The 112,268-nt window shown below is 65.6% G+C and carries 104 protein-coding genes, 1 tRNA gene and 9 pseudogenes (2 of these 114 running past the window's edge); 53 read left to right on the forward strand and 61 right to left on the reverse strand.

The window, feature by feature from the left end; genetic code table 11:
• The 4 genes from QFZ69_RS19390 to QFZ69_RS19405 form a co-directional block, all read right to left on the reverse strand.
• A protein-coding gene (locus QFZ69_RS19390) for a hypothetical protein (protein WP_307000345.1) crosses the window boundary here: on the reverse strand, nt 1-382 show its 5' portion. Its footprint begins 1,370 nt before the window's first position; 382 of the gene's 1,752 nt are visible here — the first part of the coding sequence; its start codon is at nt 380-382; its stop codon lies beyond the left edge, outside the window.
• 257 nt (nt 383-639) lie between these two features.
• Entirely contained in the window at nt 640-1,248 is a 609-nt protein-coding gene (locus tag QFZ69_RS19395; protein WP_306913685.1) for a lytic transglycosylase domain-containing protein, read from the reverse strand.
• 999 nt (nt 1,249-2,247) lie between these two features.
• Nucleotides 2,248-2,802 (reverse strand): MarR family winged helix-turn-helix transcriptional regulator, encoded by a 555-nt coding sequence (locus QFZ69_RS19400; RefSeq protein WP_306913686.1) that lies wholly within the window; start codon nt 2,800-2,802, stop codon nt 2,248-2,250.
• 96 nt (nt 2,803-2,898) lie between these two features.
• Nucleotides 2,899-3,474, reverse strand: coding sequence for a DUF2382 domain-containing protein (locus tag QFZ69_RS19405; RefSeq protein ID WP_306913688.1), 576 nt, complete (start codon nt 3,472-3,474; stop codon nt 2,899-2,901).
• Between the two features lie 356 nt (nt 3,475-3,830).
• On the opposite strand from QFZ69_RS19405, the gene QFZ69_RS19410 reads away from it, so the two are divergent.
• The 3 genes from QFZ69_RS19410 to QFZ69_RS19420 are packed head-to-tail and all read left to right on the forward strand — an operon-like array spanning nt 3,831 to nt 5,694.
• The gene (locus QFZ69_RS19410) at nt 3,831-4,661 is read left to right on the forward strand and encodes a hypothetical protein (protein ID WP_306913689.1); all 831 of its coding nucleotides are present in this window, start codon (nt 3,831-3,833) and stop codon (nt 4,659-4,661) included.
• The gene (locus QFZ69_RS19415; RefSeq protein WP_306913691.1) at nt 4,658-5,089 is read left to right on the forward strand and encodes a phage holin family protein; all 432 of its coding nucleotides are present in this window, start codon (nt 4,658-4,660) and stop codon (nt 5,087-5,089) included. The genes QFZ69_RS19410 and QFZ69_RS19415 overlap by 4 nt, the downstream gene beginning before the upstream one ends.
• The gene (locus QFZ69_RS19420) at nt 5,086-5,694 is read left to right on the forward strand and encodes a DUF3618 domain-containing protein (protein WP_306913693.1); all 609 of its coding nucleotides are present in this window, start codon (nt 5,086-5,088) and stop codon (nt 5,692-5,694) included. Before QFZ69_RS19415 ends, QFZ69_RS19420 begins: the two co-directional genes overlap by 4 nt.
• A 54-nt stretch (nt 5,695-5,748) precedes the next feature.
• On the opposite strand, the gene QFZ69_RS19425 is transcribed toward QFZ69_RS19420, so the two are convergent.
• Nucleotides 5,749-6,696, reverse strand: coding sequence for a glycerophosphodiester phosphodiesterase family protein (locus QFZ69_RS19425; RefSeq protein ID WP_306913694.1), 948 nt, complete (start codon nt 6,694-6,696; stop codon nt 5,749-5,751).
• A gap of 153 nt (nt 6,697-6,849) precedes the next feature.
• Here QFZ69_RS19425 and QFZ69_RS19430 point away from each other — a divergent pair, with 153 nt between their 5' ends.
• The gene (locus QFZ69_RS19430; protein WP_306919513.1) at nt 6,850-8,055 is read left to right on the forward strand and encodes a DUF445 domain-containing protein; all 1,206 of its coding nucleotides are present in this window, start codon (nt 6,850-6,852) and stop codon (nt 8,053-8,055) included.
• A gap of 4 nt (nt 8,056-8,059) precedes the next feature.
• Here QFZ69_RS19430 and QFZ69_RS19435 read toward each other — a convergent pair whose 3' ends face one another.
• Both QFZ69_RS19435 and QFZ69_RS19440 read right to left on the reverse strand, forming a co-directional pair.
• On the reverse strand, nt 8,060-8,809 hold the full coding sequence (locus QFZ69_RS19435; protein ID WP_306913696.1) for a LamB/YcsF family protein: 750 nt from the start codon (nt 8,807-8,809) through the stop codon (nt 8,060-8,062).
• Complete coding sequence (locus tag QFZ69_RS19440; protein ID WP_306913697.1) at nt 8,800-9,723, reverse strand: hypothetical protein; 924 nt, start codon at nt 9,721-9,723, stop codon at nt 8,800-8,802. Before QFZ69_RS19440 ends, QFZ69_RS19435 begins: the two co-directional genes overlap by 10 nt.
• A gap of 172 nt (nt 9,724-9,895) precedes the next feature.
• On the opposite strand from QFZ69_RS19440, the gene QFZ69_RS19445 reads away from it, so the two are divergent.
• The gene (locus tag QFZ69_RS19445; protein ID WP_306913698.1) at nt 9,896-11,236 is read left to right on the forward strand and encodes an MFS transporter; all 1,341 of its coding nucleotides are present in this window, start codon (nt 9,896-9,898) and stop codon (nt 11,234-11,236) included.
• Nucleotides 11,237-11,321: 85 nt separating this feature from the next.
• On the opposite strand, the gene QFZ69_RS19450 is transcribed toward QFZ69_RS19445, so the two are convergent.
• The 5 genes from QFZ69_RS19450 to QFZ69_RS19470 form a co-directional block, all read right to left on the reverse strand.
• Nucleotides 11,322-13,652 carry a glycoside hydrolase family 65 protein gene (locus tag QFZ69_RS19450; RefSeq protein WP_306913700.1) on the reverse strand — a complete coding sequence of 777 codons (2,331 nt, stop codon included), beginning with the start codon at nt 13,650-13,652 and terminating at the stop codon, nt 11,322-11,324.
• A 119-nt stretch (nt 13,653-13,771) separates the two neighbouring features.
• On the reverse strand, nt 13,772-14,512 hold the full coding sequence (locus QFZ69_RS19455; protein ID WP_306913702.1) for an HAD family phosphatase: 741 nt from the start codon (nt 14,510-14,512) through the stop codon (nt 13,772-13,774).
• Nucleotides 14,513-14,526: 14 nt separating this feature from the next.
• Nucleotides 14,527-14,829, reverse strand: a complete 303-nt coding sequence (locus QFZ69_RS19460) for a hypothetical protein (protein WP_306913703.1) — start codon at nt 14,827-14,829, stop codon at nt 14,527-14,529.
• 181 nt (nt 14,830-15,010) lie between these two features.
• Complete coding sequence (locus tag QFZ69_RS19465; protein WP_307000347.1) at nt 15,011-15,649, reverse strand: alpha/beta hydrolase; 639 nt, start codon at nt 15,647-15,649, stop codon at nt 15,011-15,013.
• A 9-nt stretch (nt 15,650-15,658) separates the two neighbouring features.
• Nucleotides 15,659-16,879 (reverse strand): beta-ketoacyl synthase, encoded by a 1,221-nt coding sequence (locus QFZ69_RS19470; protein WP_306913704.1) that lies wholly within the window; start codon nt 16,877-16,879, stop codon nt 15,659-15,661.
• Between the two features lie 240 nt (nt 16,880-17,119).
• Here QFZ69_RS19470 and QFZ69_RS19475 point away from each other — a divergent pair, with 240 nt between their 5' ends.
• Entirely contained in the window at nt 17,120-17,383 is a 264-nt protein-coding gene (locus QFZ69_RS19475; RefSeq protein WP_306913706.1) for a DUF6458 family protein, read from the forward strand.
• A gap of 139 nt (nt 17,384-17,522) precedes the next feature.
• Here QFZ69_RS19475 and QFZ69_RS19480 read toward each other — a convergent pair.
• A pseudogene (locus QFZ69_RS19480) lies at nt 17,523-18,916 on the reverse strand (IS1380 family transposase).
• A gap of 590 nt (nt 18,917-19,506) precedes the next feature.
• On the opposite strand from QFZ69_RS19480, the gene QFZ69_RS19485 reads away from it, so the two are divergent.
• The 6 genes from QFZ69_RS19485 to QFZ69_RS19510 all read left to right on the forward strand — a co-directional run bounded on the left by QFZ69_RS19485 (nt 19,507) and on the right by QFZ69_RS19510 (nt 24,704).
• Entirely contained in the window at nt 19,507-20,307 is an 801-nt protein-coding gene (locus QFZ69_RS19485) for a DeoR/GlpR family DNA-binding transcription regulator (protein WP_306913708.1), read from the forward strand.
• Nucleotides 20,304-21,290 (forward strand): 1-phosphofructokinase family hexose kinase, encoded by a 987-nt coding sequence (locus tag QFZ69_RS19490; protein WP_306913711.1) that lies wholly within the window; start codon nt 20,304-20,306, stop codon nt 21,288-21,290. Before QFZ69_RS19485 ends, QFZ69_RS19490 begins: the two co-directional genes overlap by 4 nt.
• Before the next feature lie 2 nt (nt 21,291-21,292).
• Nucleotides 21,293-23,335: a fructose-specific PTS transporter subunit EIIC gene (locus QFZ69_RS19495; RefSeq protein WP_306913713.1), complete on the forward strand. Its 2,043-nt coding sequence runs from the start codon at nt 21,293-21,295 to the stop codon at nt 23,333-23,335.
• 73 nt (nt 23,336-23,408) lie between these two features.
• The gene (locus QFZ69_RS19500; RefSeq protein WP_306913715.1) at nt 23,409-23,687 is read left to right on the forward strand and encodes an HPr family phosphocarrier protein; all 279 of its coding nucleotides are present in this window, start codon (nt 23,409-23,411) and stop codon (nt 23,685-23,687) included.
• Nucleotides 23,688-23,907: 220 nt separating this feature from the next.
• The gene (locus QFZ69_RS19505) at nt 23,908-24,411 is read left to right on the forward strand and encodes an SRPBCC family protein (RefSeq protein WP_306913717.1); all 504 of its coding nucleotides are present in this window, start codon (nt 23,908-23,910) and stop codon (nt 24,409-24,411) included.
• Nucleotides 24,412-24,416: 5 nt separating this feature from the next.
• On the forward strand, nt 24,417-24,704 hold the full coding sequence (locus tag QFZ69_RS19510; RefSeq protein ID WP_306913719.1) for a Rho termination factor N-terminal domain-containing protein: 288 nt from the start codon (nt 24,417-24,419) through the stop codon (nt 24,702-24,704).
• Nucleotides 24,705-24,733: 29 nt separating this feature from the next.
• Here the strand turns inward: QFZ69_RS19510 and QFZ69_RS19515 are convergent, their stop codons facing one another.
• On the reverse strand, nt 24,734-25,777 hold the full coding sequence (locus QFZ69_RS19515; protein WP_306913720.1) for a Ku protein: 1,044 nt from the start codon (nt 25,775-25,777) through the stop codon (nt 24,734-24,736).
• A gap of 40 nt (nt 25,778-25,817) precedes the next feature.
• Here QFZ69_RS19515 and QFZ69_RS19520 point away from each other — a divergent pair, with 40 nt between their 5' ends.
• The gene (locus QFZ69_RS19520) at nt 25,818-28,370 is read left to right on the forward strand and encodes an ATP-dependent DNA ligase (protein WP_306913722.1); all 2,553 of its coding nucleotides are present in this window, start codon (nt 25,818-25,820) and stop codon (nt 28,368-28,370) included.
• Between the two features lie 102 nt (nt 28,371-28,472).
• On the opposite strand, the gene QFZ69_RS19525 is transcribed toward QFZ69_RS19520, so the two are convergent.
• Together QFZ69_RS19525 and QFZ69_RS19530 are read right to left on the reverse strand one after the other, a co-directional pair.
• The gene (locus QFZ69_RS19525) at nt 28,473-28,730 is read right to left on the reverse strand and encodes a hypothetical protein (RefSeq protein WP_306913725.1); all 258 of its coding nucleotides are present in this window, start codon (nt 28,728-28,730) and stop codon (nt 28,473-28,475) included.
• Between the two features lie 95 nt (nt 28,731-28,825).
• Nucleotides 28,826-29,065: a hypothetical protein gene (locus QFZ69_RS19530; protein WP_306913727.1), complete on the reverse strand. Its 240-nt coding sequence runs from the start codon at nt 29,063-29,065 to the stop codon at nt 28,826-28,828.
• Nucleotides 29,066-29,488: 423 nt separating this feature from the next.
• Between QFZ69_RS19530 and QFZ69_RS19535 the strand changes: the two genes are divergently transcribed.
• Complete coding sequence (locus QFZ69_RS19535; RefSeq protein WP_306913729.1) at nt 29,489-31,087, forward strand: MFS transporter; 1,599 nt, start codon at nt 29,489-29,491, stop codon at nt 31,085-31,087.
• 164 nt (nt 31,088-31,251) lie between these two features.
• Here QFZ69_RS19535 and QFZ69_RS19540 read toward each other — a convergent pair whose 3' ends face one another.
• The 6 genes from QFZ69_RS19540 to QFZ69_RS19565 all read right to left on the reverse strand — a co-directional run bounded on the left by QFZ69_RS19540 (nt 31,252) and on the right by QFZ69_RS19565 (nt 36,680).
• Complete coding sequence (locus tag QFZ69_RS19540; protein WP_306913731.1) at nt 31,252-32,034, reverse strand: SDR family oxidoreductase; 783 nt, start codon at nt 32,032-32,034, stop codon at nt 31,252-31,254.
• A 9-nt stretch (nt 32,035-32,043) separates the two neighbouring features.
• The gene (locus QFZ69_RS19545) at nt 32,044-32,772 is read right to left on the reverse strand and encodes a hypothetical protein (RefSeq protein ID WP_306913733.1); all 729 of its coding nucleotides are present in this window, start codon (nt 32,770-32,772) and stop codon (nt 32,044-32,046) included.
• A 123-nt stretch (nt 32,773-32,895) separates the two neighbouring features.
• Nucleotides 32,896-33,240, reverse strand: a complete 345-nt coding sequence (locus QFZ69_RS19550; protein ID WP_306913735.1) for a GNAT family N-acetyltransferase — start codon at nt 33,238-33,240, stop codon at nt 32,896-32,898.
• Nucleotides 33,241-33,375: 135 nt separating this feature from the next.
• Nucleotides 33,376-34,242 carry a class II fructose-bisphosphate aldolase gene (locus QFZ69_RS19555; RefSeq protein WP_306913737.1) on the reverse strand — a complete coding sequence of 289 codons (867 nt, stop codon included), beginning with the start codon at nt 34,240-34,242 and terminating at the stop codon, nt 33,376-33,378.
• Nucleotides 34,242-35,141 carry an NAD(P)-dependent oxidoreductase gene (locus tag QFZ69_RS19560; RefSeq protein ID WP_306913739.1) on the reverse strand — a complete coding sequence of 300 codons (900 nt, stop codon included), beginning with the start codon at nt 35,139-35,141 and terminating at the stop codon, nt 34,242-34,244. The genes QFZ69_RS19555 and QFZ69_RS19560 overlap by 1 nt, the downstream gene beginning before the upstream one ends.
• A gap of 24 nt (nt 35,142-35,165) precedes the next feature.
• Complete coding sequence (locus QFZ69_RS19565) at nt 35,166-36,680, reverse strand: four-carbon acid sugar kinase family protein (RefSeq protein ID WP_306913741.1); 1,515 nt, start codon at nt 36,678-36,680, stop codon at nt 35,166-35,168.
• 172 nt (nt 36,681-36,852) lie between these two features.
• On the opposite strand from QFZ69_RS19565, the gene QFZ69_RS19570 reads away from it, so the two are divergent.
• The 3 genes from QFZ69_RS19570 to QFZ69_RS19580 all read left to right on the forward strand — a co-directional run bounded on the left by QFZ69_RS19570 (nt 36,853) and on the right by QFZ69_RS19580 (nt 38,807).
• Nucleotides 36,853-37,563 carry a FadR/GntR family transcriptional regulator gene (locus QFZ69_RS19570; RefSeq protein WP_306913743.1) on the forward strand — a complete coding sequence of 237 codons (711 nt, stop codon included), beginning with the start codon at nt 36,853-36,855 and terminating at the stop codon, nt 37,561-37,563.
• A gap of 193 nt (nt 37,564-37,756) precedes the next feature.
• The gene (locus QFZ69_RS19575; RefSeq protein ID WP_306919514.1) at nt 37,757-38,545 is read left to right on the forward strand and encodes an SGNH/GDSL hydrolase family protein; all 789 of its coding nucleotides are present in this window, start codon (nt 37,757-37,759) and stop codon (nt 38,543-38,545) included.
• 52 nt (nt 38,546-38,597) lie between these two features.
• On the forward strand, nt 38,598-38,807 hold the full coding sequence (locus tag QFZ69_RS19580) for a dodecin (RefSeq protein WP_306913745.1): 210 nt from the start codon (nt 38,598-38,600) through the stop codon (nt 38,805-38,807).
• On the opposite strand, the pseudogene QFZ69_RS19585 reads toward QFZ69_RS19580, so the two are convergent.
• Nucleotides 38,779-39,665 (reverse strand): annotated as a pseudogene (locus QFZ69_RS19585) (helix-turn-helix transcriptional regulator). The gene QFZ69_RS19580 and the pseudogene QFZ69_RS19585 sit on opposite strands and share 29 nt — an antisense overlap.
• A 202-nt stretch (nt 39,666-39,867) precedes the next feature.
• On the opposite strand from QFZ69_RS19585, the gene QFZ69_RS19590 reads away from it, so the two are divergent.
• The 5 genes from QFZ69_RS19590 (at nt 39,868) to QFZ69_RS19610 (ending at nt 44,122) form a co-directional block, all read left to right on the forward strand.
• Nucleotides 39,868-40,737 carry an aldo/keto reductase gene (locus QFZ69_RS19590; RefSeq protein WP_306913747.1) on the forward strand — a complete coding sequence of 290 codons (870 nt, stop codon included), beginning with the start codon at nt 39,868-39,870 and terminating at the stop codon, nt 40,735-40,737.
• A 27-nt stretch (nt 40,738-40,764) separates the two neighbouring features.
• On the forward strand, nt 40,765-41,736 hold the full coding sequence (locus QFZ69_RS19595; protein WP_306913749.1) for an aldo/keto reductase: 972 nt from the start codon (nt 40,765-40,767) through the stop codon (nt 41,734-41,736).
• A gap of 200 nt (nt 41,737-41,936) precedes the next feature.
• Nucleotides 41,937-42,200 (forward strand): GlsB/YeaQ/YmgE family stress response membrane protein, encoded by a 264-nt coding sequence (locus tag QFZ69_RS19600; protein ID WP_306913751.1) that lies wholly within the window; start codon nt 41,937-41,939, stop codon nt 42,198-42,200.
• A gap of 108 nt (nt 42,201-42,308) precedes the next feature.
• Nucleotides 42,309-42,803: a hypothetical protein gene (locus tag QFZ69_RS19605; RefSeq protein ID WP_306913753.1), complete on the forward strand. Its 495-nt coding sequence runs from the start codon at nt 42,309-42,311 to the stop codon at nt 42,801-42,803.
• Nucleotides 42,804-43,039: 236 nt separating this feature from the next.
• Entirely contained in the window at nt 43,040-44,122 is a 1,083-nt protein-coding gene (locus QFZ69_RS19610; RefSeq protein ID WP_306913755.1) for a beta-propeller fold lactonase family protein, read from the forward strand.
• Between the two features lie 270 nt (nt 44,123-44,392).
• On the opposite strand, the gene QFZ69_RS19615 is transcribed toward QFZ69_RS19610, so the two are convergent.
• A complete protein-coding gene (locus QFZ69_RS19615) occupies nt 44,393-45,415 on the reverse strand; it encodes a PHP domain-containing protein (RefSeq protein WP_306913757.1) in 1,023 nt (340 codons plus the stop codon).
• Nucleotides 45,416-45,575: 160 nt separating this feature from the next.
• On the opposite strand from QFZ69_RS19615, the gene QFZ69_RS19620 reads away from it, so the two are divergent.
• Nucleotides 45,576-46,742: a GGDEF domain-containing protein gene (locus QFZ69_RS19620; RefSeq protein ID WP_306913759.1), complete on the forward strand. Its 1,167-nt coding sequence runs from the start codon at nt 45,576-45,578 to the stop codon at nt 46,740-46,742.
• On the opposite strand, the gene QFZ69_RS19625 is transcribed toward QFZ69_RS19620, so the two are convergent.
• Together QFZ69_RS19625 and QFZ69_RS19630 are read right to left on the reverse strand one after the other, a co-directional pair.
• Nucleotides 46,739-47,263, reverse strand: a complete 525-nt coding sequence (locus QFZ69_RS19625; RefSeq protein ID WP_373461916.1) for a MarR family winged helix-turn-helix transcriptional regulator — start codon at nt 47,261-47,263, stop codon at nt 46,739-46,741. The two genes, QFZ69_RS19620 and QFZ69_RS19625, sit on opposite strands and share 4 nt — an antisense overlap.
• 130 nt (nt 47,264-47,393) lie before the next feature.
• A tRNA-Lys gene (locus tag QFZ69_RS19630) sits at nt 47,394-47,466 on the reverse strand.
• A gap of 225 nt (nt 47,467-47,691) precedes the next feature.
• On the opposite strand from QFZ69_RS19630, the gene QFZ69_RS19635 reads away from it, so the two are divergent.
• The 4 genes and pseudogenes from QFZ69_RS19635 (at nt 47,692) to iolB (ending at nt 52,448) form a co-directional block, all read left to right on the forward strand.
• On the forward strand, nt 47,692-48,348 hold the full coding sequence (locus QFZ69_RS19635) for a hypothetical protein (protein WP_306913762.1): 657 nt from the start codon (nt 47,692-47,694) through the stop codon (nt 48,346-48,348).
• 602 nt (nt 48,349-48,950) lie between these two features.
• Nucleotides 48,951-50,417 carry an MFS transporter gene (locus QFZ69_RS19640; protein ID WP_306919515.1) on the forward strand — a complete coding sequence of 489 codons (1,467 nt, stop codon included), beginning with the start codon at nt 48,951-48,953 and terminating at the stop codon, nt 50,415-50,417.
• 381 nt (nt 50,418-50,798) lie between these two features.
• Nucleotides 50,799-51,540: pseudogene (locus QFZ69_RS19645) on the forward strand (GntR family transcriptional regulator).
• A gap of 14 nt (nt 51,541-51,554) precedes the next feature.
• Nucleotides 51,555-52,448, forward strand: a complete 894-nt coding sequence (gene iolB / locus QFZ69_RS19650) for a 5-deoxy-glucuronate isomerase (protein ID WP_306913766.1) — start codon at nt 51,555-51,557, stop codon at nt 52,446-52,448.
• Between the two features lie 61 nt (nt 52,449-52,509).
• Here iolB and QFZ69_RS19655 read toward each other — a convergent pair whose 3' ends face one another.
• From QFZ69_RS19655 to QFZ69_RS19685, 7 genes are all read right to left on the reverse strand, one after another.
• On the reverse strand, nt 52,510-53,544 hold the full coding sequence (locus tag QFZ69_RS19655; RefSeq protein ID WP_306913768.1) for a Gfo/Idh/MocA family oxidoreductase: 1,035 nt from the start codon (nt 53,542-53,544) through the stop codon (nt 52,510-52,512).
• Nucleotides 53,541-54,326 (reverse strand): TIM barrel protein, encoded by a 786-nt coding sequence (locus tag QFZ69_RS19660; protein WP_306913770.1) that lies wholly within the window; start codon nt 54,324-54,326, stop codon nt 53,541-53,543. The genes QFZ69_RS19655 and QFZ69_RS19660 overlap by 4 nt, the downstream gene beginning before the upstream one ends.
• A complete protein-coding gene (locus tag QFZ69_RS19665) occupies nt 54,326-55,414 on the reverse strand; it encodes a Gfo/Idh/MocA family oxidoreductase (RefSeq protein WP_306913772.1) in 1,089 nt (362 codons plus the stop codon). Before QFZ69_RS19665 ends, QFZ69_RS19660 begins: the two co-directional genes overlap by 1 nt.
• 31 nt (nt 55,415-55,445) lie before the next feature.
• Nucleotides 55,446-56,363 carry an ATP-binding cassette domain-containing protein gene (locus tag QFZ69_RS19670; RefSeq protein WP_306913774.1) on the reverse strand — a complete coding sequence of 306 codons (918 nt, stop codon included), beginning with the start codon at nt 56,361-56,363 and terminating at the stop codon, nt 55,446-55,448.
• 14 nt (nt 56,364-56,377) lie between these two features.
• Nucleotides 56,378-57,418: an ABC transporter permease gene (locus QFZ69_RS19675; protein WP_306913776.1), complete on the reverse strand. Its 1,041-nt coding sequence runs from the start codon at nt 57,416-57,418 to the stop codon at nt 56,378-56,380.
• Nucleotides 57,419-57,491: 73 nt separating this feature from the next.
• Nucleotides 57,492-58,484 carry a substrate-binding domain-containing protein gene (locus QFZ69_RS19680; RefSeq protein ID WP_306913780.1) on the reverse strand — a complete coding sequence of 331 codons (993 nt, stop codon included), beginning with the start codon at nt 58,482-58,484 and terminating at the stop codon, nt 57,492-57,494.
• A 120-nt stretch (nt 58,485-58,604) separates the two neighbouring features.
• The gene (locus tag QFZ69_RS19685; protein WP_306919516.1) at nt 58,605-59,645 is read right to left on the reverse strand and encodes a LacI family DNA-binding transcriptional regulator; all 1,041 of its coding nucleotides are present in this window, start codon (nt 59,643-59,645) and stop codon (nt 58,605-58,607) included.
• A gap of 288 nt (nt 59,646-59,933) precedes the next feature.
• Between QFZ69_RS19685 and QFZ69_RS19690 the strand changes: the two genes are divergently transcribed.
• The 5 genes from QFZ69_RS19690 to QFZ69_RS19710 all read left to right on the forward strand — a co-directional run bounded on the left by QFZ69_RS19690 (nt 59,934) and on the right by QFZ69_RS19710 (nt 62,130).
• Nucleotides 59,934-60,839: a sugar phosphate isomerase/epimerase gene (locus tag QFZ69_RS19690; RefSeq protein ID WP_307000350.1), complete on the forward strand. Its 906-nt coding sequence runs from the start codon at nt 59,934-59,936 to the stop codon at nt 60,837-60,839.
• A 139-nt stretch (nt 60,840-60,978) separates the two neighbouring features.
• Nucleotides 60,979-61,230 (forward strand): MFS transporter, encoded by a 252-nt coding sequence (locus QFZ69_RS19695; protein WP_306913784.1) that lies wholly within the window; start codon nt 60,979-60,981, stop codon nt 61,228-61,230.
• A complete protein-coding gene (locus QFZ69_RS19700) occupies nt 61,203-61,394 on the forward strand; it encodes a hypothetical protein (RefSeq protein ID WP_306913786.1) in 192 nt (63 codons plus the stop codon). The genes QFZ69_RS19695 and QFZ69_RS19700 overlap by 28 nt, the downstream gene beginning before the upstream one ends.
• Nucleotides 61,337-61,684 (forward strand): MFS transporter, encoded by a 348-nt coding sequence (locus QFZ69_RS19705; protein WP_307000488.1) that lies wholly within the window; start codon nt 61,337-61,339, stop codon nt 61,682-61,684. Before QFZ69_RS19700 ends, QFZ69_RS19705 begins: the two co-directional genes overlap by 58 nt.
• A gap of 161 nt (nt 61,685-61,845) precedes the next feature.
• Nucleotides 61,846-62,130, forward strand: coding sequence for a Gfo/Idh/MocA family protein (locus tag QFZ69_RS19710; RefSeq protein WP_306913789.1), 285 nt, complete (start codon nt 61,846-61,848; stop codon nt 62,128-62,130).
• Here the strand turns inward: QFZ69_RS19710 and QFZ69_RS19715 are convergent.
• The 9 genes and pseudogenes from QFZ69_RS19715 to QFZ69_RS19755 all read right to left on the reverse strand — a co-directional run.
• Nucleotides 62,129-62,342: pseudogene (locus tag QFZ69_RS19715) on the reverse strand (MFS transporter); the annotation flags it as partial. The gene QFZ69_RS19710 and the pseudogene QFZ69_RS19715 overlap by 2 nt on opposite strands.
• An 87-nt stretch (nt 62,343-62,429) precedes the next feature.
• Nucleotides 62,430-63,303 (reverse strand): annotated as a pseudogene (locus QFZ69_RS19720) (sugar phosphate isomerase/epimerase family protein).
• Between the two features lie 97 nt (nt 63,304-63,400).
• Nucleotides 63,401-64,414: a Gfo/Idh/MocA family protein gene (locus QFZ69_RS19725; protein ID WP_306913791.1), complete on the reverse strand. Its 1,014-nt coding sequence runs from the start codon at nt 64,412-64,414 to the stop codon at nt 63,401-63,403.
• Nucleotides 64,415-64,434: 20 nt separating this feature from the next.
• On the reverse strand, nt 64,435-65,346 hold the full coding sequence (locus QFZ69_RS19730; protein WP_306913792.1) for a sugar phosphate isomerase/epimerase: 912 nt from the start codon (nt 65,344-65,346) through the stop codon (nt 64,435-64,437).
• A 26-nt stretch (nt 65,347-65,372) separates the two neighbouring features.
• Nucleotides 65,373-66,884 carry a CoA-acylating methylmalonate-semialdehyde dehydrogenase gene (locus tag QFZ69_RS19735; protein ID WP_306913793.1) on the reverse strand — a complete coding sequence of 504 codons (1,512 nt, stop codon included), beginning with the start codon at nt 66,882-66,884 and terminating at the stop codon, nt 65,373-65,375.
• A gap of 49 nt (nt 66,885-66,933) precedes the next feature.
• Nucleotides 66,934-68,889, reverse strand: a complete 1,956-nt coding sequence (iolD, locus tag QFZ69_RS19740; protein WP_306913794.1) for a 3D-(3,5/4)-trihydroxycyclohexane-1,2-dione acylhydrolase (decyclizing) — start codon at nt 68,887-68,889, stop codon at nt 66,934-66,936.
• A 6-nt stretch (nt 68,890-68,895) separates the two neighbouring features.
• Nucleotides 68,896-69,831: a deoxyribose-phosphate aldolase gene (locus QFZ69_RS19745; RefSeq protein ID WP_306913796.1), complete on the reverse strand. Its 936-nt coding sequence runs from the start codon at nt 69,829-69,831 to the stop codon at nt 68,896-68,898.
• Nucleotides 69,828-70,829: a 5-dehydro-2-deoxygluconokinase gene (gene iolC / locus QFZ69_RS19750; protein ID WP_306913797.1), complete on the reverse strand. Its 1,002-nt coding sequence runs from the start codon at nt 70,827-70,829 to the stop codon at nt 69,828-69,830. The genes QFZ69_RS19745 and iolC overlap by 4 nt, the downstream gene beginning before the upstream one ends.
• A gap of 208 nt (nt 70,830-71,037) precedes the next feature.
• On the reverse strand, nt 71,038-71,442 hold the full coding sequence (locus QFZ69_RS19755; RefSeq protein ID WP_306913799.1) for a tautomerase family protein: 405 nt from the start codon (nt 71,440-71,442) through the stop codon (nt 71,038-71,040).
• Nucleotides 71,443-71,709: 267 nt separating this feature from the next.
• Here QFZ69_RS19755 and QFZ69_RS19760 point away from each other — a divergent pair, with 267 nt between their 5' ends.
• Complete coding sequence (locus tag QFZ69_RS19760; protein ID WP_306913801.1) at nt 71,710-72,327, forward strand: DUF47 domain-containing protein; 618 nt, start codon at nt 71,710-71,712, stop codon at nt 72,325-72,327.
• A gap of 1 nt (nt 72,328) precedes the next feature.
• A complete protein-coding gene (locus tag QFZ69_RS19765) occupies nt 72,329-73,345 on the forward strand; it encodes an inorganic phosphate transporter (RefSeq protein WP_306913803.1) in 1,017 nt (338 codons plus the stop codon).
• Nucleotides 73,346-73,396: 51 nt separating this feature from the next.
• Here the strand turns inward: QFZ69_RS19765 and pstB are convergent, their stop codons facing one another.
• The 4 genes from pstB to pstS all read right to left on the reverse strand — a co-directional run bounded on the left by pstB (nt 73,397) and on the right by pstS (nt 77,522).
• Nucleotides 73,397-74,176: a phosphate ABC transporter ATP-binding protein PstB gene (pstB, locus tag QFZ69_RS19770; protein ID WP_306913805.1), complete on the reverse strand. Its 780-nt coding sequence runs from the start codon at nt 74,174-74,176 to the stop codon at nt 73,397-73,399.
• A gap of 42 nt (nt 74,177-74,218) precedes the next feature.
• Nucleotides 74,219-75,328 carry a phosphate ABC transporter permease PstA gene (gene pstA, locus QFZ69_RS19775; protein ID WP_306913807.1) on the reverse strand — a complete coding sequence of 370 codons (1,110 nt, stop codon included), beginning with the start codon at nt 75,326-75,328 and terminating at the stop codon, nt 74,219-74,221.
• Nucleotides 75,329-76,261 (reverse strand): phosphate ABC transporter permease subunit PstC, encoded by a 933-nt coding sequence (gene pstC / locus QFZ69_RS19780; protein WP_306913810.1) that lies wholly within the window; start codon nt 76,259-76,261, stop codon nt 75,329-75,331. It abuts the gene before it with no gap.
• Between the two features lie 142 nt (nt 76,262-76,403).
• The gene (gene pstS / locus QFZ69_RS19785) at nt 76,404-77,522 is read right to left on the reverse strand and encodes a phosphate ABC transporter substrate-binding protein PstS (RefSeq protein ID WP_306913812.1); all 1,119 of its coding nucleotides are present in this window, start codon (nt 77,520-77,522) and stop codon (nt 76,404-76,406) included.
• 253 nt (nt 77,523-77,775) lie between these two features.
• Between pstS and QFZ69_RS19790 the strand changes: the two genes are divergently transcribed.
• The 3 genes from QFZ69_RS19790 to QFZ69_RS19800 all read left to right on the forward strand — a co-directional run bounded on the left by QFZ69_RS19790 (nt 77,776) and on the right by QFZ69_RS19800 (nt 80,727).
• Nucleotides 77,776-78,903 (forward strand): aromatic acid exporter family protein, encoded by a 1,128-nt coding sequence (locus QFZ69_RS19790; RefSeq protein ID WP_306913814.1) that lies wholly within the window; start codon nt 77,776-77,778, stop codon nt 78,901-78,903.
• 61 nt (nt 78,904-78,964) lie between these two features.
• Nucleotides 78,965-80,338: a DNA repair protein RadA gene (gene radA, locus QFZ69_RS19795; RefSeq protein WP_306913816.1), complete on the forward strand. Its 1,374-nt coding sequence runs from the start codon at nt 78,965-78,967 to the stop codon at nt 80,336-80,338.
• A 92-nt stretch (nt 80,339-80,430) separates the two neighbouring features.
• Nucleotides 80,431-80,727, forward strand: a complete 297-nt coding sequence (locus tag QFZ69_RS19800; RefSeq protein ID WP_306913818.1) for a hypothetical protein — start codon at nt 80,431-80,433, stop codon at nt 80,725-80,727.
• 62 nt (nt 80,728-80,789) lie between these two features.
• Here QFZ69_RS19800 and QFZ69_RS19805 read toward each other — a convergent pair whose 3' ends face one another.
• From QFZ69_RS19805 to QFZ69_RS19815, 3 genes are all read right to left on the reverse strand, one after another.
• Nucleotides 80,790-81,926 carry a Vms1/Ankzf1 family peptidyl-tRNA hydrolase gene (locus QFZ69_RS19805; protein WP_306913819.1) on the reverse strand — a complete coding sequence of 379 codons (1,137 nt, stop codon included), beginning with the start codon at nt 81,924-81,926 and terminating at the stop codon, nt 80,790-80,792.
• A complete protein-coding gene (locus QFZ69_RS19810; protein WP_306913821.1) occupies nt 81,919-82,155 on the reverse strand; it encodes a hypothetical protein in 237 nt (78 codons plus the stop codon). The genes QFZ69_RS19805 and QFZ69_RS19810 overlap by 8 nt, the downstream gene beginning before the upstream one ends.
• A gap of 172 nt (nt 82,156-82,327) precedes the next feature.
• On the reverse strand, nt 82,328-82,666 hold the full coding sequence (locus tag QFZ69_RS19815; RefSeq protein ID WP_306913823.1) for a hypothetical protein: 339 nt from the start codon (nt 82,664-82,666) through the stop codon (nt 82,328-82,330).
• Between the two features lie 581 nt (nt 82,667-83,247).
• On the opposite strand from QFZ69_RS19815, the gene QFZ69_RS19820 reads away from it, so the two are divergent.
• The 9 genes from QFZ69_RS19820 to QFZ69_RS19860 all read left to right on the forward strand — a co-directional run bounded on the left by QFZ69_RS19820 (nt 83,248) and on the right by QFZ69_RS19860 (nt 91,246).
• On the forward strand, nt 83,248-84,153 hold the full coding sequence (locus QFZ69_RS19820) for a TRAP transporter substrate-binding protein (protein WP_306913825.1): 906 nt from the start codon (nt 83,248-83,250) through the stop codon (nt 84,151-84,153).
• Nucleotides 84,154-84,183: 30 nt separating this feature from the next.
• The gene (locus QFZ69_RS19825; RefSeq protein ID WP_306913827.1) at nt 84,184-84,690 is read left to right on the forward strand and encodes a TRAP transporter small permease; all 507 of its coding nucleotides are present in this window, start codon (nt 84,184-84,186) and stop codon (nt 84,688-84,690) included.
• Nucleotides 84,687-85,994 carry a TRAP transporter large permease gene (locus QFZ69_RS19830; protein ID WP_307000353.1) on the forward strand — a complete coding sequence of 436 codons (1,308 nt, stop codon included), beginning with the start codon at nt 84,687-84,689 and terminating at the stop codon, nt 85,992-85,994. The genes QFZ69_RS19825 and QFZ69_RS19830 overlap by 4 nt, the downstream gene beginning before the upstream one ends.
• A 56-nt stretch (nt 85,995-86,050) precedes the next feature.
• Nucleotides 86,051-86,878, forward strand: a complete 828-nt coding sequence (kduI, locus tag QFZ69_RS19835; protein WP_306913831.1) for a 5-dehydro-4-deoxy-D-glucuronate isomerase — start codon at nt 86,051-86,053, stop codon at nt 86,876-86,878.
• Nucleotides 86,879-86,916: 38 nt separating this feature from the next.
• Nucleotides 86,917-87,696 (forward strand): IclR family transcriptional regulator, encoded by a 780-nt coding sequence (locus QFZ69_RS19840; protein WP_306913833.1) that lies wholly within the window; start codon nt 86,917-86,919, stop codon nt 87,694-87,696.
• 44 nt (nt 87,697-87,740) lie between these two features.
• The gene (locus tag QFZ69_RS19845; RefSeq protein WP_306913835.1) at nt 87,741-88,775 is read left to right on the forward strand and encodes a zinc-binding dehydrogenase; all 1,035 of its coding nucleotides are present in this window, start codon (nt 87,741-87,743) and stop codon (nt 88,773-88,775) included.
• A complete protein-coding gene (locus tag QFZ69_RS19850) occupies nt 88,772-89,539 on the forward strand; it encodes an SDR family oxidoreductase (RefSeq protein ID WP_306913837.1) in 768 nt (255 codons plus the stop codon). The genes QFZ69_RS19845 and QFZ69_RS19850 overlap by 4 nt, the downstream gene beginning before the upstream one ends.
• A gap of 70 nt (nt 89,540-89,609) precedes the next feature.
• Nucleotides 89,610-90,284 carry a bifunctional 4-hydroxy-2-oxoglutarate aldolase/2-dehydro-3-deoxy-phosphogluconate aldolase gene (locus QFZ69_RS19855; protein ID WP_307000355.1) on the forward strand — a complete coding sequence of 225 codons (675 nt, stop codon included), beginning with the start codon at nt 89,610-89,612 and terminating at the stop codon, nt 90,282-90,284.
• Complete coding sequence (locus tag QFZ69_RS19860; protein ID WP_307000358.1) at nt 90,281-91,246, forward strand: sugar kinase; 966 nt, start codon at nt 90,281-90,283, stop codon at nt 91,244-91,246. The genes QFZ69_RS19855 and QFZ69_RS19860 overlap by 4 nt, the downstream gene beginning before the upstream one ends.
• A gap of 129 nt (nt 91,247-91,375) precedes the next feature.
• Here QFZ69_RS19860 and QFZ69_RS19865 read toward each other — a convergent pair whose 3' ends face one another.
• Nucleotides 91,376-92,572 carry an acyl-CoA desaturase gene (locus QFZ69_RS19865; RefSeq protein ID WP_307000361.1) on the reverse strand — a complete coding sequence of 399 codons (1,197 nt, stop codon included), beginning with the start codon at nt 92,570-92,572 and terminating at the stop codon, nt 91,376-91,378.
• Between the two features lie 13 nt (nt 92,573-92,585).
• Nucleotides 92,586-93,672 (reverse strand): annotated as a pseudogene (locus QFZ69_RS19870) (ferredoxin reductase).
• 99 nt (nt 93,673-93,771) lie between these two features.
• Here QFZ69_RS19870 and QFZ69_RS19875 point away from each other — a divergent pair.
• Nucleotides 93,772-94,974, forward strand: a complete 1,203-nt coding sequence (locus QFZ69_RS19875) for a CdaR family transcriptional regulator (RefSeq protein WP_306913842.1) — start codon at nt 93,772-93,774, stop codon at nt 94,972-94,974.
• Nucleotides 94,975-95,060: 86 nt separating this feature from the next.
• Here the strand turns inward: QFZ69_RS19875 and QFZ69_RS19880 are convergent, their stop codons facing one another.
• Nucleotides 95,061-96,674: a peptide chain release factor 3 gene (locus QFZ69_RS19880; RefSeq protein WP_306913844.1), complete on the reverse strand. Its 1,614-nt coding sequence runs from the start codon at nt 96,672-96,674 to the stop codon at nt 95,061-95,063.
• A 332-nt stretch (nt 96,675-97,006) separates the two neighbouring features.
• Here QFZ69_RS19880 and disA point away from each other — a divergent pair.
• The 4 genes and pseudogenes from disA to QFZ69_RS19900 all read left to right on the forward strand — a co-directional run bounded on the left by disA (nt 97,007) and on the right by QFZ69_RS19900 (nt 101,855).
• Nucleotides 97,007-98,084, forward strand: a pseudogene (gene disA / locus QFZ69_RS19885) (DNA integrity scanning diadenylate cyclase DisA).
• Nucleotides 98,085-99,874: 1,790 nt separating this feature from the next.
• The gene (locus tag QFZ69_RS19890) at nt 99,875-100,138 is read left to right on the forward strand and encodes a hypothetical protein (protein ID WP_306913848.1); all 264 of its coding nucleotides are present in this window, start codon (nt 99,875-99,877) and stop codon (nt 100,136-100,138) included.
• Between the two features lie 85 nt (nt 100,139-100,223).
• Nucleotides 100,224-100,472 (forward strand): annotated as a pseudogene (locus QFZ69_RS19895) (pyridoxal 5'-phosphate synthase lyase subunit PdxS); the annotation flags it as partial.
• Between the two features lie 276 nt (nt 100,473-100,748).
• A complete protein-coding gene (locus QFZ69_RS19900) occupies nt 100,749-101,855 on the forward strand; it encodes an ATP-binding protein (RefSeq protein WP_306913850.1) in 1,107 nt (368 codons plus the stop codon).
• Nucleotides 101,856-102,540: 685 nt separating this feature from the next.
• Here QFZ69_RS19900 and QFZ69_RS19905 read toward each other — a convergent pair.
• The 7 genes and pseudogenes from QFZ69_RS19905 to QFZ69_RS19935 form a co-directional block, all read right to left on the reverse strand.
• Entirely contained in the window at nt 102,541-103,683 is a 1,143-nt protein-coding gene (locus tag QFZ69_RS19905; protein ID WP_306913852.1) for an amidohydrolase, read from the reverse strand.
• On the reverse strand, nt 103,665-104,369 hold the full coding sequence (locus QFZ69_RS19910; protein ID WP_307000490.1) for a mandelate racemase/muconate lactonizing enzyme family protein: 705 nt from the start codon (nt 104,367-104,369) through the stop codon (nt 103,665-103,667). The genes QFZ69_RS19905 and QFZ69_RS19910 overlap by 19 nt, the downstream gene beginning before the upstream one ends.
• Before the next feature lie 48 nt (nt 104,370-104,417).
• A pseudogene (locus tag QFZ69_RS19915) lies at nt 104,418-104,591 on the reverse strand (bifunctional D-altronate/D-mannonate dehydratase); the annotation flags it as partial.
• 258 nt (nt 104,592-104,849) lie between these two features.
• Entirely contained in the window at nt 104,850-105,659 is an 810-nt protein-coding gene (locus tag QFZ69_RS19920) for an amino acid ABC transporter ATP-binding protein (RefSeq protein ID WP_306913856.1), read from the reverse strand.
• Nucleotides 105,656-106,648, reverse strand: coding sequence for an amino acid ABC transporter permease (locus QFZ69_RS19925; protein WP_306913857.1), 993 nt, complete (start codon nt 106,646-106,648; stop codon nt 105,656-105,658). Before QFZ69_RS19925 ends, QFZ69_RS19920 begins: the two co-directional genes overlap by 4 nt.
• Complete coding sequence (locus tag QFZ69_RS19930) at nt 106,645-107,586, reverse strand: ABC transporter substrate-binding protein (protein ID WP_306913859.1); 942 nt, start codon at nt 107,584-107,586, stop codon at nt 106,645-106,647. The genes QFZ69_RS19925 and QFZ69_RS19930 overlap by 4 nt, the downstream gene beginning before the upstream one ends.
• 20 nt (nt 107,587-107,606) lie before the next feature.
• Nucleotides 107,607-108,473: a hypothetical protein gene (locus tag QFZ69_RS19935; protein ID WP_306913861.1), complete on the reverse strand. Its 867-nt coding sequence runs from the start codon at nt 108,471-108,473 to the stop codon at nt 107,607-107,609.
• Between the two features lie 104 nt (nt 108,474-108,577).
• On the opposite strand from QFZ69_RS19935, the gene QFZ69_RS19940 reads away from it, so the two are divergent.
• Nucleotides 108,578-110,176, forward strand: coding sequence for a CdaR family transcriptional regulator (locus tag QFZ69_RS19940; protein WP_306913863.1), 1,599 nt, complete (start codon nt 108,578-108,580; stop codon nt 110,174-110,176).
• A gap of 231 nt (nt 110,177-110,407) precedes the next feature.
• Here QFZ69_RS19940 and QFZ69_RS19945 read toward each other — a convergent pair whose 3' ends face one another.
• Together QFZ69_RS19945 and QFZ69_RS19950 are read right to left on the reverse strand one after the other, a co-directional pair.
• Nucleotides 110,408-111,439 (reverse strand): ornithine cyclodeaminase, encoded by a 1,032-nt coding sequence (locus QFZ69_RS19945; protein ID WP_306913865.1) that lies wholly within the window; start codon nt 111,437-111,439, stop codon nt 110,408-110,410.
• A 165-nt stretch (nt 111,440-111,604) separates the two neighbouring features.
• The gene (locus QFZ69_RS19950) at nt 111,605-112,036 is read right to left on the reverse strand and encodes an Lrp/AsnC family transcriptional regulator (protein WP_306913867.1); all 432 of its coding nucleotides are present in this window, start codon (nt 112,034-112,036) and stop codon (nt 111,605-111,607) included.
• 199 nt (nt 112,037-112,235) lie between these two features.
• Here QFZ69_RS19950 and QFZ69_RS19955 point away from each other — a divergent pair, with 199 nt between their 5' ends.
• Nucleotides 112,236-112,268 carry the 5' portion of a hypothetical protein gene (locus tag QFZ69_RS19955; protein WP_307000363.1) on the forward strand. It continues 222 nt past the right edge of the window, so 33 of the gene's 255 nt are visible here — the first part of the coding sequence; it begins with the start codon at nt 112,236-112,238; its stop codon lies off the right edge, out of view.

Consider the following 112,268-nt stretch of genomic DNA (forward strand, 5'->3'; position numbering starts at 1 on the left):
TGGATGGGCCGCCCATTCCATTTAGGACGCCGCTGTCGCCGTCGCCCTGCCGTCCGGCGCTGGAAACGCTGACGCGTTCGGTAGTTCCGGTCAGCCGATCCCGGACGAAGGTGTCGTATCCGGCGGTCAGGGATGACAGGCCGCCGTTGGTGTCATCCGGAACGAGGTTCCCGGCTCTGGAGGTGAAAGCCACATAACGACCGTCCGCGCTGACCGAGGGCCGTTCGCTATCGCTGTCGCCCTGGGTTCCGGTGCCGCTGACACTCACCAATTCAGTGAATCCAGGCGCTGGTGCCGCGATGGCCGCTGATGCCGGGATGATCAGTACACCGGCCGCCGCCCAAACCGTGATGGCAGCGGCCCTGCTACCCATCCCGGACATGCTCTTTTTCCGTGTCACAACCAGTGTTCCCCGTTCATTTGCATCGCCTGATGAACCAGCCTCCATCAGATCGTCAGGGCTGCCTCTCAGCCCACGGCAAACATCTCGCAAGTCTCTTGCGGAAACCCTGTAAATATCTGATGAGCCGCCCCAACGGAAAACCAAGCGTCGCGGTAAAGGATTTCCCCACACGTCTTCCTGCCGCGAATGCCGCCAAGGGCCTGACCCAATCCCCAAAAAGTGAGCCGGTCGAGGAGTTAGCCTGCAGCGCCAGACTGTCCAGCGTAGGCCTTTGCCTGCTCGCGGACCTGGTTGAGGTAGGACTCAGACTGGTTGTAGGAGTAGATGGCGTCGTTCCAGCCCCTTGCGGTCGTGAGGTGACGGCCGTGGGCGCACAGGTACGAGGCGGCACTCAGCGCGGCGTCGTCGATGTTAGAGGGGTCGGCTGCTCCGTCGCCGTTCCCGTCCCGCCCCGCGTACTGCCAAGTGGACGGAATGAACTGCATCGGTCCGACGGCGCGGTCCCAGAGGGCGTCACCGTCCAAGGCACCCGCGTCCGTGTCAGCGATGGCGGCGAAACCATCGCCGTTGAGGCTGGGGCCGATGATCGGCCCGCTCGCCTGCCCGGTGGTTGTCAGGTGTCCGCCGCCGTGAGTTCCGTGGCCGGATTCGATGAAGCCGATGGCCGCCACCGTATTCCAGCCGATCCCGCAGGTCGGAGCGGAAACGTTGGCCGCGACGGCCGCAGTCACGTAGGCCTTCAGCGCGCGGGCAGGGATGCCGGTTTGCGCCGCAGCCCGGATGAGCCACTGCGCGTCCGCGCTCCGGGTAATGCTCACCGCGGAGGTGCTGTCGGTCGACAGCATTTCGAGTGTCGCCTCCGCCTGCGGCGGTGGAGGCAGGGCCCCGCGGGTCTCCGCACCGGACAGAGGGAGCGCCCAGAATAAGAACCCGGTGATCACGCAGAATACGAACAGGCCGAAAACTGCAAGGCGTTTCAGACGGAGCACGGACTACTCGAACCCTCCATGGACGACACTGGTGCGCTGGTCCCGCGATTCCTTGACGCCGGATCGGGCTCCGTCGTAATCGGTTGCCACTGAGGTGACTCTCATTCCTAGGTTTGTGCTGACCGGAAGCAAACGTACACCATGGTCCGCGGTTGAGGGCCGCAATTCTCAGCACCGGTTTCCGGCGCGGCGGACTGGCCCAGACTGAGTACGCGCCGGGCACCCTGCGCGAGAAAGTCTTCGGCTCGTTTAGCTTCTGAGGCCCACGCCGTAGGTCAGCACCCTATTACCGGCTGGGCACCACACCCATGCCGTCTCATGACTCCCCGCCCGCTTCCAGTCACTTTCGACGAACGCCGCGTTGTAGGGCCAGAAATTCTGCATGCACGTGGCCCAGACTTGGTAGGCACCCGTTCCCCCGGAACAGTGAGCGGTGGCGTAAGGGAACCAGACGCCATCATTGGTCCAGCAGCCGGTCGGTGCCGCCGCCGCCGGCCCAGCACCGATGGGCAGCAGCAAGAGGCCAGCCACGGTGGCCGCGAGTGCGATCCGTCTTGATCGTTGCTTCATGGCGGCCCCCTCTACCCGCAGGACTGACCCTTCGAATACTGCCCCGAGTAGACCTATCGTAGGAGCCTGCCCGATCGTGTGCAAGAGGCTGGCTACCTGCCGAAGTTGGCTCTGCAGGGGCGGTAGTCCGGCGCTTCCAGCTCGTCAGGTGGAGCCGGCGGGCGGCGATGACCAGCACTCCCGGCCGCCGCGTTGACGATGAGGATCGCCAGTGTCCTGGCCGCCAACGACAGGGCCTAGCGTAATTTCCCTGCACCCACCCCGGTTGCGGGAGGATCCTGGTGTTCAGTAACCATCAGTGCTTTCCGACCCCGCTGGATCCTGCCCCGGCGTGAACCGCCGGTGGTGGGTCGTTTCAAGCGTACGCTCCACCGGCGGGCCCGGTTGTCCTGGGCTGGTCTGCGGGTCCGGTGGTGGGCCTTGGAAGGAGTCAACAAATCTGGCCAATTGCTGCTGGAGGATCTCCCAGCCCTCGACATCCATGGCCGCCGGAAAGGCGTTATTCTCCGCGTTACGGGCCGCTTCCAGGGCCGCCTGTCCCGCCTCCGTCAGTTCGACCTGGAGTTGGCGACGGTCCGTCTCGTTCCGGGTTCTGGTCACGAGCCCTTGGGATTCCAGCCGGGCCAGGACTCTGCCGAGGGTCTGGCTTTGGACGTGCACTTTCGCGGCGAGCTGTTCCTGGTTTAGCGGGCGGGGGGCGACAGCCTCCAGGGCGATAACTGCGGCGCGCGTCAGGCCCAGCGGCGCCAGCGCTTCATCCTGGCGGCGCTGAACCAGCCGGGCCGCCGCGACCAGAAGCCGATAGCTGCCCCGGAGGTTCGGTTCAGGATCGCGGCTCATCCGTGATGCCTTCCTGGGTCGGGACGTGCAGAGCAAAAATATGAGAGTGGAAGTCAGGACCAGGGCGGGGTCCTGTCCCTGACTTCCGCTTGTTTGCTACCGCCGACTGCCGTCGTCACCGTCGGTTTCGATGCGTTCCTTGCGTACTTCCTCATCCACGGTCACGTCGTCCGTGATGGGTTCCCGTTCGATCCGGAGCTCTTCACGCTGCACCGGAACGGTCTGGGTCACGTTCTCGGTGGTTACATATTTGCGCAGCCGCGCACGTCCGGCGGCGGCAACCCCCGCGTCGCGGCCAGTCCCGTCATAGTCCGTGTCCCGGCCGGTCGTCGCCTCCGTATAGGTCAGAGCCCCGCCGCCTAGTCCGTAGTGGGCGTAGAGCCGGTCCTCTTCGGAAGGCTCGAGGTGCCCGTCCGTGTCCACCCGGGGGGCGTCTTTGACCTGGTCCTTGGTGTACGGGATGACGATGTCGCCGCCTTCGATGCGGGCGCCCTCCAGCGGGACGAAGGATTCGGAAGTGCCGAACAGTCCGGTCTTCACCGTGACCCACGTGGGCTGGCCATTGTCGTCGTCCGCGTAGACCTGGCCGATGGATCCGATCTTGTCTCCATCGGTGGCAACGACGTTTCCGTTGCGCTGGAGCAGGTCGTCGATATCTTCCTTGGCGAGCATAATGCCTCCTTGGATCCGGATGAGGTTTGGGTTTGCAACACCTCCATGCGGAAGCCTGCATACCTCCACCATAAGCATGCTTAGTAAGCGCTTGGCAAGCATGCTTACTATTTTTTTGAGATTAACGGAAGTTTTGCATCGGCCTCTCGGAACGATCCGACCCTTGGACCGCGGCCGCCGCCAAGCCCTCGGAGCCGAAAATTCCGCACAATTCCAGCAATATGGCAAATGCGGACCATCTACATCTTGCAGCAGATACCAAGTGTGCTTACGATCTACATAGTAACCATGCTTACTGTTCGATCCAGCACCGCTGGTTCCTAATCGCCAGCTAACCTTCCGAAAAGAGAGCAACGATGACAGAGAACCAATGGCCGCAGGCTGCAGAGCCTGCCTCCACAAATCCGTACCCGGCCGCAGGAACAGCATCCCCCGCCGCTCCTGAAGGTTCCCAGTCCAAAAAGGACGTCGCAAAGGACGAGGCGGCGAATGTGGCCGGACAGGCTGCCGGCGCCGCCCAGAACGTGGCGGAAACGGCGAAGGCAGAGGCCGCCAATGTGGCCTCCGAGGTGAAGACCAGCACCAAGGACCTGCTGCACCAGGCGAAGTCGGACCTGACGAGCCAGGCGGGCACGCAGCAGCAGAAGGCGGCCGAAGGAATCCGCACGATCTCCTCGCAGCTGCGCACCATGGCGGATGCGCCGGACCAGCAGGGTGTCGCTTCGGACCTGATCCGCCAGGCGGCGGACCGCTCCGCCTCCGTGGCCTCGTGGCTGGAGAACCGGGATCCGGGATCCCTGCTGGATGAGGCGAAGTCCTTTGCCCGCCAGCGCCCCGGGGCATTCCTGCTCCTGGCCGCCGGCGCGGGGTTGCTAGCGGGGAGGCTGGGCCGAAGCCTCCAGGCCGGTGCGTCCGCCACAAGTTCCACAACGGGCACGGCAGTCCCGCCGCAGCCACGGCAGTCCCCGGCTACCGAAGCCAACATCACTGCGGGCGTCGGCGAGCCGTTCTACGACGAGACCACGACCGGCCTACCGCCATACGCGGAGACCGTGTACGGCGAGCCGCCGCTGCCAGGCGCAACACGGCCGGGTCCGGCGCAGACCCTTCCGGGAAGTTCCAGCGCCGGTGTCCCGCTGCGCGACGTCAATGATCCGTACACCGAAGGCGAAGGGCGACCCCTGTGAGCAGCCAGACACCGGAACCCCCTCCCTCCGCCGCGCACGCCAAGGCGGATTCGACCTCCCTGGGAGATCTCCTCAGTGACGTCACCCGGGAACTTTCCACCCTGATGCGGCAGGAAATCGAACTCGCCAAGGCTGAACTGAAGCAGTCGGGCACGAAGGCAGGCAAGGGCGGCGGCATGCTCGCGGGCGCCGGCGTGGCCGGCCACTTCGTGCTGCTGTTCCTTTCCATTGCCCTCTGGTACGCATTGGGGATGCTCATGGGCCTGGGCTGGTCCGCCGTCGTAGTAGCCATCATCTGGGGCATCATCGCCGCAGTGCTGGCATCGATGGGCCGCAAGGAACTCAAGAAAATCCAAGGCATGCCCCGGACCGTCGAGACAATCCAGGAAATTCCACCCACCCTGAAACCTAATGAGGACAAACGATGAGTGAAAACCCGGACGCAATCCGCGCCGACATTGAAGCTACCCGCGCCCGCCTCGGCACCAACGTGGATGCCGTGGCTGACAAAGTAACCCCGTCCAATGTCGTCCACCGGCAGACCGACAAGGTCAAGGACGCCGTATACGGGGTGAAGGACAAGATCATGGGCGTCTCGGATACCGCCACCAGCAAAGTCCACTCAGCAACAGGCAGCGCTGGAGCAAGCATTGGCTCCTCCATCGGGGATGCCGGATCGGCCATCGCGGACGCCCCCCACCAGGCCGCCGTGAAGACCCAGGGCAACCCCCTTGCCGCCGGCCTGATCGCCTTCGGCGTGGGACTGCTCGTCTCTTCCCTGATCCCGCCAAGCCAGAAGGAACGCGAAGCCGCCGAGGCGCTGAAGAGCGCCGCGGAACCGGTCACCACCCAGCTGACGGAGGCTGCCCAGGACATGGCACAGGGCCTCAAGGAGCCGGCCCAGGAAGCGGTGGAGAACGTCAAGGCCACCGCCACCGACGCCGTCCAAACCGTCAAGGACGAAGGCCAGGGCAGCGTCTCGGACGTCAAGGCCAGCGCCACTGACGCCAAGGACCACGTCCAGAACACCTAACGCAGTGTTTGCTTGCGGGCCGCCTCCCCACCCAGGAGAGGCGGCCCGTTCGCTTTACCCCGGCCTGATCCGATTATCACCGCTTGCTCCGGACTGCGGTGCCCGGCGCGGCGGCCGGCCGCCGTTGGTGAGTTGGGCGAGGACCTGCGCGGGACGGTTCGTGGTGATCTCGTGGACGCCCAGCTCCTGGCAGAGTGCGACGTCGTCCTCCTCGTCCACTGTCCAGACCCGGAACCGGCGTCCGGAATCGAGCCAGCGCCGGACGATCCGGGAGTGCCCGCGCAAGTAGTCGACGCCGGGTCCGGCAATGCCGACCTCACCGTTGTTCAGGATCCGCACTCCCTCCGTGTGGGCGGCCTTCATCACGTTTGCCAGCGCACCGCCGGTGAACGCCCCGAGGCCAAGCCCTACGCGGATGCCGTCGACGTCCACGTCGTCGACCAGCTGGCAGACCGCCTCCGCCGGAACGGATTTGAGCAGGTGCTTCACCGCGTCCGGGCTGAAGCTCATGAAGGACACCTTGATGTTTCCGAGCATCGACGTGGCCGGCTCCCACCCTTGGGCCGTCAGGACATCGAGGACGCGGTCTTCGAGCCTGAGCTGGTACGGGCTGGGGTGTTTGAGCTCAATTGCCAGCCCGATCTCGCGGCCTGCCGCCCGCAGGATGTCCAGGAGCTCGACAAGGGTCAGGAACTGCGTTGATGTGCCGCCGTATTCGGCGGGAATCCGGGCGCCCCGCCAGGAGGAGAAATCCAACCGGCGGAGCTCCCTCAGGGTCCGGTCGGCGACCGGACCGGTGCCGTCCGAGGTCCGGTCCAGGTTCGCGTCGTGCACCAGCACGGGGTGCAGGTCACGGGTCAGGCGGACGTCGCACTCGACACCGTCGGCGCCGTCGACGATGGCCTGCAGGTAGGCGGCCCGGGTGTGCTCCGCGAAAGCCCCGCTGGAGCCGCGGTGGGCGTAGACAAGCGGACGGGCGTCCCGGGACTCGTCGGTTGTCATAGAGCCACGTTAGCGGACCTGACCGGCCAGGAGTCCGACTAGGCTGGGCACATGCACGTGAATACTGATCGAGCTTCCCGGCCCGCGTCCGGGTCCGCCGTCGAACATCGGTACAGCGCGGCGGACGCCGAGAAAGCCGTTGCGCTGCGGAAAATGAAGCTGCTCGCCGTGTCGCTGCTGATCGCGATGGCCGTCATCTTCCTGATCGCCTTCGGACTGCAGAAGCAGTATCCGTGGCTCGAATACGTCCGGGCGGCTGCCGAGGGCGGCATGGTGGGTGCGCTTGCCGACTGGTTCGCCGTCACCGCCCTGTTCAAGTACCCGATGGGCCTCAAGATCCCGCACACCGCCATCATCCCGAATCGGAAGGACCAGATCGGCGCCTCGCTGGGCGACTTCGTGGAGACCAACTTCCTCTCCGAGCAGGTAGTCCACGAGAAGCTTGCCTCCATGGACATCGCGCGCAAGGCTGGCACCTGGCTGTCCGGACCCGGCGGTGCCGAACGCGTCGCCAAGGAAGGCGCCGCCATCATCCGCGGCGCGTTCACCGTGTTGAACGACGACGACGTCCAGGCCGTGATCGAGAGCATGGTCCGCAAGCATCTGCTCACCCCGCCCTGGGGACCGCCGGTGGGCCGGCTCGCCCAGCGGATCTTCGACGACGGCCACCACCACGCACTCGTGGACCTGCTGGTCGACCGCACGGTGGACTGGGTCCGGGACAACCACGAAACCGTCAGCAGGCTGGTCACGGACCGCTCCCCCACCTGGGTGCCGACCTTCGTGGACGGGCTCGTGGGCGACAAGGTCTACGTGGAGATCCTGAAATTCACCAAGGCGGTGCAGGCCAATCCCCAGCACCAGGTCCGGTTGTCCATCGACAAGTACCTCCAGGAACTCGCGCAGGACCTGCAGCATGACCCGGTCATGATCGCCCGCGCCGAGGGCATCAAAGCCCAGGTCCTCGGCGACCCCGAGGTCAGGGAACTCGCGTCCCGCACATGGGGCACCATCAAGACCGCCCTGCTCACCGCCGTCGACGATCCGCACAGCGAGCTGACCGTGAAGTTCAAGGCCGCCGTGCACGACTTCGGCACCCGGCTGGTGGTGGATCCGGAACTGGCCGGCAAGGTGAACAAGTGGATCGGCGACGCCGCGGGCTATCTCGTGAAGACCTACCGCTCGGATATCGCCGCCGTGATCTCAGATACCGTGGCGCGCTGGGATGGCGAAGAAACCTCACAAAAGATCGAGCTCCAGGTGGGCAAGGACCTGCAGTTCATCCGGATCAACGGCACCGTCGTGGGCGCCCTTGCCGGGCTCGCCATCTTCACCGTGGCGCACCTGTTGTTCGGCTAGCTCTCTAGGCGAAACTTTCCAGCTCGACGCCGGCCTGCTCCAGGGCCGCGCGGACCGCGCCCGCCGTGAGGATGGACCCGGGGGCAGCCCCGTGCAGGCACAGCGAGTGCGGTTCGATCCGGAGCACCGTGCCGTCGACCGCTTCGACTTCGCCCTTCGTAGCGAGGCGTACGGCCCGTTCTGCGATTTGCCCGGCGTCGTGCAGCAGGGCACCGTCCTGCGAGCGCGGCACAAGGGTGCCGTCCGGCAGGTAGCTGCGGTCGGCGAAGGCTTCGGCGAAGACGGGGTGGCCCGATTCCGCTGCAATCGCGAGCAGGGCGGAGCCGGGGAAGCCGAGCACCGGCAGTCCCGGGTCGTAGGCCTGGACGGCAGCGATCACGGCCGACGCCTGCTCGGCGTCGCGCACTGTCCGATCGTAGAGGGCGCCGTGCACCTTGACGTAATCCACCGAGGCGCCGACCGCATGGGCCACCCCGTCCAGGGCGCCGAGCTGGTACAGCACGGACCCGAAGAGATCGTCGAAGGACATGTCCAGTGCCCGGAGGCCGAACCCGGCGAGGTCCGGGTAGCCGATGTGGGCGCCCACCCGGACGTCGAGCTCGTAGGCGGCACGGCAGGTGTCCAGCATCGTCACGGGGTCTCCGGCGTGCACCCCGCAGGCCACGCTGGCGCTCGTGACGAGGGGGAACATGGCGGCGTCGTCACCCATGGTCCAGCTCCCGAAGGACTCCCCGAGGTCGGCGTTCAGATCCAAGACTTGCCGCCTTCCGGCGCAGAGTCGTTGCGGGGGCCGGCGTCGGAAGGCGTGCCCGGGCCCGCCCCCAGGCCGGGGTCGGAAGGCGTGCCGGGGCCCGCATCCAGGCCGATGTCCGGACGGGTGTTGCGGAGGGCCTCCGGGCCGGCCGCGCCCGCGTTGGCCCGCAGTTCGCCCGGGATCGTGTCCGGCATGGGTCCGAAGGCCTCCTTGGCGTTGGCGATGACGGCGAGTCCCATCATGCGGTTGCCGACGCCGCCGACCACGGCTCCGATGCCGAAGGGCAGCGCCCGGCCCAGCAGGGCAGTGCCCTGGCGTTTCAGCAGGTTCCGGAGGAACATCGTCTGGATCCGTTCCCGCACCGAGCCGAAGCCAGCCATCGGAACCCGGCGGGCGAAGAGGGAGCCCCACGCCTGGGTGGGTCCCTTGCCTTGCCCCGCGGACTGCGCGCCCAGCGAGCCCAGCAAGGCCGTGCCCTCCTCACCGAGCATGATGGCCATGACCAGCGTGCTTGCCTTATCCGGGTCGACCATCTGCACGCCGTGCAGCTCGGCGAGCGAGGTAGCGAACACTGCCGTGGCCTCGAGGAATCCGACGGTCGCGGCGGCTGAAAGACCCAGTGCGGCCACGGTACCGACACCGGGAATTACGGCCGATCCGCCCACGAGTGCCCCGCCGCCGGTGACGGTGAGCAGATAATCGCGTTCCAGTTTTGCGGCCAGTTGCGCCGCCGTGGCATGCGGATGCCTCTTCTGCAGGCGCCGGAGATTTGCCAGGACCAGGGGGCGCTGGATCTCGACGGCCCGCAAGAGCACGTTGTGGACGCCTGGCTTGGGGTTGCCCTCGGCGTCGAACATCACGTTGTGTGCGGTCTTCTGCGCCATCTTCATCGCCGGGTTGCTGCGCTTGGCCATCGTCGCCTCTCGTCAAAAACCGGAACTGTCGGTAGGTGCAGGCCGTCACTTGCCTGCACGCCTTAACACTAGGCCAAACCCCCGGCCGGGTCAGGGCGCCCCGGCACACCGGCCCATCCCGCGGCCCGGCATTTTTCCCTCAGAGTCCCCGGCGGGCCCCTAGACTGGGCACATGCGCGCCCCGCGAGCCCTCCGTCCATTCGCGCACCGGGAATACCGGGTGCTGATCGCGGCGCTGGCCATCTCCATCTTCGGCTCCGGAATGTGGGCCGTCGCGATGGTCTATGAGGTGATCCACCTTGGCGGCGGCCCGCTGGAGCTCTCGCTTGTGGCCGCGGCGGGCAGTGCGGGGCTCGTGGCGTTCGTGCTGGCCGGCGGCATCGCGGCGGACCGGGTGCCGCAGCGGCTGCTGATCATCGGAGTCGAGGGCGCGAACCTGGCCGTCATTGCCGGCATCAGCGGGCTCGCCCTGCTCGGCTGGCTGCAGCTCTGGCATCTGGCGCTCGGGGCGTTCGTGTTGGGCGTCGGGGCGGCGTTCTTCTTCCCCGCGTACTCCGCCATCCTGCCCCGGATCCTCCCGCCCGAGGACCTGCTCGCGGCCAACGGCATGGAAGGGACAGTGCGGCCGATCCTGCAGCAGGCTGCCGGTCCTGCCGTCGCCGGCATCCTGGTGGCCGCGCTTTCCCCCTCGCACGCGGTGACCGGCGTGGCGGCCTGCCATCTGCTGGCTTTCGGAATCCTGAACTTCCTCAGGCCCCAGCACCCGCTCGCGGGCCAGGAGCCCGCGGACGCCGCCGCGGGCGAGCGGGTGCACGCCAGCTCGTTGCTGCACGACCTCCGCGAAGGGGTGGGCTACACGCTCCGGACCCCCTGGCTGTTGTGGACCCTGCTCTGGGCCTGCATTTCGGTACTGTTCCTGATCGGCCCGATCGAGGTGCTGTTGCCGTTCGTGGTCCGCGACCAGCTCGGCGGCGACTCGCGGATGTTCGGTTTCCTGCTCGCCATCATGGGCGTCGGTAGCGCTGTAGCCTCGCTGGCCACGGCGTCCTTCCCCCTGCCGCGCCGCTATCTCAGCGTGATGATGGTTTCCTGGGGAGTGGGCACGCTGCCGATCGCCGCCGTGGGGATCATGGACAGTTTCTGGGCGGTGGCCGCAGCCATGTTTGTCTTCGGCGCCACCGGAAGTGTGGGCATGGTCATCTGGGGCACGTTGCTGCAGCGCCGGGTCCCGCCGCACCTGCTCGGCCGCGTCTCCAGCCTGGATTTTTTCGTCTCGCTCGCCCTCATGCCCGTCTCCATGGCCCTGGCCGGCCCCGCCGCCGAGGTGCTCCCGGTGTGGCTGATATTCCTCGTGGCGGGGGGCGTGTGCCCGCTCATGGCCGTCGTGGCGATGGTCGTCGCGCGGATGCCGCAGGACGAGCTGGCCCATCCCCTGGACCGCGGCCTGGACCGCGGCGCGGACAGCGGCGCGGACCGGGACCCGGACAGCGGGCGGACGGCGGAACGGACCTGATGTGCGACCGGGGCGGATCGACGTCGTCCCTCCGCGCCGTGGCTGAGCCCGGGACGCGCGCGTTCGCGTCCCGGACTGCCGCGCCTCAGACGGCGGCGCGGACGACCGGGATCGACGCCGTCGGAAGACCGCTGGGGAAAACCGTGGGCTCAGGTACGGCCACGGGCGCCAGCGGCACCCGGACCGGGTCACCGTCCACGGTCAGCAGCTCGCCGCGCACCTCGACGTCGAGCGGCGCGCCCTGCCGGACCGTCAGGGTGATGGATCCCTGTTCCAGGCCGATGTGCAGCAGCCTGCCCTGGACCTTCAGGTGGAAAGACAGCCCGTCCCATTCGGCAGGCAGCCGCGGGTCGAAGTACGGCACCGCGCCTTGGTCCCGCAGGCCGGCGAAACCGCTCACCAGCGAGCTCCACACACCGCCGGCCGACGCGATGTGGACGCCGTCGATCGTGTTGCCGTGGGTGTCGTCGAGGTCAATGAACAGCGCGTGCGTGAAGTGGTCCAGCGCCGCCTTGCCGTAGCCGACCTCGGCCGCCATGATGCCCTGGACGCAGGCGGAGAGCGTGGAGTCGCCGGTTGTGATTGGATCATAGAAATCGAACGCGCGGCGCTTCTCTTCGGCGGTGAAATCCTGCCACTGCAGGAACATGGCCAGTACGGTGTCCGCCTGCTTGAGGACCTGGTGCCGGTAGATCACCAGCGGGTGGAAGTTCAGCAGCAGCGGGTACTTGGCACGCGGCGTACTCCAGTCCCACGGCTCCAGGGTCATGAAGTCGTTGTCCTGTGAGTGCACCTGCAGGTCCTCGTCGTACGGCAGCTGCATGCGGTTGGCGGCCTGCTCCCAGAGCTGGCGTTCGGCGTCGTCGATCTCCGGGTGGTCCAGCGCCGCCGCGGCACGCAGGTTAAAGCGCGCCATGACGTTGGTATACAGGTTGTCGTTGACGACCGCCGTGTACTCGTCCGGGCCGGTGACGCCGTGGATGTGGAAGAGGCCGTCCTTGCCGAAGAAGCCCAGCGAGACCCACATCCGGGCCGTCTCGATCAGCAGCTCGGAGCCGAGGGATTCCCTGAACTCGGAGTCGCCGCTGGCCCAGATGTAGCGGTTGGTCGCGAACGCGATCGCCGCGGCGATGTGGAACTGGGCCGTGCCCGCCGCGTAGTAGGCGCTGGCCTCGAGCCCGTTGATGGTCCGCCAGGGGAACAGGGCTCCGTCCACGCTGAGCTCCTCGGCGCGGAACTTGGCCTCGGGCAGCATCTGGTGGCGGAACTCGAGGACCTGGCGGGCGTTCCCCGGGTTGGTGTAGGTCAGGTACGGCAGCAGGTACACCTCCTGGTCCCAGAAGTAGTGGCCCTCGTAGCCGGAACCGCTGACGCCCTTCGCCGGGATGCCGGCGACGTCGGCGCAGGCCGTGGCCTGGGCCAGCTGGAAGAGGTTCCAGCGGACCGCCTGCTGGAGTTCGGCCTGTCCGGCCAGCTCGATGTCGCTCGTGGTCCAGTAGTCGCGGTAGTGCGCCGCGCTTTCGGCGAAGATCTCGCCGAGGGGCTTGAGGCCGGCTTCGGCGGCGTCGGCCAGGTCCCCGACGTTCTGCCCGACGGCGTAGCTGACGCTCTTCTCCAAAACGAACGGCTCGTCCGCGCCGACGGCCAGGACGTAGCGGACGCTGCTGTCGTCCTCGTGCACCTGGGTGTCGAAGGGCTGCACGCCGGCGTTCGTCCAGTGGTCCACGGCCAGGCCGATCCGCTGCTTGGATTCGGCGGTCTCCCAGGACAGCCGCAGCGAACCGTCCCCGCCGTCGAGCCGCACCGGCAGGAGTACCCGCCCGGCGTGCCGGCCGGCCCGGCGCGGGTCGTGTGCCGAGTGGTCCTCCACCGGCTGGTCCTGGCGGTTGATCACGGAGGAGGTGACATCCGCGGAGATGTCCCGGTCCGCTGCGAGTTCCAGCGAGATGCCGAGCGCGCCGCGGGATCCGTAGCCGACCGCGCGGCGTTCCGTGGTGGTTACGGTGGCGCCGGAGCGGCACTGCCAGACGACCCGGCATTCGTAGACGCCGGTCGCGAAGTCCAGGCTGCGCCGGTAGTCCAGAACGGTGGATTCCGCCAGGCTCAGGGTCTCGCCGTCGATGATCACGGTGAAGTTGTTGGCATCCGGAATGTAGAGGATGCGCTGGCCGGTGCGGGCAAAGCCGTAGGCGTTTTCCGCGTGTTTGATGTCCCAGGTCTCGTGGAAGCCGTTGATGAAGCTGCCCGGAAGTTCTGCGTCGGCGGCCGCCCAGTGGGCGCCGCGGATGCCTAGGTGGCCGTTGCCGAGGCTGAACAGGGTCTCCAGCGTGCCGGCGTTGCCGGGGAGGTGGACGGTCTCCACCAGCTGCCACGGGTCGTTGGGGAACCGGGCGCGGTCCGAGGTGATGAGGGCCATGATGGTTTCCTTTAGGCGGTTCAAGCAGTGCTGTGAAAGTGGTGCTGGCGGAAGTTGTGCTGGGCGCTGGCTAGCCGGGCCCGTTGTGTCCGGGGCGGACTAGCCGGGCCGGGGGCGGGCTAGAGAAGTTCGTCGAGGTCGTTGACCACCAGGGTGGCGCCGGCGGCCAGCAGGGTCTCCCGGCCGGCTCCCCGGTCGACCCCGATCACCGAATGGAAACTCCCCGCGCTTCCGGCCTGGACACCGGAGACGGCATCCTCCACGACGACGCATTCCTCGCTGGGCAGGCCCAGCAGCCGGGCGGCGTATTCGTAGGTGGCCGGGCTGGGCTTGCCGGGCAGTCCTTCCGCCACCGCGACGACGCCGTCCACCACCACCGGGAAGTGGTCGGAAAGTCCCGCGGCCTTGAGCACTGCGGGTGCGTTGCGGGACGAGGACACGACGGCGAGCTTCAGGCCGCGGGCCTGCACGGCTGCGATGAACCGCACGGAGCCCGCATAGGGCTCGACGCCGCCTGCGGCCACGATGTCGTTGAAGACCTTGTTCTTGCGGTTGCCCAGTCCATGGACGGTGTCATGCGCGGGATCGTCATTCAGCGGGCCTTCCGGCAGGACGATGTTCCGCGAGGCCAGGAAGTCCCGGACGCCGTCGAAGCGGGGCTTGCCGTCGATATGGTCGAAGTAGTCGCTTTCGCGGTAGGCCGGCGCCGCCGGGATGGCCTTGAGGAAACCGTCGAAGAGATCCTGCCAGGCGTGCTCGTGCACGATCGCCGTCGGCGTCAGCACGCCGTCGAGGTCAAAGAGGATGGCGGCGGCGCCGTCGATCGCGTCGGCCTGGGCGGTACTGGGGAGCTCAGTCATGAATCTTTGTCCTTTCAGACCTTGGCGGAAGTCGGTGCAAACTCTGCGTGGAGGCACACAGGAGGCGGGGAACTCTCCAGGGATAGTGGCCGGCGGAGCTGAGTTGCCGGCATCGGCGCCGGCGGCGGGTGCTCTTGCATTCGACCAGTTCGGTCTCCAGCCGTGGCTGGACGGGGATTCGGAAGCCCCGGGTGGTGAAGCCTGTCAAGCAGCAGGTTGGCGGCGAACGCGCCTTGGCCTGCTACTGGCTGGGCGATCGTGGTCAGTCCCATGAAGAACCAACTCATCCGATGATCGTCTATTCCTATGATGGACACGTTTTTCGGTGGTGACAACCCGAGGTCCCGCAAACATCACCGCGTCGGAGCCGTTTCGTCGCAACCGGGGAAGATCGCGGAGGGCATCCTGCGGTTTTCGATCAAGTCGGTCATGGCCCTCGAGTGTAAGCGCTTACAAATTCAGCCTGCAACTGGATGAACAGAAGCGGGCCTCTTGGCCCTAGCCGAGCCGGGCGCCCACCGGGCGGAGCACGTAGTGGCGCAGGAAGGCGCTGACGTCCACGAGTTCTTCCTTGGAGATGCTGTGCCCCATGCCCGGGTAGGTGCGGGCCGTGAGTTGGGTGTGCTCGTGGAGCCATTCCTCGGTGTGCTCCGTAGCGGCGTCGTTGATCACAACGTCGTCCCGGTCCCGGCCCCAAAAGAAGGGCGGGCGGGACTCGAACGATTCGCTCATCGCCAGAAGTTCGTTTTCCAGGACAAAACCGGACAATCCGACCACCGCGCGGAACTGCGCCGGCCGCAGCCGCAGCAGTGTGGTGGCCATGGCCATGCCCTGTGAGTAACCGAGCAGGCTGACGCTGCTGTGCTGGGCCTTGACGGATTCAATCCAGCTGAAGACTGCGTTTGTGGATGAGATGACGTCCGCGAAGTCGTGGGTCAGGAAGTAGTCCAGCAGGAACCAGCCGTGGCCGTCTCCAATTACCTTGGGGCCGCGCAGCGCGGCGCAGCTGAAATCAGGGGGCAGGCTGTCGAAGAGTTTCGTCATCCAGGATTCATCCCTGCCGTAGCCATGCATCATAACCAGCAGGGGCGTGCCGGCACGTTCGTGTTCCGGCTTGGACCAGACGACTGTCTCCATGGGCCCAGCCTAGCTTTCAGTGATCACCAGCGCGGTACTGTGGCCGCCGAAGCCGAAGGCGTTGGTGATGCCCGCCTTCGCGGACAGACCCGAGACGGTTTCCGGGATGATGTTGAGGTCCACCCCGTCACCGGGCGCCTCAAGGTTGCGGGTGCCCGGAAACGCTCCCGACCGCAACGCCTGGACCATTACGACGGCGCCGAGCGCGCCCGCGCCGCCCAGAAGGTGTCCGGTGAGGGATTTGCTGGAGGTGACCGGAACCTGGTTGCCGAGGACGGCCGTGATGGCCTCCGCTTCCAGGCGGTCCCCCACCGGCGTGGAAGTCGCGTGGGCATGGACAAGGCCGATGTCCTGGGGGCTCAGGTCCGCGGCCGCAAGGGCTTTCTCCATGACACGGCGTTGCATGGCCGGATCCGCGGCGACGATGTCCACGGCGTCGGACGTCACCGCAGTCCCGGCCACCACGCCCAGGATGGCCGCTCCACGGGCGCGGGCATGATCCTCGCGTTCCAGCACCAGGATCCCGGCGCCCTCGGCCAGCACGAAGCCATCCCGGTCACGGTCGAACGGCCGGGATGCGGACTGCGGGTCCTCATTGCGGGTGGACAGGGCCCGGATCTGGGCAAAGCCGCTGATGATCAGGCCGTTGATGCAGGAGTCCACGCCACCGGCAATCACGATGTCCGCACCACCGGCCCGGATCATGTCGGCGCCCTGGGAGATTGCTTCCGCTCCGGAGGCGCAAGCGCTCACCGGCGTCCTGGCGCCGCCCTTGGCGCCGACCTCCATGGACACCCAGGCGGAAGGGGCGTTCGTCATGATGCGCGTGAGAGTATGCGGGGAAACCCGCCGGGGACCGCTGGCATCGAGCGCCCGGGTCTGCTCCAAGATGGTGTCCAGGCCGCCGTAGCCGGAGCCAATCACCACCGCGAGCCGCTCGGGGTCCGCGTCCGGGCGGCCGGCCTGGGCCCATGCCTCCCGGGCCGCAATCAGCGCCAGTTGACCGCAGCGGTCCATCCTCTTGTACTCGGGAGTGGAGAGCTGTGCGGCCACGTCCCCGGTGACCCGGCCGGCCAGCCGGACGGGGAGCGCCCGGGCCCAGTCCTCGTCGAGGGCCGCGATTCCGGAGCGGCCGGCCAAAAGTGCGTCCCACGTTTCGGCAGCCGTGCCGCCAACGGGGGTCACCGCGCCTAGCCCGGTGATGACGACTCGGGGGAAAACTTCAGACATTGCTAACCGTGTTTCTGTTAGGCCCGCCAATAGGCCCGCTGGGAGTGCGAGGGCGGGGCGTGCTTCAACGGCTGACGCCAGGCACCCCTTAAGCGTACGTGCCTCCGGCGGGGGGCCGTTCCGGAAACGGCGCAGCAATTGCTTCATTGGTTCGTTGAAACGGCAGGTAGCGGGATGTAGCGTGTCGATTGACAGCAGACTTAGCAACGCCTATCCGTCCACGGACACAAGGAGCAAGTCATGAGAATCGGTTCCTCCATCTTCCTGATCGCCCTCGGCGCGATCCTCGCCTGGGCCATCGCCCCCGGGCTGATCCCGTATGTCGACCAGGCCATGGTCGGCTACATCCTGATGGTGGTCGGCGTGATCGGACTCATCGCTTCCCTGGTCCTCGCCTCCCCCGGCCGTGGCCATAGCCGCCGGGTCAGTGAGACGCGCTCAGCCGTCGACCCCAACACGGGCGAGACGATCACGCGCAATGAAAGCCGCAACGACGGCCTCTAAGCCTCGATCCACCGGTTGTGTTTGATGGGGCAGGGTCGTTCTGATCTGGGTCCGGGTTCGGTCGATGGGCATGACGGGGTTGCCGGCCTTGCTGCCGGTGGTGTTCCTTGGTCCTGGTTGCGCCGAGTCGGCTGGGTGGTCAGATGGTGGCGGTCCGTGGTGGCCCGCAGGCCGCTTCGAAGAGATTTGACCAGCTGGTTTCCCAGGGCCAGTTGGCGGGCAGGTGCAGGATGATTCTCCGTGCCGAGGTCGCGATCCTGGCGGGGACGGTGATGATTTTTCGGCGGATGGTTCCGCTGCGTGCCTTGCCCAGGTCGGTGCTGGCGAGGGTGCCGATGGCGCGTGAGAGGTTGAAGGCGATGGCCGCCAGGACCAGCCAGGCTGCGTTGGCGGTGAATTTTCCCGAGGGCAGGTGCGCCAGGGCACTGTCTTTGAGGTCTGCGTTGACCTGCTCGATTATGGCGTGTTGGCGGTGGGTTTTGTCTGCGGTGACGGTGTCTAGGGCGCTGGTGGTGAAGAAGGCGTGGAAGCGGTGGGTGTCGAACAGGGTCTGTTGCCCCGCGCTGGCTTTGGCGTTCAGTTCCGGGATCCGGCGCACGACCAGGCGCCCGTGGATGCGTTCGGCTTTCTTTCGGCCCACGAAGGCAGTGAAGGCGGTTTCGGCGACTTCCGCCGAGGAAATCCAGGCTCCGGTGGTTTCATCGCGGACTGCGTCGGTGTATTGGATTGTGGTCCAGGCCTGCTCGTTGATGGTGGCGATGGAGCGTTTGACGGCCGGGTCCATCCTGGCGGTAATGGACACTTTTGCGCCTGCGCGGTGGGCAGCGGCGACAACTGAGTGGCCGTAGAACGCGCTGTCGGCACGCAGCAGCACCAGCCCGGTGGCGTCCTTGCCACGCAGCCGTTTCACGGTGGCAAGGATGTCACCGATGAACTTCCCCGCCCCGCGCGGGGACCCGGAGCTTCCCTTGCGCAGCCTCGCGCCGATGATGACCGGCGCCGCGGTCGCGGTCGAGAGGATCCCGATCAGCGCGTTCAATCCCCGGACCCCTGAGTAACCGTATCCGGAACCCTGTTTCCGGTAGCCGTGGACTTCCTTGATGGTGTCGTCGATATCGACCAAAGCGTAATCATCGATACCGGAGGCGATCGGGGCCACGGCGGCGACGTTCACCAGCCACCGGGCCGCGAGGGCGTCGAGCTGGCGGACATGGCCGAAAGTGAACGCCCTCAGGAACGATCCCAGAGTCGACGGGGCATATGCGCCGGCGAGAGTTTCTTCATCCCGCCGTGCCGCAGCAAGGCCATGTCATCGATGGAATCGGCCCCGGCGACCATGCCCGCGACCATCGCAGTGACCTTCAACCCCGCATTTGCGCCGAAGTATCCGGGCAGCGTCAGCCACTGATCAGCGAGTTCGCCCAGGCAGGTTTTCATCGCCAGCGCCATCGCCGGGACCAGCCCTGCGGCCGACACGAGATTGGAATCATCGAACGCGGCTGACACGCGCGTGGATCTATGGAAAAGTTGCACCTACGAGATGCCTCTCGGATTGGCCAAACGGAGTTCTAGACAAACCCCATTTTTGCCGATCCGACAGGCATTCTCCGTTTAAACCGCCGCTCCAACCTCAACCCGACCGGTGGATCGAGGCTAAGCCTTCCGTTGCAACGCCGCCCCGGATAAACAACCTGTGCACCGGCCCGGACCCTGGTGGTTCGGGCCGCACTCTCCTCTCTTGTGCTTCCCCGACCTACGCCGTCCGCCCGCCCGCGGTCCGGACATGTCCCGCGCCCGCCCCGGCGGTTGGACATAGTCCCAAACTGCCCATTCCCTGCAGCGAAAAATGGGCATGTCCCCCGCGCCCGCCGCATCTGAGGGCCGGACATGTCCCACGCCCGCCCCGGCGGTTGGACATAATCCCAAACTGCCCATTCCCCGCAGCGAAAAATGGGCATGTCCCCCTGCGACACCCACGGAGCTTCTGCGTTCATGTTGGTTTTCATTGACAAAGCAACACGATCAAAGATAAAGTCAACTAATTCCACTTCGTGTGACAGCTGTCACGGAAGCGGCCCCGGGATCCGCAGTGGGGTCCCCGATATTGACGCAAGGGAGGGCCAGTGTTCGCCGAAGAACGCCAACAGCTGATTGTTGGGCTCATCTCCGCCCGCGGCCGGGCCAGCGTCACGGACCTTGCCGAGCGCTTCAGCATCACCACCGAGACGATCCGGCGCGACCTGGCGGCCCTCGAAACGGCCGGCAGCGTACGCCGAGTCCATGGCGGCGCCGTGTCCCCGGACCGCTCCAGCACCACGGAGGAAAGCATCCTTGAGCGGACCGTCCTCCGCCAGCCGGAAAAGACCCGCATCGCCGAAGCTGCCCTCGCGCTGATCCCCAAGGACCACTCCGGCAGCGTCCTGATCGACGCCGGCTCCAGCACCGAGGCCCTCGCCGAACTCCTGGCCGCGCGCACGGCAGCCGGCAGCGCGCCCGGCACCGGAACCGAACTCGTCGTCATCACCCACGCGCTGCCCATCGCGGTCAGGCTGTCCGGCGAACCCGGCATCGCCCTCCACCTGCTCGGCGGGAAGGTCCGCGGACTGACGCAGGCCGCCGTCGGCCAGTCGACGGTGGAAGCAGCGCGCCGCATCCGCCCGGACATCGCTTTCCTTGGCACCAACGGCATCCATGCAGCCTTCGGGCTGAGCACCCCCGACCCTGAAGAAGCCGCTGTCAAAGCTGCCTTCGTCCAATCAGCGCGCCGCATTGTCGTGCTGGCTGATTCCTCCAAGCTGGACGCGGAAACCCTCGTCCAGTTCGCCTCGTTGAAAGATCTGGACACATTGATCACTGACACGAAACCAAGCCAGGCCCTCGCCGACGCGCTTGCCGAGGCCGGCGTCGAGGTGGTGGTCGCGTGATTGTCACCCTGACCGCCAACCCCAGCCTGGACCGCACGGTCTCCCTGCCGGGCCCCTTGCTCCGCGGGGAAGTCCAGCGGGCCGTCTCCGTCCGGCAGGAGTCCGGAGGCAAGGGAGTCAACGTCTCCCGCGCCCTGGTCGCCTCCGGCCTGAAGACCATCGCGGTGCTGCCCGGGGCCGAGGCCGATCCGGTCCTCGCCGGGCTGCGGGACGGGGACGTCCCATTCGCCGCCCTTCCCATCGGCGAGCCGCTGCGCAGCAACGTGGCGCTCACCGAGCCCGGCGGCGTCACGACGAAAATCAACGAACCCGGCCCGGTGCTGACTGAGGACCAGCAGGAGGCCCTGATCGGGCTGCTCCTGGACCACTCCCGCGGCGCCAGCTGGGTTGTCCTGGCCGGCTCGCTCCCACCTGGAGTCCCGGCCGACTTCTATGCCACCGTCACCCGGCGGCTACGGTCCATCCATGACGGGACCGATGCCCCGCGCATCGCCATCGACTCCTCAGGGGAACCCCTTGCCGCCGCCATCTCCGGCGACGCCGCCGGGAAACCTGATTTGTTGAAACCCAATGCCGAGGAACTGGCGGAACTGGCAGCCGCAACCGGGTTCGCCACGCACAAGTCCGCCGAGGAACTGGAAGCCGACCCCGAGGCAGCCGCGGAGGCCGCCGCCGCCGTCGTGCGTTCCGGAGTGGGCGCCGTGCTGGCAACCCTCGGTTCCAAGGGAGCGGTGCTTGTGACGGCCGACGGCGCGTGGCTTGCCACGCATCCGCCGGTTTCCGCGGTCAGCACTGTCGGCGCCGGCGATTCGTCGCTCGCCGGCTACCTGCTCGCTTCCAGCCAGGGCGACGCCCCGGTCGATTGTCTGCGTCAGGCTGTGGCCCACGGTGCCGCCGCCGCTTCCCTGCCGGGCTCCACTGTCCCGGCAGTCCACCAAACCACCCCCGATGCCGTAACCATCACGGCCCTCCGGAAGGATTGACAGTGACTCAGCTCATTACCACCGAACTGGTCGAGCTCGACCAGAATCTGGGCAGCTCGCCCGAGGACGTGATCCGGCACCTCGCCAGCAAGGTTGCGGCCAACGGACGCGCCACCGAAGCCGAAGGCCTCTTCTCGGACGCGTTTGCCCGGGAGCAGAAGACTGCTACCGGCGTCCCCGGCGGCATCGCGATCCCGCATTGCCGTTCGACGGCGGTCACCGAACCGACGCTGGCGATGGCACGCCTGTCCCGGCCGGTCGATTTCGGCGCCAAGGACGGCCCCGCGGACCTGGTCTTCTTCATCGCAGCCCCCGAAGGCGCGGACCAGGAGCACCTCAAACTCCTCTCCAAGCTCGCCCGGTCCCTGATCAAGAAGGACTTCACCGCCGCCCTGCGCGCAGCCGACTCGGAAGCCGAGATCGTCGAACTCGTCGAGGGCGCGCTGGCCGACAAGCCCGCTGCCCATTCCGTCGCAGCCCCGGCCGCCGCTGCCGTGGCCGCGGTCCCTGACGCCGGGGACGCAGGCGCCGCCAGCTCCGCTGCCCCCAAGCCCAAGCGCCTCGTGGCCGTCACCGCCTGCCCCACCGGCATTGCACACACCTACATGGCCGCCGATTCGCTCGTGGCTGCGGCCAAGGAAGCCGGCGTGGACCTGCAGGTCGAGACCCAGGGCTCCTCCGGCGCCAAGCCGCTGGACCCTGCAGTCATCGCCGCCGCCGACGCCGTGATCTTCGCCGTCGACGTCGATGTCCGCGGCAAGGAGCGCTTTGCCGGCAAGCCGGTCATCAACGCCCCCGTCAAGCGCGGCATCGACGAACCCGACAAGATGGTCCAGGAAGCCCTGGCCGCCGCGGACAACCCCCACGCCCGCCGCGTCCCGCACTTCGGTGCCGAGGAGCAGGCCGAGCACGCTGCAGCCGAAAAGGGTGAGCACATCGGCCAGAAGCTGAAGAAGGCCCTGCTCACCGGTGTCAGCTACATGATCCCGTTCGTGGCCGGCGGCGGTCTGCTGATCGCTTTGGGCTTCCTCCTGGGCGGCTACGACATCACCGCTGTTGCTGACAAGGTGGTCGTGGAGAACAACTTCGGCAACCTTCCCGAGGGCGGCCTGGCGATCTACCTCGGCGCTGTGCTGTTCAAGATCGGCGCCCTGTCCATGGGCTTCCTGGTTCCCGCGCTGGCTGGCTACATCGCCTATGCGATCGCCGACCGTCCCGGCATTGCACCGGGCTTCGTGGCCGGCGCCGTCGCTGGCTTTATGGGTGCCGGCTTCCTCGGGGGCATCGTCGGCGGCCTGCTCGCGGGCTACATGGCCCATTTGATCGGGACCTGGCAGGTTCCACGCTGGCTTCGCGGCCTGATGCCGGTGGTGATCATCCCGCTGCTCGCTTCCATCTTCGCCTCCGGCCTGATGTTCCTGGTCCTCGGCGGTCCCATCGCAGGCCTTACTGCAGCCCTCAACGGCTGGCTCTCGGGCATGACCGGCGCCTCCGCCATCGTCCTGGGCATCATCCTCGGCCTCATGATGTGCTTCGACCTCGGCGGTCCGGTCAACAAGGTTGCCTACGCCTTCGCCGTCGCCGGCCTGAGCGCCGGCAGTGCCACCAACCAGGCCCCGTGGCAGATCATGGCCACCGTGATGGCCGCAGGCATGGTCCCGCCGCTGGCGATGGCCCTGGCCACCGTCCTGGACAGGAAGCTCTTCAGCCTGGCCGAGCGTGAAAACGGCAAGGCCGCCTGGCTGCTGGGCGCGTCCTTCATCTCCGAAGGCGCCATCCCGTTCGCCGCTTCCGACCCGCTGCGCGTCCTCCCCGCCAGCATGGTGGGTGGCGCCGTCACCGGAGCGCTGAGCATGGCCTTTGGGGTCACCTCGCAGGCTCCCCACGGCGGTATCTTCGTGTTCTTCGCCATTGGCAACCTGCTGATGTTCGTGATCTCGATCATCGCCGGCACCATTGTCACCGCACTGTCCGTGATCGCCCTCAAGCGCTGGGCAGTCAAGAAGACCGTTGATACGGTTGAACCGGTTCCCGTAACCGTCTAAGCCGGTCCAGGAAGATCCTTTCCGAGCCGTCCTTCCCGGCTGACATTCCTTTTTTGATCTTCAAGGAGCAGAAATGACCGAACGTAACGCCACCATTGCCAGCCGCGTAGGGCTGCACGCCCGTCCGGCCGCCATCTTTGCCGAGGCTGCAGGCGAGTTCGATCTCGAAATCACCATCGCCCGGCAGGGCGAACCCGAGGACGAGGCCATGGACGCCGCCAGCATCCTGTCCCTGATGAGCCTGGGCGCATCGCACGGCGAGGTCGTGGTGTTGCGTGCCGAGGGCGAGGGCGCCGACGCCGCCCTCGAGCGCCTCGTCCAGATCCTCGAGACGGATCACGACGCCGCATAACGCACCATCTACGCCGCAGGCCCGGACGCACCCTCAGTGGAGCGGCCGGGCCTTCGGCGTTTCCGGGCAGAACCGGCCTCGGCCAGGGGCTCCCGGGCCATGCAGCGGGCCGTCCGGGTAATTGCTTGTCAGGGCGCAGCGGCGCCGATAGTTTGGAATCCGCGGCTCATCCGGCGTTGGCCGCGGCAGGAATGCGTCCCCGGCCAAAGGAGATCAGCCCGTGGCAAGCGTGCTGGAAAGCATTGAAGTCGACGTTCCCGTGTCCACGGCGTACAACCAGTGGACGCAGTTCGAGACCTTCCCCGAGTTCATGAAGGGGGTTGAATCGGTGGAACAGATCGACGAGACCTCCCTCCGATTCCGGGTCGAGGTCGCGGGGGTCCGGCGCGAATACTTCGCCCAGATCACTGAGCAGACCCCCGACCACATGATTGCCTGGGTCAGCACGGACAAACCCCGCAACGCCGGGACGGTGACCTTCGAAACCCTGGACGCGGGGCGCACCCGCGTCAGCGTGGAGCTGGAGTGGGACCCCGAAGGCTTCGCGGAGAACATGGGTTCCGCGATCGGGGCGGACAACCGCCAGGTAACGGCAGACCTCGGCCGCTTCAAGGAGTTCATTGAATCCCGCGGCATTGAAACCGGCCAGTGGCGCTCCTCCGTCGCGCAGGGGGAAGTGGATGACGACACCTCCGGTGGCGCCGGAACCCGGCAGAGGAGGTAACAGCCATGCCCACCAAGAAAGACGAGCCGCGCGGCTCCGAGAGCCCAAGCATTAAGGATCCGGAACTGTACGAGAAGCTGCTGGAGGACGGCGCTTCCAAGCAGAAGGCGGCCCGCATCTCCAACGCCGCGGCCAAGAAAGGCCGCTCCGCCGTGGGCCGGAAGGGCGGCCGATCCGGCGACTACGAGGACTGGACGGTTGCCCAGCTGAAGGAGCGCGCCAAGGAAATCGGGCTCAAGGGCTACTCGGCGAAGAAGAAAAGCGAGCTCATCTCCGCGCTCAGGAACTCCTGATCCCGATGGCGGCAGGCCACCCGCCAGACTCAAGCCTCCTTGCGCGCGGTCTTCTCGGCGGCCTTGGGAGCGACCTTCGCGGCGCCGGCCTTCGCGGTGCCTGCCTTAGCGGTGGCCCGGGGAGTCCTGGCCGCAGTTTTCGCAGCCGCCTTAGGGGCAGCCTTGGTCGCGGTCTTGGCGTCGGCCTTGGCGGTTGTCTTGGCTTGCGCCGGCTTGGCGGCAGGCTTCGACGGGGACTTTGCGGCGGGTTTGGCATCCGCCTCCCCGGCCGTGCCTGCTGCGTTGCCGCCCCGCTTCTTCTCGAGGCTCCGTTTGAGCGCTTCCATCAGGTCGATCACATCGCCGCTGCCGGCTTCAGCGGCCGGGGCCCCGAACGTTTCCTCGGTGTCCAGGGACTCGCCCTTTTCCAGCTTCGCGTCGATGAGCTGACGCAGCTGGAGCTGGTACTCGTCCGTGAACTGTTCCGGATCGAGGTCCGCGGCCATCGAGTCCACCAGCGCGGCGGACATCTCCCGCTCCTGGGCGGAGATCCGGACGGAAGTCTCAAGCGCCGGGAAGCTCGCCGCGCGCACTTCGTCCGCCCACAGGAGGGCCTGCAGCATCAGCACGTCTCCGCGGATCCGCAGCGCCCCCAGCCGGGTCTTGTCGCGCAGCGCAAACTGGACGATCGCCACCCGGTCCGTGTCCTCCAGGGCGTGGCGCAGCAGCACGTACGCCTTGGGCGACTTGGAGTCCGGTTCAAGGTAGTAGCTCTTCTCGAACATGATGGGGTCCAGCTGTTCGGCCGGGACGAACTGCACGACGTCGATCTCGTGGCTGTTTTCGGCCGGGATCGACTTGAGCTCCTCGCGGCTGAGCACCACCGTCCTGCCGTCGTCCTCGTAGGCCTTGTCGATGTCCTCGTAGTCCACGATCTTGCTGCAGACCTCGCAGCGGCGCTGGTAGCGGATCCGGCCGCCGTCGGCGTTGTGGACCTGATGCAGGCTGATGTCGTGGTCCTCGGTCGCGGTGTAGACCTTGACCGGCACGTTGACCAGCCCGAACGCTATCGCACCTTTCCAGATGGCTCTCATGGATCAAGTGAACATCACAGTTGCACGGAGGAGAAGTCCCATGCCTGAAAGGACACCCGCCAGCAGCAGGGAAAGAGTGCGCGTTGACGGCCGCGAGCTCGTGGTGACGAACCTGGACAAGGTGATGTATCCGGAGACCGGCACCACCAAGGCCGATGTCCTCGCCTACTATGCCGCCGTGGCGCCCGTCCTGATCCCGGCTGCCGCGAACCGGCTCACGACCCGGAAGCGCTGGGTCCACGGCGTCGGAACGGCCGACGCCCCGGGCGAGATGTTCTTCCAGAAGAACCTGGACCATTCGACGCCCGGCTGGATACCGCGGGCTTCCATTACGCACAAGGAACGCTCCATCCAGTATCCGCTGGTCAACGATCCGGCCACCTTGACCTGGCTGGCCCAGATCGGCTCCCTTGAGATCCACGTGCCGCAGTGGCGTGTGGATTCGCATGGCAACGCCATGGCGCCGGACCGGCTGGTGCTGGACCTCGATCCCGGCGAGGGTGCCGGGCTCGCGGAGTGCGTGGAAGTCGCAATGCTGGCCCGCAGCATCCTGCAGGATGTCGGCCTGGACCCCGTTCCGGTAACCAGCGGCAGCAAGGGGATCCACCTCTACGCTTCCCTCGACGGGACGCAGAGTTCCGAGCAGATCTCGGAGTTCGCCCATGAACTGGCACGTTCGCTGGAGGCAGACCATCCCGGGCTGGCCGTGAGCGACATGAAGAAGACCCTCCGCACCGGCAAGGTGCTGGTGGACTGGAGCCAGAACAATGCCGCAAAGACCACCATCGTCCCGTACTCGCTGCGCGGGCGGCTGCATCCGATGGTGGCGGCGCCCCGTACCTGGCGCGAACTGAGCTCCGCATCCCTTCACCAGCTGGACTATCAGGAGGTTCTGAAACGCGTGAAGGCCGGCAAGGATCCCTTCGCCGCCATTTCAGGAGGCAAAGGATCCGGCCACGTGCCGGAACGCCCCGGCCGCCTTCCCGCCCAGGGCCCGGGCGACGGCGGCAGCACGGACCCCCGGCTGGAAAAGTACCGTACGAAGCGGGACGCGGCGGCCACCCCGGAGCCGTTCACGGCCGAGCGGCACCGCGCGGAGCCCGACGCCGGCACCCGCCGGGAGGCGTTCGTCATCCAGGAGCACCACGCCAGCCGGCTGCACTACGACTTCCGGCTGGAGCGCGACGGTGTCCTGGTGTCCTGGGCGCTCCCCAAAGGGGTCCCCACGTCCAAGACGAAGAACCACCTCGCCGTCCAGACCGAGGACCATCCGATGGACTATGCGGACTTCGAGGGCACCATCCCCAAAGGCCAGTACGGCGCCGGGACGGTCAGCATCTGGGACCGCGGCTTCTACGAATGTGAGAAGTGGGTCGCGGGCAAGGAAGTCATCGCGACCCTGACGGGACAGGACGACGGCGGCCTCGGCGGCACGCGCAGGTTCGCCCTGATCCGCACCGGCCAGGCGGATGACCAGTGGCTCATCCACTTGATGGACCCCCTCGGATCGAAGAAGGGGAAGCCGGCACCGGCGTCGAAGGACCGCCCCGTAAGCGGCCCTGCGCAAGAATCGGCGCAAGAATCCGCGGAGGAAAGCGGTGATGCCCCGGCAGCGGCCGCACCGGACTTCACGGACTTCACGGACTTCACGCCGATGCTGGCCAGCCCGGGAACCACCGCGGATCTCCCGGACAAGGACTGGCAGTTCGAACTCAAGTGGGACGGCGTGCGGGCCCTGGTCGTCGCGGATGCGGACAGAATCCGCCTTTTCAGCCGCAACGGCAACGATGTGACAGCAACGTACCCGGAGCTGACCGGCCGCTCCTGCTGGCCGGAACAGGACTTCATCGCGGACGGCGAGATCATTGCCGTCGGGCCTTCCGGGCGGCCCGATTTCGGGCTGCTGCAGGGGCGGATGAAGCTGACCAGACCCTCCGACGTGGCGAAGGCCCAGCCGTCCATCCCGGTGCGGCTGATGTTGTTCGACCTGTTGTCCGAGGGCGGGCAGGACCTGCGGCGCCTGCCGCTGGCCAAACGCCGCGGCCGGCTGGAGGAGTTTTTCCAGCCTTCCGGCTGCCCGGTGGAGCTCTCCGCCGTGATCGACGGCGACGTCACCCACATTCTGGAAAGCGCCCGGGAACTGGGGCTCGAGGGGGTGATGGCCAAGCGCACCGACGGCCGGTACGTCGGTGCGCGCAGCCGGTCCTGGCTCAAGCTCAAGTTTGAACGCACGCAGGAAGTAGTCGTCGGCGGCTGGCGTCCGGGCAAGGGCGGCCGCAGCCAATCCGTGGGCTCGCTGCTGCTGGGCATCCCGGAGGGTTCCAAGCTCCGGTATGTGGGCCGGGTGGGCAGCGGCTTCAGCACGCGTGAGCTTGAGGAGCTGCGGCAGCAGCTCGATGCCCTCCCCCGGAAGACTTCACCCTTTGACGAGGTGCCGGCCGCCGACGCCTCAGACGCCCGCTGGGTGAGCGCCCGGCTCGTCGGCGAAGTCACCTACGGGGAATGGACCGGCAGCGGAAAACTCCGGCACCCCGTCTGGCGCGGCTGGCGGCTGGACAAGAAGCCGGCGGACGTGGTGCTCGAGCAGGGCTGAGCGGCGGGCACCCAGGAAGCGCCGGGCAGGGAATTGCCCGGAACACCTGATGCTCGTGTCCCGGGCTGATCAACTCCGGGTGACAGGTCCCAGGACGGGACTCTAGGAGGAGTGCGGAACGTCCGGCCGCGCGGTCCGGTGGACGGCGGTCACCGCAGCTTCGTGGCCCATCCGGCCGTGCGCGGTGTCATTGTCCTTGGGGTGGCGCCGCTTCCCGCTACCGTCCGGCCACTGTTTCCCTTCGGCGGCCGTAGGCGGTGCGGGGCGCTCGATCTCCGGCGCCGGCGCGTCGCTCATGGACCCCGCCAGATGACTGGCTACCTCAGGTTCGATCTCGTCTCCAAAGCGATGTTCTGTCATTTCTCTCTTCCTTTCCGCTGCGGCGATGCCGCCGTGAAGAAATTGCGGCCGTGAAATGAAATGCTCATCATGCCTTGCCGCCGTCGGCGAGCCCCCTACCAGCGGACCTTCTTCTCGGCTGGACCCTGTTTGCCGCTCGTGTGGGTGGGCTTGTGGTTGTGCCCGACGCTCTGCGTCGCGGTCCCGCCGCGGGACTTGCTGGCCAGCATTTCCTTTTGGGCGTCCGTCAGGCGCGATTTGATCCCTTTCGTCTCCTCCGCGGCGCCTCCCGCCTTCCCGCTGCCGGGGGCCTTTTCCGCGTTGGGGTCGGTCTTTTCGGTGTCTTTGCCGGTCATGGACTGCTCTCCTTGAGTGGTCTCTTTGGGTGGGCTGTCGTCAGCACTAAAGATAACTTCACCTTAAGCGCTTTTCGGAGTCCTTGGGTACCCCCATTTCAGGGTTCCCGGAGGGCCCGTCCGGGCTCGCGCGCGGACCGGTCACGCGGACCGGGGAAAGCGTGATCCGCGGCAAAACCGGCACCCGCAGGCCGCTTCCGGAAAAAAACTTCGGCACCGCACCGCGGACCAGACCGATTCCCAGCCACCGCGCGGTCAGATCACGGAAAACCGCTCCGCCATTCGGACCCGATCCGGTCCCGAAACAGGTGATCATACGCCACCCGACTCGGAAACTCCATGGATTTCGCGTAAAATCGAAAGCCTGCCCAGAGCGGGGCAGCTACAAGTCGCAAGCAAATGACCTCCCCAGGAGTCGCCCAAATGCCCACAGACCGAAGCACGACCGACTCTTCGGCAGGCGTTTTGAACGCCAGCGGAACCAATCAAAGTGCACCCCAGGGTGCGCGAAAACCAAAGCTACTTCGACGTCGACTCAAAGAGTCAGACGTCAACGTCGTTGACCAGCCGATGCTTAAGAAAGCACTCGGCGGCACCATCGTCGGAAACACCATGGAATGGTACGACGTCGGCGTGTTCGGCTACCTGATCACCACCATGGGACCGGTGTTCCTGCCGGAAGCGGACACGTCCGTGCAGACCCTGTTCCTGCTGGGAACCTTCGCCGCCACCTTCATTGCCCGCCCGCTGGGCGGCGTCATCTTCGGTTGGCTCGGTGACAAGGTGGGCCGCCAGAAGGTCCTCGCCGCAACCCTGATGCTGATGGCCGCGAGTACTTTCGCCGTCGGCCTCCTGCCGGGCTACGCGCAGATCGGCATGTGGGCTGCTGCCCTGCTGGTACTGCTCAAGATCGTCCAGGGCTTCTCCACCGGCGGCGAATACGCCGGTGCGACCACCTTCGTGAGCGAATACGCCCCGGACAAACGCCGCGGCTTCTTCGCCAGCTTCCTGGACATGGGCAGCTACCTCGGCTTCGCCCTCGGCGCCGCCCTCGTCTCCGGGCTGCAGCTGACCCTGGGCCAGGCCGCCATGGAAGAGTGGGGCTGGAGGATCCCGTTCCTCATCGCCGGCCCGCTGGGGCTGATCGCGGTCTACTTCCGCAACAAGATCGAGGAATCCCCGCAGTTCCAGGCCACCCTGGACGCCCAGGAAGACCTCGCCAAGAATGCAACGGCCGTGGACACCGCCGCTTCCAAGGGCCCGGTGGGCATCGTCAAGGCCTACTGGCGTTCCCTCCTCGTGGCCATGATCCTGGTGGCAGCCGCGAACACAGCAGGCTACGCCCTGACGTCCTACATGCCGACGTATCTGACGGAGTCCAAGGGTTACGACCCGGTCCACGGCACCCTGCTGACGATCCCCGTGCTCGTCGTCATGAGCCTGTGCATTCCGCTGACCGGCAAGCTCTCCGACCGGATCGGCCGCCGCCCGGTGCTGTGGATCGGTGCCTTGAGCACCGTGGTCCTGGCCGCCCCGGCGTTCCTGCTGATCGGAATCGGTGAGGTCTGGTCCACCCTGTTGGGTCTCAGCCTGATCGCCTTCCCGGTGGCGTTCTACGTGGCCAACCTGGCCTCGGCCCTGCCGGCACAATTCCCGACGGCGAGCCGCTACGGCGCCATGGGCATTGCGTATAACTTCGCGGTAGCCCTCTTCGGCGGGACCACCCCGTTCATCGTCGCGGCCCTCATCACGGCCACCGGCGATGACATGATGCCGGCCTACTACCTGATGGCCACCTCGGCGATCGGTGCGGTTGCGATCTACTTCCTCAAGGAATCGGCCCAGCGCCCCCTGCCGGGTTCCATGCCCAGCGTGGACACCCAGGCCGAGGCCCGCGAGCTCGTTGCCACCCAGGACGAGAACCCGCTGATCGACCTGGAGGACATGGACATGCCCTTCACCACGGCAACGGCTGGCCCGGCGTCGGTTCGGGACCCGGACAAGGTTCCGGCCGGAGTGTAGCGCTGTCTTCGGGCAGCCCGGCGCGGATCATCCTGGCCCCGGCCGGTTACCCGGATTTGTAAGTTCAGTCCCGCCCTTTGAGGCCTGCCTTGCGTTCTTTCCCCCTTTAGGGAAGTGCCAAAGGCAGGCCTTCGGCGCGTCCGGCCGCACCCCCGCGACCGCGGCTACTTGGCCCGCCGGGGCGGCCCGGCCACAAGCCGGGAGGGCAGGATGCGGGCCGCTGCGGTCAGCAGTTTGTAGCGCTTGGCCGGAATCGAGACGGCCTTGCCCCGCTCGTTGTCTGCCAGACCTTCACGGACCACGCGCTCCGGCTGCAGCCACATCCAGCGCGGGGCCACCGCCTTGTCCATCCCCATCCGGTCGTGGAACTCGGTATGGGTGAAGCCGGGGCACACCGCGGTGACCCTGACCCCGCGCTTTGCATAGGCAAGGTTGGACCACCGGGAGAAGCTCACGAGCCACGCCTTGGCCGCGGAGTACGTCTCCCGGGGCAGGAACGCCGCTACGCTCGCCACGTTGATGATACGGCCCGACTGCCGCAGAAGCATTCCCTGCAGGGCGGCGTGAGTGAGCTCCATGGCGGATTCAACGTGCAGCTTGAGATGCCTTTTCTCGTCGGCAATGTCGTTCTCGGCAAAGGAGCCCAACAAGCCGGTCCCCGCGTTATTGACCAGGATCTCCACCGGCCGGGCCGGGTCCGAGAGCCGTGCGACGACGGCGGCCACGCCGACGTCGTCCGCCAGATCGGCGGCCAGCACCTCGGCGCGGACGCTGTAGCGCCGCTCCAGCTCGTCCGCCTTGGCCTGCAGCCGGGCGGTGTCCCGGGCCACCAGAACCACGTCGTGTCCCTGTTCGGCGAGCTGACGGGCGAACTCCGCCCCGATGCCCGCGGTTGCGCCCGTGATCAGGGCGGTGGTTTCAGAGCGCCCCTCGACGGTAGGGGTCATGGCGACGGCCTAGGCAAGGAAGACGCCGCCGTCAGGTGGGCTCTGACCTGCGCCTAGTTCGTCTTCCGCCGGGTCGTCGGCGGCCGCCAGATGCCGGTTTTGCAGCTCCTCGGCGGCGAGCTCATACCAGGTGTGGGCGCCGAAGGAGGGGCTGCTGGTATCCAGCCGGCGGTACACGGCATCGGCCAGTTGGCCGAGGGCAGCGTCGGAGAGCGCGCGGACGGTGGCCGCCGGGTCCAGCGTTCCCTCAAAGCAGTCGGCTAGTTCCAGCCCGTTGGCGGTGCTGAGTTCGGACGGAAACGGGCCGGAGGTTTCATCGAAACCGGAGCCCAGCGGCCCACCCTGGGTGCCATCCAGAACGCCGCCGATCCCGGAATCCAGCGGGGAGGTGGCAAGCTCCCCGTCAAGGTCTGCAAGGATTTCGCGGTCGGAGCCGACGTGCAGCAGGCAGATCGGCAACTCGGCGGGCTCATCGAGCGTGACCCGGAACTGTTCGGCGCCGGCCGGCCCCTCGCTGGCGGCCGCGATGCTGCGCAACTGCAGCAGCATCGCCGGATCCAGGTGCGAGGCCCCGTGGAGGTCCACCCTGACTTCCGATCCGGATTCCAGGCGGCCGGTCCGCCGCAAAATGTGCTGCAGTGCGGGGAAATCCGCCTGGGTAAGGCAGCCGGTGACTTCGAAGGTCACGTGCCCGGGGTCGACATCCACACGGACAAGCACACGCAGTTGGTGGTTCATGGGTACTCCAAAGGACACGGCCAAGAGCCAACTGCATAACTCTGCTAAAACCTTACGAGTTTGTCGTCCGGCTAACAACCCGGCCACGAGCGGCTCCGGTGCTGGGACCCGGGTCCCCCGCCGTCAAGCTCCCGGCGGGGGCTGCTCCGGCCAGTCGACGCCCTGGTTGTAGGAGTCGTGTTTGCGGAGGTACCGGTACATGAACGGGCAATTCGGAATGATCCGCTTCCCCGACGCCACCACATCATCCAAGGCGAAGTGTGCCAGCACTTTGGCAAGCCCATGTCCCCGGAACTGTTCCGCGGTGTCGGTGTGGATGAAGTCCACATGGCCGGGTTTGTCGATGTATCGGATCTCTACTGCCAGCTTGCCGCCGACGTGCAACTCGTAACGATGCAGGGCATCGTTGCGGGTGGTGGAGACGTCTGGGCGGAACGTATCTTCAGTGGTTGCCGAGTTCTCCGTCATGGTTCGACATTGGCACTTAAAGGCGGACGTGGCAATGGTCCACCCGGGTACGTCGCCGGGCGCCGCCACGCCTGTCCGAGCCGGGACCCGGGGAAGCAGGAGGACCGCCAGCGCGAAGCACGATGCGACTGCGATTTAGCGGGACAGTGTGCGCAGGGTGTTCGCTGTGAAGTTCCGGGCGGCGTCGTCCCACTGGCCCAGCAGGGCCTGGAGGTTCTCGCCGTCGGCCCGGTGCGCGGAGATCCGTTCCTCGAGCGCGGCCAGCACGCCGGTGCGGAGTTCGGTGTTGAAGTTCACCTTGCCGACGTTCATGGCGGCAGCTTTGACCAGCTCCCCCGCCGGAATCCCCGAGGCCCCGTGCAGCACCAGCGGGATGTGGGTCCGCACGGCGATGTCCTGCAGCACGTCCCAGCGGAGCCGGGGCTCCCCCTGGTACTTTCCGTGGACATTGCCGACAGCCACCGCCAGCAGCTGCGCCCCGGTCCGCGAGACGAAGTCCTCCACCTGGGCGGAGTCGGTGAGACCGGCTGTCGGCGCGCTGCCGGCAGCGTCGGCTCCGAAGGCGCGGTCTTCGTCGCCGGCGAGGCCTCCGAGTTCGGCTTCGATCACGACATCGGCGTTCCCCTGTTCGGCAAGGAATGCACGGACGCTGCGGACCAGTGCAATGTTCTCCTCATACGGCAGGGACGATCCATCCACGAGCACGGAGTCCGCCCCCGCCGCGACGGCAGCGACGATCAGCTGCGGATCGGCGGCGTGGTCCAGCTGGACAGCGATCGGCACGTCGGCGCCGTCGGCCAGACCGCGGAGGGCGGCGATCAGCCGCGGGCCGTTGGGTGAGGCCGCCGTCTTGGGCGCCACCAGCAGGATGGCGCCGCGGCCGGCCTCCTCGGCCGCGCCCACCACGGCCAGGGCAGTGGTGAAGTCGTAGCAGGTGAAAGCCGGCACCGCCGAGCCCTGCTGCAGGGCGGAGGAGACCAGGTGGTCGAGACGGGCGCGCATCAGGCGGTGCGCTTGGCGGGAGCGATGACCTTGATGACCGCGGAGTCGTCGGCGGCGGCTAGTCCCTGGGCCTGGCCCAGGAGGTAGAGCTGTTCGGCGGCAGCGGCCACGGGTGTGGCGAGGCCTGCGGCGCGGGTGGCCTTGCCGACGATGCCCATGTCCTTGACGAAGATGTCGAGGCGGCTGAGGACCTCGGCGCCGTTTTCCGTGTAGGCCTCCAGGATCCGGGGGCCGCGGTTGGAGAGCATGAAGGAGCCGGCGGCGCCGGCTTCCAGGGCCGCGAGGGTCTTGGCCTGGTCCAGGCCGAGGGCGTCGGCGAGGGCCATGGCCTCGGCCGCGGCGGCGATGTGGATCCCGCAGAGCAGCTGGTTAACGGTCTTGAGGGCCTGGCCGTCGCCGGGCTTGTCGCCGACCACCGTCAGGGTGGACGCCAGGAGTTCCAGCACCGGGCGGGCCGATTCGAGGGCGGCGGGCTCGGCGCCGACGACGATCAGCAGGTCGCCCTCGCCGGCACGCTTGGGCCCGCCGGAGAGCGGCGCGTCCACCAGGGCGACGCCGTGCCCGGCGAGCCGGGCGACGGTGGCCGGAATGGCTTCGGTGCCCACGGTGCTGCCGAGGATCACGACGGCGCCCGGCTTCAGCACCGAGGCGACGCCGTTCTCGCCGAAGAGGACGTCATCGAGCTGTTCGCCGTTGCGGACGGCAAGCAGCAGGGCGTCGGCGCCCTCGGCAGCCTCCCGGGCGGAGGTGAAGGTCCTGATGCCTGCCTCTTCAGCGAGCTTCAGGCGCGGTTCGGCGATGTCGAAGCCGTGGACGGTCAGCTCGGTGGCAAGGCGGGTGGCCATCGGCAGGCCCATGGCACCGAGGCCGAGGACGGTGGCTGTGTACTGTGCGGTCATGGTTTTCTCCGTTGCAGAGCGGGACTAGAAGGTGTTGCTGAGCTTGCGGGTGACCTGGGCCAGGGACTCGTCGTCGCCCACGTTCCCGGCGAAGACGATGTACGGGATGCCCTTCGCGGGCCCGTCCACCGGTTCCCAGAGGCTCACGATCCCCGGCAGCATCGGCCCGCGGACGATCCCGTGCCGGATCTCCAGCCCGTAAGCCGCGACGTCCGAGGACGTGATGCCGCCCTTGGCGATGACAAACCGCGGCGGAAAGGTCTTGAGCGTGCGGTTCACGACGGCGACGACGGCGGCTGAGACGGTGCGCGCGATCCGCAGGCTCTCGGCGGCGTCGTCGGTCTTGATCAGCAGGCGGCTGGTGTGGACGATAACGTCGCCGATGCGCAGGGCACCGACGACCGTGTCAACCGTCTGGTCCAGGTAGCTGTCCGCGTTTTCGCCGAGCAGTTTCTCGACGTCGATTTCCACGATGCGGGCGGCGCTGTGCTGTTCGGTGAGGACCTTGAGCTGGCGGGTTGTGACGCCCACATGGGAGCCGACGACGATCAGGCCGCCGGCCTCCGACGGGGTGTTGCCGGCGTAGGCTTCGGCGCCGCTGAGCTCGCAACGGATCTCCTGGCCGATCCGGGCGCGGACGAAGGGCGGTCCGACGCGGTAGAGGAGCTTCTTGCCGCGGCGTTCGGCTTCCTCGAGGCCGAGGGCGAGAGCCCGGAGGTCGTTTTCAGTGACGATGTCCGCGACGATCGGGGTGGATTCCGTCGCCGAGCCGATGGCGTCGGCGATGGCCTTGGCGGAGACGGCCGGGTCCTCGGGGGTGCCGTTTGCTGCGGCACCGGCGCGGATGATGTTCAGGTCCAGGACAATTACCGAGTCCGCGGGGAAACGGCCCTTGGACTTTTCCTCCACGTACCTGGCCATTTCGGAGTTGGCGAACCCGAAGCTGGCGTCCTTGGCGAATTCCGTCTCGCCGACGGGGGTGAGCTTGCCGGCGTCGACGCCGGTGCCGCGCATGTAGTGCACGCCGCCGATGGTGACGCGGCCGGCGTCGGGGAACGCGGGGACGATCACGACGCCGTCGGTTGTTTCGCCGCTGACTGCGGCTACCGTGGCGGCAATGACGTCGGGTTCCAGCGGGTAGTGGCCGCGCAGGGTCGAATCGCTGCGGCTGACGAAGCTCAGGTGCAGCCCGGAAGCACCGCCCTGCCCGGCCGCCGCGATGAGGGCGTTCCGGACGACTTCCTCATTGCGGGCCGCCGCTTCGGCCGGGTCGAGGCTGCGGGTGTTCGTGAGCACGTAGACGGCGCGGGGGCGTTGGCCCTCGATCTCGTGGGCGAAGGCCCACGCGAAGTCGGCGGGCTCCCAGCGGGTCAGCACGGGCAGATTCGCCACCGACTGCGTACCGGTGGGGTCATCGTCAAGGACCACCAAAATCCGGGGAGACTCCTTGGCCGAGGCGGCCACACTGTCGGACACCAGCCGGGCGGGGATCTGTACCTCGGCCGGGAAGGCGGCGAGCACATCTGCTTCAAGGGGCACTTTGCACTCCATTGTGTATGTCGATCTGCGGCAGATCCGCACTCGAGATATTTGTAAGATGTCTGACATCTTATGTCCTAGTGATAGTGTGGCATAAGGCACAAGGGGGCGCAAGTAGACTGTGGCTTCGAGCAGGATCATCAGGCAGGACCAAGTCGCTGGACGGGGAAAATTGGCTAGGAAATCGTTGGTCGGGGTCGTGGCGGACGAGCTGCTGGACCGGATCATCGCCGGCGAGTTTCCGCCGGGAACGAGTGTCCCCGGCGAGCTCGAGTTGAGCGCGAGGCACGAAGTCAGCCGCATGACCGTGCGCGAGGCGATGAAGACCCTCGAGGCCCAGCGGATCCTCAGTGTGGAGCGGGGCCGGGGAACGTTCGTGAACCCGCTGAACCGCTGGGGATCCCTGGAGGCGGTCCTGCGGGCAGCATCGGAGGGGAAGAACGATGCCTCCGCGGCCGTCCAGCTGATCGAACTCCGCCGGATGCTGGAAAGCGGCGCCTGCGAACTGGCCGCGACACGGATCGGCGACGCCGATCTCGCGAGTCTCCACGGCCACTTGGAGGCCATGCGGACCGCCCACGGCACCAATGATCTCGCGGCTTTCGTGGAGGCAGACCTGGCGTTCCACGATGTCATCCTCAAAGCCTCCGAGAACGTCTTTGCCGCAGTGCTGTTCGAACCCCTGCACCGGATACTGGAGAAGCGCCGCACCGAAACCTCGGAAGTGCCGGACATCCAGGAGCATGCGATCTGGCACCATCAGCAGATAGCGGACGCCTTGGCCTCACGCGATCCGCACCGCGCCCGCGACGCCATGGACGCCCACATGCAGCAGACGCTCGACGACCTCAAGAGCTTCGTCCTCAAGGCGCGTTCCGCCTAGGCGCACTCCGAACTTCCGGCGGTATTTACAGGACCTTAGGACCTACCGATTCCCGGAATACCGGCGTATTGCTGAGAATGTGAATGCCGCCCGTTTCTTCGGTCCTGGCGCCGGCCATCCCGACGCCCTAATCCGCGTCAGGGGCCACACCCCGGGTGCAGGGAACGCCGGGCCTTGGGGCCGGTACGTCGCGATGGGGGACTCGTTCACCGCCGGGATCGGGGACCCCGAGCCGCGCAGTCCCGGCGGATTCCGCGGCTGGGCGGACCGTATCGCCGAGGAGCTCAGTGCCGGACGGAGGGACTTCGCGTACGCCAACCTCGCCGTCAGCGGACTAGTGCTGCGTCAGATCCTGGACCAGCAACTGGGGCCAGCAATCGAGTTGAAGCCTGACCTTGTCACGCTCTCCGCGGGCGGCAACGATCTCGTTTTTCACCGCAGCGACCCGGACCGGCTGGCCGCGACCCTGGACGCCGGGGTGGGCATGCTCAGCGCCACGGGCGCGACCATCGTCCTGTTTACCGGACCGGACTGGGGCGACACTCCGTTGTTTGGCCATATCCGGGGAAAGGTGGCGGTGTTCAACGAAAACATCCGGACAATCGCAGGCCGCCACAACGGTGTGATCGCTGACTTGTGGGCGCTGCGGCAGCTGTCGGATCCGCAGATGTGGGATCCGGACCGCCTGCATTTCTCGCCGCTGGGCCACCACACCATCGCAGCAATGGTTTTGGAGACCCTGGACGTACCCCACAGCCTGCGGCCACTGCAACCCAAGCCGCTGCCGGCTGGTAGCTGGCGGGAAAGCCGGGCAGGCGACGTCGTCTGGTTCACGAACTACCTGCTGCCCTGGCTGGTGAGCCGGGTCCGGCCCCGGGGCGAGGGTGTGCCGCTGGCCGCGAAGCGCCCGCAGCCGGGTCCGGTCCTCCCGTCCCCAGGCCCCGCCCCCACACCCCTAGTCCAGCCGCGATCCGTCCGCTAATCTGCAGGAACGGCCCGCAGCCGGGCATCGAAGGCGATCACGAGGAGCGAAGTTGTCTAATCACACTTACAGCATTTCAGAAATTGTCGGGACCTCGAATGAGGGCGTTGATGCGGCCGTCCGCAACGGCATCTCCGAGGCTGCAAAGACGCTGCGCAACCTCGACTGGTTTGAAGTGAAGGAAATCCGCGGCCACCTCGAAAACGGCGCGGTGGCCGACTGGCAGGTGACTATCAAGCTCGGGTTCCGTCTGGAGCGCTGAGGTCCGTGGCCGGGGCGCCGTAACTGGCCAGGAGCATCAACGAATCGGCCGACGGCGACCCCGGCCGCGCCGAGAACACCCGCAGCATCTGGCCGGAATCGTCCGGAAGTACGAGGTTTTCGAAGTTCAGTTCCAGCTCGCCAACGGTCGGGTGGCGGAGCCGCAGCACGCCCGAGGACCGCGCCGCAACATGGTGGCCGGCCCACCATTGGCGGAAGTTCTCGCTCTGCACTGCGAGTTCCCCGATGAGCTGGTTTGCCACGGAATCGCTCGGATGCCGGCCAACATCTACTCTCAGGGCGCCGACGGCGTCGGAGGCCACCGTCTTCCAGTCCCGGAAGAGCTCCCGCGCCCGCGGTTCCAGCATGAGCCACCGTGTCAGGTTCCGCTCCCGTGGCGGCATCGACAGGAAATCCGCGAAGAGCAGGAACGCCAGGCGGTTGCCTGCCAGGACATCCGTACGGCGGCCGAGGACCAGAGCCGGCACGTCCCCGACGGCCTCGAGCAACTGCCGTAGTGCCGGGCGGACGGTCTGGACGGGGGCGGCGGCGCGCGGGGCAGCACCGCGCGGCGATGCCGCACAGTTCTCCAGCAGGTCAATCATGTGTGCGTGCTCGCAGGAGTCCAGCCGCAAGGCCCGCGCCACGGAGTCCAGCACCGAGCGGGAAGGGTGGATGTTCCGGCCTGCTCCAGCCGCGTGTAGTAGTCCGTGCTGACATCGGCCAGCCGGGCAATCTCCTCACGACGGAGTCCAGGTACCCGCCGGGCACCGGCATGTCCGGCAAGGCCTGCATCCTCCGGCTTCAGCCGTGACCGCATGGCCTTGAGGAACTTCCCGAACTCCGCACTCTGACCCATGCCTCCCATTGTGCACCCGGCCGGAATCCGCAATCCACACATCGGCCGCCGGGAGGGTAGGACTGCCGGTCCTAGGAAAAACAGGCACTGCTACGGCTGCTGACACTGCCGGCGGGACTGCATAGGCTCGAGTCAGCAATACCCTGAAAAATAGATCCGGCCCCGTGCGGGGCCTGCACGCAGAAGCGAAAGAGAGCCCGAGATGTCCGAATTCCAGACCGGTACCAGCGAAACTACCGCCGCGCCCGCTATCCCCGAGGTGGAGCTCAACAACGGCGTGACCATACCCCAGTTGGGCTTCGGCGTCTTCCAGGTGCCGCCGGGGGAAACCCAGCGGATCGTCGAGGACGCGCTGGCCGCTGGCTACCGTCATATCGACACGGCTGCCGCCTACCGCAACGAGGCAGGAGTGGGAGCCGCCATTGCAGCCTCCGGGATCCCGCGGGCGGAACTCTTCATCACCACCAAGCTACGGAACGGCGAACAGGGTAACGCCCACGAGGCCTTCCAGAACAGCCGGAAAGCGCTGGGTCTCGACGTCATCGACCTCTACCTCATCCACTGGCCGGTGCCTTCACAGGGCCTTTACGGTGACGCCTGGCAGGCGATGGAGCAGCTGTACGCCGAGCAGCAGGTCCGCGCGATTGGAGTATCGAACTTCCTCGACGACCATCTGGACACGCTCCTCGCCGGAGCCGGTGTGGTGCCGACCGTGAACCAGATCGAAATCCACCCGACGTTACAGCAGCAGGAACTCGCTGCCAGGTGCCGCTCGCTGGGGATCGCCGTCGAAGCCTACAGCCCCCTCGGGCAGGGCGCGGACCTTGCCGCCGAAGCGGTGACTTCCCTCGCCAGCAGGCACGGCGCGACACCGGCCCAGATCGTTCTGGCCTGGCACCTGTCCCAGGGCACAATCGTGATCCCCAAGACTGTCAGTCCGGCACGCATGCGGGAAAACCTCGATGCTACCGCCATCTCCCTCGCGCCCGAGGACATCGACCTGATCACGGCGCTCGAGTCAGGGACGCGCATCGGCGCCGACCCCGCCGTGGCGGACTTCAGCCAGCTGTAGCACCGCCACGAAGCGAGGGCCCACGCCATGGAATACACGCAGCTGGGGCGCTCCGGCCTGAAAGTCTCCCGGCTCTGCCTCGGCACAATGAACTTCGGGCCGCAGACCGACGAACCGGCCGCGCACTCCATCATGGATGCGGCCCTGGATTCCGGCATCAACTTCTTCGACACCGCCAACGTCTACGGCGGCAGCGGTCGCCGCGGCTGGACGGAGGAAATCCTGGGCCGCTGGTTCGCCACAGGAGGCGAGCGCCGTGAACGGACGGTGCTCGCCACCAAGCTCTACGGCACGATGACGGACCGTCCCAATGAGTCAAAACTGTCCGCCCTGAACATCCGCCGGGCCCTCGACGCCAGCCTGAAAAGGCTGCAGACGGACTACGTCGACCTCTACCAGTTCCACCACGTTGACCGGAACACCCCCTGGGAGGAGATCTGGCAGGCAATCGACGTCGCGGTCCAGCAGGGCAAGATCCTGTATTCGGGCAGCAGCAACTTCGCCGGCTGGCACGTCGTCCAGGCGCAGGAGGCCGCCGCCCCCCGGCACGGCAATGGGCTGGTCAGCGAACAGTCCATCTACAACCTGCTTACCCGCAACATCGAACTGGAAGTCATCCCGGCTGCCCGGCAGTACGGACTGGGGATCCTGCCCTGGTCACCGCTGCACGGCGGACTGCTCGGCGGCGTGCTGAAGAAGGAGCGCGAGGGCGTCCGCCGCTCTCAGGGCCGCGCCCGGGAGACCCTCAGAACGCACCGTGATCAGATCAGGCAGTACGAGGAATTCGCCGGCCAGCTGGGCCAGGAACCGGGGGACGTCGCCCTGGCCTGGCTGTTGCACCAGCCCGCGGTGACGGCACCGATCGTGGGGCCGCGCACGCAGGATCAGCTGGACGCCGCCCTTCGCGCACTGGACGTGTCGCTCGACGCCGATGCGCTTGGGCGGCTGGACGAGATCTTCCCGGGCCACCGGGCCTCACCGGAGGACTATGCGTGGTGAAAAGCCCGCAGCGGGGCCCGGAGACGCAGCACGGGCGCACCGGATTGCGGCCGGAAATTCTTGTTGACGAAGGCGTGGCGCGAGTTCCCGCCATGCTCGGGTGGCTCTTTTTTACTAAGCATGATTAGTATTGAGGCAGAAGGATGAAGCGCACCCGGCAACCCGGGTGTCTCCTCAATGAAAAGAGAAGGAACAACAAAATGGGTTTTCTCGGATTTCTGCTTCTGGGTCTTATCGCCGGTGCGATTGCTAAAGCAATCCTCCCGGGCCGTCAGGGTGGGGGCATCATCATCACGCTGGTCCTCGGCGTTGTTGGCGCCCTCCTTGGTGGTTTCATTGGCAGCGCCCTCTTCGGGGTGAGCATCAACGAGTTCTTCTCGCTGTCCACCTGGCTGCTGGCTATCGGCGGCGCGATCATCGTCCTGCTGGTTTACGGCATGATCACCAGGCGTTCGGCCCGCTGAAGCTGAACACTACCGGAAGCCGGTCCCGGGATTTTTTCCTGGGGCCGGTTTTTTGGCTCACAGCATGACTTCCTATTCACCGACACCACCAAAGAAGAGGAGTACAGCATGAAAGGCAAATTTCTTTTCGGCACCGGAATAGCCGCGGGCTACGTTCTCGGATCACGATCCGGACGGGCAGCCTACGAAAAGCTGAAATCCCGGGCAGCGGCCCTGTGGGAAAGCAAGCCCGTCCAGGACAAAATCACCGCCGCATCCGAGGCAGTCAGGGAAAAGGCGCCCGAGGTGTCGGAGCAGCTCAGCGAGGCCGCCCGGCGGGCCGGAACAGTGATTGGGTCCGCCGTCCACCGGGAAGATTCCCGCAGCGGAGGCGGCAAGGCTCCCGAAGACGGCCCCTCCACGGCGGCTGCATCCGGCGGCACGATCCCGGCGCACAGCACGCATCCGGAAACGGTGAACCTGGGAACCACGTCGTCCGCAGCTGCCCGCGACGTCGAGACGGATCCGGCCCTGAACGACCAGACCGGCAGGGACTGGTCGGACGAGGGCGGTGCGGCGCCAACCGGGGCCGCGACGAACGCCAATCCGGACAAGTCGGCTTAAGTCCGGCCGATGACCACCGTGGCGTCCAGTTCCTCGGAGCTGGCCACCCGTGCGGTCAGCCCGTTGCGGAGCAGGTCCACGGTCTGCGGGCCTGTCGCAGGCTCGTCTCAACCAGCAGGTGGCCGCCCGGCGCCAGCCATTGCGGCGCCGAGGCGGCCATCTGTCGTTGCACGGCAAGACTCTTTCCGCTCCTGGTGCTCGGCATCCCCATGCAACCGACGTGGCAGGATGGCGCCATGGCATTCGAATCTGTGGCTTCCGCACCCGGCCGTCCCGAGCCGGCTGCTCGCGAAGCGTCCCAGGACATCATCTGGACCGGTTGCTACACCGCGGACGGGGGCGGCCAGGGCGAGGGCATCGGAGCCGTCCGCGCCGCGCCCGACGGTACGCTGAGCTGGCTGGGCCTCGCGACCAAGGCGGATTCGCCGTCGTTCCTCGCGGTGCACCCCTCGCTTCCGGTGGTCTACGCGGTGGGCGAGCAGGCCCGGACCGTCCACGCGTACCGCCGGTCCGGCGCATTCGGCCTCGAACCGGCCGGCCCCGGCTGGACGGCGGGGGAAGCCCCCTGCCACGTCGCCGTCGACCCGCTGGGGCGCTACCTCACGGTGGCCTGCTGGGGAGACGGCCAGGTGCTGCTTTTTGAACTGGACGACGACGGCGGCATCTCGGCAAGGTTCGCTGCGGCCGCCTCAACCGATTCCGGCCGGCCGAGCCGCGCCCATGCGAGCCTGAATCTGGAAGACGGGCGCGTGATGACGACGGATCTGGGGCATGATCTGCTGCGGATCTGGAAATACCTTCCCGGCGCGGGCCTTGCCTTGGACCACGAAGTCGTCCTGCCGCGCGGCAGCGGCCCCCGCCACTTGGCCCAGCACACCAGCGGCAGCGTCTTTGTGGTCACCGAGTACTCTGTCGAGGTGGCCGTCGTGCAGCGGTCCGCGGCCACGGGGATCTTCCGGCTGGTCGGCATCGGGCCAGCCACCCAAACCGGCGCCCTGCCCGGGGACTCCGCCGCTGAGATCGCCCTGACCGCCGACGGCAGGCACGCCTACGTGGGCGTGCGCGGCTCCAACCGGATGAGCGTCCTGCAGGTCGAGGCGGACGGCAGCTCCCTGCAGCCACTGGCCGATTTCCCTAGCGGCGGCGACTGGCCCCGCCATCACCTGGTCCGGAACGGCTGGCTGCACGTGGCCCACGAACGCTCCCACGACGTGGTGACGTTTCCGCTCGACCCGGGCAGCGGTCTCCCCGGCGATCCCGCCCACCGGCTGGCGCTGGCCTCGCCGACGGCCCTGGTGCCCGCCGTCCCGAAGCCCTAGCCGAGGAGGACATGCCCATTCCTTGCATCCAGGAACGGGCCCAACGGCATTATGTCCAGCCCTGGCCGCGGGAGGAGGACATGTCCCCCGGTGGCACCCTCCCGACCCCTTGCGCCCGTAGATGCACGGCAAACCTTCGCGGGGGACATGCCCATTCCTCGCACCCAGGAACGGGCCCAACGGCATTATGTCCAGCCCTGGCCGCGGGAGGAGGACATGTCCCGCGGTGGCACCATCCTCCCGACCCCGCGCCCGACGCCGGGCGTCAGCTCAGTCCCCGGACCTGGTCCAGGCCAGCAGGCGGTCCAGCGGCCAGGTGGTGATGATCCGGTCCGCCGGGACACCGTTGGCTGCGGCCCGCTCCGCCCCGTACTGGAGGAAGTCGAGCTGGCCCGGGGCATGGGCATCGCTGTCAATACTGAACAGGCACCCGGTGTCGAGGGCCAGCTGGATGAGCCGGTCCGGCGGGTCCTGGCGTTCCGGCCGCGAATTGATCTCCACGGCGACGCTGTTTTCCGCGCAGGCGGCGAACACGGTCTCCGCGTCGAACTCCGACTCGGGGCGCGTCCCCCTCGACCCCTGCAGCAGCCGGCCGGTGCAGTGTCCCAGCACGTTGGTGTGCCGGTCTGTGATGCCCCCGAGCATGCGCCGGGTCATGGTGCGCTTGTCGGAGCGGAGCTTTGAATGGACGCTGGCCACCACAACGTCCAGCGCTGACAGCATCTCCTTCGTCTGGTCCAGGCTGCCGTCCTCGAGGATGTCGACTTCGATGCCCCGGAGGAGGCGGAACTCCCCCGGGCCGCCGTCGTTGATGCCGGTAACGACGTCGAGCTGCTGGGTGAGGCGTTCGGCGCTGAGCCCGTTCGCGATCTTGAGGTTCGGTGAGTGGTCCGTCAGCGCCAGGTATTCGCGGCCCAGCAGCTGCGCGGCATCCACCATGAGCCCAATCGGCGACCCACCGTCCGACCAGTCGCTGTGGCTGTGCAAATCGCCCCGAAGCAAGCCCAGCAGCTCCCGGCCCCCTTCCGCCAGAGGTTGGGAACTCCGGCTGCGCAGTCCGGCCAGATACTCGGGCACCCCGCCGTCGAGGGCTTCCTGGATGACTTGAAAGGTCCGGTCACCGATCCCCTTCATCCGCTTGAGCCGGCCGTCGCGCGCCCGCGCCGCAAGCTCCTCCGGCTCGACTGCGGCGATGGTTGCGGCGGCCTTCCGGAAAGCCTGCACCTTGAAGGTGGGGGCAAGCTCGCGTTCGAGCCAGAATGCAATCTCGTTGAGGGCCTCAACCGGGTTCATGGCACCATCTTGCACCACGGACGGCAGACCGGGGTTGTGTCGCAGCTCGGGAAGTGGTTTGGCTTCTGGAAGACTTGACCGGGCCGGGGCGTGATCCGGCAGTGAACTACGTCGCGGGTCTGCTGGGGGCCACCTCCGGCAGCTTGGGAATCGGTCAAACATGGTCCTCCTCGACAGGTCAACGCTCATGGTGGTCTTCGCCGTCATGACACTGACCATGCTCGTGCTCTTCTACTTCGATACCTACCGGAAAAACAGGGCACCATTTGCCGGCTGGTGGTGCATCGCGGTCGGCTCGTTCTTCTGCGCCGCCCTGTTCTACTTCCTGGGCGAAGTCTCCGGCGTGGCCTGGGCAACGAGCGTAGGGAACGGGGTCATGGTGCTCGGTTCCGGCTGCGTCTGGGCGGGCGCCCGTTCACTCGCAGGCCGACGCGTCCGTTCCTGGCTGCTGGCCCTTCCCTCGGTGGCGGCCTGGGCGGTGGCCGTCGCGGCCCGCATCTCCGGTGACAACCGGACCGGCAGCATCGTCCTTCTGGCCATGATGGGGGCGGCCATCGGGCTGGCTTCAGCCGAGCTGCGCCGACAACGGGCAATGCCCTGGCATCTGGTCCGTTCCCTTGCCGTCGCTACCGCTGTCTGCGCCGCTTACTACCTCAGCCGGATGGCGGGACTGGCCGTTCTCGGGCCGGAAGACCCGCTGTTCCAGCTGCTGTTCGGCACCGGCGTCACCCTGCTGATGGCAATGGTGCTGCTGGTGGTGGTCTCGTCCAGCATCACGGCCTTGAACAATGCCCGCCGGACCGAGGACCTGAAGGAGCTGGCGTCCCTCGATGACCTCACCGGCCTCCTGAACCGCCGGGAATTTCTGCAGCAGGCGCAGCAGCAGCTCCGGACCAACCTGGACGCCGGCATCGACTCGGCGGTCGTCATGGCGGACCTGGACGGCTTCAAGGCGATCAACGACAGTTTCGGCCACGACGCGGGCGACGGCGTCATCCGCGCCTTCAGCGATGCCTGCCGGGCGGCGATGCGGACCGCCGACCTCGTGGGGCGCTACGGCGGCGAAGAATTCGCCATGCTGCTTACCGGGGTCGATGCCCAGGAGGCGGTCCGGATCGCGGACCGGATCAACCGGCTCCTGGCTGAACACAGCTTCCTGCCCGACGGCGCACCGCAACCCACTGCGAGCTTCGGTATCGTCGACACGCGGATCCGGAGCGCCGGACTCCAGCGGCTGATCCGGGAAGCGGACGGTGCGCTGTACGAGGCGAAGGCCGCTGGACGCAACCGAGCCGTAGTCGGCCTCGCCCTGGCAGGCAGCAACTAGTTGCTGGCGCTGGCCACCGCAGAGCCCGGTCCGGCGAAGGCCTCAGCCATCCGGTGGAGGAAGCCGATGACGATACGCGCCTCGGCCGCGCTGAGTTCCCCGGCTACGGCGGTCATCTTGTGCCGCAGGGCGTCCAGTGCTGTCCGGACCTCCGAGTCCACAGCCACAGTGGGGACGACCATGAGGGAACGCCGGTCCGTCGGGTGGGGCTCGCGGCGGACATGCCCACTGCCCACCAGCCTGTCAATCAGCGAAGTTGTCGAGGCGGTGGTGATCTGCAAAACGCGGCTGAGATCCTTCGGCCCCACCTGCTCGCCGGCCGCCTCGGCACGCAGGAGATACCGCAGGGCGATCAGGTCCGTCTCCCCCATCCCGATGGAATCCCGGGTGGAACGGCGCGTGGCCGCTTCGGCCGCCCGGTAGTCGCCCAGCGCTTTCAGGACAGCCGCGGGCCCGCCGAGCTGCCCGTCGAGCTGCCCGCCCGGCCCGTAAGAGTTCCCGGACCCCGAGCCGCTGTGCATGTTCATCCGGTCATCCTAGCTGAACTGGTAACTAGGCCATCGTGGAATCCGAGCGGGCGCGGAAACAGCAAAACCCCCGGCACCCTGTTCCCAGGATGCCGGGGGTTTTCCACTCTCTGGCGAGAAAGAGTGGGCCCTGTGGGGATCGAACCCACGACCCACGGATTAAAAGTCCGATGCTCTACCAACTGAGCTAAAGGCCCCAGCCAACAGCCCCGAACGGAGGATAAATCCTCGCTCCGGAAGCCGATCAGCCTCGTCCATTTCTGAACGTTTAATACTGTACCTCAGACCGGAGCCGGATATAGCGAAAGGGGCCGGGACGACGCCGTCGTGCCCGCCTCCGCCTTCGCAGCCGGTTCCCCGTCGGCGGATCCGGGCCGCCTCCCATGCTCGATTCCAGCACAGCACTGGAGTAGCGTGGTGGCATGAGCGAGCAAGCAGGAGCCAGCAGCCCGGGACCGCACCGGCACCACAAGCCCAAGGCCTTCGCACCGATCGATTTCGAGCCCTTCGCGGGCGGAGCCGATCCCGCCCGCATCTCGGAGGCCGCCCACCTGGCGGCCCAGGCGCTCGTCCGCCGCGGACGCGACAGCGACGATCCGACGGTCACCAAGCGGCTGGTGAAACTCGCCGATGAACAGGGCCTGGAAGCCATCGCCGAGATGTGGGCGGAAAGCCCGGCGCGCTCGCTCCCCGGCGCCCTGTGGCGCCTGTACGCTCTGCGCGCCGCCACCATCCAGGATCCCGAGCGCATTTCGGTCTACTTCAGGGCGGGCAAGGACACCGCGCAGGTGTCCCATGTGGTCGCCGGCGCCGCCGAGCCGCCCGGGGCGGATGAGATGAAGCTGATGGCGGACGCCATTCTGTCTGGAGCGTTCGACGGCGAATTCGACGTCGCGCTGGAGCGCTCCGCGGCCTTCTGCCGCGTCGTGGCGCTGGGCCAGGCCACGCTCGCCGACGGCGCCGAGCACAGCAACGCGAGCCACGCGAGCAAACTCACTCGCAATTCGCACCTCCTGGTCAAGACCGCCGAGGACCTGGAACACGCCGCCAACGCGTGGCGGCTGGGCGAACTGGACTGAGACCGGGGGCCGCCTGTACACACGCCGGCGGCGGGCTGTCAATGTTGACTTGGTGGAACTGTCGTAGAACACTAAAAGCGGTGCCGAACCGCGAAACCCCCGGGCTTCAACATCTAGCCGCCTAGAGCGGCCTACCGCCGAGAGGCGTATCCGGTTCGGCACCATTTTCTTGCCCCGCGCCAGTGGCGTCGGGTTCTCAGGTCAGGCCCACGCGAGAGCGCTCCGCAGGATGTGCATCAGCTCCGGAATGCAGTCCCTCTACGTCTCCGACGGCACCGGCAACCCGCGCCCTCATCACCAGCGGCCCCTGCACAGCGTTCGCCCCGGCTACGACCCCCACGGCGTCCCGATCCTAACCGCAACTTCCGGCGAGCTCAGCACCCTGGGCTCAAGGTCGCCCGCCAAGCATTTACCCATGCGAGACCAACGCATTGTTAGTATGTCCATACATGACATGGGACGGGGCGCCCCTCCCCGAGAAGGACTTCGTGGAGGACTGGCGTCGGTGCTTGCCGCCGTCGGAGCGGTCTAGCGCCAGCCTCCAATACCCACTTGGCAGGGAGGAAATCTTGAACGACAGAAGGGGCAGCGGAAGCGGCGCCATGACAGATCATTCCGCGGAGGGCAGCCACCGCTCCCCGACCGGGCGACCGTGGAATCCGCGGCTGGCGTTGCTCGTGGCCGCGACGTTCTTCATGGAGTTCCTGGATGGGACGATCCTGACCACAGCCCTCCCCAGAATCGCCGAAGACTTCGGCGTGGCCGCCGCAGGGTTGAACATCACCATGACGGCCTACCTGATGACGGTGGCCATGGGCATCCCGTTCAGCGCCTGGCTCGTCGAAAGGGTCGGAGCGCGCCGCATCTTTTGCCTCGCCATTGCCATGTTTACCGTGGCGTCCCTGCTCTGCGCCGTAAGCCAGGACCTGACCATGCTGACTTTGAGCCGTATTTTGCAGGGTGCCGGCGGCGCCATGATGGTACCCGTGGGCACGCTCGTGGTGCTCCGAGAGACCCCCAAATCGGAGCTGCTGCGGGCCACAGCCTACCTCGTGTGGCCCGGGCTCCTTGCCCCGGTACTCGCTCCGCTGGTCGGCGGAGCGCTGACAACCTACCTGTCCTGGCACTGGATATTCCTCGTCAACCTGCCCCTGGGCGCCGCAGCCTTCCTGGCCGCCATCCGCCTCGTGCCCAGAGTCTCCGGCGACCGGAAACGTAGCCTCGACTGGCTGGGGCTGATCCTCACTACCCTTGGGGTGGGCGGTTTGGTGGCAGGCCTGGAACTGGCCACAGCCCACCCGGAGGGACCCTGGACCATGCTGAGCGTAGCGGCCGGAGCGGTTGCCCTGGCGGCGGCAGCCCTGTGGATGGGCCGGGCAGCCAATCCCCTGTTCGACCTGACCGTATTTTCCACGCGGACGTTTCGGGCAACTAACTCCGGCGGCTTCATTTACCGGCTGACGATCAGCGCCGTGCCCTTCCTCCTCCCGCTGATGTTCCAGGAGGGCTTCGGCTGGAGCCCGCTGCACGCAGGCATTATGGTGGCGGCCGTGTTCATAGGGAACATCGGCATCAAGCCTGCCACCACACCGTTGATCAGGCGCTTCGGGTTCAAGCCCATCCTCGTCGTTGCCTCCCTCGCCTCGGCATCGACCTTCGCTCTGTGCGCCCTGCTCACTCCGGATACGCCGGAGTGGCTGATCTTTGCACTCCTCGTCTGCAGCGGGGTGTTCCGCTCGATCGGGTTCTCCGCCTACGCCTCCGTCCAGTACGCGGACATAGTGCCGGAACAGCTCACCTCGGCCAACGCCGTCTCAGCCACCCTCGTCCAGCTAGCCACGGCGGCCGGGATCGCCGTGGGCGCCCTTCTAGTCCGCGTCTTCGACTCCGCTCCCCTGCTTAGCACCGGATTAGGCGGCGTGCTCGGTGGCGGATCGAACGGGGACGCCTTGCTGGCCTACCGAGGCGCTTTCCTCGCTATCGCCCTGCTGATGCTCCTCAGCACAGTAGACAGCCTGATGCTGCACCGGCATGCCGGTGCAGCGGTCAGTCGGCCTGGACCAGGGTGACGTCGACCATGACCGGCAACCCACCGACGCCGGGCGCGTGGGAGCGAACTGCGGCGCAGGACTGCGGTCTACAGTGGGGCCAACAAAAGCTCGAGAAGCATGGCGGAAATACTCCGGACGGACGCCGCCCGAGAGGCCGGTAAGCCTGGATGGGAGACTCCGGTACCCGCGCGGCCCGACGGGCGTTGCCTGACGTCAGACATGGAGTTAGGAAGATTCCGCCACAATATGCTCCGTTTCGCCCCCTTGACCATCCCGGGGCGGCTGCTACTATCGAGAACAGGAACTATGTCCTATCAAAAGAACAAATGGCGACATGCTCGGTACGTCCTGTCGTAGGTAGGACGGCGCGGGCTGAGTCTGGAACACGGGGAATCTGCAGTGGCGAATCAACTTGGTCTCAACATCGACCGCTCCTCCCCCGTGCCCTTGTACCACCAGATAGTTCAGGGCATCGAGGCCGCCATCCACAGCGGTGTCCTGGAACCGGGCAGCCGCCTCGACAACGAAATCGACCTTGCGGCCCAGCTCAATCTGTCCCGCCCGACCATGCGCAAGGCCATGGACGAACTGGTCCGCTCCGGCCTGCTGGTCCGCAAACGCGGCGTGGGAACGCAGGTGGTTTCCAGCCAGGTCCGCCGTCCACTGGAGCTCTCCAGTCTGTTCGACGACCTCACCAACAACGGCAAAAAAACCCACCACACAGGTACTGAGCTTTTCCCATATGGAGGCCGACGCCTCCACCTTGGCCACACTGCAGCTGCCGGCCGGCTCCAAGGTCTACCACTTCACCCGCCTGCGCAAAGTCGGCGGCAAGCCGCTGGCATTGATGGAGAACTGGGTCCGCGATGACATCGCCACCATGGACGAAGCCATGCTTGCCGCGGAAGGCCTGTACTCGATCCTGCGTCGGGGCGGCGTCAACTTCCGCCTGGCAACGCAGCGGATCGGCGCGATGATCGCCAACGACTACCAGGCGCCCCTGCTCGAGACGGAGGTCAACTCCGCCCTGGTGACCATGGAACGCACCGCAACAGACGACGCCGGCCGCCGGGTGGAAACCGGACACCATGTGTACCGGGCTGATTCGTACAGCTTTGACATGACACTCGTACAGCGATAGCGCAAGGAATATCAATGACTAACTGGGTCTACCCCCTGGGCAGCGCCGCCGACGGCGCTTGGGACATCTCGCTCGGAACCTCCGATTCAACCCTGGCCGTGGACGGCTGGGCCCATACGGGCCTGAAGGTAGCCACCTTAACTGCAGGTGCCGCCGTCGTTCTCCCGGCTGCGGACGAGGAGCGCATTGTGGTTCCGCTCAACGGCTCCTTCACCGTCTCCGTGGACGGTGAAGAGCATGTCCTGAAAGGGCGGGCGTCCGTGTTCCACGGCCCCAGCGACGTGCTGTATTCGGGAACGGCCCGTGCCGTCACCGTCAGCTCGTCCGACGGCGGCAGGTTTGCCGTTGCCACGGCTCCGGCCAAAGCCTCCTATCCCACCCGCCTGGTCACGGCGGCAGAGACACCCGTGGAACTGCGTGGGGCCGGCAACTGCTCCCGCCAGGTCCATAACTTCGGCACGCCCGCGGCCCTCGAGGCTGACCGTTTCATCGTGTGTGAAGTCCTCACCCCCGCCGGTAACTGGTCCTCCTACCCTCCGCACAAGCACGATGAGGAAAAGGACGGCGAAACGAACCTCGAGGAGATCTATTACTTCGAGACGCAGGTAGCTGCCGGTTCCGGGGCACCCGCCGACGCCGACGCCATCGGCTACCAGCGCGTGTACGCCTCGGATGAGCGTCCCATCGACGTGGCAGCCGAGGTCCGTACGGGCGACGTTGTGCTGGTCCCCTACGGTTGGCACGGCCCCGCCATGGCGGCCCCGGGCTACGACCTGTACTACCTGAACGTGATGGCCGGCCCCGGCCCTGTCCGGGAATGGCTGATCAGCGACGACCCGCACCACGGCTGGGTCCGCCAAAGCTGGGACGGCCAGGACATCGATCCCCGGCTGCCGTTCGGCGCTTAGAATCACAAAAATGCCCCTCCGGAACGGATTCCGGAGGGGCATTTTCACGGCAGCAACACGCTCACCTGGCTACGCCGATGGCCACCTTGACCGGGACACCCGTAGCCAGTGATTCCTGGGCGGCGTCAGCCACGCGGGAAGCCGCCACGGCATCCTCCGGGGTGCATGGATTCTCCCGCCGGCCCAGGATAAGCTCCACGAACGCGGCCATCTCGGATCGGTACGCCTGGTCGAAGCGCTCGGCAAAGGTCCGGTGGGGTTTCCCGGCGGGGAAGTCGATCCCGGCTTCGGCCGACGCCATGGCTGTTTGCTCATCGAGGCCAACCATCAGCGAACGGCTGGACCCTTGGATTTCCAAGCGGACGTCGTGGCCGGTGCCGTTGTAGCGGGTGGCTGACACGGTGCCGACTGTGCCGTCGTCGAACGTGACCAGCGCCAGCGCCGTGTCCACGTCGCCCACTGCACCAATGGCCGGGTCACCGTTGTTGGAGCCCTTTGCGTAGACCTCCACGATCTCACGGCCGGTCAGCCAGCGGAGGATGTCGAAGTCGTGGACGGAACAGTCGCGGAACAGTCCGCCCGAGCTGGCGAGGAACTCCACAGGCGGCGGCGCCATATCGCAGGTGACGGCGCGCAGGGAGTGGATCCAACCCAGCTCGCCCGCCTGGTAGGCACGCTTGGCTTCGACGTAGCCGTGGTCAAAGCGGCGCTGGTGGCCGATCTGCACCACGCCGTTGTTGTCGCGAATGTAGTCCAGCACGGGCAGGGCGTCCGCCACGTTCATGGCCACGGGCTTTTCGCAGAAGACCGGGACTCCGGCGTCCACGCCCGCCTTGATCAGCTCGGGGTGCGTTCCGGTTCCGGTGGCGATGACCAGTCCGTCCACCCCGGCCGCTATGAGTTCCTCCACTGAGGGCAGGAACCCGGCGCCGAGGCCGGCAGCAACGTTCCTGGCGTGGTCCTCAGCGACGTCGGTGAGCAGAAGCCTGACGTTGATGCCTTGCCGGTTGAGGACTCCGTTGAGCGCGACGATGTTGTTCGCGTGCATCACGCCGATGCGCCCCACTCCGACCAGACCAAGGATGACGTCCTTCACAGTTGCTCCTCCGCATAGACGGTGAATGCCGCGCGGAAGGCGGCCAGTGCTGCATCACTGTCGCCCTTGGCCCACGCCTCCATGCCCACCGTCCCTTCATACCCGGCCTCCGCGAGCGCCCTGGCGACGGCCGCGTAGTTGATTTCCCCGGTTCCGGGCTCGCACCGCCCCGGGACGTCGGCTACCTGGATCTCGCCGATATAGGGCAGGGCCGTCCGCACCAGCTCAATGAGGTTTCCCTCCCCCAGTTGCGCGTGGTACAGGTCCAGCATCAGTTTGGCGTGGGGGTGGCCGGCGGCCTCCACCAGTGCCAGGGTGTCCTTCGCTCGTGCCAGCGGGATGCCGGGGTGGTCAAGGATGGTGTTGAGGTTCTCCAGGCAGAACGTCACGCCGTACTTCTCCCCCAGCCGGCCGAGGCGCTCCAGCGTCCGTGCGCCGGTGCTCCACATGCGGCCGGTGGAACGGTACACGGGGCGGGCGGCGTGGCCGTCGATGAGTTCTGCCGGGTGCACCACCATGCGGCTGACGCCAAGTTCCAGGGCGGTGGGGATCAGCGATTCCGCGGTCCGCACCACATCATCGGCAGTGTCAGGGTCCACCACGCTGCCTGAGGTGTAGCCCGTCATGGAGGAAAAAACGGCGGCAGTGGCTTTGAGCGCCGGAATGTCCTTGCCCCGCGAATCCCACAGTTCGACGTCGAAACCGGACTCGTGGATCCGGCGCACGCGTTCCACAAACGGTCGGTCCGTAAAGACCATCTCCGCGCAGACTGCCAGGCGCATCAGACGGCTGCCGTCTCATTGACCGCCACCGGTGCGCCGCGTTTGACCGATTCGATGCAGGCCAGTGCCATGGCCAGCGCACGGCGGGCATCCGCGCCACCCGGGGTGACGTTGAAGTCGGACGACGACGGGGGCATGCCGTCGCGCCGCGCACGCACGGCACCGGCGAAGTCGACGAGTTCGTCAGTATAGGCCTGCCGGAACAGTTCAACGTTGAGCCGCGGGGTGTCGGCGGACAGTCCCTCCGCCGTGTACCGGCGGGCCGCCGTTTCCGTGGCGCGGCCAGCCTGGACCATGCCTTTGGAACCGAAGACCTCGCCGCGGATGTCGTACCCGTACAGGGCGCTGAAGTTTGCCTCGGCCACGGCCACGGCACCGTTGCTGTACCGAATGGTCACCACTGCGGTGTCAAGGAACCCCTGGTCGCGCAGGGAGGGCTCCACGAGCGCGTCCGCCACCGCGTAGACCTCCACGGGCTCGGCACCTTCGTTGAACCAGTTGAGGGTGTCGAAATCATGGATGAGAGTCTCCAGGAAGATGGTCCAGGCCGGGACCCTGGCCGCGTTCGGGATGCTTCCGGTCCCGGGATCGCGCGTCAGCGAGCGCAAAAGCTGCGGCGTTCCGGCGATGCCTGCGGCCAGGTCCTTCTTGGCGGCCAGGAAGTCATCGGCGTAGCGTCGGTTGAAGCCGATCTGGAAGTGCACGCCGGCCTCTTCCACCGCTGCGAGCGCAGCGTCGAGTTCCTCGAGCCCCTGACCTGCCGGCTTCTCGCAGAAAACGTGCTTGCCGGCGGCCGCGGCCTGTCGGATCAGTGATGAATGGAAGCGTGCGGGGCTGGCGATCACCACCGCATCGATCTCCGAATCCGCCAGGATGTCTTCTGCGTTGGCCGTCACCTTTGCCGTGCCCAGTGCCTGGGCAAGGGCCTGCGCGGATTCCACATTGGGATCGGCGATGGCCGCCAGGACTGCGCCCGGGACGCGGCGGGCGATGCTGTCGGCATGGAACGCCCCCATCCAGCCGGAGCCGATGAGCCCGATCCGTACGGGCAGGACGACGTCGGACGGATTGCGGTTGAGATAAGCCAAGGGCTTGTCCTTTCAGGAAATGGGACGGCAGTTACTGGCGGGTGTTGCCGGCGGTTTGTGCCACCCCGGCCACTTCGCTCTTAACTTCGGCAACGACGTCGTTGTGGCCGCCAAGCTGTTCGAGCTCGTGGGCGAGTTCGGCGAGTTCCGCGCCGCCGGCCATCTGGGCAGTCAGCTCGTCGAGGGTGATGTCCTTCTTGTCGTAGTAGCCGATCGACTTGCCGCGCTTGAGCAGCAGGAACCGGTCCCCGACAGGGAAGGCGTGGTGCGGGTTGTGGGTGATGAAGATGACCCCGAGGCCGCGGTCGCGGGCCTGGAGGATGTACCGCAGGACCACGCCGGACTGCTTGACGCCGAGTGCCGCCGTCGGCTCATCCAGGATCAGTACCTTGGCACCGAAGTACACGGCGCGGGCGATCGCGACACACTGGCGTTCACCGCCGGAGAGCTGGCCGATGGGCTGCTCCACATCGCGGAGGTCGATGCCCATCTCGGCGAGCTCCTTGAGCGTGATGGCTTTCATCTTCTCGACGTCCAGGCTCCTGAACGGGCCAAAACCACTGGTCAGCTCCGAGCCGAGGAAGAAGTTCCGCCAGATCGGCATCAGCGGCACAACAGCGAGGTCCTGGTAGACGGTGGCGATTCCGGCGTCGAGCGCGTCACGGGGCGAGGTGAATTTCCGTTCCTCGCCCATGATGTTCAGGACCCCGGCGTCGTGCTGGTGCAGGCCGGCGATGATCTTGATCAGCGTGGACTTGCCCGCACCGTTATCACCCAGGACACAGGTGACGCGGCCGTTGTCCACGGCCATGGTGACATCGCTCAACGCGAGGATGTTGCCGTAGTTTTTCCCCACCTTGTCCAGCGAGAGCAGGTGCACGGGGGTGTGGGTCAGCGGGTCCGTCTCGTTCCGGAGCAGGGTGGTTTGGTCGATTTCTTTGGCATTCATGTTCTCCGGCCCCTTTACTTGAGTTCCGCGCGGCGCTTGACGATGAGGTTGACGATGGTGGCCAGCAGCAGCATCAGGCCCAGGAAGAACTTGAACCAGTCCGGGTTCCACTGCGCGTAGACGATGCCCTTGTTGGCCATGCCGAAGATGAACGCGCCGATCGCCCCGCCCACGGCCGAGCCGTAGCCGCCGGTGAGAAGGCAGCCGCCGATGACCGCGGCGATGATGTAGAGGAACTCGTTGCCAACTCCCTCACCGGACTGCACGGTGTTGAAGGCGAAGAGGTTGTGCATGCCCAGGATCCAGCCGCAGAAACCGACAGCCATGAACAGGCCGATCTTGGTCTTGGTGACGGGCACACCCACGGCGCGGGCCGCGTTGGCGTCGCCGCCGGCGGCGAAGATCCAGTTTCCCATCTTGGTGCGCAGCAGGACCCAGGAAGCCACGATCACCAGGGCGATCCAGATGAACACCGTGACGTTGACGTCGATGCCGCCGATCTTGATGGTCGAGGCGAACAGCACGCGGGCGGCGTCGAAACCGTCGAGGTCGGACACCGAGGGGGTTGCCACCGCCCCGCCGATCATGCGGGTCAGGCCGAGGTTGAGGCCGGCAAGCATCAGGAAGGATGCCAGCGTGACGATGAAGCTGGGGAGTTTTGTTTTGACGAGGATCCAGCCGTTGATGAACCCGATGCCCAAGGACACTACGAGCGCGAAGGCAACTCCGACCCAGATGTTTGTGCTGAAGTACCAGCTGAACATGGAGGCTGAGAGGGCTGAGGTGATGACTGCGACGCCGGTGGAGAGGTCAAATTCGCCACCGATCATCAGCAGGGCCACGCCCACGGCCATGATCCCGATGGTGGAGCTGCCGTACAGCACGGTTGCCAGGGAACTGGGCTGCAGGAAGACGGGGGCGATGGCGGCAAAGAATACGAAAAGTACCAGAGCGCCGACGAGGGCGCCTATTTCGGGGCGCAACAGCAATTTTTGGATGGTATTTCGGGTGCGGACGCGCTCATCTGAGGTGGCGGTTAGGACAGCATTGGCCATGATTACTAAACTCCTTTGTCTTGGGATGCCGGGCCGGTGCAGGCACCCGGCATCCCGACAGTTTTGTTGAGGGTTAGCGGATGCCGGCCTGAGCGAACTTGGAGACATCGGCTGCATTGCTCTTGTCGACAACAGCCGGGCCCGTGTAGACCTGCTGCCCGCCGCCAACCTTGAAACCGCCCACTTTGCTCAGCCAAATGGTGTCCACGGCGCCGTAGCCCTGGAGATAGGGCTGCTGGTCCACAGTGAACGCGACACTTCCGTCTTCAATGGCCTTGGCCAGCTCGCCGTTCAGGTCGAACGAAGCCACCTTGATCTTGCTGCCTGTTTCCTTCACGGACTTCACAATGGTGAGCGTGAACGGGGCGCCGAGACCGATGATCGCGTCGGCGTCCGGCGTGGACTGGAGCTTCGCCGTCACCGTAGAGGAGACGGAGGTCATGTCCGCGCCGTTGACGTTGAGGATCTCGGAGCCGGGAACCTGTTCCTTGACACCGGCACACCGGTTTTCGAGGCCGACGTGGCCCTGCTCCTGAATCACGCAGATCGGGTGCTTGATGCCCTCTGCGGCGAGTCGCTGTCCCACCGTGACACCGGCGAGCTTGTCGCTCTGCCCAAAGTGGGTGATAGCGCCCATAGCCTTCGACTGGTCTTCACCGGCGTTGAAGCTCACCACGGGAATCCCCGCGTCCACCGCCTTCTTGACGACGTCCTTCAGGGCCTCCGGCTTGGCCAGCGTGATGAGGATACCGTCCACCTTCTGGTCAATGGCCTGCTGCACCAACTGCGCCTGGCGGCCCCCCTCAGCGTCCCCGCTGTAAAGCAGCTCGACGTTGTCCTTCGTCGCGGCGCTCTCGGCACCCTTCCGGACGATGTCCCAGAACGTGTCGCCGGCGGCCGCGTGGGTGATCATCGCGACCTTCAATCGCGGCGTGTCCGCAACCGTGCCACCTCCCCCACCATTTACGGTTTCGGTCTTGCCGCCCGTGCTTGAACAGGCGCTCAGGGCCACCATCGGAACGACGGCCGCTATCAGGGCTGCCTTCCGCCAAGAAATCTTCTTCACGATTTTCTCCTTCGATAGGGGCTGCGGCCCTGCCACTCTGCAGGAGCTCAAGGCCCTCCCCTCGATCATGGTGAGTCGCAGTACGTTTTGTCAATAGTTTGTCCTGACATTAGGATGTTTTTACGTGAATTTGATCGGGCCCGTGGCGGACGAGGTGCTGTTACTCCCCAGCTTCCAGGCCTCCGCGGGTGGCGCCGTTGTGCTGCGGACGATCAAACGAGGGTCACTGACTACGTGGACGGGACCGCCGCGGCCTTCCAATCGATCAACCGCACGGTCGACGGCAGCGACGGCCAGCAGCGGCGCCTCCGAACTGACGGACGAAAGCTGCACGAACCTGAGCTGCGCAAGCTGACTGTTGTCGAAGCCAAGGACCGATACGTCCTCGGGGACACGCAGCCCCGCAGCCCGCAAGCTTTCCATTACACCCAGAGCCGATCGGTCGTTGAACGCAATGACAGCAGAAGGGAGGCTCCCCTGGAGCGAATCCCCAGCCCTCAAACCGTCGTCTTCCCCGGGCCCGCCGGGAATGATGACCGGCTCAAGCTGGCGGCCCATCATCTCGAGCCGAAAAGCATCCCGGCGCCGCGCGGCCGAGACGGCCGATCCACCGTCGACATGGACAATATTCCAGTGCCCCAGGCCCGTCAGGTGTTCTACCGCTACGCGGACGCCGGCACGATCGTCGCTGCTGATCGAGTCAACGAAGGCGCCAACGTCGTCACGCAGGAGGCTCACGACAGGAACGCGACCGGCATAGCGCTCCAGTTCCCTGATGCCCAAGCTCGGCGCGATGACAATCAACGCTTCCGAGCCGAAGTCAAGAAGCCCGTCAATCGCCCGCGCTTCAGATCGGCTGCGGCCGACCGCACTGAGCACCACTTCGTAGCCCCGCTCTGCAGCCTGGGCGTAGACCGCGTCGACGATTTCCGCGTGGAATGGGGCACTGCCATGGAAGGTGACACCGAGCAGCCTCGTCCTGCTGCTCCGGAGCAACCGCGCCCGGCTGTCCGGCCGGTAGCCCAAGTCCCGCGCCACAGTGAGGACCCTCTCCCGGGTGCGTTCCGCGGCCCCCGGAGCGCCCCGCATCACAATCGAGACCAGCGCCCTGGAAACGCCCGCCGCTTGGGCGACATCCATCAGGGTTGGGCGGCGCTGCATTTCCGTCACACTTCTCCTTCGTTGCGAGCACGATTAGAACGTTCTAGACATGATGGCGGTCACATGTAACGATAGTCCACTAGAACGATTTAAATTTTTCCCGCAGAAACGCTCACGGGGCCAGTTGCTGTCAGAACCACAGTGGCCTCCCCCGTTACCCCCCGTGAAAGAGCATTCGTGGCCTGATCCACCACCTCCACAAATTTCGCACCAAAGAAGGGATACCCAATGAAGATTGGTTTGATCACAGATTCAGTGAGCCGGCTTCCATTTGACCAGGCGCTGGACTTGGCCAGGGAACTTGCCTTGAGCTCGGTTGAGGTGGCCACCGGTAACTGGTCCGAGAGTCCACATGCCGACCTTCCGACGCTGAAGTCCTCCGCGCTGGCCAGAAGCGAGTTGCAGGACCTGGTGGTCGGCCGCGGTCTGGAAATCAGCGCTCTGAACGCCAACGGCAACCAGCTCCACCCTGTCTCCGGAGCCAGGCACGATCAGGTGGTGCGCGACTCCATCACCGTCGCCGGAGAACTAGGTGTTCCCACGGTGGTGCTGATGTCTGGTTTGCCGGCAGCGCGCGGCGACTCCACCCCAAACTGGATTACTAGCGCGTGGCCCCCGGAAAACCTCGACGTTCTTGACTACCAGTGGAAAGAGGTCGCCGTTCCCTACTGGCGCGAACTGGCAAAGTTCGCCGCCGACAACGGCGTACGACTTGCGGTGGAGCCATGCGGCAACCAGCTGGTCCACAATGTCGCAACAATGCAACGGCTGCTTAACGAAGTCGATAACGAAGCGGTCGGAACCAATCTGGACCCCTCACACCTGATGTGGATGGGAGCCGACATTCCTACTGTCGTCCAGGCGTTAGGCAGTTCCATCTACCACGTGCATGCCAAAGACATCCGTGTGGAACTCCCCCATGCCCGGCAAAATGGAATGCTGGACACCACCCCCCTAGACCAGCCGCGAGCGCGCGCCTGGAACTACGTCACCCTCGGTCTCGGACACGCCCAAGGGGCCACCTTCTGGGCAGACTTTGTTTACCAGCTCCGCGCGGTTGGTTACGACGGAACTCTCAACATCGAGCATGAAGACACCCTGGTGAGCTCATCGGAGGGCGTTCGCCGCGCCGCCAAACTTCTGGGCGACGTCGTCCTCACCGAGACCCCAGACTGGTCCCCGGCAAGAATCTGAAGCACTGGGACAGGCTACGGGCTCTTGGCCCGGTCCGCATCAAAATCATTGAACTTCTCCAAAACGAAAAACTTGCCATGACAACGCCGTCAGAAGCACACGGGAAAAGACCGGGAAACCCTCCGCCCCCAAGCTCGGCTTGATCACTTTCATCGCCACCCTCGGCGGTTTGCTGTTTGGTTATGACACGGGTGTAATCAGCGGCGCCCTGCCGTTCATGAGCCTCTCTCCCGAGCAAGGAGGACTGGGACTTCCGGTGGCCGAAGAGGGCGTGGTGACCGCTTCACTGGTATTCGGCGCAGTATTCGGCTCAATACTCTCGGCGGCCGACTCTCCGACAGGCAGGGCCGCAAACGCACCATCATGCTGCTCGCAGTCATCTTCTTCATAGGCGCCGTGGGGTGTGCCATCGCCCCGAACACTGAATTCATCGTCGCCGCCCGCTTCGTCTTGGGTCATACCTCGTTTTGGCGGGGATGCTCGTGTTCCTGTTTTTTATGCAGGCGTGCATTAGTCCAGTCTTTTGGCTGCTATTGGCCGAAATCTTCCCGCTGAAGATTCGCGGCGTGGCAACGGGTCTTGCAACCTCCTTCGTGTGGATTGCGAACACGATTGTGTCCCTGGTATTCCCCGTGCTGATTGCTGCTATCCGGGGGTATACCTTCTTCCTTTTTGCAGTCATCAACGTCGCAACCTTGGTCTTCTACGTCCGCGCAATTCCGGAAACGAAGAACCTCACCCTTGAGCAAATCGAAGACAACCTCACCCAGCGCTTTGGTGGCAGCAAGCCCCGCACTGACGGAGATCAGCAGAAGGTCTTGGAGGGAGTCAGCCGGCGGAGTTGATAGCAGGCTCGCGGCACTTGGCCACTGGAAGCCCCGGCGGTCCCTGCTGCCTGACACACCACACGGCCGGCGAACAACGGCCAAGTCGCCGCCTACGCGCCGTACCCTAGTCGCCATCCGGAATCCAGACCCATTCCACCAACAGGAGAAGGAAACGAAACATGCGTATTGGCATTGTCGGATACGGAGCAGACGGCAGGTACTTCCACGCTCCGTTCATTGAAGCGGCGGACGGCATCGAATTGGTTGGCATTGTGGCCCGCTCGGAAACGAAGAGGGCGCAGGCCGAAGCGGACTTCCCAGAGCTGCCCGTCTACGGGAGCCTTGCCGAACTGCTGGACGCCGGCGTGGACGCGGTGACCATCACCACCCCGCCGCACACCCGCCGCGACCTGGTCATGGAAGCCATCGAAGCAGACGTGCATGTGGTGGCCGATAAGCCCTGACGATTCGGCCGCGTTTGGGCGGCCGGCGACATTTCCGCGAGGTACACAGGGACGATGACGGAGGCGCCGCCCACGGCCAGGCCAATGATGGTCTTGCTCCTGCCGAACCGGTCCGAGAGCCGGCCTGCACTGATGGCGCCGAAGGCCGCACCGAACAGGAGCGTGGAGGTGACGAGCCCTTCGGTCAACGGTGTGAGGCCGAGGTCCCGCTTTCTTCGGATTGGCTGGCTCGGTGGTGCCCGGGCGCTGGGCCTGGACCGCGGTGGGGTGCGATATGGTCTGCTTCGCGTCGGTCCCCACTACTTGACCTTATCGATGTACCGGCCCATCGTCTCCAGCTGGTAACGGGACACGTCCTCGGCGTTGTCGTCCTCGGCGAAGACACTGGATACCATCACTGGGTTGTCCTTGTCCAGGAAGCCGATTTCCTTGAGCCCGCCGAAGAACTCGTCCCAGTTGACGTCGCCGTCGCCGATCTTCAGGTGCTGGTGCAGCCGTACGGCGTTTCCGGGCGGGTTGGTGATGTAACGCAGGCCGTGGGAGGCGTGGTGGTCCATGGTGTCCGAGACGTGGACGAGGCGCAGCTTGTCCCCCTGCGGCCCTCATGATCTCCAGGGGCTTGTTGCCCATGTGGAACGAGTGTGAGGCCACGTAGACCATGCCGATGTTGGGCGAGTTGAGCCCGCGGATGACGCGGATGGCGGCCAGGCCATCTTCGACGAAGTCGTCCGGGTGCGGGTCGATCAGGACATCCAGGCCCTCCCGCTCGATGATCGGCAGCAGCTCTTCCATGGAGCGGTAGAAGGCGCGCTCGGATTCCTCGGCCTTCTCGGGGCGGCCGCTGAATTCGGTGTTCATGGTGCTGACGCCGAGGTCTAGGGCGATTTGGATGGCGCGCTTCCAGTAGCGGACGGCGGCTTCGCGGGCGTCCTCGTCCGGACCGGACCAGCGCAGGACCGGCAGGACTGACGCGATTTCGACGCCGGCATCCTTGCACGCCTTGTTCATCTGGGCCACCAGCTCATCGTCGGCTTTGGGGTGGTTGTAGAAGGGGATCATGTCCGCATGCGGAGTCAGCTGCAGGTACTTGTATCCGAGGTCGGCGGCCACGCGCGGAAATTCCAGCAGGCTGTGGCTGTGATGGAAAGGGGTGGGGTCCAGGGCGATTTTCATGGTCACTCCTTTGTGGTTTGGAAAACTTCGATGGTGCGTGCAAGAAGGCGGCCCGCCGGCTGCTGCCGACAGACCGCCTCGTGGTTTGCAGGAGCTGTTAGTTGTAGAGGTCCGGCTTGGCGTTGAGCTGAACCTTGACCTTTTCGCCCGACTTCTGGGCTTCGACGCCGGCTTCGCAGCAGGCTGCGGTGGCGTAGCCGTCCCAGACGGTGGGGCCGCCGATTTCGCCGCGGCGGGCCGCGTCCACCCAAGCCTGGACTTCGACGTCATACGCTGCGCCGAATCGCTCCTCGAAGCCGGGAGTGACCTTGCCGCCCCAGCGGCCGGAGGTGCGGAAATACGGGCCGCCGTCGCCGCCGATGTTCACGATGCCGTCCTCGAAAGAGGCCTGGGTGGCCACTTCGTAGCCGAACTTGGCGTTGACATAGATCTCGACGTCGGCCAGGACACCGGACTCCGTCTCGAGCAGTACGTGCTGGGGGTCGTGCTGGCCTGCCGGCGCGTTCTTCGTTGCCTTGCCCAGGCGGACCTGCACGGAGGTGATTTCCTCGCCTGTGAAGAAGCGAATCGCGTCGAATTCGTGCACCACGGAGTCGTTGATGAGCATCTCGTTGGTGAAGCCTTGGGGCGTTGTGGGGTTGCGGTGCTGGTGGTGCAGCATCAGCAGCTCCCCCAGTTCGCGGTCGCGGATGACAGAGCCCAAGGCCGCGTATTCGGCGTCAAAGCGGCGCATGAAGCCGACCTGGATGCGTTTGTGGCCCAGCGCGGTTTCTGCCTGGACAACTTTCCACGCACTTTCGGCGTCAGGGGTGAGCGGCTTTTCGCACAGGATCGGGAAGTCCTTCTTGAGCGCCTGGTACAGGATTTCCTCGTGAAGGAATCCGGGGGTGGCGATCAGCACGGCGTTGACATCGCCGTTGTTGAGCGCCTCCTCGGCACTGGCGAGTGCCACGGCGCCGTCGATCCCTTCGATGGCGGCCTGGGCACGGGAGAGGTCTACGTCGACGACGGCGGCAACTTCAGCGCCGTGGATGCGGGTGCTGAGCCGCTTGATGTGGTCCGCACCCATGCGGCCTGCGCCGATGACGGCTACGCGGAGAATCTCAGTCATTGTTCTGTCCTTTGGTCGGGCTAGCTGACGGTGGTGCGGGATCCGCAGGAGAGCAGGTAGTTGCGGGTGCGCTTGGCAATGGGCATCGGGACGTCGAAGGCAACGGGGTACATGTCCTGTTCCACGATGCCAAAGATCGGACGGTTGAGTCCTTCCACTGCCTCGATGACAGCACGCAGGTCCGGAAGACCGTTCGGCGGTTCGGTCATGACGCCGGCCAGGTTCGCGGCGGCCCACGTCATGTTTTCCTCGTTGACCTTCTTCAGGACGTCCGGATTTATCTGCTTCAGGTGCAGGTAGCCGATGCGGTCCGGGTAATTCTTGATCAGTTCAAGGCTGGAGGCTCCGCAGTATTCTGCGTGGCCTGTGTCCAGGCAGAGGTTCAAGTACTTCGGGTCCGTGGCGGCCAGCAGGGTTTCGATATCCTGTTGTGCGCCGACGTGCGAGTCTGCGTGGGAGTGGAACTGCTGCTTCAGGCCGAAGTCCTCCAGCAGGACCTTGCCCATGCGGTTGTGGCCTGCGAACAGGTCAGCCCACTGCTCGTCGGTCAGTTCGCCGTTCTCAACGGCTTCGCCGGTGACGTCATCGCGCCACATGGCAGGAATGACAACGATGTGTTCGCCGCCCATGGCTGCCGTCAGTTCGGCCACCTTACGGGCAGGTTCCCAGGCTTCCTCGTACTGGGCTGCGCCGCGGTGGAAGGCGGTGAAGACCGTACCGGCTGTAACCTTCAGGTCGCGCTGCTTGAGTTCCTCCGCGAGGCGGGTGGGATCGTTCGGCAGGTATCCGTAAGGGCCCAGTTCGATCCATTTGTAACCGGACTCGGCCACTTCATCGAGGAACCGCTCCCACGGTGTCTGCTGGGGATCATCCGGGAACCAGACACCCCAGGAATCCGGCGCCGTGCCGATGATCAATTTGTTCTCAGTCATGACAGCTTTGTCTTTCGCGGTGGGGACTAGTTGGAGGGGAAGTTGTAGGAGGCGCCGGAGGCGTGGGTGGATTCAGGCCAGCGGGAGGTGACTACTTTGCCACGGGTGTAGAAGGAGACGCCTTCGGGGCCGTAGATGTGCTTGTCGCCGAAGAGCGAGGCCTTCCAGCCGCCGAAGGAGTGGTAGGCCACCGGCACCGGCAGCGGCACGTTGATGCCGATCATGCCCACGGTAACGGAGCGTTGGAACTTGCGGGCGTTGGCGCCGGAGGAGGTGAAGATGGCGGTGCCGTTGCCGTACGGGTTGGAGTTGATCAGGCTAATGCCTGCGTCGAGGTCCGCGACGCGGACCACGACGAGGACCGGGCCGAAGATTTCCTCGGTGTAGGCGGTCATTTCGGCCTTGACGTGGTCGATGACGGTGGGGCCGACCCAGAAGCCGTCCTCGTGGCCGGGGACCACGAGGTCGCGGCCGTCCACCACCATGGCCGCGCCGGCGGCTTCGGCTTCAGTGACGATCTTCACGATCCGTTCCTTGGAGGCGGGGGTGATGACCGGGCCCATGTCGGCGTCGGGCGCGGTGCCGTTGTTGACCTTCACGGCCAGGGCGCGTTCTTCGACTTTTTTGACCAGCAGGTCTGCGGCGTCACCGACGGCGACGGCGACGGAGATGGCCATGCAGCGTTCGCCGGCGGAACCGAAGGCGGCGGCGGCGAGGTGGTCGGCGGCGTTGTCCAGATCGGCGTCGGGCATGATGATGGCGTGGTTCTTCGCGCCGCCCAGGGCCTGGACGCGCTTGCCGTGCGCCGTCGCGGTCTCGTGGATGTACTGGGCAACAGGGGTGGAGCCGACGAAGGAGATGCCGTCCACGTCCGGGTGGGTCAGGAGCCCGTCAACGGTTTCCTTGTCACCGTGCAGGACCTGGAACACGCCGTCGGGCAGGCCGGCCTGCTTCCACAGCTTCGCGAGCAGCATGGAGGCGGACGGGTCGCGTTCGGAGGGCTTGAGGATGAAGGCGTTGCCGGTGGCGATGGCCATCGGGGCCATCCACAGCGGCACCATCACGGGGAAGTTGAACGGGGTGATGCCGGCAACGACGCCGAGGGGTTCGCGGAAGGAGAACACGTCGATGCCGCTGGAGACCTGGTCCGAGTAGTCGCCCTTGAGCAGGGTCGGGATGCCGCAGGCGAACTCGATGACTTCCAGGCCGCGGCCGATCTCGCCCTTCGCGTCGGAGAGGACCTTGCCGTGCTCGGCGGTGATCAGTGCGGCGAGCTCGTCCACGTGGGAAGCGACGAGTTCGCGGAACTTGAACAGCACGGCCGTGCGCTTGGCCAGGGAGATGTCGCCCCAGCTGTCCGCGGCGGCGCGGGCCGCTGCAACGGTGGCATCCAGGTCGGTCCGGTTGGCCAGCCTCAGCTGCGCGGAGACGGCGCCGGTGGCCGGGTTGTAGACGGGCTGGGTGCGGTCGCCTTCGCCGGGGGTTTCAGCGCCGTTGATGAAGTGGTTGACGGTGGTCAGTGTGGTCGTCGTCGACATGTGCGGACTCCTTGGTCTGTAGCGTGTTTGGTGTTTAGCGTGCGGGAGATCAGCCGAGCAGTCTGCGCTGGCGGTTCTTGTGGTCGGTGTAGGTCTTGAAGGCCTGCTGGGTGGAGTCGAGGTCGGAGACCTGGGAGACGGGAACGTCCCACCAGGATTCGGAGCTCGGGGCGTCCAGCAGGGGGTCGGATTCGACGTGGATCAGGATGGGGCCGCCGCGCTCGGGGGCGGCTTTGGCGTCGCGGATGGCCTGTTCGAGTTCGGCGATGACCTTCTCCCCCGGTTCGATCCGGATGACCTTCACGCCGAGGGACTCGGCGTTCAGGGCCAGGTCCACCGGGAGGGTCTCGCCTTCGTCGAAGCTGTGCTGCTGCTCGTCCAGGGCCCGGTACTGGGTGCCGAACCGCTGCGAACCGAGCATTTCGGAGAGCGAGCCGATGGAGGCGTAGCCGTGGTTCTGGATCAGGACCACGATCAGTTTGATCCGCTCGGCGACGGCGGTGACGAGTTCGGTGTGCATCATCAGGTAGGAACCGTCCCCCACCATGACCACGACGTCGCGCTGCTGCCCGCCGCGTGCGGCTTCGGCCAGCGCCGCGCGCTTGACGCCGAGGCCGCCGGGGATCTCGTAGCCCATGCAGGAGTACGCGTATTCCACGTGGTAGCCGAACGGGTCCCGGACCCGCCACATTTTGTGCAGGTCCCCGGGCAGCGAGCCCGCGGCGCAGATGACGACGTCAGCCGCGTCCATGGCCCGGGACGTGGCGCCGATAATCTCGTTCTGCGCCGGCAAAGGAGTGAACCGGGTGTCGAACGCTTCGTCAACCGTGGCGTCCCAGCGCTGCTTCTCGGCCGCGATCTGCTGTTCCAGGTCGGCGCCGATGCGGTAGCCGCCCAGGGCCTGGTTCAGCTTCACCAGGGCTTTGCGGGCATCGGCCACGATCGGCAGCGTGGTGCCGTGCTTGTACGCGTCGATGGGCGCGACGTTGATGTTGATGAACTTCACGTCCGGGTTCTGGAACGCGGTCCGCGAGGCGGTGGTGAAGTCCTCGTAGCGGGTGCCGATGCCGATGATCAGGTCCGCCTCGGCCGCGATGGCGTTGGCCGCCGTCGTGCCGGTGGAGCCGATCGCCCCCAGGGAGAATGTGTGGTCCCAGGGCAGGACGCCAACGCCGGCCTGGGTGTTGCCGACCGGGATGCCCGTCAGCTCGGCGAACTTCGCGAGTTCGTCGTTGGCGTAGGCGTAGAGCACGCCGCCGCCGGCGATGATCAGCGGCCGCTTCGCGGCCCGGATCGCCTCGGCAGCACGGCGGATGTCCTCGTCGTCGGCGTCCGGGCGGCGGATCCGCCACTCGCGCTCGGCCAGGAACTCCTCAGGCACGTCGAAGGCCTCGGCCTGGACATCCTGGGGCAGGGAGATCGTGACCGCGCCGGTTTCGGCCGGATCCGTCAGGACGCGCAGGCCATGGTGGAACGCGGAGAACAGCTGCTCGGGCCGGGAGACCCGGTCGAAGAACTTGGACAGCGGCCGGAAGGCGTCGTTGACGGTGATGTCGTAGGCGTAGGACTGCTCGAGCTGCTGCAGGACCGGGTCCGCGGCGCGGGTGGCGAAGGTGTCGCTGGGCAGCAGCAGCACCGGAAGCCGGTTGGTGGTGGCCAGGGCCGCGCCGGTCAGCAGGTTGGAGGAACCGGGCCCGATCGAGGTGCTGATCGCGAACGTCTGGCGGCGCCGGGTGTGCCGGGCGTAGCCCACGGCCTGGTGGACCTGGGCCTGTTCGTTGCGGCCCTGGTAGTACGGCATAATCCGCGGATCCTGCTGCTGGTACTGCTTCAGGGCCTGTCCGACGCCGGCAACGTTGCCGTGCCCGAAGATACCGAACGTGCCGGGAATCAGGCGTTCCCGGTAGTCCTCGCTGCCGATGCGGTCAACCGTGTACTGCCGGGAAAGGTATTCCACCACGGCCTGCGCCACGGTCATGCGGCGGGTTCCTGCTGTTGTTCCCATGGGAGACTACTCCGATACTTCTGCGGTGTGGTTAAGGAGCGACGCTGCGGTGGCGACGGCACCTGCAACATCGCCGTCGGCCGGGTAGAGCAGGGTCCGGCCGACCGTGAGGCCCTGCACGCCGGGCAGGGCCAGGGCGGCCTGCCAGCTGGCAAAGACTTCGTCCTGGGTACCTTCCGGGTCCCCGCCCAACAGGACGGTGGGCATGGTGGTGGCGGCCATGACGCGTTCCATCTCGGCCACCACGGGAAGCTTCATCCAGGTGTAGGCGCTCGTGGATCCCAGGCCTTCGGCGATGGCGATGGACTTGATGACGGCGTTCGTGGAGAGGTCGTTGCGGACCTTGCCGTTTTCACGGACGGACAGGAACGGCTCCACCATCGCGATCAGCTTCCGCTCGGCGAGGGAGTCGATCGCCTTCGCCGTCGCTTCCAACATGGCCACGGTGTCCGGGTCGCCGAGACAGATCCGGGTCAGCATCTTCCCGCCGTCCGCCCCCAGCGCCTGAAGCGCTGCGGCGGTGTGACCGGTGAAACGGTCATCGAACTCATTCACCAAACCGGACAGCCCCCCGCGGTTCATCGAACCGAACACCAGCTTCCCCTCCAAGGCGCCCAGCAGCAGCAGGTCATCCATGATGTCCGGGGAGGCCAGCACGCCGTCCACATCCGGGTTTGCCAGCGCGATCTGGAGCCGGTCCAGCAGCTGCCGGCGGTCCGCCATGGCCACCGGATCATTCCCGACGGCGAGGGCGCCGCGTGCCGGGTGGTCCGCCGCCACGATGAAGTTCTGCCTCCCGTACTTGAGCCCGGGGTGCCGGCGGCGGGCCTTGGCGGCGCGTGCGACGGCGTCCGGATCCTCCAGGCGGATGGTGCTCAGGCGCGTGTAACGGCGGGGATCGTCGTCCACGTCGACGATGGCGGTGCCAAGGTTGATGCTCACAGGGCTGCTCCTTCGGTGGCAAACTGGCCGGGAACCAGGCGGCCGCGTTCCGCGAGCAGCGAGGTGACCTCGTCCGGCGTCGGCATCGCGTCGGCGCAAGACAGGCGGGAGGCGACGATCGCGCCGGCGGCATTTGCGTAATCCAGGACCTGGGCCAGCGGCCAACCGGACAGCAGCCCGTGGCAGAAGGCGCCGCCGAAGGAATCACCGGCACCCAGGCCGTTGACGGTCTCCACCGGCACCGGGGCGGACACCACACGCTCGGTGCGGGTCTTGGCCATCACACCCTCGGGGCCAAGCTTGACGACGGCGATCTCGACGCCGGCAGCCAGCAGCCGGTCGGCCTGCTCGTCAGGGGTCCCCTCCCCCACTGCGACGGCACATTCCTTGTCATTGCCGATGGCGACCGTGACGTGCGGCAGAATCCTGGCGACCTGTTCCCGGGCTTCCTCCTCGGAAGCCCAAAACATGGGGCGGTAGTCCAAGTCCAGCACAGTGAACTGGCCGATCTTCAGCCGGTCCCGGTCACGTGCCTCGTGGGCTTTGATATGCGCTTCTCGGCTGGGCTCCTGACACAGCCCGGTCACGGTGGACCAGAAAATCCGTGCGTCCCGGATGGCGTCCAGGTCCAACTCGGCGGCCTTGATCTGCAGGTCCGGTGCCGTGGGGAACCGGCCATAGAAGTACAGCGGAAAATCTTCCGGCGGCTTGATGGCACAGAAAGTTACGGCGGTAGGCCACTCCTTCACCGGGATGACGAAGGAATCGTCCACCCCGAACTTGCGCAGCTCGCGGTGCAGGTATCTGCCGAAGGCGTCATCGCCGGTGCGCGTGATCACGCCGGTCCGGCGGCCATGCCGGGCAGCTGCCACCGCTACGTTGGAAGGTGATCCACCGAGGTACTTGCCGAAGGACCGCACATCCTCCAGGTCCACCCCAATGTCGTTCGGGTAGATATCAACGCTGATGCGCCCGATCGTGAGCAGTTCGTGGGTCACGGTAATCGCGGACCTTTCTGGTTTGAACTCTGGCCGGACGGTGAGAGCTCCGGTGCCTTGGCCGGACCGCACGTGAGCGGGGCCACAACCACTACTCTGCACCAGATTTTATGTCCTGTCAAAGGTTTGTTCTGACATACTTACAACGAACGTTAGTGTTCAAAGGAAACACTCCCGGCAGGTCCGGATCCGGACCTTCGCGGAGCCCTTACTTGAGGGGAACAGCCAGTTCGCCCGTTACGTACTGGGCGCGGCCGAACCCGAACGACCAGTCGCTTGCACTGTTTTCCACATACCCGAGGAAGACGTCCTCGCCAGCCACGCCAACCTCCGCAAGCCGCGCTGCAACAGCCGCAAAGAGAGACTGCTTGGCCTCCTGACTACGCCCACCTTGGGTGAAGATCTGGATCATCACCACGCCCGGACTCCGCTCGAAACCGAGACCTGCATCCTGAGCGACAATCTGGCCGCGGGCATGTTCCGTGACGATGTGGAAGTAGTCCCGCTCGGGAATGCCATACTCGGCCAGGATGGCATCGTGGATCCGGCGGCTGAGGCTGTCGAGCTCCTCGGGACTTCGGCCTGCATTGACATCAATTCGAACCAGCGGCATTTAGAACCCCTTCATTAACTTTGTCCTGACATACTAACAAGCTGCTTGAGTTTTAGCAACGGCATCCGTCGGCATATTGACCATGGCGAACGGCGGTTTTCCTGCCCTCTAACCGGCGCCCGTGACACTCCATCGGCCCCCCTTTTGACGGTTTCCCGGGACGCACACAGCGGACGGTAAAGTAATTCCCATGCTCGGGTCATCGTCAAGTCACACGGCCGGCAGCGAGTACCCCCGCACCTCCCTTCCGAAAACCGGTGACCCGACGTGAAGCTGCGCCTTTTCCCCCAGGAGCCCGCCGGGCTGAACCTGCTCTCCCTGCTGGCACACCAGATCGTGCTCGCCACCGGCACCGTCTCGGAAATCTTCGGCGCACCCGCGAGCGAACACGGCCGGCTCGTGGAGGATATGCACAACCACGAGGCCAAGTCCGCGGAACTGCACTTCGCCCTGCTGACCCACATGCGGACCAGCTTCGTGAACCCGCTCCCGCGCGAAGACATGTACGCGCTCTCGCGGTACCTCAATGAGGCGATGGAAAAGCTCGACGCCGCCGCAGAGCTCGTGTCCCTTTATAAGCTGGACCGCCTGCCCAAAAGGGCCGCGGACCAGCTGGAGATCATCAGCCGGCAGGCCGAGCTCACCGTCGACGCCATGCGCAGGCTCAACAACCTGGACGACCTCGAGGACTACTGGATCGAGATCCTCCGGCTGGCCAAGCGCGCGGAGCGGACCCACCGGGTCTGGGTGGCGGACATGCTCAATGACATGAAGTCGGCCCAGTACGCCCGCAACCGGGACATCGCCAACCAGCTCGTGGAAGTCACCAAGGACATGCGGCGGATCGCCACCCAGGTGGGCAGCATCATCGTCAAGGAATCCTGACGTGACGGTGTTCTTCTTTGCCCTGGTGGTGGTTTTCGCCGGGGCATTTGCCTTCCTGAACGGCTTCCGGGACGCCTCGACGTCGGTGGCGCTGCCGGTGCGGACCCGGGCCCTGACTCCCACCGTGGCGGTGCTCTTCGCGGGCCTGTTCAACTTCATCGGCGCCGCCCTGAGCGCCACCCTGGCACTGGAAGTAAGCCGGACCTGGATCCAGCTCCCGGCCGGACAGAACGGCCTGACCATTCTCGTGGCGGGCCTCCTCAGCGCCGTCATCTGGGGCATCTACACCTGGTGGCGCGGGATCCCTTCCTCCTCCACCCATGCCTTAGTGGGCGGACTGGCCGGCGCCGGCGTGGCGAGCCTCGCGGTGGGCGGACACGCGGTCTCGGGAGTGGATAACTCCCTGCTGTTCCAGGTGGTGCTGCCGCTACTGCTCTCGCCAGCCATTGCCTTTGTCGGGGCCTACCTGCTGGTCTGGCCCGCGACCTGGGCCGCGCGCTACACGCCCCCGAACGTTGTCAACAGCCGGTCCCGCTGGGCCCAGACCATCGCCGCCGGCGCCGTCGCGTTCGCTCACGGCCTGCAGGACGGACAGCGGACCGGGGCGGTGCTGATCCTTGCCCTGCTCGCCTCCGGGCTGTCCGACGGCGGCTCCATGCCGATCTGGGTGGCGCTGCTCACCGCGTCGATGCTGACGGCGGGGACCCTGGCCGGGGGCTGGCGGATTTCCTACACGGTCGGTTACCGGCTGATCCGGATGGATCCCCTCCGCGGGTTCGCGGCCCAGCTCTCCAGCTCGGTAATCCTGCTGGTCGGCGCGATCGGGCTGCACTGGCCCATTTCCACGACCCACACGGTGACCACAGCCGTGCTGGGGGCCGGCTCCAACCAGGGCTTCCCCGCCACCAACAGGCGGGTCGTGCTGCGGGTCCTGGCCTTCTGGCTGCTCACCCCGGTCCTCACCGCGGCTGTCGCGTTCGTCCTGGAACTTTCACTCTCGCCGTTGGCGGGGCTGTAGGATCACGACGGCCGCTCCCTGAGTGCCGGCGGAGCAGCCGTTAGGGGCGGACTACCCGAAGCGGCCGGACACGTAGTCTTCCGTCGCCTTCTGCGTCGGGTTGCTGAACATGGTGTGGGTGTCCCCGACCTCGATCAGCTTGCCCGGCTTTCCGGTGCCGGCGATGTTGAAGAACGCTGTCCGGTCAGAAACGCGCGCTGCCTGCTGCATGTTGTGGGTCACGATCACCACGGTGTACTGGTCCTTGAGATCGTTGATGAGGTCCTCAATGGCGAGCGTGGAGATCGGGTCCAGGGCAGAGCAGGGCTCGTCCATCAGGATGACCTGCGGCTCCACGGCAATGGCCCGGGCGATGCAGAGCCGCTGCTGCTGCCCGCCGGAAAGGCCCGAGCCGGGCTTGCCCAGCCGGTCCTTGACTTCGTTCCACAGATTCGCGCCGCGCAGCGAGCGCTCCACCAGGGCATCGGCCTCGCCCTTGGAGATTTTCTGGTTGTTCAGCTTCACGCCGGCCAGCACGTTGTCCCGGATGGACATTGTGGGGAACGGGTTGGGTCGCTGGAAAACCATGCCGATCTGGGACCGGACGGTCACCGGGTCCACGCCGGGACCGTAGAGGTTGTCGCCGTCGAGCAGCACTTCACCTTCGACGCGGGCACCGGGAATGACCTCGTGCATCCGGTTCAGGGTGCGCAGGAAGGTGGACTTACCGCAGCCCGAGGGGCCGATGAAGGCGGTGACCGACTTGGCTTCGATATTGATGCTGACGTCTTCGACGGCCAGGAATTTGCTGTAGTAGACGTTCAGGTCCTTGACGTCGATGCGCTTAGACATGATGTTCCTTAACTTGCTGGAGGGTAGACGGAGGGCGCAGGCCTAGCGGCCGGCCTTGGGGGCGAAGAGGCGGGCAATCAGCCGGGCGCCGAGGTTGAGCAGCATCACCAGGATGATGAGGACCAGGGCCGCTCCCCAGGCGCGCTGGGAGGACGGGTCCGGGTTCGACGGTGACGTGGGGTTCAGGATCTGCGTGTAGATGAAGGTGGGCAGCGAAGCCATCCAGCCGGCGAACACGTTGGTGTTGATGGAGGTGGCGAAGCCTGCGGTGACCAGGATCGGTGCGGTCTCGCCGATCACGCGGGCGATCGCGAGGGTGACGCCCGAGGCGATGCCGGAGATCGCCGTCGGGATGACCACCTTGAGGATGGTCCGCCACTTGCGCACGCCGAGCGCGTAGGCGGCTTCGCGGAGCTCGTTCGGGACGATCTTGAGCATCTCCTCGCTGGAGCGCACCACCACGGGAATCATCAGCACGGACAGCGCGACGGCGGCGACCGCGCCGGTCTTAGTCCCCGGACCGACGATGGCGAAGAAGAACGCTGCGGCGAACAGGCCTGCCACGATCGAGGGGATCCCGGTCATGACGTCGACGAAGAAGGTGATCGCGCGGGCCAGCGCGCGGTCGTTGCCGTACTCCACGAGGTAAACGGCGGTCAGCAGGCCGACAGGCACGGAGATGACGGTCGCCAGGAGCGTGATCTGCACGGTGCCCAGCAGCGCATGGTAGATACCGCCGACTACCGGGGCGCCTTCCTCGACGCTCTTGTTGTCGAACGCGCCGGTGACACCGTTCATGGACGTGCTGAGGAAGCCCGGGTCCGTGAGGCCCGGCAGGCCGTTCACGAGCACGGTCCAGATCACGGAGATCAGCGGGAGGAGCGCGACCAGGAAGGCGCCGACGACCAGGCAGGTGGCCAGCTTGTCCTTGGCCCTGCGGGCGCCTTCCACGATGGCGCTCCAGCCGACGAGGCCGGCGGCGAACAGGATGGCCGAGACGATCCCCCAGCCGAAGGCGTTGAAGCCGATCAGGGCCAGGATGGCGGCGCCGAGAATCAGGGCGATTCCCAGGACCAGGTAGGGGGCCCACTTCGGCAACTGGCCCTTGGTGAGGGCCGACCGCTTCTGGACGGGGGTCAGGGTGGAGGTCATTTAGTTGGCTCCCGAGAATTCTTTGTGCCGGATGATGATCCAGCGGGCGATCATGTTCACGCCGAGGGTAATGAGGAACAGGACCAGGCCGGCAGCGATCAGCGTGCTGACCTGGAGTCCGCTGGCCTCCGGGAAGTTCAGCGCGATTTCGGCGGCGATAGTCTGGTTGCCGGACTGGATCAGGCTCGCGGTGAGGGCGCCGGAGGACAGCACGAGCGCCACCGCCATCGTCTCGCCGAGCGCGCGGCCCAGTCCCAGCATCACGGCGCTGACAATGCCGGGGCGGGCGAAGGGCAGCACAGCCATCCGGATCATTTCCCAGCGGGTGGCGCCGAGCGCGAGGGCCGCTTCTTCGTGCAGCTTGGGGGTCTGCAGGAAGATCTCGCGGCTCAGCGAGGTGATGATGGGCAGCACCATGACGGACAGGACGATTCCCGCGGTCAGGATGGTCTTGCCGGTTGCCGATGCCGGACCTTGGAAGATCGGCAACCAGCCCATGTTGTCGGCCAGCCAGTTGTAGGCCGGCGAGATTTCCTTGGCCAGGAACGCCGCGCCCCAGGCGCCATAGACCACCGAGGGGATGGCGGCCAGCAGGTCGATCAGATAGCCGAGGCCGGAGGCAAGCTGCCGCGGGGCGAAGTGCGAGATGAACAGGGCGACGCCGATCGCGACCGGTGTGGCGATGACGAGGGCGATGGCGGATGCGATCAGCGTGCCGATCACGATCGGCCAGATGTAGGCGAAGAAGCCTTCGCCGCCCTGGATCTGGTCCGGGGAGGCCGTGAGGGCGGGAATTGCCTGGATGACGAGGAAAAGCGCCACTCCGAAGAGCACGGCCAGGATCAGGCACCCTGCGGCCAGGGTGGCTGCCGAGAAGACTTTGTCCCCGGCGCGGCCTGCGCCCCGGGACGAGGTCAGGGAGGTGGTGGTCACTTCACGATCCTTCAGATCATTGGGTACTTCGGACAAACACATCGGTTCCCTGTCCCTGCACGGCCGTCGGTGACAGCCGTGCAGGGACAGGGAACCCGGATCAGGCTGGTGTTTCCACTATGCCTGTCAGCGCAAGGTATCCCTAGGACTTGACCTTGATGGATTCGATCGACTTCAGCGCCTTGTCCTGCAGGGTCTTGGACAGCGGGGCGGACTTGGCGGCGTCGGCCGCTGCCTGCTGCCCGGTGTCGGAGACGACGTAGCTTTCGAAGGCCTTCACGAGGTCGACGGTTTCCTGCGTGTCGTAGCTGGAGCACACGATGTGGAAGGAAACCAGCACGATCGGGTAAGCGCCCTCGATCGTGGTGGTGCGGTCCAGCTTGATGGACAGGTCGTTGGCGTTGCGGCCTTCAACCGGCGTGCCGGCGTCGACTGCCTTGGCAGCCGCATCGGCGGAGATCTTCGTGAAAGTCTCGCCGACCTTGATCTGCGCGATGCCGAGCTTGCCGCTGACGGCGGAGTCGTCGGCGTAGGTAACGGCGCCTGGGGTGTCGGTGACGGTCTTGACCACGCCGGAGGTTCCCTTGGCGTTCTCGCCCGCCAGGGATGCGGGCCAGATGCCCGCGGACTTGTCGGTCCAGGCCTCGGGGGCGGCGGCGGCCAGGTAGTCGGTGAAGTTGGAGGTGGTGCCGGAATCATCCGAGCGGCTCACCGGGGTGACCTTGAGGTCCGGCAGCGTGGCGTCCGGGTTCAGGGCGGCGATGGCCGGATCATTCCACGTGGCGATTTCGCCGCGGAAGATCTTGGCGACGGTGGGCGCGTCAAGGTTCAGTTCGGTGATGTCGGGCAGGTTGAAGGCCACGGCAATCGGGGAAATGTAGACCGGGATGTTGAGCGCGCCCTCGGGACCGCACTTGGCCATGGCGCTGGCGTACTCCTCGTCCTTGAGGTAGGCGTCGGAGCCGGCGAACTGTGCGGAGCCGTCCAGGATGGCCTTGCGTCCGGCGCCCGAGCCGTCCGGGGAGTACTGCACGGTGGCGCCCTGGTTTGCCGAGGCAAAGTTGGTCTTCCAGACGTCCATGGCCGCACCCTGTGCAGAGGAGCCGATGCCGGTCAGCGTGCCGGTGACCTTCGGGCCCGTCGCCGTCTGCGTGGCGGCCGGGGCGTTCGTGGCGTTATCAGAACCACAAGCGGTAAGCGCGAGTGCGCCGGCTGCGATGACAGCGATAGCCGCGTGGCGGCCGAAGCGGAGTGCCTTCACTAGATGTACCCCTTCCAGGGATTTTCTATGCGTGCCGGGCCGGAGAAGGCCGGGCAAGGGATGCGTACGGTTTGTACCTTTATTGAAGGTAGGTGCCCCAGGTGAAGAGAATGGCTGTTCAAGGTGAACGGATGGTTAACGACGCCGGGACTTTCGCTTACATCTGCCGGGTTCCCATTGCGCTGACCGGGCCGTATCCGTAAGGGTCGAGGCTCGGACACCGCCGCGGGGCTGAGCAAATAGACTGGAAGGCATGGCCCCGTCTACTGGACTTTCCGCAAGCGCCCGTTTCCTGCGCAGCCGGGTCCGTACGGGCTTTGTCCGGAGCCGGAACTCGCTCCTGCCGGCAGTCCAGATGACTGCCTGCGCGGTGGGCGCCTACGCCTTCGCCGAGTACGTGCTCGGTCACACAGGCCCGCTGTTCGCGGCCACCTCGTCCCTGATTGCCCTCGGTTTTTCCCGCGATCCCAGACTGCGCCGGGTGGTGGAAGTGGGCCTGGGCTGCACCATCGGCATCGTGGTCGGGGACCTCCTGCTCCACTGGCTGGGCGCGGGAATCTGGCAGGCCGCCGTCGTTCTCCTCTTCTCGATCCTGCTGGCGCGCTTCCTGGACAGCGGCACCATTTTCACCACCCAGCTGGGGCTGCAGTCCCTGCTGGTGGTGCTGCTGCCGGCGCCCGACGGCGGCCCGTTCACCCGCAGCATCGACGCCGTCGTGGGCGGCATCTTCGCACTGCTGGTAACGATCCTCATCCCCAAGGACCCGCGCCGTGAACCCCGCAAGGACGTGAAGAAGCTCCTGCATGAGCTCGCCGAGGTGCTGCGGGAATGCGCCTCCGCGCTGAGCTACAGCGATTCCACCCAGGCCTGGCATGCACTGATCCGCGGGCGGAACTGCCAGTCCCTCGTCGATGCGATGCGCCTGTCGCTCCGGTCCTCGGGCGAGGTGGCCACCCTGGCGCCCGCCTACCGGCGGCACCGGGAGGAGCTCGACCAGATGGAGCAGTCGCTGGACTATATCGATCTCGCGCTGCGCAACAGCCGGGTCTTTGCCCGCCGCCTGACCAGCGCCATCAACCATGCAGCGCTCTCCGACGAGGCCACCCAGAACATTGCCGAGGTCCTGCAGGAGACGGCCACCGCCGTCGACGAACTCTCCCTGGGCCTGGCGGAAATGCACGACGGCGTCCGCCGCGCCCATCTGCGGACGGCCCGGGCCGAGCTGCGGGAAATCGCCGGCCGGCTGCATCCCCGGCTGCTGGACGTGCAGCTGCTGGAGGGCGAAACGGTGGTCATGCTGTTCCGTCCGCTGATGGTGGACCTGCTGGAAGCCGCCGGGGTCGATGCCAAGGAAGCCCGGGACATCCTCCCTCCGCTCTAGTTTGCCGTCCCGCGCCGCTCCGGTTCTCCTGGTTGTCGCCGGCCGCGGATAGGGTGGAACGATGGCTACCAAGACTTCCCGGGCTTCCAAGGCGCCGGGCTACAAATGCGCCGAGTGCGGCTGGACCACGGCGAAATGGGTGGGCCGCTGCGGCGAGTGCCAGGCCTGGGGCACCGTGGAGGAGACCGGCGCCGCCGTGGCCCGGACTACGGCGGCCACGACCGTCCTGGAGCCGGCACGCCGGATCGCCGAGGTAGACGCCACCACCGCGGCCTTCCTGCCCACCGGTGTCGACGAACTGGACCGCGTGCTCGGCGGCGGGCTGGTCCCGGGCGCCGTGATCCTGCTGGCGGGTGAGCCCGGCGTGGGAAAGTCCACCCTGCTGCTGGACGTCGCGGCCAAGTTTGCCCGCACCGCGCAGGACGTCCTCTACATCACCGGCGAGGAGTCCGCGGCGCAGGTCAAGCTCCGCGCGGACCGGATCGACGCCGTCGCCGAGTCCCTCTACCTTTCCGCGGAAACGGACCTCGGCCAGGCCCTGGGCCAGGTGGAGAAGCTCGAACCCCGCCTGCTCGTGGTGGACTCCGTCCAGACGCTCAGCAGCGCCGACGTCGAAGGCAGCGCCGGCGGCGTCTCCCAGGTACGCGAGGTCGCAGCCTCCCTCATCGCCGCGGCCAAGCGCCGCAACATGACGACGCTGCTGGTGGGACACGTGACCAAGGACGGCTCCATCGCCGGCCCCCGGCTGCTCGAGCACCTCGTGGACGTCGTCTGCCAGTTCGAGGGCGAGCGGCACTCCCGGCTCCGGCTGCTGCGTGCCGTCAAGAACCGCTACGGACCCACCGACGACGTCGGCTGCTTTGACCTGAACGAGGACGGCATCGTGGGCCTGGCCGATCCCAGCGGGCTGTTTGTCTCACGGACCAAGGAACCGGTCTCCGGAACCTGCATCACGGTGACCCTCGAGGGGCGCCGCCCGCTGCTGGCAGAGGTGCAGTCCCTGCTGGCCGAAAGCGCCAGCTCGCAGCCCCGCCGGGCCACGAGCGGGCTGGACAGCTCCCGGGTTGCGATGCTGCTTGCCGTGCTGCAGCAGCGGGCAGGCTGCCTGCTCCACAAGGATGATTCGTACGTCGCGACCGTCGGCGGCGTGAAGCTCAGCGAGCCGGCCACGGACCTCGCCGTCGCCCTGGCCGTGGCCTCCGCGAAGGCCAAGAAACCCCTGCCGCAGCGGCTCATCGCTTTCGGCGAGGTTGGCCTGGCCGGCGAGGTCCGTCCCGTGCCCGGCATCAACCAGCGCATCCAGGAGGCCCACCGGCTGGGGTTCACGCACGCGGTGGTCCCCGCCAGCCCGAATGGCCCAGGTCCGGTGCCGGCCGGGTTCTCCGTGCGGGAAGTCGGGCACCTCGCCGAGGCCCTGGGGCTGTTGATCAGCTGACGGCCCTGGCTACCGTGGCGGTCCCGGATGATGTTCACAAGGATCGCTCCGGCCTCTAGGCTTGGACCATCAGCGAACTGAAGGAGAGCGCCATGTCTACCCCAGGTCAAGAGCCGGATCCCGTTGTCGGTGATGTCATCATCCCGCAGGAGGACGCGCTGCCCACTCCCACCCGGACGGGGCACGGAAAAATGCCTGAGGACATCGACGACGATGTTTTCGAGAAGGCGGCGGAGCAGGAGCGGGTGGCCGCCGGGCTGTCGGATTCCGCGCCCAGCGATGTACCTCCCGCTACTGACCCCCTGCCGCCGGAGGCATCAGAGGCTGCCGACCTCGCCCAGCGTGGACTGCTGGACGAGGCAGCCGGCGATCGGGCGGAAGAGGAATAATTCCGCCTCCGCCCGGCGGCAGCGCTGAGTCGACCCGGCCCTATCCGCTAAGCGGAACGGCGCTAGGCGGATGGGGCCGCTGGTCCGGTCGGCCAGCGCAGCAGGGCGGCGATGTCCACACCTTCGGGCAAGGCGGGCCCGGGGACGAGCAGGATCCGGGCGTCTGTCAGCGCCGCTGCCCTCAGCAGCGCTGCGGGCGCAGGAATCCGGCCGAGGACCTCTGCGCCGAGGGATTCGCCGTCAGCGGTGGCGATCCAGGGCTCGGCATCGAGCGCGAGCACACGACGTTCGGTGAGTGCCCGGTCGTTGAGGATCAGTACGTCAACCTGGGCCTGTTGGAGTGCGTGCACGACAGCACCTATCCCGGTCGCCGATTCGGGATTCGCCTGGCCCTCCTGCACGGCCAGTCGCTCCAGCACCTGCTCCTGATCGGCCGCCCACTGCGCCGCCACCCTTTCCTCGATCTCGGCATTGAAGGCTTCACGATCAGCACCGGGGGCGAGTGTGTGGGACTCCACCACGGTGAGCACGGCCCGGCTTGCTTCGGCCAGCTGTTCCTGGACCAGCCCGCGTGCCCGCACGTCGCCGGCGAGAATGAGTAACCTCGCCCCGCTGTCGCGGATCGTCTTGTCGATCTCGCCCGCGACCTGGTCGGCGTTGCGCCGCCAGATCTCCTCGGTCCGGTGTTGGAATTTCCCCTGCGCCCAGCCTCCTCCCGGGACCTTGCTCAGGTTCTCACTCGACCCCTGAATGTCCTGGCTTTTCGTGGCATTCCGTCGTCCGGCATGGTGGAGTCGGATCTCGCCTTCATCCCGGCTGACTTCCGCGACGACGTAAGGGAAGTCCTCCGGGCGGTGTTTTAACAAAGGCAGCAGGTCCGGGACGGGTTCAACCGCAATTCTTTCCGGAACGACAAGGGGCCCGGGCAGCAGTTCGTTGATCCGCACCGTTCCTTGCTGCACTAGAACGAACCGGCTGACCGGGGAGGGTTCGCCGGTGGCGGGCTGGAGGGCCTCTTCGATAGCGTCCAGGTCGTCTTTCCCGGCACCCTGCCCGGCCAGTGCAGCCCGGACATTTCCGGGCTGCACGTCCGCGGCTTCCAGGGAATCGACGGTGCCGGCGCTTGCATCCACGTAGGCTAGGCACCAGGGGCCGGGTTGCCGGTACAGATCCGCGTATTCCGTCAGGCGGTCAGTCACCGGAGTTGCCACCGCGCTCGGAAGGCTCCTCGCCCTCTGGACTGTCCGGCTTAGCTACTGGATCCATGGCCGCCTGCACCTCTGCGGGATCCGTATCATCGGGAAACGGCTCGGTTTCCCGCCACTCTTCGGCGTGGGCAGGCTTGTTGCCCCTCACCATGCCTTGCGTCTCGTGCTTCATCTGGTCGTCCAGATTCTGGCCGTGGGTCGTGTTGCCTCGCTCAGCCATGTCGATCTCCTTCCCATGTGGCCTGCACCACATGCTCAATCAATCCGTAGCTCACCCTAGCACCGGGGCCGCCAGCTGTTAAAGAGTAAATTGATCCCTCCGCCACGCCCTGGCTGGAGGTCCGGATTAAGGCGAAAAGGACTCCCGTGCGGTCCCGGAGCCGGCGAGCGCGTCAGCGCGGCTGCGCGGGGTTGGTCGGAACGCCGTGCGAGGGCGGATTCAGTGGCGGCCCGGAAGTCGCCGGCGTCACACGAGACCCCTGCTGCGTCTGGCTTGATTCCGGCGTGCCCGGGGCGGTTGGCCCGCTTGGCTCGGCACCGCCTTGCAGGGCAGTCAGCCGGGTTTCAAGGATCTGGACCACGGGCAGCCTGTTTCCGTGCGCACGCTCGTAGGCGAGTACCTGGCTAAGCTGCGCTTCATTGAGTCCTGTGATCCGGGTCGGAAGCGTCCCGACGGGGAGGTGATCATAATCGGGCAAGGGAAGTTCATCGTGCTGGGGTACGTCATTCACAGTATCAATCCTCCTGGTTCGGGACGAATTGCCAGCCGCCTGTAGCGGACCATCAGCAGCGGGCGCTGCTGTCCAAACTAGCAGTGAGCGCCGTGCAATGTAAGGCGTTCCGGCCACGCCGAACCCGCCGGCCGGCGGACACGCAAGATGGAGATACGGCGCAGAACTGATGGCGGCAGCAAGTCACATTACCGGGGTGCGCCCACCTGCATTCCGCTCCTTGAGATGCCATCCTGCCCAGCAGAGCACACTTTTGGCCGTCCCTGCAGGCTAAGCGACTCTGCGGGATAAATCACATTTGTCCTTGACACCCGCGCGAGGAGCAGGCTAGATTTCCAGGAATGGAACTCGGTTCCATTTTCGGTGAAGGTGCATCCCCGATGGAAATCATTTCCATTTCGGCAACGGGACCACTCCGTCCGAGGCGCAAAGAAGCGCCCACATGCGTGGGCTCAACGAAGAGGATTCACATGGGTCGAAACAAAGCAGTTACCGCGCTTGCCATATCTGCATTAGCAGTGCTGGGGCTCACCGCCTGCGCTTCGGGAGGTGGAGGACAGTCAGGGCAGGCCTCCACAAAAGTGCTGAAGGTTGCCTTTAACCAGAACGCGTCCCATCCGCAGGCCGTGGCCATCACGGAGTTGAGCAAGAAACTCAAGGAGGCAACCGACGGCGCGTACGAACTGGAGCTATTCCCGGATGAGCAGCTCGGCTCCCAGGCCGAGACGCTGGAACTTGTGCAGTCCGGCGCGATCGACATGGCCATCGTTGGAGGGCCACTCATGGAAGCCTTCAACCCCGACTTCTCCGTCCTCAACCTTCCTTACCTCTACGATTCGGCCGAGCACCAGATGTCGGTCCTGAATGATGCCGACATCACCGGCGATCTCTATAACTCGCTGTCCACGAAGGAGAACCTCGCAGTTGTCGGCGCCTACCACAGCGGCGTACGCAACGTCTACACCAAGGACGGCCCGGTGAAGTCGCCGGCCGACCTAGCCGGACAAAAGATCCGTGTCATCTCCTCGGACACGAACGTTTCGCTGCTGGGCCTAATGGGAGGCGTGGGTACGCCTATGCCTCAGGGCGAGGTATACACGGCGATCCAGTCCGGAGTCCTCGACGGCGGCGAAAACAACGAGCTGATCTTCGCGGATCTGGCACACTCCGAGATCGCGCCGTACTACTCCTACACCAAGCACCTCATGTTCCCCGATTATCTCGTGGCGAACTCCGCCGTGCTGGCTGCCTTCAACGACGAGCAACGCAAAGGGTTCTCGTCACTGTTCGCCGAGTCGGTAAAGGGTGAACTTGCGTCGTTCAACGAAAAGGTGACCGCGGCGAAGAAGAAAGCCGAAGATGCGGGTGCCAAGTTCAGCGAGGCGGACGTCGAGGCCTTCCGGACCGCTGCCGCTCCCCTGCAGAAACAGAAGGTCAACAACGACGTCACCAAGACAATCTTCGACAAGATAGAAGCCGCCCGCTAAGTCGCGGCGCCACGACGGGAATTCACTGACATGCCCAAGTTCAAACAAGCGGTCGACTCCGTGTTGAGAACAATATGCATCGTGCTGTTCGCGGTGCTTGTGCTCCTCGTGTGTTGGCAGATCCTCACCAGGCTGGTCTTCAACGATCCCAGCGTCTGGTCGGAGGAAGCATCACGGTACACCTTCATCTGGCTCAGCCTCATCGGCATTTCGGTAGCGACAGGCGAACGAGCCGACGTGGCCATCGACCTGCTGGTCCGAAAGATTCCCGTCGTGGCGCAGCGGTGGGTCACCGCCGTCGCCTACCTGTCGTCCATCGCCTTCGCGACGGTATTCATGGTTTACGGCGGTTACCTCAACGCCGTACTTGCCTGGAACCAGTCCAATCCGATCCTGCCGGTCAAGCAGGGCGTTCTTTACCTGGGGGTTCCGGTCGCCGGCATATTGCTGACCTTTTACCTCGGTTACCACTTCTTCCGCATAATCACCGCCGAGGAAAACGTGGCGGCACCCGAGGAAATGCAGGTCGAATTGTGAATGACGCCGTTACCGTTGCCACAATGCTGATTGGCGGGATGGTGCTGCTGCTGGCCATCGGTGCACCCATCAGCATCAGTGTCGCGCTGCCTTCCGCCCTTTCCATGGTGTACGTCCTCGGCTTCGAGGACGGCGCTCTTGCTTCCGCCCAGCGGCTCTTCAATGGCGTGAATTCCTTCGCGCTTCTCGCTATCCCCTTCTTTATCCTCGCCGGTGTGATCATGAACAACGGGGGGATAGCCATCCGGCTGATCAATCTTGCCAAAGTGCTCGTGGGGCGTACCCCCGCACCGCTCATCCAAACGAGTGTGCTCGCCAGCATGCTGTTCGGGGCCGTGAGCGGTTCCGCGGTGGCCACAGCCGCCGCCGTCGGTTCAACCACCGCACCGATCCAAGCCAAGCAAGGCTACAACCCGGCGTTCAGCGCCGCAGCGAATGTCGCCGCGGCGCCAAGTGGCCTGCTGATTCCGCCGAGCAACACGCTCATCATCTATGCACTGGCCAGCGGAGGTACGTCAGTCGGAGCGCTCTTCCTGGCCGGTTACATCCCGGGTATCCTCTGGGGCCTCACCTGCATGGTCGTCGTGTGGCTGTACGCCCGACGGCATCCTGAGCTCAAGGCGGAGAAGTGGACCCCGCCCGGTGAAGCGCTGCGGGTGTTCCTGCAGGCCCTGCCGTCCCTGAGTCTCATCGTCGTCGTCATCGGGGGGATCGTCTCCGGATTCTTCACCCCAACAGAAGGTTCGGCGGTTGCAGTCGTCTACTCGCTGCTGCTCTCGTTCGCGTACCGCACCATCAAGATCAACGACCTGCCCCGCATCCTGCTCGACGCCGCGCGCACGAGTTCCGTTGTCGTGTTCCTCATCGGCGTCTCAACGATTATGTCCTTCGTGATGAGCTTCACCCGTATCCCGAAACTTCTGGCCGAAAGCCTGTTCGGGTGGACCGACAGCAAGGTCGTTGTGCTGCTCATCATGATGATCGTGCTGCTCATCATCGGCATTCCGCTGGACGCCACTCCCGCGATCCTTATCTTTACGCCGATCTTCCTCCCGATCGCCGTGAGCTACGGCGTCGATCCCGTGCACTTCGGCATCATGATGGTGTTCAACCTCTCGATCGCTGTCATTTCTCCACCGTCGGCACCCGTGCTCTTCGTCGGCGCCCAAGTGGCGAACGTGGCGATCGAGCCCGTGATCGTCAAGCTCCTACCGTTCATGGTCGTGCTGATCGGCATGCTGTTCATCATCACGTTCGTGCCAGAGCTCTCGCTGTGGCTACCCCGGATCCTCGGATTCCTATGACCGCCGTACTATACCGATCCCCACCGCAGGACCGATTGAAAATTAAGGACACCGTCATGCAAGTTCGCCACTCAACCAGCCCCGACCAGATCCCCTCGCTCACGAGCGTCGATCTTCGCGACAGGTTCCTCGTCCAGGATCTGTTCGTTGACGGCGAATTGCGGGCGGTCTACTCGCACGGCGACCGCGTCGTCCTGGCCGGGGCCAGCCCGGTGGATGGGCCCCTGTCCCTTCTCTCGTTCCCGGAGCTTCGTACCGACCGGTTTTTCGAACGCCGTGAAGCCGGCATCATCAACGTCGGAGGCCCCGGCACCGTAGCGGTGGACGGCGAGCGCTACTCTCTCGCCCACGGTTCATGCCTTTATATCGGACGCGGTGCCGGCGAGGTTGAGTTCTCCACGGATGGAGACGACCCTGCGCGTTTCTACATTTTTTCGGCACCCGCGCACGCTACCTTGCCCACCACCCTTGTAGAAGCCGGCGCCGGTACCGTGCGTGAGCTCGGGGACCAGTCGACCTCCAACCGGCGGACCCTGAACCAGTACATCCACGAGAAGGGTGTCGCGAGCTGCCAGATCGTCATGGGAGTGACAACCCTGCACACCGGCAGCATGTGGAACACGATGCCGGCGCACACGCACGACCGCCGGATGGAGGCCTACCTCTACTTCGACCTCCCGGAAGATGCCCGGGTGGTTCACCTGATGGGAGAACCGAGCGAGACACGGCACCTGATGGCCGGCAACCTCGACGCCGTCATTTCGCCCAGCTGGTCCATCCATTCCGGGGTCGGAACCGCCAGCTATTCTTTTGTTTGGGCGATGGCCGGCGAAAACCAGTCGTTCGATGACATGGATGGTGTAGCCATAACGGATATGCGGTGACCGGCCAGTGCGCTATTGAAAGGCAGGATAAAGCGGCCATGGCAGGACACAACATCGATCGGGTGCCTCCGGCGTCGCCCAGCACGAGCGAGAAGACCCTCATCGTGCTGGCAGCGGCCCTGGAGCACGCGCGCTTCTCGGAAGTGGTATCGGCTACAGGATTCCCCAAAGCAACAGTGCACCGCATCATATCGACGCTCGTCGAACGTCAGTTCGTTACAGTCGACCCGCACGGAAACTTCCTCCCAGGACCGTCAATTCTCGCTATGGCGGGTAAGGCGCTGGAACGGATCGATATCTCCTCGATAGCGCAGCCATTCGTAGATGCCCTCGTCGAAGCCATTCACTGCACGGTGCACATGGGTGCGATCAGCGGGGACTCGGTGGTCTACATCATGCGCCGGGACTCCGACAAGCCTTACACAATGCCCTCCCGGGTCGGCCACTCGGTTCCGCTCCATACGACGGGGATCGGCAAGGCCATTCTGGCAACCTACGACGATGAGAAGGTCGACCAGATCATGCGGCGTGCCGGGATGCCGCGGCTCACGGACGCGACCATCATTTCCTTGGACGAATTCAAGATGGAACTGCAGGACGTCCGTCGCCGCGGGATCGCGCGCGACCGCGAAGAGAACGTCCCGGGGATTGCCTGCATAGCTGCCCCGGTGCACGACCATACGGGCGTCGTCCGGTACGGGCTGAGCATCTCCACACTCACCATCGAACATTCTGAAGAGCAGATCGAGGCTATGGCCGATGATCTGCTCACCGCGGCAGCGGCCATTTCCAACGCCCTGGGATACCGCACCCACTGACCGCGTTCCACAAACTTCCTCGACCAATGCAAAGGAGCATTTCCATGACCGCTGCCACGTACAACGGATCACGAACATTCAGTACCATTGAGCCGCCCTGCCTCCCCCCACAGCAGGGTGAATTGCAGATCGCCGTTTCCTACACAGGGCTGTGCGGAACCGATCTGCATATCTTCCACGGAGACATGGACGCACGCGTCAGCATGCCGGCGATCATCGGACACGAAATGTCCGGTGTCATCGCCGCGTTGGGTGATGGTGTGACCGGCTGGGCCGTCGGCCAGCCCGTAACCGTCATGCCCACCCTGTCCTGCGGTTCATGCGCAGCATGCAGGCGCGGACATACACACATCTGCCACAAGCTGGACTTCGTCGGCATCGACTCGGACGGCTCGATGCAGAGCAACTGGAACGTGCCGGCCGAAATCGTCGTCGCCCTGCCCGACAGCCTTGCGCTCGACGAAGCGGCACTCATCGAACCGACTGCCGTTGCCGTCCACGACGTGCGCCGCTCCAGGCTGGCCGCCGGCGACTTCGCCGTGGTCATCGGCGGAGGCCCGGTCGGCCAGCTCATCGCGTCCGTCGCACAGCACCGCGGCGCCCGCGTGGTGCTGGTCGAGCTGGACCCGGGCCGACGGGCCATCGCCAAGGAGGCCGGAATCCGCGCCATCGACCCCCGCGAGCAAAACCTGCTGGATCTCGTCACGCGGGAAACCGACGGCGCAGGGGCGGATGTGGCCTTTGAGGTCTCCGGGGCAGCGGCCGGCGTGAACTTGGCCGTTGAAGTCCTCACGACCAGGGGCCGCCTTGTCATGGTCGCGATTCATCCGAAACCCAAGGAGATCGACCTGCACCGGTTCTTCTGGCGGGAGCTGGAAATGTTCGGCGCCCGCCTGTATCAGCGCGAGGACTTCGAAGAGGCGGTGCAGCTTGTGGCCGACGAATTCATTCCAGCCCGACGGCTGATCTCCCGCGTTGTCTCGCTGCACGACGTTGAAGAGGGATTCCATGCCCTCGAGTCCGGCGGGGCCATGAAAGTTCTTGTCGACTGCCGCGCTACTGCAGAGGCTGCCTCATGAGCACGAACGGACTTTTCGACCTCAGTGGACAAACAGCTGTCGTCACCGGGGCGCGTCGGGGCATTGGTCTGGGGATGGCTGTGGCGCTTGCTGAGGCCGGGGCGGACATCATTGGCGTGTCGGCCAATCTCGAGTCCGAGGGGAGTATCGTCGAGAAACGCGTCACGGAACTCGGGCGTCGCTTCACCGGCATCCGGGCCGACTTTGCCCAGCGTGCAGACGTGCGCAGACTTGCAGACGAGCTGGCAGCCTCCGGCCCCATCGACATACTGGTCAACAACGGCGGCACGATTGCCCGGAGGCCCGCGGCGGAGCATCCAGATGACATGTGGGACCAGGTCATCGAAGTGAATTTGTCCAGCCAGTTCGTGCTGAGCAGAGAACTGGGTAAGTCAATGATCGAGCGGGGCAGCGGGAAGATCATTTTCACCGCGTCGCTCCTCAGCTTTCAGGGCGGCATCACCGTACCCGGGTATACCGCATCGAAGGCCGGCATCGCGGGTCTCACCAAGGCCCTCGCCAACGAGTGGGCGCCCCTCGGCGTCAACGTCAACGCGATTGCCCCCGGTTACATCGCCACGGACAACACCCAGGCGCTGCAAGACGATGCCAGCCGCCAGAAGGGCATTCTCGAGCGAATTCCCGCGGCCAGGTGGGGACGCCCGGACGACCTCGCCGGCGCAACGGTATTCCTGGCGTCACGCGCATCGGACTACGTCAGCGGCGTAGTCCTTCCTGTCGATGGAGGATGGCTCGGCCGCTAGCAGGAAACCGCGTCCCGTCACGGGTAAAGCATTTCGCCACAACACCACACCGAACTGTAAGGAACCTCCGTTGTCCCCAACCCAAAGCTCCGCCGTCGCCGTCCGTACCGGGCCGTCACAGATCCTGCTCAATACCCGGATAATCGCAGTGATGCGCGCACCCCATGCCACTTCGTACGCCCCGGTAGTCGAAGCACTGGTCGAGGGCGGTGTCCTCAGCGTCGAACTGACCTTGAGTACTCCAGGCGTGTTCGAGGAACTTCCGCGCCTTCGGGAACGCTTTGGTGAAACTGTCGAATTCGGGGTGGGGACCATCACCACGCCGGCCGAGGCAGTGCGGGCAATCGAAGCCGGGGCAAAATACCTCGTCACTCCGCTGACGGACGCGGACATCGTCGCCGTGGGCGTGGACAGAGGCGTTGCGGTCTACCCTGGCGGTCTTACTCCTACGGAGTTGTTTGCGGGATGGTCCGCCGGAGCAACTGCCGTCAAGGTCTTCCCCGCGTCGGTGGTCGGCCCAGGCTACGTCTCGATGCTCCGCGGTCCGTTTCCCGACATTGAGGTCGTTCCATCCGGAGGGATCGGCATCAGCGATGCCGCGGCCTGGATCCGTGCCGGCGCCCTGGCCGTCAGCCTCGGGGGCCCGCTCCTCGGCGACGCATTCCACGGCGGGGACCGGAAACAACTTACCGAGCGTGCCGTCCGGCTGCGCGGCATCGTCGACGAGGCGCAGGCAGCGAAATGAATGCCGCCACGCCATCGCAACCGTACCTCGTCACTATGGGCGAGACGATGGCACTCCTCACCGCCGAGCATCCGGGACCGCTCGCCCACGTATCCACCATGGGCCTCGGCATCGGGGGATCCGAATCGAACGTGGCCATCGGCGTGCAGCGCCTTGGGGGCAACGCCGTCTGGTGCGGGCGGGTGGGGACAGACGCCCTCGGGCAACTCATCACGCGTGAGATCCGGGCCGAGGGAGTTACCGTCCGGGTAACTGAGGACCCGGCCGCGTCGACGGGGCTTATGTTGAAGGAGCGCCGCACCATGTCGACGCAGAAGGTGAGCTACTACCGCGCCGGCAGCGCAGGCTCGCGAATCACACCTGATGACCTCGATCCGCACCTGATCGCGGGTGCCTCGATCCTGCACGTCAGCGGGATAACGCCTGCGCTGTCCACCTCGGCGGCCGCAACGGTCCGCCGGGCCATGGAGACCGCGCGGGCACACGAGGTGACCGTCTCGTTCGATCTCAACTACCGCGCGAGCCTCTGGACCGCGGCGAGCGCCAGCCGCGCCTATAGCGAACTGATTCCCCTGGCCGACGTCGTGTTCGCCGGCGACGACGAAGCGGCGCTGGCGGTGGGCAGCGCAGGTAGCGCCGATGAAACTGCACAGCGAATGGCCGCGCTCGGCCCTACCCAAGCAGTGATCAAACTGGGCAGCAAGGGCGCGGTCGCCTGTATTGACGGCGAGCTTTTTCACCAGGCCGCCATGCCGATCGTGGCATTGGATACTGTCGGGGCAGGTGACGCGTTCGTAGCCGGTTACCTGACGGAACTCATGGCGGGCAGTTCGGCGGCTCAACGGCTGGAGCTGGCCGCAAAGACCGGAGCGTTTGCCTGTCTCGCCTACGGCGACTGGGAAGGACTCCCCCGCCGCGCGGAGCTTGGCCTCCTGCTGCAGAATGAAGCAGTGACGCGTTGAAATCAACCACCCGTCGGGATCTAATCACTTAGCGACGGCTGCGGACACGCAGAAGAGGGCGCCTGCCATACCGGCAGGCGCCCTCTTCGTCAGTCCTCTACCTTGGCGCCGGGACGATAGCCCGGATCCCTAGGCCTTTTTCGGCGGCAGGGCCAGCTTGAAGACCTTGGCCCAGGTGGAGCCGACCTGCTTCAGCAGCGGCCCGGTGGTGTAGGGCAGCCCGTACCGCTCGCAGATCTCCCGCACCTTCGGTGCGACCTCGCCGTAGCGGTTGGACGGCAGGTCCGGGAAGAGGTGGTGCTCGATCTGGTGCGAGAGGTTACCGCTCATCAGGTGCATGAACTTGGATCCGGAAATGTTGGCCGATCCGATCATCTGCCGGACATACCAGTCGCCGCGGGTCTCGCCTTCGACCATCTCTTCGGTGAAGGTGTCGGTGCCGTCGGGGAAATGCCCGCAGAAGATGATCGCGTGCGCCCAGACGTTCCGGACCGCGTTGGCGGTCAGGGTGCCGTATAGCGCCTGCTTGCCGGAGCCGGTCAGCATGGCGACTGCGGGTGTGGCGGCGTAGTCCTTGGTGAACTGCTTCAGGGCCTTGAGGCCCAGCGCCTTGAGGTCCCGGGTCATGGCCTCCTTGCTCTTCTTGCCCTCCTTGTAGTCAGGCAACTCGAGATCGTAGAGTGCGATCCCCCATTCGAACACCGGTGCCAGGATTGCGTTGTACAGCGGGTTGCCCAGGTTGAAGGGCTTCCATTCCTGGGACGGATCCATGCGCAGCAGGTTGTACCCGATGTCATTGTCCTTGCCCACGACGTTCGTCCAGCGGTGGTGCAGGTCGTTGTGAGTGTGCTGCCAGGAGCGGGTGGGGGTGACGAAGTCCCAATCCCAAGTGGTGGAGTGGATGTCCGGGTCCCGCATCCAGTCCCACTGGCCGTGCAGGATGTTGTGGCCCAGTTCCATGTTTTCCAGGATCTTGGCAAGGCTCAGCATCGCCGTGCCGGCGACCCAGGCGGCTTTGTGCTTGCTCACCAGAAGCGTTGCACGGCCGGTGATCTCAAGCCCTCGCTGGACCTTGATCACCCGGCGGATGTACGCCGCGTCGCTGGCGCCGCGCTTGGCGAGGACCTCGTCGCGGATGGCGTCGAGCTCGCGGCCCAGTTCGGCCACCTGCTCATCGGAGAGGTGCGCCGCTGCGTCCGGACGGACCAGCGGGCTCCCGGTCTCGGCGAGGGCACCGGGCCGCGTCCTCGCGGCTGCAGTCGCCTTGGCGGACTCACCCTTGGCTGCGTCCCCGGAAACGTCCGGCTTGTCGGAAACAATCGTCATGCGGTGGTACTCCTTAGAGGTCGAGGTTTACGGGTCCCGGCGGCAGCCGAAACGCACGTCTGGATTAGTTGGCCGGGTTCGCCGTGGACTTCGCCCGTGCGCAGGTCACGGACCTGGCCGGCCCGGAGGGGGATGAGGCAGCTGTGGCAGATGCCCATCCGGCAGCCGCTGGGCATAAGCAGGCCGGCGTCCTCGCCGACGTCGAGCAGGGGCGTGTCGCCGTCCGCCTCGACCTCGCGGTCGGAGGCCTCGAAGGTGACAATTCCGCCGTCGTGCCCCTCCCCGCCGGCCAGGCTGGTGCTGAAACGCTCGATCGTGAGGGTGGCCGACGGCGCCGCATCCGCTACCGCGGAGGACCCGGCGGTCTCGGCTTCCCAGAGCGCTTCGGCATCGTCGAGGAAGCCTTCGGGGCCGCAGGCGTACGCTGCCCGCTGACGCCAGTCGGGGCAGATCCGCTCAAGCTCGTCGGCCGAGGTGAAGTCCAGCCGGCCGCGTTCCCCGGTGAACCAGTGGGTGACGCGGAAGTTGGGGAACTGGTCCGCGAGTTCGGCAAGTTCCTCGTGGAAAATGGCGTCCGCCGGAGTCCGGGCGGTGTGGATGAGCACGACGTCGGCGTCGGGTCGGTGCGGAACAAGCGTGCGGATCATCGACATGACCGGAGTGATTCCGCTGCCGGCGGTGAGCATGAGCAGCGGACGCGGGTGTTCCGGCAGGACAAAGTCGCCCTGCGGCGATGCCAGGAAGAGCACGTCGCCGGGCTTGGTGCTGCGCACCAGGGTCCCTGAGACGGCGCCCATATCGGTGACTGTGATGGCCGGGTCCTCCCCGGCCGGGGCGCTGAGCGAGTACGACCGCCAGTGGCGGACGCCGTCGAGTTCGACGCCAATGCGGGCCCACTGGCCAGCAAGGTGTGCTTGCCAGCCGCGGCCGGGACGGAAGAAAATGGTGGCGGAATCGGCCGTTTCTGGAACCACCCGGGTGACGACCCCGCGCAACTGGCGGGCAGAGTACACGGGGTTGAAAAGCGCCAGAATGTCTTCTGGAGCTAGCGGGGTGGTCAGTAGAGATGCGGCGCGCGCCAGCTTACGGAGCCGGATCATTCACTAAGCTTATGTCAGTTTGCGTCATAGTTCTTCACCCAAGGCATACGATCGAGTCTAGGAAACTGTCTGTCCGAAACAACTTTACGGATCCGACCCATGAACGCTACACCAACCGGGCACGCCGCGGCCCCAAGTTACGACCCCCCATGGTTGGCGCTGCCGCAGGAAGTCAGCGATATGCTCCGCCCTAGGATGCCGGGCATAGTCGAGGCCATCATCGACGCGGTGCCTCAACTGGTACCCGCCTACGCCCGGCCGATTGAGGGCCGGTTCGGTCGCGGGCTCCGTCGCGGGGTGGCCGCGGCGCTGGACCGCTTCCTGCAGTTGCCCGGGACCAGGCTGCCGGCGCTGTCGGAGGAGAGCCGGCAGCTGGTGGCGGGGCTGGGAAGCGGCGAGTTCCGGCAGGGCCGGAGCATGGACGCGCTGCTGAGCGCGTACCGCATGGGCGCCCGGGTGACGTTCCGGGAGATGTCCCGGGTGTCCGTCGAGCATCACCTGGGGCAGAGCGTCGTGGTGGACCTGGGCGAATCGATTCTTGCCTACATCGACGAGCTGTCCGCGGTCAGTGCCGAGGCGTACGCCTTCGAGCAGTCCGAGCGTGCCGGCGCGGTGGACCGGCGCCGCACCGAACTGCTGGACCTGTTGCTGCTGGGTCAGGCAGATGAGGCAGCCCTCCGCCAAAAGGCAGCCCTGGCGGACTGGTCCCTGCCCCCGCGGATGGTGGTGGTGACGCTGCCGCTGGAGCGGGCAGCCGGGCTGCGTCTGCGGCTCGGGGCTGGAACGCTCGTGATCGAACGGGAGACCGACGTCGTCGCCCTGGTCCCGGTACAGAAGTCCACCACCATGCGGGCGAACCTCGAAAAGGCGCTGCAGGGCCGAAGCGCCGCCGTGGGCCCGGCCGGCGGCTGGGAGAAGGTCCCCGACTCGCTGCGCCTGGCGGTGCTCGCGGCCTCCGTAGTTCCTCCGCGGGACGGTCCGGAGGACCCGCCGATCTGGGCAGACGACCACCTGGCTCAGGTGATCCTCGGCGCGGAGCCCTCTGCCATTGCGGAGCTGGCAAACCGCAGGCTTGCCCCACTCGAGGGACTGCGCCCGGCCCAGCGAGAGCGGCTGGCGGAAACGCTGCTCTCCTGGCTGCGCCACTGGGGCCAGCGCGCCCCGGTTGCGGCGGAACTCGGCATCCATCCGCAGACCGTGGGCTACCGGGCGGCGCAGTTGCGGGAGCTGTTCGGCGACACCCTGGAAGACCCGACCGCACGGTTTGAGCTGGAACTGGCGTTGCACGCCGGACGACGCTAGGCCCCGGGGACCCTGGGACCTGGCGGACGACGCTAGGCCCCCGCCGAGGTCTGCGGCCGGCGGAGGTCAGGGGCCGGCGGCAGCCGCTATTTTGCGGGGTTGTGCGTGCCGATCGGCACCAGGGTCAGGTCCGGATGGTTCTTCTCGATCCGGCGCAGCGCCCAGACATCGTTGAACAGGGCGAGGTACTCGCCGTCGGAGCGCAGCAGCACCTCGGCGCCGGGCACGTTGGCCAGCGCCGGCATGGCGTCCGCCGTCGAGATCCGGGCGATGGAATAGGGCAGCCGCTCCAGCCGCATGGGCGCACTGAAATCATGGGCCATGCGGTCTTCAACCACTTCGAACTGCATGGGTCCCACGGCGGCCAGCACCGGGGCCTGGTCTCCGCGGATGTCGGAACGGAGGACCTGGATGACGCCTTCGTGCTCAAGCTGTTCGATGCCGCGGCGGAACTGCTTGAAGCGGCTGGGGTCCTTGGACCGCGCCACCTGGAAGTGCTCCGGCGCGAACAAGGGGATGGCGGGGAACTCCACGGGCTGCTCCAGGAACAGGCTGTCACCGACCCGCAGCGACGAGGCGTTCACCAGGCCCACGACGTCGCCGGGGAAGGCCTCATCGATGACCTCGCGTTCGCGGCCGAACACCTGCTGGGCATACTTGGTGGCGAAGGACTTCCCGGTCCGCCCCTGGGTCACCACCATGCCGCGTTCGAAGATCCCGGAGCAGATCCGGATGAAGGCGACGTGGTCGCGGTGGGCCTTGTTCATGCCGGCCTGGACCTTGAAGACGAAGCCGGCGAACGGGGCATCGACCGGACGGGCCGCGCCGTCGACGTCGGGACGGGGCGCCGCGGGCGGCGCGAAGTCCACGAGGGCATCGAGGATTTCCTTCACGCCGAAGTTCAGCGCGGCCGAGCTGAACAGGATCGGCGTGGCCTTGCCGGCGTGGAACGCTCCGACGTCGAACTCGAGGTTGGATTCGATGACGAGCCCGGCCTCGTCCACTGCGTTGGACCAGTCGTCGCCCTGGCTGGCAGCTGCCTCTTCCGGGGTGAAGTACTCGGTGAGGGCGATGCTGGCGCCGGCGTTGTTCCGCTGGAACTTGGCGAAGCGGTCGTTGCGGAGGTCCCACACACCCCGGAAGTCACCCGAAATGCCCACGGCCCAGGTCAACGGCATGGGCAGGAGCCCGGTGCGTTCGGTGATCTCGTCCATGAGGGCCAGCGCGTCCAGGCCGGGCCGGTCCCACTTGTTGATCACCGTGATGATGGGGAGGTTGCGCTGCTTGCAGACCTCGAACAGCTTCATGGTCTGGGTTTCCAGGCCCTTGGCGGCGTCCACGAGCATCACGGCGCAGTCCACGGCCGCGAGCACGCGGTAGGTATCCTCGGAGAAGTCCGCGTGGCCGGGAGTGTCCAGCAGGTTGATCACGGTGTCCCGGTACGCGAACTGCAAGGCCGCCGAGCTGATCGAAATGCCGCGGTCCTTTTCCATCTGCATCCAGTCCGAGACCGTTTCCTTGCGGTTGGCCTTGCCGCTGGACGCCCCGGCCGTGCCGATGACTTTGGCGTGCAGTGCGAGCGCCTCGGTCAGCGTGGACTTTCCGGCGTCGGGGTGCGAGATCACCGCGAAAGTCCGACGCCGGGCCGCCTGCTTGTGAATCTCCTGGACTCGGGCGGGGCTAAGGACGTCTTGGGACACGGTGCTACTTTCGCTGCGGTGTTGAGGAGGGGAAGTGCGCGGAGAGCCCGCGGTACACCCACGGCTTCCAGTTTATCGCAGGCCGCCGAGCTGACGTGAAGCGGGTCCGCGGCGGGGCCAAAGTGCGGTCCCGGAAGGCGGGCACCAGGACCCATTCCGGGGCCCGGCGTGCGGGTCTCGAATGGGCCACTTTAAGGCTTGCCTGTGCGGTTGGGCCCCATGTTTACCTCTATCATGATGAGAGCGGGGAACCGAGTACTTTTGATCCTGCCGGGAAACACTGGAAACCGGCTTACCTGCGGGCGGTGGCCTGCACCTTTGAAGGGAAATTGATGGCTCGGAGCCCTGAAGATTCACTCAAGGCGACTCTGGGCAGGGTGGCACCGGGCACGGCCCTCCGCGACGGCTTGGAACGCATCCTCCGTGGACGGACCCGGCGCGCTGATCGTGCTCGGCATCGACCGGACCATCGAGTCCATCTGTTCCGGCGGCTTCGACATCGGCATCGATTTTTCCCCGACGCGGCTCCGGGAACTGGCCAAGATGGACGGCGCCATCATTTGCGACAAGGACGCCAGCAATATCCTGCGCGCGGCCGTGCAGCTGGTGCCGGACTCCAGCATCGAAACCCAGGAATCAGGCACACGTCACCGCACCGCCGAACGCGTGGCCATCCAGACCGGCGTGCCGGTCATCTCGGTGAGCCAGTCCATGCAGATCATCGCGCTCTACGTGAACGGGCTGCGGCACGTGCTGGAAGGTTCGGAGAAGGTCCTGGCCCGCGCCAACCAGGCCCTGGCCACCCTGGAACGGTACCGCTCACGCCTGGACCAGGTAACCAGCTCGCTTTCAGCGCTCGAGATCGAGGCGATGGTGACGGTCCGCGACGTTGCGGTCACCCTGCAGCGCCAGGAAATGGTGCGCCGCATTTCCGAGGAGATCTCGCAGTATGTGCTGGAACTGGGCGAGGACGGGCGCCTGCTTTCGCTGCAGCTGGACGAACTGACGGTGGGCCGAGGTCCCGGTAGCGATGTCATCATCCGCGACTACTCCGGCCCGGACACCTCCCCCGAAGTCATCGACAAGGCCGTCAAGGCCCTGGTCAGCCTCGGCCCCACGGAGCTGATCGACCTGAGCAAGATCGCGGGCATCGTCGGTTTTGCCGGCGGAGAGGCCAACCTCGACGCGGTCGTCCAGCCGCGCGGCTACCGTTTGCTGTCCGGGCTCAAGGCCGTGCCGAAGGCCGTCGCTGACCGCCTGGTGGACCACTTCGGCGGACTGCAGTTCCTGATGGCGGCCACAATCGATGACCTCATGACCGTGGACGGCATTGGCGACCAGCGTGCCCGAACGGTCCGCGAAGGACTGAGCCGCATGGCTGAGGCAAGCCTGCTGGACAGGTTCCTCTAGCCCGCGTTTGTTCGCTCCGCAACTGACCTTTGCGGCACCTGCTCGGCTGCATCGAAACTCCATCTCAGGTTCACCGACCGGTGTCACCATCGGCTGGAAGGTTACGCAATCTTCTTTTGCCAGTGGACCGCATTTTCCGGACTTCTAGGCTTGGTTCGGTTCCACGTCGCAACAGAATGTGGTGTTCCTGCGGCCGAAATTAAAGCGCAAGCCGGGGTCTTGGACGAACACCATAGGCGGGATTCGGCGGCCAGGTCACTCCTATCGACCAGCTTGCTTGCGCCGCCGCTTACAAACCTAGAGCAAAGCGCTTTTCAAGCCCGAGATCATGGCCTGCCTGGCCCGGTCTGCCAGCCGTTGATGCACCAAGCACCGTAGTGCGAAATTCACAGAATTCACAAGATTCATAGACATTCACAGGAGCGTTCACGGAGAACCCTTTCGCCAGACAGCAGGGGCCAATCCACCGGATTTGCTGGGGCGCGGGGGACTGACTCCGCGTCCCGCTCGTTCAGAGGGCCCACTCTCGCCAGCCGGGGAATCTGATGCCTGAAAGCGGCGTAGTTGGCAGCTCTGACGCTCCAGCCCAAATTGTCCAGACCCTGTCTGGACAATTGCCCAAGCACAGACCAAAGCCACTTTATGGTTTCTTGGCCCGAGCTATCCTTAGCCCCGAAAAGAGCTTGCGCTAAACACGGAAACTCTCGAGACTCCATACCAGGCAGCTTTGGACGGGACCGATAATCGAAGTCGAGGTAATCATGGATATGAACCCGGAAGTCGGCGAAACCGATGCGGGGCTCTGGCAAGCCGAGTCACTGGAGGGCGTGGTGCGGCGGCTGCTGCCGGCAGCAGGACAACGTCCGAACCGCCCCTGGATTGTAGCGGTAGATGGAAGGAGCGGGGCAGGCAAGACCACCCTGGTCGATCGTCTACTAGCTCGAGTGCCGGACTCAGATGTCGTTCACACGGACGATGTAGCGTGGCATCTATCGTTTTTTGACTGGGCCGATGAACTCCGTGACGGTGTCCTCGAACCCCTGCTCCAAGGCGAGGCAATCCATTACCGTCCGCCGGGTTGGGTGGCCCGAGAACGTCCAGGTGCCATAGCTCTACCCGCCGGGCGTTCCGTGGTGTGGGTGGAAGGGAGCGGATCATCACGCCAAGCGCTCTCCGACCTAATCGACGCTTCGATCTGGGTGCAATGCGACAACATTGAAGCCCGACGTCGCCTCCTGGCACGAGATGGTCAGGAAGAAGAAGACCTGCACAGGGAGTGGGAAGAACAAGAAATTCCCTTCCTACTTGAAGACCGGCCATGGGAGCGGGCTACAGTGATCGTGGCCGGAAGGTCGGCCCTAGAGCACGATCCGAATACCCAAGTAGTAACCGCTCAGCCGGCACCAGCATGCGCGGAGATCACTTAGCGCACGGATTTGCCATCTCCGCACTTTTCCCAGCATGCACCAAGGGTTGGCTGGGCATAATGCGACTTCGATCAACCGCTATTTGATCGGAGCTTAGCCAATTTATGGGCTAACTGGCGAGCCTTCATACGTCGAACCAGCAGAGCCGGATCCGAGAGAGTCTTGGTGCTCTGCGGGCTCCCGGACATTGTCCGCACCTGAGTGCCGGTCGCCGCACAGTGTGTCCCGTAAGGGAACCCCTTGCGGGCCGCCCGCAGACCAAGGGAGATGCGGCCACGAAAGCCTTCCCTGGGTGCGGAACGACCAGTAGCGTTCTGCGCAGCGGGCCTGCGGACCGCTGGCCCCCCTTCGAGAGGACGCGCTATGCCAACCGTGATCGGCCACCACGATGTGAAGGACAAGGATCATTGGCTTGTCTCACCGAAACGCGAAGAGATCTTCGGACCCCTCGGCGTCACCAACATCCGGACGTTCGTCAACCCACAGAACCCGACGCAAGTGGCGGTGCTGATGGACGTTCCCGACATGGATGCCGTCATGGCCCTGATGCAATCCGAGGCAGGTGCCGAGGCGATGGCGTATGACGGCGTGCTGCCCGAGACCTTGGTTATTCTCGTCGAGGCGTAGTTTCCTTTCTCGGAAGCGCGGGTGCGCGAAAACCGCCTATCGGCAGTGAACGGCTTCACCTCGTGTCGCGATGGACGATCGTTTCCGTTCCAAGGGCGAAGCCGGCACCGGTGACGCCTCCAACGCCACCACGCACATGCGCCAGATCCGCGCCGAGCTACTCAAGGCCGAGCTACTCAAGCTCGCCGCCCTGCCCGAGGACGAGCTCTACGTCGCGGCCAAGGAACTGCAGGCACCGTACGACCTGGGCAAGGAAGTGGCCTCCACCGGCAAGCTCCCCGTGTTGCTGTTCATCGCCGGCGGCATCGCCACCCCGGCCGACGCCGCCGTCGTCAGGGCCACCGCCTTCTACGACGAGGCGATAACCTCTTCCGTGGTGCTCGGCCTCGAGTCCAGGATCCGGATGCCTCCATATTGGGGGAACTGATTCAAAAGGGGCCAATCAGGCCGAGCGGCCTCAGACATTTGGACACGGACTCCTTGTTGGGTCTTTGCCGAAGGCCGGCTCCACAGATCCGACCGTCACAGGATCAGGGACCGGAGTTCACCCAATTTACCCTTCGGTCTAAGTTCACCAAATTCACCCTAATTCACCTGTTAGGGTGGCTTCATGATTTCCGTGGAAAATCCGTTCCGCCCAACTGCCGGAGCAACCCCGCCCGAGGTCATAGGCCGGGCGGGGTTGCTCGACGAGTTCGAGTACGGCCTTCAACTGGGCTCCGGCGCCCCCGGCCTGCTGTCCATCTTCACCGGCGCGCACGGGATCGGCAAGACCGTCATGCTCGGTGCCGCCCATGATCTGGCCAGGGAACACGGGTGGGCAGTGGTTTCAGAGACCGCCACGGGAGCCTTTATGGGCCGGATCGGTGAGAAGATGCGTCGGCTGGCCGAAGAGCTCGGTGACGGGCCGGACCCCCGACGACGTGTAACGGGGGTCACCGTTGCGGGGTTTGGCGTCACTTCCCAACTTTCCCCAGAACGACAAGTCGATTGGCGGGAACTTGGGGAGAACCTACTCAGGCTGTTGGACGATCGAAAAACTGGACTCCTGATCACCGTGGATGAGATCCATGCCGCCGACCGGGCAGAACTGTCCCAGTTGGCCGCGAACGTCCAACATTTCATTCAGGACCGCCTGCCGATCTCACTGATCTTCGCAGGCCTTCCCTCTGCGGTGTCGGACCTCCTGAACGAGGGCGTCGCGACATTCCTTCGCCGTGCTGACAAGACAGACCTGCATGCCGCTGCGATACGCGATGTCGAAAAATCGTTCACGGAGACATTCGGCACCGCCGGGATCACCATCGCGCCGGAGCTGATACACCAGGCAGCCGCCGCCACCGGCGGGTACCCCTTCCTCATTCAGCTGGTCGGCTACTTCCTGTGGAGGGAAGCCGAAAACCATGACGGTTCCCTCTCATCCGCCACGGTCGACCGGGCAATAGCAGCAGCCATACGCCGGAACGAACGCGTGGTGATTGAAGCCGCTCTCGCCACGGCGTCGGCGAAAGACCTGGAGTTCTTGCGCGCCATGGCAGTGGACGAGGGACCCTCAACCGTCGGCGACATCGTCCAGCGGACCGGCTCCCGACCGACGCTCGTCGCCAAGTACCGCACCCGGCTGTTGGCGGCAGGACTCATCGAGTCCACCGGCCACGGCAAAGTCGCATTCGCCATACCCGGCCTTGGCCAGTACCTGCGAAAGAATCCGCTGTAAAATCTGCGGCCCTTAGCGGCTGGGCCCGCTCCTGGATTTCCGCGCCCCCAGCGCTGCTCCGGAAGTAGTCTTCCGTGCCTTGGCCGGTGCTTTGCCCGCAGCGAGTGCGGTGCTGGGGTGGGTCCCTTCACTCAGTGCTATTGCGAGTCTTCCCTGGACGCGTTCTTCGCCGGCGGTGCCTGCCAGAGATTCGGCGAACGCCTGGTGATGGCCGGCGGAGCCGTACTCTGCAGCTGGGCCAGGCTGAGCATCCTCGCCCCGGACGTTGCTGCGTCTTCGCGAGTAATGGCTAACAGGGCTGCCTGAGCCACAACAGCACTCCCCCGACGGCACGGTAGAGTTCCAACGCCGAGTCACGGTGAATTCCCGGGACGAGTCGCCGTGCGGACCACTCTGCGGGAGGGATTGAACAGCTGACTGCGTTTGCCACTGCGGGCGTTTTCAATTCTCAAGCTAGCAGGGGTCAAATTCCGGCCAGAGCCACCATGCATGTACCTCTCTAGTGAGGCCGTATGGCACAGCCGCGCTGACCGAAACGGTGGAACGGCCTGGTGCGACGTGTGTAACCAGGACTCCGTGAAGCCCCTCTGCGACAGCGATCTCCGCCAGCGACGCCGTCTTAGAGGGACAGCGGGCTCGGGGCCGTCGGCGTAAGGGCCCAGGGCTCTAGCCACTGGCACAGCCGCTAAGCAGCCGGAGGTTCCGCGACGAGGTGGCAGGCCTCAATGAGGACGCGAACGGCGCGTTCCAAAGCTGCGGCCTCGAAGCTCATGGCCGGGTGGTGCAGCCCGGGCTGGACGTTTGCGCCGACGGCGAGCATGGCGGCTTGGAGGGCCGGGTTCCGTTGGGTGTAGAAATGGAAGTCATCCGATCCTGACGTCACGATTCCGGGCTTCAGGTGATCGCCGCCTAGTGTCGTGGTGATAGCAGAAGCGAGGGCATCTTCGGCTTTGGTTCCAATGATTGCCGCGGGCACGGCATCCCGGAAGTCGAGGTTGATTTCCGAGCCGGTGGAAGCTGCCACCGATGTGCAGAGGTTGACGAGGCCGGTGTGGAGTGTCTCCATGGTTTCGTTGGTTTGGGCTCGAAGGTCTATACCGAAGGTTCCAATTCCCGGAATGACATTGAGGTTTCCTCCGCCGGCCTGAAGCAGGGTCATCTTGGCGGAGCTGGGAATTTGCGGATCGACCTTGAGGCGCCGCAGCCCTTCCGAAATTTCGAATGCGACCTCTACAGCGTTTGCTCCGAGGTGTGGCCTGGCCCCGTGATGGTCTTCTCCCGTGATCGAGCCATAGGCAAAGAGGCAGGCGCCGTGGGATATCGACGGCGCCAGGCAGGGTGCCGGAAGCTCACTTTGCGGGCGCAGGTGAACCCCGAACAGGTACTCCAGGCCGTCTGTGACGCCGAGGGCCGCCACCAGGTCCGCCCCGTTGCCCAGTTCTTCGGCTGGCTGGAAGATGGCCCGCACTGCGCCTTTCAGCTGGTCCGCGTGTTCAGCCAGTTCCAGCATCACCGTGGCGACCACGGCCATGTTCGCGTCGTGCCCACACGAGTGGACCGCCGTTGTTTTTCCCGCTGCTTCCTGCAGCAGTGCGTCCATGTCTGCCCGCAGCCCGATCCGGGGATCGCCTTGTCCAATGTCGGCAGTGAAGCCGGGAAAGGACTCGAACTTTTCGATCTTTAGGCCTGCAGCTCCCAGCAAGTCGGCTAGATAGTCCGAAGTTTCGTACTCCTGCATGCTCGGTTCAGGGTGGTTGTGCAGGTGCGTCCATATTTCGTGAAGACGGCGCCGCCGCGTCTCGTTCCGGGTCATCGGCTGATTTCGCATTCGCTCACCGTCAGTTCCGTAAGAACGTCCCTGTCAACTTCGATGCCCAGGCCCGGTTCCTCGGTGATCTGGACTTCCGGCAGGACGTATTGGAGGTTCCCGGGTTCCTTGGTGAACTTCATCGGGCCGGAGAGCTCGGTGGAGACAATGTTGGGGTGGCTGAGGGCAAGATGGAATCCGGCGGCGGAGGCGATGCTGGTTTCCAGCATGGAACCGATCTGGACCTTTAGGCCGCCGAGTTCGGCCTGGGTGGCGAGGCGGTGGCACGGGGTGATGCCGCCGCTTTTCATGAGTTTGAGGTTGACCATATCCACGGAGCGGTCGCGGACGAATTGTGCCAGGTCACCGGCGTCGACTACGGACTCATCCGCCATGAGGCAAGCGCTGGTGTCCTGGCGGAGAAGCCGGAAACCGTCGATGTCATCTGCCCGGATCGGCTGCTCTATCCAGTCGATCCGGTAGGCCTCCAGGGCGCGGATCATTGCCCGTGCAGTGGCTGGATCCCCCCAGCCCTGGTTGGCGTCCACGCGGATGGCGAGGTCGTCGTTGATCGCTGACCGGACCGCGCGTACCCGTTCAGTATCCAGGCCGTCGTCGCCACCAAGTTTCATCTTGAGGTGGCGGTAGCCCTGGCTTCGGGCCTGACGGGCTTGTTCGGCCAGGACCCCTGGCGGAAGGATGCTCATGACCTTCGCGATGGTTGGCTGCTCGGGCCGACGTCCGCCCAGCAGCGCGTAGATGGGCCGTCCAGCTGCTTTTCCGGTCAGGTCCCAGCAGGCGATGTCCACGGCCGCTTTCGCGGCCCCGCAGCCCTTGAGTGCACGGTTGAGCTGCTGGTGGACTGCCGTGATATCCCGCGGGTCCAGTCCCAGGATCGCCGGGATGAGTTCGGCCTTGAGTGCCTCGACGACTCCCCGGGGAGTCTCTCTCCGGTGATGTGTCCGTCCGGAACACTTTCGCCGTAGCCGATCGTTCCGTCGTCGGTTTCAAGGGTAAGTATGATGCTAGGCATTGAGTCATAGGTGGCATAGGAGACCACAAAGGGTTCCAGCAAGGGAACATCGATGAGGGTGATGGTGGCGCGGGAAATTTTCATTGAGGGGCTCACTGTTCGTGGATTGTGGAACGCTTTGGTGCGCCGGGTTCGTGAGGTAAGGGCCGGATGCTTACATGACGCTTTCGAGGAAGGCGATGGTCCGCGGGTTTTGCGGGTTGTCCAGCACGTCGGCGGGGGCGCCGGATTCCACCACCACGCCGCCGTCCATGAAGACCACGCTGTCCCCGGCGCCGCGGGCGAAGCCGATCTCGTGGGTGACGACAATCATGGTCATCCCTTCGGCGGCCAGGGTGCGCATGACGTCCAGGACGTCGCCGACCAGTTCCGGATCGAGGGCGCTGGTGGGCTCATCGAACAGGAGGAGCTGCGGATCCATCGCAAGGGCCCGGGCGATGGCTACCCGCTGCTGTTGCCCGCCGGAGAGTTGCGCGGGATAGGCCTTTGCCAGCTGTGCGAGGCCGACACGGTCCAGTAGCTCCATTCCCCGCTTGAGGGCTTGTTGCTTGGGTACTTTCTTGACCCCTACCGGAGCTGCCCAGATGTTTTCCAGGGCGGTCATGTGGGGGAAGAGGTTGAAGCGCTGGAATACCATTCCGATGCCGCTGCGTTGCTTCGCCACTTCCCGGGGGTTCATTTCGAAGATCCGGTCCTGGCGCTGTGCGTAGCCGACCAGTTCGCCTCCCACGGAGATCCTGCCGCCGTCGATCCGTTCCAGGTGGTTGATGCAGCGCAGGAAGGTGGACTTGCCGGAGCCGGAGGGTCCGAGGAGGCACATGACTTCGCCTGCATTGACTGTCAGTGAGATGCCTTTGAGTACTTCGACTCCGCCGTAGTGCTTACGGACGTTCGTAGCGACCAAGAGCGGCCGGGTGGGCGCGGGGCGTTCTTGCTGCGGGGGGAAGGCCAGTGCCTCGGTCATGGCTGGTGTCCTTTCGGTACGGTGTGGATCGGGGTTCTGCGCAGCGCTGCCCTGATCCTGTCCAGGGGGGTGAGAGTCTGCTGGCGGGCGTTGCCCCTGCCGTAGTGGCGTTCCAGGTAGTACTGGGGAACGGATAGCACCGAGGTCAGGAAGAGGTACCAGCAGCTGACCACTACAAGCAGTTCCACCTGTCGAAGGTTCTGGGAGGAGATCTGGGTGGCTACGGTGTAAAGCTCCAGCACCGCGATGACGGAGAGCAACGAAGTGTTTTTCAGCATCGAGATCGTCTCGTTGCCCATCGGGGGGATGATTACCCGCATGGCTTGCGGGAGCACCACCCTGAAGAGGGTGAAGGCCGGGGACATGCCCAGGGACGATGCGGCTTCGTGCTGCCCGGTGTCGACGGAGAGCATGCCGCCACGAATGATCTCGGCCGAGTATGCGGCTTGGTTTAAAGTCATGGCCAGAAGCCCGGCGGTGAACGCCGGAACCAGCGTGTTGGTGTCGACGGAAAATACGGTGAAGTCGGTAAAGGGAACGCCGAGGGAGATCTGCGCATAGAGCAGTCCCAGATAGCCCCAGAAAACGACCTGGATCAGCAGCGGTGTACCCCGGAAGACCCAGACGTAGAACCAGGCGAAGGCATTCATGACGGGGTTCTTGGAGAGCCGCATGACTGCCAGCAGTACGCCGAAGATGGTGGATACCACCATGGAGACCACAGTCAGAATGAGTGTGAGGCCTACGCCGCTGAGGATCCGCGGGTGAAAAAGGTAGCTGCTGATCGTGCGGTGGTCGATGTTGGGGTTGGCCCACAGCGAAGATGCCAGTGCTGCGAAGCTGATGCCCAGCAGTGCGGCTCCTACCCAGCGCCACGGGTGTCGGAGTGGAACGGCCACGACGTCATCTGAACCGACGACGGCGGTGGGGGGCGGGTCCGCGGCAGCCGGTCCTTTACGCCACGGCGCTATTGTGGTGCCCTGTTTCATGGTTTGGTTCCCCCCAGGTTCAGTCCGGCTTCCTTGACGGCGTAATCGGAGAGGTCGTACTTGGCCAGGATGGTGTCATAAGTCCCGTCGGCGATGAGCGCCTGGAGGGCTGTCAGCAGGGCTTTGGAAAGCTCCGCATCCTTTTTCAGCACACCAATTCCGGTGTAGACGGGGTTGTATCCGGCCGGGTTTGCCGGATCTTTGACGAGGTCAAAGATCGCACCGCCACCTGCAGTTTTGGCGGCATACGCCGCCACTGCCGAGTCCACGACGTCGGCGGCGGCCTTCCCTGACCGGACCGCAGTCTGCACGTCCGTCTCCAGCGGGAGTTCCGACACGCGGATCAGGCTGGATCCCTTGTCTGCGCACGGCTGGTCGTAGCTGCGCAGAATCTCGGCCTGAACAGTTGCTTTCTGCACTGCGACGTCCATGTCGCATAGGTCAAGGGCTGTGGTGATGTTCTTCGGGTTGCCCTCGGGGACAAGGATGGAGAATCCTGCGTGGAAGTAGTCGACGAAATCCAGGGATTCCTGCCGCTCGGGGGTGTCATTCATCCCCGACATGATGATGTCGTTCTTGCCCGACTGCAGTGAGGGGATGATGCTGTCGAACGCCTGGGTCTGCAGCTCAAGCTTCACCCCGAGCTTCGCACCCAGGGCCTGGGCAAGATCGAAGTCCAGGCCGGTGAGCTGCTGATTTTCGTCGAACATCTCCATGGGTGGATACGGAATGTCCGAGGCTACTTTGATTACCCCGGCGTTCTTGTAGCGCTCGGGGAGGGCGGCTGCGGCGGCGGGGTCGACATCGGCTGCGGAAAAGGTTTTCACCTCCGCGGCCGGCGTTGATCCTGCCCCGCACGCCGTTAGTCCTGAGGCGAGGACCAGCCCTGCCGCGGCGAAGACCGTTCGGGCCTTGACTGCACGAAAATTGGTACGCATTGGTGCTCCTTTGAGGTGGGTTATGCCTGGTCGGTTGTAGTCAGCCGGTACCAGCCGCTGCGTGTCACGCCGGAGGCCATATAGCCCGAGGCCAGGGCGGGCTCCAGGATCCCGCGGAGCACGCTGCGCCACTGGCCGGCCTGTTCCGGGGCCGCGGCCCTCATCGCGACGATGTCCCGGGGTGCCCTGCACCAAAGAGTGCCTTCAACTTCCAGGAGGACCGGCTGTTGATCCGGCCCGCACTCCAGCACGTTTCCCAGGGCGGCAGCGTTCACTTCAAGGGCCTGAACCAGGCCCTTGCTGGCATCGACGCTTCGCGGTGATGACAGCGGCCAGACAGCGACCAGCCGGTCGCTCTCGTCATTGGCGTTGATCTCGTCCTGCATCTCGCCATAGAAATTTTGTGCGTATTCGGACGCCACGGCCCCGAGCTTGGTTAGGTTGAAACGGGCGTTCCTGCTGACCAGTGGGTCGAAAGTCCACGTCATCGCTTCGATGCCCCGTGCCAGCGACCAGGCCCGCTGGTGCTGTTTCAGGGCAAAGCCGACGCCTTTGTCGCCGGTACCGGGCAGGACCCCGGCGATCAGCGAGTAAGTCGCGCTCCCGCCGGGTGACACAATCCCCACAGCGGCCCCGCAGAGTTGTCCTCCTGGATCGTAGGCGGCGGAAATGTTGCACCCGGCATGCGAAATGCTCCGCAACAGGTCGAACGGTATAGGAGCTCCGTGAGGGGACATGCCCCAAATTGCGATAAGGAGCCCTTCGACGTCCCGGAGCCGGTCGCGGTCATGCTCATCCACCACCAGGACCCCGGCCTTGGCTGCTGCTGCTGTTGCGGCCTTCGCGGCCTGACGGGCGACCGGTCCAGCTTCAAGTGAAAGTGACATGCGTCAACTATCCGCTGGGCCTTGGGCCGCCCGCTTCGGTGCAGACCACCACGTTTCGTGCGGAGCCTTGTGCTCCGCCACAAGAGGGGTTAGTTTTATCCCTCGTGGCAACCTCTTCCGGCATCCCCGACAGCATCGCTCTCCATGGACTCCTGCGAGTACTGGCGAGCCCGGCAGTGGCGCTCCGCTCCCACGGCACGCCGCCGGAGCTCTCCCTGACCAGCCCTGCGCTTTACGATCCCCACACTCGGCTGGAGGGGTTGCCGGGTGCGATCCTCCTGGGCATTGGACTTCACCCGGCAGAACCAGCAACAGCCGGCGTTGTCCGCAGCGCGGCCACGGCAGGCTTTGGCGCACTGGTCATCAAGCAGTATTCCCAGGACGTGGGGCAGATCATCGCCGCCGCCGACCAATCAGGTATCGCACTCCTCGTGGTCGACGATGAGATGGGGTGGCGCCAGTTGGATGCCCTCCTGGACTCGGCGCTCACTGCCTCAGCCGAAGCCGGAAACTCACTTTCCACGCTGGGCGTGGGCGACCTATTCGCGTTGGCCAACGCTATCGCCGCCATGGTTGGCGGCGCGACGGCCATTGAGAATCTCCAGGAACAGGTGCTCGCCTACTCGACCCTCGCCCACCAGCCAATCGATGAGGACCGGCGTCAAGGAATACTGGGACGCCAGGTTCCCTACCTTCCGGAGAACGCGGGCCAGTATGCCTCTGTCTTCCGCTCCCAGGGCGCGGTCCGCATCGAGGGGGTCCGTCCGGCCCTCGACCGGCTGGCAATAGCAGTCCGTGCAGGCAAAGAGCCTCTCGGCTCGATCTGGGTGGTGGACCCGAACGGTGACCTGGACCTAGTCGCGGAACAGGCGTTGGAACGAGCTGCAGACATCGCAGCCCTTCATATGCTGCGGGCACGCAGTGCCCACGACCTGGCGCGCCAACAGCGCGATGAGCTTCTCCGCCGGCTCCTGGAAGGTGGCGACGACGCCACACTGATCGCGGAACAGCTGGGACTTCGGAACGCCGGGCCGTTCGCGGTCATCGCTTTCCAACCGGATATCGGGCAGGCGGCCGAGATGACACTGGTCCGGCTCCTGGACCTTGTCACCACCCAATGCGAAACCCACCGCAGAGGGGCGCACTGCGTGCTGGTGGGAACCACCATCTATGCCCTTTTCGCGGACGTCGACCCCGCCTCGTCTGGACCCGTCGAAGCCCTGGCGCGACGGCTCACTGAGCGCTCCCGTGTATCCCTTGCGGTTAACCTGCGAATAGCAGCCGGGTCTGCTGTCCATGCTGCCTCGGACATCGGCCGGTCAAGGCACGAGGCCGACCTGGTCCTGCTCATGCTCGCTTCCGGCCTGAGCTCAATCACCTATGCGAGTGCGCGCGACGTCCGCAGCCGCCTGACGCTGCTCGAACTGGCCGCCCATTTCCGCAAAACACCCCACCTCACATCGGCAGCCGCCAAAAAAATCATGGAATACGACGCCGACTCAGGAACAGAGTACGCAAAAACGCTGCGAACCTACCTTGACTGTTCCCGGGACTCCGCCCGGACAGCCGCTGCATTGTCTTTGCACCAAAACACGCTCCGGTACCGCCTCAAACGGTTGCGCGAACTATTCAACATCGACCTTGACCAGCCTGAGGACACACTCGTGCTCTGGCTAAGCCTTCATGTTCTGGAATTCAATTAGCGACACCGGGGTGACTGACCCCTATGCCAATTGACGTGTCGGTTCGCGCTCGTGGACGGACTGCACATCGGGAACTACCGCAATGCGGACTCCGCTAGGAGATGGAACCTGGCGGAGTCCGGGAGCCCACCCGGAGCCCCAAGGTGCCGCCGACCCAGGTTTCGGTGCCGGGCGGACCCGCTGCATTCTGATGTCGATGACCCGGAAGGATCCAGGAGGGGCATGCCTGACCTAGGATCCAACCGGGGACAAGGCGCCCACGAGACCGAAGAGGTCCTTTGGGTCTTCCGGGTCGGCTACGAGGTCAAGGTCTACGAAGAAGTCCGAACCGTCGACGGCGTCTCGGACGTAGCGCAGGGCAGCGAAATCCTCGATGGCGAAGCCCACGGAGTCAAAAATCGTGATTTGTTCGGAGCTGATGCGCCCCCGCGCCTCGTCGCTCAAGACTCGCCAGAATTCCGTAACGGCGAAGTCGGCGGGCATTTGCTGGATTTCGCCTTCAATCCGTGTCTGGGGCGTGTACTCCACGAAAACGTCGCCCAGCTCTAGGATGACCGCGTCGAGTTCGGTTTTTCCGGGGCAGTCCCCGCCGATGGCGTTGAGGTGGACGCCTGGGACAATGAGATCGGCCGTCAGGATGGTGGCGTTGGCCTTGTCCGCGGTACAGGTCGTGATCACGTCCGCTCCCTGCACGGCGTCGGCGGCCGAGGACGCCACCGTGATCTCGAACCCCAGCGGTGCGAGGTTGCGGACAAACTTCTGCGTCGCGGCCGGATCAGTGTCCCACACCCTGAGCGCGGTAATTCCGAGGGCCGCCCGGAAAGCCAAGGCCTGGAACTCGGATTGGCTGCCGGTTCCGATCATAGCCATGCTTACAGAACCGTGACGGGCAAGATGCTTCGCGACCATACCCGAGGTCGCCGCAGTACGCAGGGCTGTCAGTAAGGTCATCTCCGCCAGGAAGGTGGGGTATCCGTTGTGGACGTCCGCCAGCACGCCGAACGCCGTCACTGTCTGGAAACCACGGGCCGGATTAGACGGGTGCCCATTGACGTACTTGAAGCCATAGGTCTCGTGATCGCTCGTGGGCATCAGTTCAATGACCCCGAACGGCGTGTGGCTGGCCACGCGGGGACTCTTGTCAAAAGACGCCCAGCGGCGGAAATCATCCTCGAGGTAGACGATCATCTCCGAGATGATCGTCTCCACTCCCCGGCCGGCAGCCCATCGCACCATGTTGTGAACATCGACGAAACGCGTCATTTGCGTCACTCTTTCCATCTAGACAACTAATGCCCTCACGGTATGCGGGGTCGATATGCGCCCACAATGACCGAATAGCTCTCTAATGGCTAAAAAGGTGCGCAGAATGCCAGGCGGAGCTGCGCACTTCGCCGGTCCTTCGATTGCAACGGCAGCCTTGGAGCGCTATCTGAGTACGGAACTGAGCAACAGGCTGGTCTCGCTGTTGACGATGCCGTCGACTGCACGGATCCTGCCCAGCACATTGTCGAACCCGCCGAGGTTTTCGGTGGCCAGCTCCGCTACAAGGTCCCAGCCGCCGTTAGTGGTATGCAGTGCCCGAATTTCGGGGAATCCCCTCAGCTCTTGGATCACCATGTTGGCAGATCTCCCTTCGACTGCGATCAGGGTGATGGCGCGGATTTCATGCGGGTCCACTTCGTCGCGGATCCTGGCTGTGAAGCCAACGATGGTTCCTGAAGTGAGAAGACGATCGAGCCGGCTGTTCACGGTCGCCCTGGCGACACCGAGCTTACGGGCGAGGCTCGCCACCGACGCCCGGCCATCCTCACGGAGAGCCGAAAGGAGCCGTCGGTCAATATCGGTAAGGGCTGCCATGTACAGAATGTACAACAAGCATCAGCAGAGTGAGTTTTCCTTCGACGGAACGAAAGCATTTCCCCAAGTCGGCGCACGCCCTCGATCTCTACCGTGCGTACGCCGGTGATGGTGCAAGACGACCGACTGGGTCGAGCTGGTAGTACTTGGCTGGGTTGGTCCGGCTCGATGGCAGTAGGTGCAGCGGCCGAGGAGCCGGATGACCGCGGTCTGGAGTCCGGCCAAGGAACCG

Origin of the sequence: Arthrobacter sp. V1I7 (assembly GCF_030817015.1) — a bacterium.
In the GTDB taxonomy this organism is placed as follows: domain Bacteria; phylum Actinomycetota; class Actinomycetes; order Actinomycetales; family Micrococcaceae; genus Arthrobacter.

Bases quoted from the DNA above. Each gene is read 5' to 3' on its own strand.
- QFZ69_RS19595 (WP_306913749.1), top strand. From the start codon at position 40,765: ATGGAATACACGCAGCTGGGGCGCTCCGGCCTGAAAGTCTCCCGGCTC.
- QFZ69_RS19475 (WP_306913706.1), top strand. From the start codon at position 17,120: ATGAGAATCGGTTCCTCCATCTTCCTGATCGCCCTCGGCGCGATCCTC.
- QFZ69_RS19860 (WP_307000358.1), top strand. From the start codon at position 90,281: ATGAATGCCGCCACGCCATCGCAACCGTACCTCGTCACTATGGGCGAG.
- QFZ69_RS19555 (WP_306913737.1), bottom strand. From the start codon at position 34,242: ATGCGCGCCCGTCTCGACCACCTGGTCTCCTCCGCCCTGCAGCAGGGC.
- QFZ69_RS19545 (WP_306913733.1), bottom strand. From the start codon at position 32,772: ATGAACCACCAACTGCGTGTGCTTGTCCGTGTGGATGTCGACCCCGGG.
- QFZ69_RS19550 (WP_306913735.1), bottom strand. From the start codon at position 33,240: ATGACGGAGAACTCGGCAACCACTGAAGATACGTTCCGCCCAGACGTC.
- QFZ69_RS19470 (WP_306913704.1), bottom strand. From the start codon at position 16,879: ATGTCTGAAGTTTTCCCCCGAGTCGTCATCACCGGGCTAGGCGCGGTG.
- QFZ69_RS19705 (WP_307000488.1), top strand. From the start codon at position 61,337: ATGCAGGCGTGCATTAGTCCAGTCTTTTGGCTGCTATTGGCCGAAATC.
- QFZ69_RS19540 (WP_306913731.1), bottom strand. From the start codon at position 32,034: ATGACCCCTACCGTCGAGGGGCGCTCTGAAACCACCGCCCTGATCACG.
- QFZ69_RS19395 (WP_306913685.1), bottom strand. From the start codon at position 1,248: ATGCTGTCGACCGACAGCACCTCCGCGGTGAGCATTACCCGGAGCGCG.
- QFZ69_RS19920 (WP_306913856.1), bottom strand. From the start codon at position 105,659: ATGACCGAGGCACTGGCCTTCCCCCCGCAGCAAGAACGCCCCGCGCCC.
- QFZ69_RS19900 (WP_306913850.1), top strand. From the start codon at position 100,749: ATGATTTCCGTGGAAAATCCGTTCCGCCCAACTGCCGGAGCAACCCCG.
- QFZ69_RS19530 (WP_306913727.1), bottom strand. From the start codon at position 29,065: ATGACCGGCAAAGACACCGAAAAGACCGACCCCAACGCGGAAAAGGCC.
- QFZ69_RS19950 (WP_306913867.1), bottom strand. From the start codon at position 112,036: ATGGCAGCCCTTACCGATATTGACCGACGGCTCCTTTCGGCTCTCCGT.
- QFZ69_RS19700 (WP_306913786.1), top strand. From the start codon at position 61,203: ATGCTGCTCGCAGTCATCTTCTTCATAGGCGCCGTGGGGTGTGCCATC.
- QFZ69_RS19420 (WP_306913693.1), top strand. From the start codon at position 5,086: ATGAGTGAAAACCCGGACGCAATCCGCGCCGACATTGAAGCTACCCGC.
- QFZ69_RS19465 (WP_307000347.1), bottom strand. From the start codon at position 15,649: ATGGAGACAGTCGTCTGGTCCAAGCCGGAACACGAACGTGCCGGCACG.
- QFZ69_RS19660 (WP_306913770.1), bottom strand. From the start codon at position 54,326: ATGCGCCTGGCAGTCTGCGCGGAGATGGTCTTTACGGACCGACCGTTT.
- QFZ69_RS19405 (WP_306913688.1), bottom strand. From the start codon at position 3,474: ATGCTCGCCAAGGAAGATATCGACGACCTGCTCCAGCGCAACGGAAAC.
- QFZ69_RS19725 (WP_306913791.1), bottom strand. From the start codon at position 64,414: ATGACTGAGATTCTCCGCGTAGCCGTCATCGGCGCAGGCCGCATGGGT.
- QFZ69_RS19600 (WP_306913751.1), top strand. From the start codon at position 41,937: ATGGGTTTTCTCGGATTTCTGCTTCTGGGTCTTATCGCCGGTGCGATT.
- QFZ69_RS19825 (WP_306913827.1), top strand. From the start codon at position 84,184: ATGCCCAAGTTCAAACAAGCGGTCGACTCCGTGTTGAGAACAATATGC.
- QFZ69_RS19675 (WP_306913776.1), bottom strand. From the start codon at position 57,418: ATGGCCAATGCTGTCCTAACCGCCACCTCAGATGAGCGCGTCCGCACC.
- pstA (WP_306913807.1), bottom strand. From the start codon at position 75,328: ATGACCTCCACCCTGACCCCCGTCCAGAAGCGGTCGGCCCTCACCAAG.
- QFZ69_RS19670 (WP_306913774.1), bottom strand. From the start codon at position 56,363: ATGAATGCCAAAGAAATCGACCAAACCACCCTGCTCCGGAACGAGACG.
- QFZ69_RS19410 (WP_306913689.1), top strand. From the start codon at position 3,831: ATGACAGAGAACCAATGGCCGCAGGCTGCAGAGCCTGCCTCCACAAAT.
- QFZ69_RS19430 (WP_306919513.1), top strand. From the start codon at position 6,850: ATGAAGCTGCTCGCCGTGTCGCTGCTGATCGCGATGGCCGTCATCTTC.
- kduI (WP_306913831.1), top strand. From the start codon at position 86,051: ATGCAAGTTCGCCACTCAACCAGCCCCGACCAGATCCCCTCGCTCACG.
- QFZ69_RS19840 (WP_306913833.1), top strand. From the start codon at position 86,917: ATGGCAGGACACAACATCGATCGGGTGCCTCCGGCGTCGCCCAGCACG.
- QFZ69_RS19510 (WP_306913719.1), top strand. From the start codon at position 24,417: ATGCCCACCAAGAAAGACGAGCCGCGCGGCTCCGAGAGCCCAAGCATT.
- QFZ69_RS19735 (WP_306913793.1), bottom strand. From the start codon at position 66,884: ATGTCGACGACGACCACACTGACCACCGTCAACCACTTCATCAACGGC.
- QFZ69_RS19905 (WP_306913852.1), bottom strand. From the start codon at position 103,683: ATGCGAAATCAGCCGATGACCCGGAACGAGACGCGGCGGCGCCGTCTT.
- QFZ69_RS19605 (WP_306913753.1), top strand. From the start codon at position 42,309: ATGAAAGGCAAATTTCTTTTCGGCACCGGAATAGCCGCGGGCTACGTT.
- QFZ69_RS19625 (WP_373461916.1), bottom strand. From the start codon at position 47,263: ATGCACAGCGGCTCGGGGTCCGGGAACTCTTACGGGCCGGGCGGGCAG.
- QFZ69_RS19755 (WP_306913799.1), bottom strand. From the start codon at position 71,442: ATGCCGCTGGTTCGAATTGATGTCAATGCAGGCCGAAGTCCCGAGGAG.
- QFZ69_RS19560 (WP_306913739.1), bottom strand. From the start codon at position 35,141: ATGACCGCACAGTACACAGCCACCGTCCTCGGCCTCGGTGCCATGGGC.
- radA (WP_306913816.1), top strand. From the start codon at position 78,965: ATGGCTACCAAGACTTCCCGGGCTTCCAAGGCGCCGGGCTACAAATGC.
- QFZ69_RS19875 (WP_306913842.1), top strand. From the start codon at position 93,772: ATGAACGCTACACCAACCGGGCACGCCGCGGCCCCAAGTTACGACCCC.
- QFZ69_RS19790 (WP_306913814.1), top strand. From the start codon at position 77,776: ATGGCCCCGTCTACTGGACTTTCCGCAAGCGCCCGTTTCCTGCGCAGC.
- QFZ69_RS19455 (WP_306913702.1), bottom strand. From the start codon at position 14,512: ATGACTGAGCTCCCCAGTACCGCCCAGGCCGACGCGATCGACGGCGCC.
- pstB (WP_306913805.1), bottom strand. From the start codon at position 74,176: ATGTCTAAGCGCATCGACGTCAAGGACCTGAACGTCTACTACAGCAAA.
- QFZ69_RS19845 (WP_306913835.1), top strand. From the start codon at position 87,741: ATGACCGCTGCCACGTACAACGGATCACGAACATTCAGTACCATTGAG.
- QFZ69_RS19800 (WP_306913818.1), top strand. From the start codon at position 80,431: ATGTCTACCCCAGGTCAAGAGCCGGATCCCGTTGTCGGTGATGTCATC.
- QFZ69_RS19515 (WP_306913720.1), bottom strand. From the start codon at position 25,777: ATGAGAGCCATCTGGAAAGGTGCGATAGCGTTCGGGCTGGTCAACGTG.
- QFZ69_RS19635 (WP_306913762.1), top strand. From the start codon at position 47,692: ATGAGCGAGCAAGCAGGAGCCAGCAGCCCGGGACCGCACCGGCACCAC.
- QFZ69_RS19935 (WP_306913861.1), bottom strand. From the start codon at position 108,473: ATGTCACTTTCACTTGAAGCTGGACCGGTCGCCCGTCAGGCCGCGAAG.
- QFZ69_RS19850 (WP_306913837.1), top strand. From the start codon at position 88,772: ATGAGCACGAACGGACTTTTCGACCTCAGTGGACAAACAGCTGTCGTC.
- QFZ69_RS19400 (WP_306913686.1), bottom strand. From the start codon at position 2,802: ATGAGCCGCGATCCTGAACCGAACCTCCGGGGCAGCTATCGGCTTCTG.
- QFZ69_RS19930 (WP_306913859.1), bottom strand. From the start codon at position 107,586: ATGCGTACCAATTTTCGTGCAGTCAAGGCCCGAACGGTCTTCGCCGCG.
- iolD (WP_306913794.1), bottom strand. From the start codon at position 68,889: ATGGGAACAACAGCAGGAACCCGCCGCATGACCGTGGCGCAGGCCGTG.
- QFZ69_RS19440 (WP_306913697.1), bottom strand. From the start codon at position 9,723: ATGGCCAAGCGCAGCAACCCGGCGATGAAGATGGCGCAGAAGACCGCA.
- QFZ69_RS19730 (WP_306913792.1), bottom strand. From the start codon at position 65,346: ATGACTGAGAACAAATTGATCATCGGCACGGCGCCGGATTCCTGGGGT.
- QFZ69_RS19425 (WP_306913694.1), bottom strand. From the start codon at position 6,696: ATGACAACCGACGAGTCCCGGGACGCCCGTCCGCTTGTCTACGCCCAC.
- QFZ69_RS19610 (WP_306913755.1), top strand. From the start codon at position 43,040: ATGGCATTCGAATCTGTGGCTTCCGCACCCGGCCGTCCCGAGCCGGCT.
- iolB (WP_306913766.1), top strand. From the start codon at position 51,555: ATGACTAACTGGGTCTACCCCCTGGGCAGCGCCGCCGACGGCGCTTGG.
- QFZ69_RS19640 (WP_306919515.1), top strand. From the start codon at position 48,951: ATGACAGATCATTCCGCGGAGGGCAGCCACCGCTCCCCGACCGGGCGA.
- QFZ69_RS19445 (WP_306913698.1), top strand. From the start codon at position 9,896: ATGCGCGCCCCGCGAGCCCTCCGTCCATTCGCGCACCGGGAATACCGG.
- QFZ69_RS19710 (WP_306913789.1), top strand. From the start codon at position 61,846: ATGCGTATTGGCATTGTCGGATACGGAGCAGACGGCAGGTACTTCCAC.
- QFZ69_RS19525 (WP_306913725.1), bottom strand. From the start codon at position 28,730: ATGACAGAACATCGCTTTGGAGACGAGATCGAACCTGAGGTAGCCAGT.
- QFZ69_RS19535 (WP_306913729.1), top strand. From the start codon at position 29,489: ATGCCCACAGACCGAAGCACGACCGACTCTTCGGCAGGCGTTTTGAAC.
- QFZ69_RS19945 (WP_306913865.1), bottom strand. From the start codon at position 111,439: ATGACGCGTTTCGTCGATGTTCACAACATGGTGCGATGGGCTGCCGGC.
- QFZ69_RS19810 (WP_306913821.1), bottom strand. From the start codon at position 82,155: ATGGCTGAGCGAGGCAACACGACCCACGGCCAGAATCTGGACGACCAG.
- QFZ69_RS19520 (WP_306913722.1), top strand. From the start codon at position 25,818: ATGCCTGAAAGGACACCCGCCAGCAGCAGGGAAAGAGTGCGCGTTGAC.
- QFZ69_RS19450 (WP_306913700.1), bottom strand. From the start codon at position 13,652: ATGGCCCTCATCACCTCGGACCGCGCCCGGTTCCCCAACGACCCGTGG.
- QFZ69_RS19910 (WP_307000490.1), bottom strand. From the start codon at position 104,369: ATGAGCATCCTTCCGCCAGGGGTCCTGGCCGAACAAGCCCGTCAGGCC.
- QFZ69_RS19925 (WP_306913857.1), bottom strand. From the start codon at position 106,648: ATGAAACAGGGCACCACAATAGCGCCGTGGCGTAAAGGACCGGCTGCC.
- QFZ69_RS19590 (WP_306913747.1), top strand. From the start codon at position 39,868: ATGTCCGAATTCCAGACCGGTACCAGCGAAACTACCGCCGCGCCCGCT.
- QFZ69_RS19865 (WP_307000361.1), bottom strand. From the start codon at position 92,572: ATGACGATTGTTTCCGACAAGCCGGACGTTTCCGGGGACGCAGCCAAG.
- QFZ69_RS19500 (WP_306913715.1), top strand. From the start codon at position 23,409: ATGACCGAACGTAACGCCACCATTGCCAGCCGCGTAGGGCTGCACGCC.
- QFZ69_RS19575 (WP_306919514.1), top strand. From the start codon at position 37,757: ATGGGGGACTCGTTCACCGCCGGGATCGGGGACCCCGAGCCGCGCAGT.
- QFZ69_RS19620 (WP_306913759.1), top strand. From the start codon at position 45,576: ATGGTCCTCCTCGACAGGTCAACGCTCATGGTGGTCTTCGCCGTCATG.
- QFZ69_RS19890 (WP_306913848.1), top strand. From the start codon at position 99,875: ATGCCAACCGTGATCGGCCACCACGATGTGAAGGACAAGGATCATTGG.
- QFZ69_RS19615 (WP_306913757.1), bottom strand. From the start codon at position 45,415: ATGAACCCGGTTGAGGCCCTCAACGAGATTGCATTCTGGCTCGAACGC.
- QFZ69_RS19685 (WP_306919516.1), bottom strand. From the start codon at position 59,645: ATGCAGCGCCGCCCAACCCTGATGGATGTCGCCCAAGCGGCGGGCGTT.